This is a genomic window from Paenibacillus sp. S29 (assembly GCF_049319765.1).
Lineage (GTDB): Bacteria > Bacillota > Bacilli > Paenibacillales > Paenibacillaceae > Paenibacillus > Paenibacillus polymyxa_B.
Window position 1 is genome coordinate 288,358 of sequence record NZ_JBMOUI010000004.1, and the last position, 115,343, is coordinate 403,700.

The 115,343-nt window shown below is 46.0% G+C and carries 106 protein-coding genes and 1 riboswitch (2 of these 107 only partly in view); of the genes, 71 read left to right on the top strand and 35 right to left on the bottom strand.

The window, feature by feature from the left end; all coding sequences use genetic code 11:
* The 3 genes from ACL9RM_RS09065 to ACL9RM_RS09075 form a co-directional block, all read right to left on the bottom strand.
* A protein-coding gene (locus ACL9RM_RS09065) for an exosporium glycoprotein BclB-related protein (RefSeq protein ID WP_250267394.1) crosses the window boundary here: on the bottom strand, positions 1 to 493 show its beginning. The gene continues 893 nt to the left of window position 1, outside the view; 493 of the gene's 1,386 nt are visible here — the first part of the coding sequence; its start codon is at positions 491 to 493; its stop codon lies off the left edge, out of view.
* A 235-nt stretch (positions 494 to 728) separates the two neighbouring features.
* On the bottom strand, positions 729 to 4,619 hold the full coding sequence (locus ACL9RM_RS09070) for an immunoglobulin-like domain-containing protein (protein ID WP_414126262.1): 3,891 nt from the start codon (positions 4,617 to 4,619) through the stop codon (positions 729 to 731).
* 45 nt (positions 4,620 to 4,664) lie between these two features.
* On the bottom strand, positions 4,665 to 5,006 hold the full coding sequence (locus ACL9RM_RS09075) for a phage tail protein (protein ID WP_061831253.1): 342 nt from the start codon (positions 5,004 to 5,006) through the stop codon (positions 4,665 to 4,667).
* 238 nt (positions 5,007 to 5,244) lie between these two features.
* On the opposite strand from ACL9RM_RS09075, the gene ACL9RM_RS09080 reads away from it, so the two are divergent.
* Genes ACL9RM_RS09080 through ACL9RM_RS09090 form a run of 3 tightly spaced genes read left to right on the top strand, consistent with a single transcriptional unit; the run spans position 5,245 to position 9,261 of the window.
* On the top strand, positions 5,245 to 6,945 hold the full coding sequence (locus tag ACL9RM_RS09080; RefSeq protein WP_250267396.1) for a spore germination protein: 1,701 nt from the start codon (positions 5,245 to 5,247) through the stop codon (positions 6,943 to 6,945).
* 22 nt (positions 6,946 to 6,967) lie between these two features.
* Positions 6,968 to 8,062, top strand: a complete 1,095-nt coding sequence (locus tag ACL9RM_RS09085; protein ID WP_250267397.1) for a GerAB/ArcD/ProY family transporter — start codon at positions 6,968 to 6,970, stop codon at positions 8,060 to 8,062.
* Entirely contained in the window at positions 8,059 to 9,261 is a 1,203-nt protein-coding gene (locus ACL9RM_RS09090) for a Ger(x)C family spore germination protein (RefSeq protein WP_250267398.1), read from the top strand. Before ACL9RM_RS09085 ends, ACL9RM_RS09090 begins: the two co-directional genes overlap by 4 nt.
* Before the next feature lie 64 nt (positions 9,262 to 9,325).
* Here ACL9RM_RS09090 and ACL9RM_RS09095 read toward each other — a convergent pair whose 3' ends face one another.
* On the bottom strand, positions 9,326 to 9,874 hold the full coding sequence (locus tag ACL9RM_RS09095) for a PadR family transcriptional regulator (RefSeq protein WP_323873136.1): 549 nt from the start codon (positions 9,872 to 9,874) through the stop codon (positions 9,326 to 9,328).
* 167 nt (positions 9,875 to 10,041) lie between these two features.
* Between ACL9RM_RS09095 and ACL9RM_RS09100 the strand changes: the two genes are divergently transcribed.
* Positions 10,042 to 10,533, top strand: coding sequence for a phenolic acid decarboxylase (locus ACL9RM_RS09100; RefSeq protein ID WP_013308656.1), 492 nt, complete (start codon positions 10,042 to 10,044; stop codon positions 10,531 to 10,533).
* Positions 10,534 to 10,636: 103 nt separating this feature from the next.
* Here ACL9RM_RS09100 and ACL9RM_RS09105 read toward each other — a convergent pair whose 3' ends face one another.
* From ACL9RM_RS09105 to ACL9RM_RS09115, 3 genes are all read right to left on the bottom strand, one after another.
* The gene (locus ACL9RM_RS09105; RefSeq protein ID WP_250267399.1) at positions 10,637 to 11,083 is read right to left on the bottom strand and encodes a hypothetical protein; all 447 of its coding nucleotides are present in this window, start codon (positions 11,081 to 11,083) and stop codon (positions 10,637 to 10,639) included.
* 271 nt (positions 11,084 to 11,354) lie between these two features.
* Positions 11,355 to 11,744: a winged helix-turn-helix transcriptional regulator gene (locus ACL9RM_RS09110; RefSeq protein WP_061831260.1), complete on the bottom strand. Its 390-nt coding sequence runs from the start codon at positions 11,742 to 11,744 to the stop codon at positions 11,355 to 11,357.
* A gap of 163 nt (positions 11,745 to 11,907) precedes the next feature.
* The gene (locus ACL9RM_RS09115; protein WP_250267400.1) at positions 11,908 to 13,251 is read right to left on the bottom strand and encodes a glycoside hydrolase family 30 protein; all 1,344 of its coding nucleotides are present in this window, start codon (positions 13,249 to 13,251) and stop codon (positions 11,908 to 11,910) included.
* Between the two features lie 211 nt (positions 13,252 to 13,462).
* Between ACL9RM_RS09115 and ACL9RM_RS09120 the strand changes: the two genes are divergently transcribed.
* The 7 genes from ACL9RM_RS09120 to ACL9RM_RS09150 all read left to right on the top strand — a co-directional run bounded on the left by ACL9RM_RS09120 (position 13,463) and on the right by ACL9RM_RS09150 (position 19,280).
* Entirely contained in the window at positions 13,463 to 14,143 is a 681-nt protein-coding gene (locus ACL9RM_RS09120; protein ID WP_250267401.1) for a response regulator transcription factor, read from the top strand.
* Positions 14,140 to 15,909 (top strand): sensor histidine kinase, encoded by a 1,770-nt coding sequence (locus ACL9RM_RS09125; RefSeq protein WP_250267402.1) that lies wholly within the window; start codon positions 14,140 to 14,142, stop codon positions 15,907 to 15,909. The genes ACL9RM_RS09120 and ACL9RM_RS09125 overlap by 4 nt, the downstream gene beginning before the upstream one ends.
* Positions 15,910 to 15,932: 23 nt before the next feature.
* Complete coding sequence (gene pssA / locus ACL9RM_RS09130; protein ID WP_025677988.1) at positions 15,933 to 16,442, top strand: CDP-diacylglycerol--serine O-phosphatidyltransferase; 510 nt, start codon at positions 15,933 to 15,935, stop codon at positions 16,440 to 16,442.
* A gap of 22 nt (positions 16,443 to 16,464) precedes the next feature.
* Positions 16,465 to 16,959 (top strand): DedA family protein, encoded by a 495-nt coding sequence (locus ACL9RM_RS09135; RefSeq protein WP_013308662.1) that lies wholly within the window; start codon positions 16,465 to 16,467, stop codon positions 16,957 to 16,959.
* An 87-nt stretch (positions 16,960 to 17,046) separates the two neighbouring features.
* Complete coding sequence (psiE, locus tag ACL9RM_RS09140) at positions 17,047 to 17,463, top strand: phosphate-starvation-inducible protein PsiE (RefSeq protein ID WP_081330719.1); 417 nt, start codon at positions 17,047 to 17,049, stop codon at positions 17,461 to 17,463.
* A gap of 55 nt (positions 17,464 to 17,518) precedes the next feature.
* Positions 17,519 to 18,526, top strand: coding sequence for an AI-2E family transporter (locus tag ACL9RM_RS09145; protein ID WP_061831264.1), 1,008 nt, complete (start codon positions 17,519 to 17,521; stop codon positions 18,524 to 18,526).
* 196 nt (positions 18,527 to 18,722) lie between these two features.
* The gene (locus ACL9RM_RS09150; protein ID WP_250267403.1) at positions 18,723 to 19,280 is read left to right on the top strand and encodes an NADPH-dependent FMN reductase; all 558 of its coding nucleotides are present in this window, start codon (positions 18,723 to 18,725) and stop codon (positions 19,278 to 19,280) included.
* A 101-nt stretch (positions 19,281 to 19,381) separates the two neighbouring features.
* Here the strand turns inward: ACL9RM_RS09150 and ACL9RM_RS09155 are convergent, their stop codons facing one another.
* Positions 19,382 to 20,305, bottom strand: a complete 924-nt coding sequence (locus ACL9RM_RS09155; RefSeq protein ID WP_250267404.1) for a ketopantoate reductase family protein — start codon at positions 20,303 to 20,305, stop codon at positions 19,382 to 19,384.
* A complete protein-coding gene (panB, locus tag ACL9RM_RS09160) occupies positions 20,305 to 21,177 on the bottom strand; it encodes a 3-methyl-2-oxobutanoate hydroxymethyltransferase (RefSeq protein ID WP_250267405.1) in 873 nt (290 codons plus the stop codon). Before panB ends, ACL9RM_RS09155 begins: the two co-directional genes overlap by 1 nt.
* A 650-nt stretch (positions 21,178 to 21,827) precedes the next feature.
* Between panB and ACL9RM_RS09165 the strand changes: the two genes are divergently transcribed.
* From ACL9RM_RS09165 to ACL9RM_RS09175, 3 genes are all read left to right on the top strand, one after another.
* Positions 21,828 to 22,199 carry an MmcQ/YjbR family DNA-binding protein gene (locus ACL9RM_RS09165; protein WP_165178939.1) on the top strand — a complete coding sequence of 124 codons (372 nt, stop codon included), beginning with the start codon at positions 21,828 to 21,830 and terminating at the stop codon, positions 22,197 to 22,199.
* A gap of 141 nt (positions 22,200 to 22,340) precedes the next feature.
* Positions 22,341 to 22,967: a nitroreductase family protein gene (locus tag ACL9RM_RS09170; RefSeq protein ID WP_039270528.1), complete on the top strand. Its 627-nt coding sequence runs from the start codon at positions 22,341 to 22,343 to the stop codon at positions 22,965 to 22,967.
* Positions 22,968 to 23,022: 55 nt separating this feature from the next.
* Positions 23,023 to 23,973, top strand: coding sequence for a ring-cleaving dioxygenase (locus ACL9RM_RS09175; protein WP_069291053.1), 951 nt, complete (start codon positions 23,023 to 23,025; stop codon positions 23,971 to 23,973).
* Between the two features lie 126 nt (positions 23,974 to 24,099).
* On the opposite strand, the gene ACL9RM_RS09180 is transcribed toward ACL9RM_RS09175, so the two are convergent.
* A complete protein-coding gene (locus ACL9RM_RS09180; RefSeq protein ID WP_250267406.1) occupies positions 24,100 to 27,459 on the bottom strand; it encodes an SNF2 helicase associated domain-containing protein in 3,360 nt (1,119 codons plus the stop codon).
* Positions 27,460 to 27,617: 158 nt separating this feature from the next.
* Here ACL9RM_RS09180 and ACL9RM_RS09185 point away from each other — a divergent pair, with 158 nt between their 5' ends.
* Positions 27,618 to 28,706 (top strand): site-2 protease family protein, encoded by a 1,089-nt coding sequence (locus ACL9RM_RS09185; RefSeq protein WP_250267407.1) that lies wholly within the window; start codon positions 27,618 to 27,620, stop codon positions 28,704 to 28,706.
* 152 nt (positions 28,707 to 28,858) lie between these two features.
* Here ACL9RM_RS09185 and ACL9RM_RS09190 read toward each other — a convergent pair whose 3' ends face one another.
* Positions 28,859 to 29,779, bottom strand: coding sequence for an AraC family transcriptional regulator (locus ACL9RM_RS09190; RefSeq protein WP_250267408.1), 921 nt, complete (start codon positions 29,777 to 29,779; stop codon positions 28,859 to 28,861).
* A gap of 136 nt (positions 29,780 to 29,915) precedes the next feature.
* Between ACL9RM_RS09190 and ACL9RM_RS09195 the strand changes: the two genes are divergently transcribed.
* The 7 genes from ACL9RM_RS09195 (at position 29,916) to ACL9RM_RS09225 (ending at position 38,378) form a co-directional block, all read left to right on the top strand.
* Positions 29,916 to 30,128 (top strand): MFS transporter, encoded by a 213-nt coding sequence (locus ACL9RM_RS09195; RefSeq protein WP_323873198.1) that lies wholly within the window; start codon positions 29,916 to 29,918, stop codon positions 30,126 to 30,128.
* On the top strand, positions 30,128 to 32,134 hold the full coding sequence (locus ACL9RM_RS09200; RefSeq protein ID WP_250267409.1) for a beta-galactosidase: 2,007 nt from the start codon (positions 30,128 to 30,130) through the stop codon (positions 32,132 to 32,134). Before ACL9RM_RS09195 ends, ACL9RM_RS09200 begins: the two co-directional genes overlap by 1 nt.
* 133 nt (positions 32,135 to 32,267) lie before the next feature.
* Entirely contained in the window at positions 32,268 to 34,067 is a 1,800-nt protein-coding gene (locus ACL9RM_RS09205) for a sensor histidine kinase (RefSeq protein WP_414126261.1), read from the top strand.
* The gene (locus ACL9RM_RS09210; protein WP_414126260.1) at positions 34,064 to 35,131 is read left to right on the top strand and encodes a response regulator; all 1,068 of its coding nucleotides are present in this window, start codon (positions 34,064 to 34,066) and stop codon (positions 35,129 to 35,131) included. The genes ACL9RM_RS09205 and ACL9RM_RS09210 overlap by 4 nt, the downstream gene beginning before the upstream one ends.
* Positions 35,132 to 35,350: 219 nt before the next feature.
* Positions 35,351 to 36,631 carry an ABC transporter substrate-binding protein gene (locus ACL9RM_RS09215; protein ID WP_414126259.1) on the top strand — a complete coding sequence of 427 codons (1,281 nt, stop codon included), beginning with the start codon at positions 35,351 to 35,353 and terminating at the stop codon, positions 36,629 to 36,631.
* 38 nt (positions 36,632 to 36,669) lie between these two features.
* Complete coding sequence (locus ACL9RM_RS09220; RefSeq protein WP_023986930.1) at positions 36,670 to 37,554, top strand: carbohydrate ABC transporter permease; 885 nt, start codon at positions 36,670 to 36,672, stop codon at positions 37,552 to 37,554.
* A complete protein-coding gene (locus ACL9RM_RS09225; RefSeq protein ID WP_013308681.1) occupies positions 37,551 to 38,378 on the top strand; it encodes a carbohydrate ABC transporter permease in 828 nt (275 codons plus the stop codon). The genes ACL9RM_RS09220 and ACL9RM_RS09225 overlap by 4 nt, the downstream gene beginning before the upstream one ends.
* A gap of 407 nt (positions 38,379 to 38,785) precedes the next feature.
* Here ACL9RM_RS09225 and ACL9RM_RS09230 read toward each other — a convergent pair whose 3' ends face one another.
* Positions 38,786 to 39,184, bottom strand: a complete 399-nt coding sequence (locus ACL9RM_RS09230; RefSeq protein ID WP_250259466.1) for a hypothetical protein — start codon at positions 39,182 to 39,184, stop codon at positions 38,786 to 38,788.
* A 173-nt stretch (positions 39,185 to 39,357) separates the two neighbouring features.
* On the opposite strand from ACL9RM_RS09230, the gene ACL9RM_RS09235 reads away from it, so the two are divergent.
* A complete protein-coding gene (locus tag ACL9RM_RS09235; protein ID WP_250259465.1) occupies positions 39,358 to 40,404 on the top strand; it encodes a hypothetical protein in 1,047 nt (348 codons plus the stop codon).
* A gap of 285 nt (positions 40,405 to 40,689) precedes the next feature.
* Here the strand turns inward: ACL9RM_RS09235 and ACL9RM_RS09240 are convergent, their stop codons facing one another.
* The gene (locus ACL9RM_RS09240; protein WP_414126258.1) at positions 40,690 to 43,989 is read right to left on the bottom strand and encodes a DUF5695 domain-containing protein; all 3,300 of its coding nucleotides are present in this window, start codon (positions 43,987 to 43,989) and stop codon (positions 40,690 to 40,692) included.
* 151 nt (positions 43,990 to 44,140) lie between these two features.
* On the opposite strand from ACL9RM_RS09240, the gene ACL9RM_RS09245 reads away from it, so the two are divergent.
* The gene (locus ACL9RM_RS09245; RefSeq protein WP_235307190.1) at positions 44,141 to 44,779 is read left to right on the top strand and encodes a pentapeptide repeat-containing protein; all 639 of its coding nucleotides are present in this window, start codon (positions 44,141 to 44,143) and stop codon (positions 44,777 to 44,779) included.
* A 138-nt stretch (positions 44,780 to 44,917) separates the two neighbouring features.
* Here ACL9RM_RS09245 and ACL9RM_RS09250 read toward each other — a convergent pair whose 3' ends face one another.
* Together ACL9RM_RS09250 and ACL9RM_RS09255 are read right to left on the bottom strand one after the other, a co-directional pair.
* A complete protein-coding gene (locus ACL9RM_RS09250) occupies positions 44,918 to 45,346 on the bottom strand; it encodes a DUF1259 domain-containing protein (RefSeq protein ID WP_061831282.1) in 429 nt (142 codons plus the stop codon).
* Between the two features lie 122 nt (positions 45,347 to 45,468).
* A complete protein-coding gene (locus tag ACL9RM_RS09255) occupies positions 45,469 to 47,007 on the bottom strand; it encodes a PLP-dependent aminotransferase family protein (RefSeq protein ID WP_250267414.1) in 1,539 nt (512 codons plus the stop codon).
* Positions 47,008 to 47,122: 115 nt separating this feature from the next.
* On the opposite strand from ACL9RM_RS09255, the gene ACL9RM_RS09260 reads away from it, so the two are divergent.
* The 7 genes from ACL9RM_RS09260 (at position 47,123) to ACL9RM_RS09290 (ending at position 52,708) form a co-directional block, all read left to right on the top strand.
* On the top strand, positions 47,123 to 47,734 hold the full coding sequence (locus ACL9RM_RS09260) for a pyridoxamine 5'-phosphate oxidase family protein (protein ID WP_250267415.1): 612 nt from the start codon (positions 47,123 to 47,125) through the stop codon (positions 47,732 to 47,734).
* Positions 47,735 to 47,934: 200 nt separating this feature from the next.
* Complete coding sequence (locus ACL9RM_RS09265; RefSeq protein WP_414126301.1) at positions 47,935 to 48,519, top strand: TetR/AcrR family transcriptional regulator; 585 nt, start codon at positions 47,935 to 47,937, stop codon at positions 48,517 to 48,519.
* 113 nt (positions 48,520 to 48,632) lie between these two features.
* Entirely contained in the window at positions 48,633 to 48,734 is a 102-nt protein-coding gene (locus ACL9RM_RS09270) for a hypothetical protein (protein WP_014599460.1), read from the top strand.
* A gap of 350 nt (positions 48,735 to 49,084) precedes the next feature.
* On the top strand, positions 49,085 to 49,540 hold the full coding sequence (locus ACL9RM_RS09275; RefSeq protein ID WP_250267416.1) for a MerR family transcriptional regulator: 456 nt from the start codon (positions 49,085 to 49,087) through the stop codon (positions 49,538 to 49,540).
* 40 nt (positions 49,541 to 49,580) lie between these two features.
* Positions 49,581 to 50,792, top strand: coding sequence for an MFS transporter (locus tag ACL9RM_RS09280; RefSeq protein ID WP_250267417.1), 1,212 nt, complete (start codon positions 49,581 to 49,583; stop codon positions 50,790 to 50,792).
* 27 nt (positions 50,793 to 50,819) lie between these two features.
* Positions 50,820 to 51,248 carry a universal stress protein gene (locus ACL9RM_RS09285; protein WP_061831288.1) on the top strand — a complete coding sequence of 143 codons (429 nt, stop codon included), beginning with the start codon at positions 50,820 to 50,822 and terminating at the stop codon, positions 51,246 to 51,248.
* A 41-nt stretch (positions 51,249 to 51,289) separates the two neighbouring features.
* Entirely contained in the window at positions 51,290 to 52,708 is a 1,419-nt protein-coding gene (locus ACL9RM_RS09290; RefSeq protein WP_250267418.1) for an aldehyde dehydrogenase family protein, read from the top strand.
* Between the two features lie 111 nt (positions 52,709 to 52,819).
* On the opposite strand, the gene ACL9RM_RS09295 is transcribed toward ACL9RM_RS09290, so the two are convergent.
* From ACL9RM_RS09295 to ACL9RM_RS09310, 4 genes are all read right to left on the bottom strand, one after another.
* Positions 52,820 to 53,614 carry an SDR family oxidoreductase gene (locus tag ACL9RM_RS09295; protein WP_076265259.1) on the bottom strand — a complete coding sequence of 265 codons (795 nt, stop codon included), beginning with the start codon at positions 53,612 to 53,614 and terminating at the stop codon, positions 52,820 to 52,822.
* Between the two features lie 84 nt (positions 53,615 to 53,698).
* Positions 53,699 to 53,986 (bottom strand): DUF1330 domain-containing protein, encoded by a 288-nt coding sequence (locus tag ACL9RM_RS09300; protein WP_165178959.1) that lies wholly within the window; start codon positions 53,984 to 53,986, stop codon positions 53,699 to 53,701.
* A 33-nt stretch (positions 53,987 to 54,019) separates the two neighbouring features.
* Positions 54,020 to 54,370, bottom strand: coding sequence for a nuclear transport factor 2 family protein (locus tag ACL9RM_RS09305; RefSeq protein WP_250267419.1), 351 nt, complete (start codon positions 54,368 to 54,370; stop codon positions 54,020 to 54,022).
* 88 nt (positions 54,371 to 54,458) lie between these two features.
* Positions 54,459 to 55,370 (bottom strand): helix-turn-helix transcriptional regulator, encoded by a 912-nt coding sequence (locus ACL9RM_RS09310; RefSeq protein WP_250267420.1) that lies wholly within the window; start codon positions 55,368 to 55,370, stop codon positions 54,459 to 54,461.
* Between the two features lie 414 nt (positions 55,371 to 55,784).
* Here ACL9RM_RS09310 and ACL9RM_RS09315 point away from each other — a divergent pair, with 414 nt between their 5' ends.
* A complete protein-coding gene (locus tag ACL9RM_RS09315) occupies positions 55,785 to 56,351 on the top strand; it encodes an NAD(P)H-dependent oxidoreductase (protein WP_250267421.1) in 567 nt (188 codons plus the stop codon).
* 335 nt (positions 56,352 to 56,686) lie between these two features.
* On the opposite strand, the gene ACL9RM_RS09320 is transcribed toward ACL9RM_RS09315, so the two are convergent.
* Positions 56,687 to 57,193, bottom strand: a complete 507-nt coding sequence (locus tag ACL9RM_RS09320; protein WP_250267422.1) for a hypothetical protein — start codon at positions 57,191 to 57,193, stop codon at positions 56,687 to 56,689.
* Positions 57,194 to 57,577: 384 nt separating this feature from the next.
* Positions 57,578 to 58,042, bottom strand: a complete 465-nt coding sequence (locus tag ACL9RM_RS09325) for an AbrB/MazE/SpoVT family DNA-binding domain-containing protein (protein ID WP_069291068.1) — start codon at positions 58,040 to 58,042, stop codon at positions 57,578 to 57,580.
* 387 nt (positions 58,043 to 58,429) lie between these two features.
* On the opposite strand from ACL9RM_RS09325, the gene ACL9RM_RS09330 reads away from it, so the two are divergent.
* Together ACL9RM_RS09330 and ACL9RM_RS09335 are read left to right on the top strand one after the other, a co-directional pair.
* On the top strand, positions 58,430 to 58,801 hold the full coding sequence (locus ACL9RM_RS09330) for a MerR family transcriptional regulator (RefSeq protein WP_069291070.1): 372 nt from the start codon (positions 58,430 to 58,432) through the stop codon (positions 58,799 to 58,801).
* Positions 58,802 to 59,064: 263 nt separating this feature from the next.
* On the top strand, positions 59,065 to 59,829 hold the full coding sequence (locus tag ACL9RM_RS09335) for a MerR family transcriptional regulator (RefSeq protein WP_250267423.1): 765 nt from the start codon (positions 59,065 to 59,067) through the stop codon (positions 59,827 to 59,829).
* 65 nt (positions 59,830 to 59,894) lie between these two features.
* Here the strand turns inward: ACL9RM_RS09335 and ACL9RM_RS09340 are convergent, their stop codons facing one another.
* The gene (locus ACL9RM_RS09340) at positions 59,895 to 60,368 is read right to left on the bottom strand and encodes a hypothetical protein (RefSeq protein ID WP_250267424.1); all 474 of its coding nucleotides are present in this window, start codon (positions 60,366 to 60,368) and stop codon (positions 59,895 to 59,897) included.
* A gap of 90 nt (positions 60,369 to 60,458) precedes the next feature.
* Entirely contained in the window at positions 60,459 to 60,938 is a 480-nt protein-coding gene (locus tag ACL9RM_RS09345) for a GAF domain-containing protein (protein ID WP_025719270.1), read from the bottom strand.
* Positions 60,939 to 61,277: 339 nt separating this feature from the next.
* Between ACL9RM_RS09345 and ACL9RM_RS09350 the strand changes: the two genes are divergently transcribed.
* The 8 genes from ACL9RM_RS09350 to ACL9RM_RS09385 all read left to right on the top strand — a co-directional run bounded on the left by ACL9RM_RS09350 (position 61,278) and on the right by ACL9RM_RS09385 (position 70,933).
* Complete coding sequence (locus ACL9RM_RS09350; RefSeq protein ID WP_061831300.1) at positions 61,278 to 61,571, top strand: hypothetical protein; 294 nt, start codon at positions 61,278 to 61,280, stop codon at positions 61,569 to 61,571.
* A 166-nt stretch (positions 61,572 to 61,737) separates the two neighbouring features.
* Positions 61,738 to 62,334: a GNAT family N-acetyltransferase gene (locus ACL9RM_RS09355; protein WP_250267425.1), complete on the top strand. Its 597-nt coding sequence runs from the start codon at positions 61,738 to 61,740 to the stop codon at positions 62,332 to 62,334.
* Entirely contained in the window at positions 62,318 to 63,076 is a 759-nt protein-coding gene (locus ACL9RM_RS09360) for an energy-coupling factor transporter transmembrane component T family protein (RefSeq protein WP_250267426.1), read from the top strand. Before ACL9RM_RS09355 ends, ACL9RM_RS09360 begins: the two co-directional genes overlap by 17 nt.
* Before the next feature lie 157 nt (positions 63,077 to 63,233).
* Positions 63,234 to 63,821 (top strand): ECF transporter S component, encoded by a 588-nt coding sequence (locus ACL9RM_RS09365; protein WP_235307211.1) that lies wholly within the window; start codon positions 63,234 to 63,236, stop codon positions 63,819 to 63,821.
* 56 nt (positions 63,822 to 63,877) lie between these two features.
* A complete protein-coding gene (locus ACL9RM_RS09370) occupies positions 63,878 to 65,437 on the top strand; it encodes an ABC transporter ATP-binding protein (protein ID WP_323873199.1) in 1,560 nt (519 codons plus the stop codon).
* 173 nt (positions 65,438 to 65,610) lie between these two features.
* Positions 65,611 to 67,125 (top strand): MDR family MFS transporter, encoded by a 1,515-nt coding sequence (locus ACL9RM_RS09375; RefSeq protein WP_250267428.1) that lies wholly within the window; start codon positions 65,611 to 65,613, stop codon positions 67,123 to 67,125.
* A 609-nt stretch (positions 67,126 to 67,734) separates the two neighbouring features.
* The gene (locus tag ACL9RM_RS09380) at positions 67,735 to 69,234 is read left to right on the top strand and encodes a glycoside hydrolase family 68 protein (RefSeq protein ID WP_323873137.1); all 1,500 of its coding nucleotides are present in this window, start codon (positions 67,735 to 67,737) and stop codon (positions 69,232 to 69,234) included.
* Positions 69,235 to 69,340: 106 nt separating this feature from the next.
* Positions 69,341 to 70,933 carry a glycoside hydrolase family 32 protein gene (locus ACL9RM_RS09385; protein ID WP_323873138.1) on the top strand — a complete coding sequence of 531 codons (1,593 nt, stop codon included), beginning with the start codon at positions 69,341 to 69,343 and terminating at the stop codon, positions 70,931 to 70,933.
* A gap of 176 nt (positions 70,934 to 71,109) precedes the next feature.
* Here the strand turns inward: ACL9RM_RS09385 and ACL9RM_RS09390 are convergent, their stop codons facing one another.
* A complete protein-coding gene (locus ACL9RM_RS09390; RefSeq protein WP_013369372.1) occupies positions 71,110 to 71,574 on the bottom strand; it encodes a MarR family winged helix-turn-helix transcriptional regulator in 465 nt (154 codons plus the stop codon).
* 290 nt (positions 71,575 to 71,864) lie between these two features.
* Here ACL9RM_RS09390 and ACL9RM_RS09395 point away from each other — a divergent pair, with 290 nt between their 5' ends.
* From ACL9RM_RS09395 to ACL9RM_RS09410, 4 genes are all read left to right on the top strand, one after another.
* Complete coding sequence (locus ACL9RM_RS09395) at positions 71,865 to 72,299, top strand: hypothetical protein (protein WP_134902329.1); 435 nt, start codon at positions 71,865 to 71,867, stop codon at positions 72,297 to 72,299.
* Between the two features lie 217 nt (positions 72,300 to 72,516).
* Positions 72,517 to 72,702, top strand: a complete 186-nt coding sequence (locus ACL9RM_RS09400; protein ID WP_029515813.1) for a hypothetical protein — start codon at positions 72,517 to 72,519, stop codon at positions 72,700 to 72,702.
* A 17-nt stretch (positions 72,703 to 72,719) separates the two neighbouring features.
* Complete coding sequence (locus tag ACL9RM_RS09405) at positions 72,720 to 73,019, top strand: spore coat protein (RefSeq protein ID WP_414126257.1); 300 nt, start codon at positions 72,720 to 72,722, stop codon at positions 73,017 to 73,019.
* Between the two features lie 246 nt (positions 73,020 to 73,265).
* Entirely contained in the window at positions 73,266 to 74,606 is a 1,341-nt protein-coding gene (locus ACL9RM_RS09410; protein WP_414126256.1) for an amino acid permease, read from the top strand.
* Between the two features lie 20 nt (positions 74,607 to 74,626).
* Here the strand turns inward: ACL9RM_RS09410 and ACL9RM_RS09415 are convergent, their stop codons facing one another.
* Positions 74,627 to 75,259, bottom strand: a complete 633-nt coding sequence (locus ACL9RM_RS09415) for a LysE family transporter (RefSeq protein ID WP_254327396.1) — start codon at positions 75,257 to 75,259, stop codon at positions 74,627 to 74,629.
* A gap of 319 nt (positions 75,260 to 75,578) precedes the next feature.
* Here ACL9RM_RS09415 and ACL9RM_RS09420 point away from each other — a divergent pair, with 319 nt between their 5' ends.
* From ACL9RM_RS09420 to ACL9RM_RS09445, 6 genes are all read left to right on the top strand, one after another.
* The gene (locus tag ACL9RM_RS09420) at positions 75,579 to 76,547 is read left to right on the top strand and encodes an SIS domain-containing protein (protein ID WP_414126255.1); all 969 of its coding nucleotides are present in this window, start codon (positions 75,579 to 75,581) and stop codon (positions 76,545 to 76,547) included.
* A 28-nt stretch (positions 76,548 to 76,575) separates the two neighbouring features.
* Positions 76,576 to 77,388 carry a PfkB family carbohydrate kinase gene (locus ACL9RM_RS09425; protein ID WP_348621487.1) on the top strand — a complete coding sequence of 271 codons (813 nt, stop codon included), beginning with the start codon at positions 76,576 to 76,578 and terminating at the stop codon, positions 77,386 to 77,388.
* 97 nt (positions 77,389 to 77,485) lie between these two features.
* Positions 77,486 to 78,199, top strand: a complete 714-nt coding sequence (locus ACL9RM_RS09430) for a GntR family transcriptional regulator (RefSeq protein WP_069291086.1) — start codon at positions 77,486 to 77,488, stop codon at positions 78,197 to 78,199.
* 119 nt (positions 78,200 to 78,318) lie between these two features.
* Positions 78,319 to 79,917, top strand: a complete 1,599-nt coding sequence (locus tag ACL9RM_RS09435) for an amidohydrolase (protein ID WP_414126254.1) — start codon at positions 78,319 to 78,321, stop codon at positions 79,915 to 79,917.
* Positions 79,918 to 79,919: 2 nt separating this feature from the next.
* Complete coding sequence (locus ACL9RM_RS09440; protein WP_414126253.1) at positions 79,920 to 81,350, top strand: YfcC family protein; 1,431 nt, start codon at positions 79,920 to 79,922, stop codon at positions 81,348 to 81,350.
* A 112-nt stretch (positions 81,351 to 81,462) separates the two neighbouring features.
* Entirely contained in the window at positions 81,463 to 83,133 is a 1,671-nt protein-coding gene (locus tag ACL9RM_RS09445) for a ribonuclease J (protein WP_069291088.1), read from the top strand.
* Between the two features lie 216 nt (positions 83,134 to 83,349).
* Here ACL9RM_RS09445 and ACL9RM_RS09450 read toward each other — a convergent pair whose 3' ends face one another.
* Positions 83,350 to 84,615 carry an NAD(P)/FAD-dependent oxidoreductase gene (locus ACL9RM_RS09450; RefSeq protein ID WP_172828291.1) on the bottom strand — a complete coding sequence of 422 codons (1,266 nt, stop codon included), beginning with the start codon at positions 84,613 to 84,615 and terminating at the stop codon, positions 83,350 to 83,352.
* Positions 84,616 to 84,906: 291 nt separating this feature from the next.
* Here ACL9RM_RS09450 and ACL9RM_RS09455 point away from each other — a divergent pair, with 291 nt between their 5' ends.
* The 3 genes from ACL9RM_RS09455 to nadE all read left to right on the top strand — a co-directional run bounded on the left by ACL9RM_RS09455 (position 84,907) and on the right by nadE (position 88,133).
* Positions 84,907 to 86,646 (top strand): two-component system sensor histidine kinase NtrB, encoded by a 1,740-nt coding sequence (locus tag ACL9RM_RS09455; protein ID WP_414126252.1) that lies wholly within the window; start codon positions 84,907 to 84,909, stop codon positions 86,644 to 86,646.
* A 141-nt stretch (positions 86,647 to 86,787) separates the two neighbouring features.
* The gene (locus tag ACL9RM_RS09460; RefSeq protein WP_023986978.1) at positions 86,788 to 87,222 is read left to right on the top strand and encodes a BrxA/BrxB family bacilliredoxin; all 435 of its coding nucleotides are present in this window, start codon (positions 86,788 to 86,790) and stop codon (positions 87,220 to 87,222) included.
* Positions 87,223 to 87,323: 101 nt separating this feature from the next.
* On the top strand, positions 87,324 to 88,133 hold the full coding sequence (nadE, locus tag ACL9RM_RS09465; RefSeq protein ID WP_025722646.1) for an ammonia-dependent NAD(+) synthetase: 810 nt from the start codon (positions 87,324 to 87,326) through the stop codon (positions 88,131 to 88,133).
* Between the two features lie 91 nt (positions 88,134 to 88,224).
* Here nadE and ACL9RM_RS09470 read toward each other — a convergent pair whose 3' ends face one another.
* The gene (locus ACL9RM_RS09470; RefSeq protein WP_134902226.1) at positions 88,225 to 89,052 is read right to left on the bottom strand and encodes an alpha/beta hydrolase family protein; all 828 of its coding nucleotides are present in this window, start codon (positions 89,050 to 89,052) and stop codon (positions 88,225 to 88,227) included.
* 184 nt (positions 89,053 to 89,236) lie between these two features.
* Here ACL9RM_RS09470 and acpS point away from each other — a divergent pair, with 184 nt between their 5' ends.
* Positions 89,237 to 89,641 carry a holo-ACP synthase gene (acpS, locus tag ACL9RM_RS09475; RefSeq protein WP_069291092.1) on the top strand — a complete coding sequence of 135 codons (405 nt, stop codon included), beginning with the start codon at positions 89,237 to 89,239 and terminating at the stop codon, positions 89,639 to 89,641.
* Positions 89,642 to 89,645: 4 nt separating this feature from the next.
* A complete protein-coding gene (gene mutY / locus ACL9RM_RS09480; protein WP_414126251.1) occupies positions 89,646 to 90,878 on the top strand; it encodes an A/G-specific adenine glycosylase in 1,233 nt (410 codons plus the stop codon).
* 313 nt (positions 90,879 to 91,191) lie between these two features.
* On the opposite strand, the gene ACL9RM_RS09485 is transcribed toward mutY, so the two are convergent.
* On the bottom strand, positions 91,192 to 91,410 hold the full coding sequence (locus ACL9RM_RS09485) for a hypothetical protein (protein WP_414126250.1): 219 nt from the start codon (positions 91,408 to 91,410) through the stop codon (positions 91,192 to 91,194).
* A 442-nt stretch (positions 91,411 to 91,852) separates the two neighbouring features.
* On the bottom strand, positions 91,853 to 92,674 hold the full coding sequence (locus ACL9RM_RS09490; RefSeq protein WP_069291094.1) for an AraC family transcriptional regulator: 822 nt from the start codon (positions 92,672 to 92,674) through the stop codon (positions 91,853 to 91,855).
* Between the two features lie 174 nt (positions 92,675 to 92,848).
* Between ACL9RM_RS09490 and ACL9RM_RS09495 the strand changes: the two genes are divergently transcribed.
* Positions 92,849 to 95,041: an alpha-galactosidase gene (locus tag ACL9RM_RS09495; protein ID WP_414126249.1), complete on the top strand. Its 2,193-nt coding sequence runs from the start codon at positions 92,849 to 92,851 to the stop codon at positions 95,039 to 95,041.
* A 24-nt stretch (positions 95,042 to 95,065) separates the two neighbouring features.
* The gene (locus ACL9RM_RS09500) at positions 95,066 to 96,499 is read left to right on the top strand and encodes a PTS transporter subunit EIIC (protein ID WP_414126248.1); all 1,434 of its coding nucleotides are present in this window, start codon (positions 95,066 to 95,068) and stop codon (positions 96,497 to 96,499) included.
* A gap of 194 nt (positions 96,500 to 96,693) precedes the next feature.
* On the opposite strand, the gene ACL9RM_RS09505 is transcribed toward ACL9RM_RS09500, so the two are convergent.
* Positions 96,694 to 97,185, bottom strand: a complete 492-nt coding sequence (locus tag ACL9RM_RS09505) for a DinB family protein (protein WP_414126247.1) — start codon at positions 97,183 to 97,185, stop codon at positions 96,694 to 96,696.
* Between the two features lie 134 nt (positions 97,186 to 97,319).
* Entirely contained in the window at positions 97,320 to 97,934 is a 615-nt protein-coding gene (locus ACL9RM_RS09510) for a superoxide dismutase (RefSeq protein ID WP_023986992.1), read from the bottom strand.
* A gap of 521 nt (positions 97,935 to 98,455) precedes the next feature.
* Here ACL9RM_RS09510 and ACL9RM_RS09515 point away from each other — a divergent pair.
* From ACL9RM_RS09515 to ACL9RM_RS09545, 7 genes are all read left to right on the top strand, one after another.
* Positions 98,456 to 98,881: a GNAT family N-acetyltransferase gene (locus ACL9RM_RS09515; RefSeq protein ID WP_069291098.1), complete on the top strand. Its 426-nt coding sequence runs from the start codon at positions 98,456 to 98,458 to the stop codon at positions 98,879 to 98,881.
* A gap of 131 nt (positions 98,882 to 99,012) precedes the next feature.
* Positions 99,013 to 99,597: a signal peptidase I gene (lepB, locus tag ACL9RM_RS09520; protein ID WP_235307236.1), complete on the top strand. Its 585-nt coding sequence runs from the start codon at positions 99,013 to 99,015 to the stop codon at positions 99,595 to 99,597.
* A gap of 93 nt (positions 99,598 to 99,690) precedes the next feature.
* The gene (gene rnhA, locus ACL9RM_RS09525) at positions 99,691 to 100,128 is read left to right on the top strand and encodes a ribonuclease HI (protein ID WP_023986996.1); all 438 of its coding nucleotides are present in this window, start codon (positions 99,691 to 99,693) and stop codon (positions 100,126 to 100,128) included.
* A 95-nt stretch (positions 100,129 to 100,223) separates the two neighbouring features.
* Positions 100,224 to 101,972 (top strand): tRNA epoxyqueuosine(34) reductase QueG, encoded by a 1,749-nt coding sequence (queG, locus tag ACL9RM_RS09530; protein ID WP_414126246.1) that lies wholly within the window; start codon positions 100,224 to 100,226, stop codon positions 101,970 to 101,972.
* Positions 101,973 to 102,077: 105 nt separating this feature from the next.
* Positions 102,078 to 102,332 carry a YneF family protein gene (locus tag ACL9RM_RS09535; protein WP_013308742.1) on the top strand — a complete coding sequence of 85 codons (255 nt, stop codon included), beginning with the start codon at positions 102,078 to 102,080 and terminating at the stop codon, positions 102,330 to 102,332.
* Between the two features lie 54 nt (positions 102,333 to 102,386).
* Positions 102,387 to 102,980: a GTP cyclohydrolase I FolE gene (folE, locus tag ACL9RM_RS09540; protein ID WP_250267441.1), complete on the top strand. Its 594-nt coding sequence runs from the start codon at positions 102,387 to 102,389 to the stop codon at positions 102,978 to 102,980.
* A gap of 162 nt (positions 102,981 to 103,142) precedes the next feature.
* The gene (locus tag ACL9RM_RS09545; RefSeq protein ID WP_250267442.1) at positions 103,143 to 103,988 is read left to right on the top strand and encodes a lipoate--protein ligase family protein; all 846 of its coding nucleotides are present in this window, start codon (positions 103,143 to 103,145) and stop codon (positions 103,986 to 103,988) included.
* A 20-nt stretch (positions 103,989 to 104,008) separates the two neighbouring features.
* On the opposite strand, the gene ACL9RM_RS09550 is transcribed toward ACL9RM_RS09545, so the two are convergent.
* Together ACL9RM_RS09550 and ACL9RM_RS09555 are read right to left on the bottom strand one after the other, a co-directional pair.
* Entirely contained in the window at positions 104,009 to 105,388 is a 1,380-nt protein-coding gene (locus ACL9RM_RS09550; protein WP_250267443.1) for a Fe-Mn family superoxide dismutase, read from the bottom strand.
* A gap of 259 nt (positions 105,389 to 105,647) precedes the next feature.
* Positions 105,648 to 106,685 (bottom strand): alpha/beta hydrolase, encoded by a 1,038-nt coding sequence (locus ACL9RM_RS09555; RefSeq protein WP_165178997.1) that lies wholly within the window; start codon positions 106,683 to 106,685, stop codon positions 105,648 to 105,650.
* Between the two features lie 298 nt (positions 106,686 to 106,983).
* Between ACL9RM_RS09555 and ACL9RM_RS09560 the strand changes: the two genes are divergently transcribed.
* Together ACL9RM_RS09560 and thiC are read left to right on the top strand one after the other, a co-directional pair.
* Complete coding sequence (locus ACL9RM_RS09560; protein ID WP_061831535.1) at positions 106,984 to 107,727, top strand: IclR family transcriptional regulator; 744 nt, start codon at positions 106,984 to 106,986, stop codon at positions 107,725 to 107,727.
* A gap of 154 nt (positions 107,728 to 107,881) precedes the next feature.
* A riboswitch (TPP riboswitch) is annotated at positions 107,882 to 107,994 on the top strand.
* Between the two features lie 186 nt (positions 107,995 to 108,180).
* A complete protein-coding gene (gene thiC / locus ACL9RM_RS09565) occupies positions 108,181 to 109,956 on the top strand; it encodes a phosphomethylpyrimidine synthase ThiC (protein ID WP_414126245.1) in 1,776 nt (591 codons plus the stop codon).
* 145 nt (positions 109,957 to 110,101) lie between these two features.
* Here thiC and ACL9RM_RS09570 read toward each other — a convergent pair whose 3' ends face one another.
* A complete protein-coding gene (locus ACL9RM_RS09570; RefSeq protein ID WP_010348453.1) occupies positions 110,102 to 110,254 on the bottom strand; it encodes a hypothetical protein in 153 nt (50 codons plus the stop codon).
* Between the two features lie 506 nt (positions 110,255 to 110,760).
* On the opposite strand from ACL9RM_RS09570, the gene ACL9RM_RS09575 reads away from it, so the two are divergent.
* The 3 genes from ACL9RM_RS09575 (at position 110,761) to ACL9RM_RS09585 (ending at position 112,794) form a co-directional block, all read left to right on the top strand.
* On the top strand, positions 110,761 to 111,597 hold the full coding sequence (locus ACL9RM_RS09575; protein WP_250267444.1) for a YitT family protein: 837 nt from the start codon (positions 110,761 to 110,763) through the stop codon (positions 111,595 to 111,597).
* 160 nt (positions 111,598 to 111,757) lie between these two features.
* A complete protein-coding gene (locus ACL9RM_RS09580; RefSeq protein WP_414126244.1) occupies positions 111,758 to 112,402 on the top strand; it encodes an SdpI family protein in 645 nt (214 codons plus the stop codon).
* Between the two features lie 44 nt (positions 112,403 to 112,446).
* On the top strand, positions 112,447 to 112,794 hold the full coding sequence (locus ACL9RM_RS09585; RefSeq protein ID WP_061831537.1) for a DUF1648 domain-containing protein: 348 nt from the start codon (positions 112,447 to 112,449) through the stop codon (positions 112,792 to 112,794).
* 73 nt (positions 112,795 to 112,867) lie between these two features.
* Here ACL9RM_RS09585 and acnA read toward each other — a convergent pair whose 3' ends face one another.
* Positions 112,868 to 115,343: the 3' portion of an aconitate hydratase AcnA gene (gene acnA / locus ACL9RM_RS09590; protein WP_250267446.1), read on the bottom strand. The gene runs 236 nt beyond the window's last position; 2,476 of the gene's 2,712 nt are visible here — the last part of the coding sequence; the start codon falls outside the window, past its right edge — the gene reads right to left on this strand; it ends in the stop codon at positions 112,868 to 112,870.

Consider the following 115,343-nt stretch of genomic DNA (forward strand, 5'->3'; position numbering starts at 1 on the left):
GTCCCGCAGGTCCAGGAGGTCCTTGTGCACCGGGCTCCCCTGACAAGTATGTTTCACCTAATACGTTGCTAACCGTCGTTCCAGCGATTCTGATCGCGCTGATTAAGCTGTCTTTAAGAGCAGGATCGAGGGATTCTTGTAAAACGATGGACAATAGGGCATCCAGCAATTGTTGCAGTGCAGTACCTACACCGATCGGGGAGAAAGGTGTAGCTTCTAACGCAACAATAGCAAGCTCCAGCGCTGCCAGTAAGTCTGCCTTAACCCCGCCTCTAAGTCTTAAGCTTTTCGCCAGAGACAACAAACGTCTTAAAACCTGTTGCAAGGAAGATACATTAGCCGCAGAGGGGTTTGCGAATACGATGGGGATGATCGCGGTCAATTCATTAATCAGTCTGAGAAGATCTTCGATACTTCTATTTACTCTTGTTGGTTTACAGTCTTCGTCTTTTTTTGAAGCACCACTGAACCTGAACGGTTTTTTATGTTTCATGCTCAAATATCTCCTCCTCATCATTCTTACTACTGTAGAGGTGACAGGTGGTTTATCGCCCCGCTTCGCAGATATTCATAATATATTTACTGAAGCGAAAAGGGTGAATAAACAAGCAAAAATGATTATTAAAGGCTTGTACATAAAATATACATAAAAAAAACCGGCCCCCAAAAAGCATGGAGGCCGCGTTGTATGTGCGTATACTCATCTGATCTATGAAGCTTAAAAAGTCTTATTTAAGAATACGTACCAGCAGTTCAGCCATCTCACCTCTGCTGATAGCCGCTTTTGGCTTGAGTGTTCCATCTGGATAACCGCTAATCCAACCGGAGGATACTGCATTCTGGAATGCTGCGGAGGCCCATGCTGCACTCTGCTGCTCATCCTTGTAGGATTGCAGTGCAGCAGTGCTGGAAATGAATGTCTGATTCTGCATCGCGTGTGACAGGATCACCATCGCCTGTTCACGGGTAAGACTCTCATCAGGTCCGAAAGTTTGAGCGGTTAGCCCTTGAATCCATCCCTGGCGGTGAGCAAAATCCACGGCTGATCCAGCCCAGTGTCCCTGCATATCTGTAAATGAGGTAGAAGGGCTCTCATCTCCAGCAGTTCCCAATGCTCTGGTCAGTATGGCTACAAATTCTGCACGGCTTACAGCGCGATCAGGGCGTATGTTGCCGTCTTTATAGCCTTGTATCCAGCCTTTGTCTGCAAGAGATTGCAGGGACTTCGCTGCCCAATGGCCTTGTACATCCGGCCATACCTGAGCTAGCACTTGTGGATCTGACGAATTGCTTGGGTCATTTTGCACACTGGCATTATTGGTTTGAGTCTTGGCATCTGTGGCGACGGCAAAGGTACCTAACCCGGTCGTATTCAGACTCACACCCGACAACATCCCTTTTGAATCCATTACAGCAGTCCCTTTTAGAATCTCACGCTCACCATTCTCATGAATAACAAGAATGGAGAACTGGGGCTCTGCATTGTGTAACTCACCTAAGGATTCGTTATCCAGCGGTAGAATGATCGACGAGGTCCCAGTCACATTGGCTTTGATGTCTGTAACCGGACCCATCAGCGTCAGGCTGGATTGTTGCTCGGCCCAGTCACGGATCTGCTGTGCACGTTGTACATCTGCCTGCTGGAATGACAATGTAACGTCCTGCTTGCCTGAGGCCATGCTGGTTAGAGTGTCACTGGATATCATCAGTGTTCCATATCGGGATATTACCGATGCACCAACCTTATCCCATTTATTCAGTAAAGAATGAGAAAGGATAACACGACTCAGTTGCTTTTCCTGCTCCAAACGAATGTCTGCGTACGCTTTGCCTTCGCGAAGTGCTTGCTGTATCTGCTCATCCAGGAATGCCGGCGAAGGAACAAAGAGGGAAAACTCTTTCCCTTGTTCGGAAAATCCGATCTGTGGTACGAAAGCAGATACATCCTCATTCTTATCTTTGTTAGATTTGCCTGTGTTCGCAATTACCTTGGCAGGGACCGTGACTTTTATGGCTTGCGTGAAAGCATGAGAACCATCGCTTACCCTCATAACATCCAGCATGATAGTTACAACGGAAGGAGTATCTGCTTGAATAATAGTTCCGTCTGTACGCACGATGTCTGGTTGGCTACTGCTGCTGATGGTCACACGGAAACCATCAGGTACAACAGGCAACCTGAGCAGTGTATCACTTGTTGTAGGAGCTGCTATGCTTGTGATGGATTCAGCAACGCGCTGCGCGGTTAAGCCTTGCGGATACACTAGCCCTGACGGAGCACTCTTCATGCCATTTACGTTCTGCAGCACATAGTAGCTGGCTCCTTCAGGAACAGGTGTAAATGTATATCTTCCCTCTCCCGAAGCAATTCCTTCCGCTATAAGCTCCTGCTGGGCATTGTACAGCTCAAGCCTTGCGCTCGGCAACGCGCCTGTAACGATCACTGAGGCTATATCCTCAGTGCCTGCTGCGGCTGTAACAGCACGAGGCAGCACGTTTATACGGCGTTCTGCCGGTTCTGCCGTCCAGCCCCCATTGTCGCTATAAGTATAGTTCAATACGTATACGCCAGGTACATTTGTATCGACATTCCCGCTACCTGAAAGCTCAGGGATCAGGATATTGCCGTATACGCTGTCCAGTACGCTGGCTCCTGGATCAGTGAAGCTATCGCCGGTTTTCAGAACAATCGGATTGCTGCCGTTCAATCGTACGTAAGGTGTATTCGGTAATGCCTTCAGCACGGTAATCGTGAATGTTCTTTGTACAGAAGCTGCACCTTTAGAAATAATGGCCATTAATTGTACATTCACATCACCGTCTGTATATTTAGGCCGATTCACTTGACCGCTGTCGCTGAGGATGTCCGGTTGATCCGAGGACCAATCAATCTGGGTGTCGAATGCTCCTACACGAGGCAAGGCAATGGAATCCTTAATCCCTTGCGGGTAATCCAGATTCAGCGTATTTGCTGCCAAATTTACGGCTTCATCAGCGCTTACAGGCAGTGCGGGCACGAGCAGGCTAAATGTTTTTCGTAGCTCAACCGCGCCTCGTGATACAACTGCTTCCAGCGTGATGGTCTGATCGCCCTGTACATAGGTTGGGAAGGTTACATGCCCAGTATGATCCAAGAACTGGGGTTGATTCGATGACCATGACACCTGAACACCATTCAGAGCATCTTTTGGCAAATATACGTCTCCCGTTACTGTCGTTATCGGCAGTTCAAGTGCTTTGTATGCTGCGTCTACGGCTTCAGTGTCGCTCATCGGCAGACGGAGTACGTGTGCAGTAAAATCCTTTGTTTTCGTTAAGCCTGCAAGTTGCAGGGTAGCCGTTAGGGTAACATCCGTATCTCCACTGTTATAGGAGGGTCTGGTGAGTGTTCCATCTGCTGCAATGACAAGAGGTTTAGACGAGGACCATTCGATCTGCGCTCCACCATAACCGGATAAAGGAAGAGAAATATTTTCTGTTAGCGCAGACAAATCGTCAAGCGAGAGGGTGTCTGCTGCTTGATTCAATGTATCTTGAGCAGTGATCTTCGCTACGGTAACCTCAAAAGTTTGGGTATCTGAGGCGCTTCCCTTCGTAATCGTTGCTGTCAGTTTTACTTTTCGGTCACCCAGATCATACCGCGGGCGTGTGACAGCCCCCTCGTTCGTAATGATGTCAGGAGTATCCGAACTCCAGCTCACCGTCGTATCATTCAACCCAGCGAGTGGCAGCGTCAGCTTTTGGGATACCGAATCAGCTGTATCTCCAGGTGCGAAGCCTAATGCAAGAGCAGCTTTTGCCTGTGCAACTCTCTCGGCATCGGAAAGTATGTTCACTTTAACCTCTGAGGGAGTGCTCTCCCCCTTAGCATTCACGGCCTGAACCGTGTAAATTGCTTCACCTGGCGGCAATGCTGAAGTATCTATGAATTGAGTTAAGTTACCTGAATAAAGCGTTACACTATCTCGTATGACTTTGTATGAAGTTGCATAAGGAACAGCATCCCAGCTTAACTCCACTGTATTTCCATTTTTGGTTCCTGTAAAATGACCCGGAGCCTGTGGAACGGGCAATCGCTCGCCATAAGCTGCGAATTCCATGATGGAAGCCCATTGATTGTTTCTCGCATTTCCTTGATCAATATATACTCGCAAGTATCGTGTAGTTACAGGAGTAATACTCTTTTCAACATTAGAGCTCCCATTATTCTGGACGGTATCCACAGTCACCCAATTACTTCCGTTGCTGCTTGTTTGCAATCGGAAACTGTATGGATCACGTTGATCATGCCACCCATAATGGACACCCATACCTGTAACAACGTATCGATCTACGATATACCAGTCTCTCAGATCTACCTGAATCCATTTCTCAACGTTGCTGGCTTGATACCAGCGGCTTGTCGGTCCGATTGACCCATCCACAGCTCTGGAGGGATCATAGGGCTGGCTATAGCCACTGGATGTGGCTGGTTTGTTAAGTACCACATTTTCCCAACCGGCAGCGTGAACCTCATTCGTCCCTATGAGCAGGAACGTACCGCCGATGAATGGCAGCAATGGAACCAGCAAGCGATAGGGTTTAAAATTGTTGCGTGTGAAGTTATTGCCTTCGAGCACGCCATCACCTCTTCTTCATTAAGTAGCACACCATTGAACATTTCATTATGGACGGGACGGGAATCCTCCTACGGTTGCAATGTAGTAATCTACATTCGGCATCGGAGAGGCTCCACGCAAATCAGGCAATGCAAATGTGGTTGTTCCATTCCCCCCGAAATTATTACCCAATAGACTGAACAGTGCTGTATTTTGCGAAATAGATAAGAGCTGACCTTCACACTTTAGCCATCCATTGGGAGCGAACGTGTAAGGATACATCGTAATTTCCCCAAGATAAGGTTCGGTCGATGCTTGAGCCTGTTTGGGACTGATCGCCGTTCCCCCTAACAAAATGACCGCTAACAAACTCAACACAGCGGCTTTCTTCCAAAAATGCTTCTTCATACCTACAACTCCTTTTTAGATTCGAATAATGGCCCACGAATTCAACAAATTTGTGACATTAGTCATAGAATGAATAGATATTATCATGGAATTCCACATTTGGCACTACAGTTCATCTATCAAATTCACCTTTTTATTCCTTTTGTGAGTAAAGAAATTTATTCCATTGTCCATGCATCTTTTTTCTAATCCAGGTAAATCTATATACAAATCATCTGGAAGTGAAGGAGGAAAGAGTGTGTGGCAGGTCATCGGAACTCATATACCCAAATGGAACGTGTGGATGGAAGCCTTCTTTTTATCCATCATCCCTTTGATTATTTTTCTGACAGTACGACAAATCAGAGCGATGGATGGTCGAGAGAGCAGACGTATGGAACGATTAAAGCTTTTAGAAGAAGAAGACCGTTCGCAGCATGCAGATCATAATCCGTCTGTAAGTGAGGCTGAGAAGGAAGAGGGAACCTTTACCGAAGATTATGAAGCCAATGTAGCAAAAATCAGACAAGCCGTCACGGATATGTCGGACGTGAACGAACGATCCATTTTTCTGGAAAAATTGAACGCTGTAGGCACACTTTTTTTTGTGGATGGATTGACAGACAAGGTTGGCATGGATCAGAACATTTTAAAGCCACTAATGGATTGGGGCAGCTCCGGAGAAGGCGGGGAGGATCTTCCGAGAGGAAAAGAGCTTCGGGATATGTTTATTCGTCAGGTCATGCTGGTATCGGAGACTCAGTATACGTTAGAGGTGAAGTTCTCCTTGCAAAAGGTGCTGTTCGGTTCAGTCATACTCATGATACAGGGCATACCGGGTGCTTTTGTGCTGGGCACACCCAAAGGGAGCACACGAGGGGTGGAAGACCCCATATCGGAATCGGTGCTGCGGGGACCGCGAGTTGGTTTTACCGAGACCCTTAGCGACAATACGGCAATGCTGCGCAGGCATGGAGAAAGTACAGAACTGGCCATGTCGTCCTTCAAAGTGGGCAAAAGAGTGGAAAAGCAGCTGATGGTGGTGTATTTCAGAGACATTGCCGACCCCGAGCTTGTGGACGAGGTGAAACGGCGGGTCAAAACCATTGATATGGATGAGGTGTTGGAGTCGGGCTATGTGGAACAGCTTATTGAGGATAATTTTCTTAGTCCCTTTCTGCAAATTCAAAATACGGAGAGACCGGATCGGGTCATGGCTGCATTGCTGGAGGGACGTGTGGCGATTCTGCTGGATGGTACACCTTTTGCGCTCCTTATGCCTGTGACGTACGGGATGATGCTCCAGTCTCCCGAAGATTACTATGAACGATGGATACCGGGGTCGCTTATTCGATTTCTTCGTTTTATGGCAACTACGATATCTCTGTTCGCCCCGGCGCTCTATATCTCCTTTATCTCGTTTCATCCCGGACTGATTCCAACCAAGCTGGTCATTTCCATTATCAGTGCGAGACAGGGGGTTCCGTTTTCGACGCTGATTGAGGCCCTAATTATGGAAATTTCCATCGAAATTTTACGCGAGGCAGGACTACGGCTGCCCAAACCCATCGGTCCAGCGATGGGCATCGTCGGTGGTCTGATCATTGGACAGGCCGCTGTTGACGCCGGGATTGTAAGTCCGATTCTCGTTATTGTGGTAGCAGTCACGGCAATTTCTTCCTTTGCCTCCCCTGTATACAGCGCTGGCATTTCCATGCGTGTTCTGCGCTTTGGAGCCATGTTCACGGCGTCCATCTTTGGCTTGTATGGCGTGATCATGTTTTTCCTGATGCTGAGTATTCATATGGTTAAATTACACAGCTTCGGCGTGCCGTACCTTAGTCTGACGGCCCCTCGTTCGTTCAAGGACTGGAAAGATTACTTCGTACGAGCACCGTTGCAATTTATGAAAAACAGGCCCATTCTATTGAAGCATAAAGACCCTAAACGACAAGGATGAGCTCAACACAGGAGGGAGCAAGATGGCCCGTAGGAAAAAAACGGATAAAATTACGACATTACAGACGACGGCAATTGTGGTTTGCTTTATGCTGGCTGCCGGGTTGCTTACTCTTCCCAGAGTAGCCGTTGAAGCTGCAAAAACACCGGATGCGTGGATATCTGTCATTATAGCAGGGGCGGCCACTTTCCTGTTCGGTTGGATTATAGTTAAACTAAGTTCGCGGTTTCCAGAAAGTACCTTTTACCAGTATGTGCAGCGGATAACAGGCAAAGCCTTTGGCAAAGTGATTGGCATGTTGTACGTTATCTATTTTGTGGGCATAGCCGCATACGAAATTCGGTCTGTCGAGGAAGTAACGTCGTTCTTTCTGCTTGAGGGAACTCCTGCGTGGGCAATTTCAGCACCTTTTATGTGGCTCTCTCTGTATCTATGCATGGGGGGAGTAGGTTCATTAGGTAAAATAGGTCAAATGATATTCCCGATTACGGCGTCTATCTTTTTGTTAATATGCATGCTGAGTTTAAATATTTTCGAACTAAATAACTTGCGTCCCGTCTTGTCGGAGGGGGTAATGCCAGTGCTTAGAACGCTCAAAACTACATTTCTGACATTAACGGGGACAGAGTGCTTGCTGATTATTCTTTGTCGGATGGAAAAACCGGAGAAAGCAACCAAGGCGATCGGGATGGCGATCGGGATCGCGGTCGCTTTTTATACAGCTACGTTGATCCTGTGCATTGGGGCTTTTTCAATGGAAGGAGTCTTGAGCAGAACCTGGCCTTTTTTAGATTTGGCCCGCAGTTTTGAAGTGGAGTATCTGTTATTGGAACGGTTCGAATCCTTATTGTTGACCATTTGGATCATGCAAATTTTTGTTACATTCAGCATAGCTTTTTATTGCGCTTCGCTCGGAGTTTCTCAAATTCTGAATAGATCTTATTCCAAGTTGCTGTTTATCTTGCTCCCGCTCATCTACGTCCTGTCCCAAATTCCTAAAAACCTGAATGAGTTATTTTCTTTTGGGACGATCATCGGGAATGTCGCTTTCGTTTTAATCGCTCTGTTTCCACTGCCACTGCTGCTTATTTCTCGCTGGAGAGGGGTGCGGTCATGAAGAGAGTCCGGTCAGGGTTACTCGGGATGGTGGTTCTCCTGATCATATGCAGTACACTTTCAGGTTGCTGGAGCAGCTCTCCCGTGGAGGATCTAAATCTGGAGACAGGCATTGCTATGGATATAGCGACAGAATCTTCACAAGAAGAGCAAATTAATCAGAAAGGAGGAGATTATCCGAAAAAAGAGTTAATTACGGGAACCTTTCAATTTATCATCCCAGAGGAAAGCGGCGGTTCCAATAGCTCCTCACCGCAAGCTAAAAAATTTTTTAATATTACAGAAACAGGGGATTCCGTTTTTGAGATGTTAAGAGAGATTTCATTGCGAACCAACCGACCGCCCATTGGGCAACATTTGAAAACGGTTATTATCAGCTCCAGTCTGCTTCGCAAGATCCCGTTGTACGAGCTGCTGGACTTTTTCTTGGGGGATAATGACATTCGGCTCAGCGTCCAGCTACTGATTAGTACAGACAAGGCGAGCAATGCGCTTCAGGAAAAAACTCCTGGTCAAATTCCTGCCTATATCTTAAAGGATATTTTCCAAAATCGTAAACGGAACGCACGGTTGATAAAGCCCGTGGCTTTGGTTAAAGTGGTCGGGCCCATGAAGGGTAAGGGAAGCTTTATATTACCCAATGTCATTACGGCGGAAAATGAAATCAAGCTCGCAGGTGCGGGAATCATCAAAGGAAAGACGCAAACATACGGTGGTTTTCTGAATGAATCAGAGGTCGAGGGTCTTATGTGGATCAAGGGCCAATTGGTTGGAGGCGTGTTGAAAGGTAACGATCCTCAAACCGGTAAAAATATAGCCTATGAGATCAAAGCAGTGAAAAGCAGGATCAAGGCCATCGTTCAGGGGGACGACATTTCCTTCCAAGTAAAAATGACCTCAGAGGGGCGCGTTTCCGAGGTTTTTAACAAGAAAGAAAATTTGCGCAGCAACGCTGTGCTCGGACAAGAAGAAAATATCTTTCAGGAGAAAGTGAATTCATTAGCTGAACAAACTGTAGCCAAAATGCAAAAGCTGCAGGCTGATGTCGGAGGTTTCGGAGAAGCCTTGAGGATTCAGCATCCTAAAGTTTGGCGTAAGGTCAAAGAGGATTGGGATACCACTTTTAGTACCATTCCCATACGTTTTAGCACAGATATCCATATTGAAGATTACGGCTCTTCGATTACGACGGCAGACTAGTTTGTATGTATTTTAGAAAAACCTTCAATACCACGAATCTACGTGGTGTTGAAGGTTTTTTAGGCTATTCAAACAGGGATAGTGTATCTTCCAGCCACGTAATATAGCTTTCTTCCCGATTAATGGCACGGCTCAGCACCAGATAATGCCCGAATTGATTAGAACCGGGGGCCTGAAGGTTCTCGTCCAGCCGTTGGAGGGATTTCTTACTTTCGTACAGATATTCCAGCTTCTCTTTACGTTTGGTTATCTGGTCCTCGAACAATCGCTTGTTCTCTTCCTTGGGGATGGCTGCTGAGAAATACAGCATGAGCATAAACTCATCCTTTTCCGTTTCTGGTAACTCTTTGGGACTTAGAAGCCATTCGGTCAGTTCTTGGGTTCCTTTGGGGGTAATGCAGTACAGCTTTTTTTCCAGCTTGGCTCCTGTAATGGAGGTGCGATATTCAATAAGCTCCTCTTCGGTCAGCCTTTTTAACTCAGGATAAATCTGACTGTGTTTGGCGCTCCAAAATTGTCCGATTTCCTTTTTGAATTGACTCGTAATATCGTAGCCGCTCATTTCCTCTTTATGAACCAGGCCCAAAATGGCGTATTTTAATGTGCGTTTCAACGTAGCTCTCCTTGTCAAACGTTATTTGACACTAGTATACCATAGTGCTACAATTTATATGTATTTAAAAACATGTTTAATATTACATGTTTTGAATTGAATATTTATTATTTTTGGTCTCCTATTCAATTCATAAAAACTTATAATTTAGGAAAGAAGGATGCAAGATGGACAAGTTTATCGGCAGCCACATGATCTACACTTATGAGAATGGTTGGGAGTACGAAATATATATTAAAAATGAAGATACGATCGATTATCGCATTCATAGTGGTATGGTAGGCGGCCGCTGGGTACGTGATCAGAAGGTCAATCTGGTGAAGCTGGTGGAAAATGTGTATAAAGTATCGTGGACCGAACCGACAGGCACTGACGTTTCTCTGAACTTTATGCCTGAGGAAAAACGTATGCATGGCATTATTTTCTTCCCTAAATGGGTTCATGAGCATCCGGAAATCACTGTGCGCTATCAAAACGATTTTATTCCGCTGATGGAGGAATCGCGTGAAAAGTATGAAACGTATCCGAAGTATGTGGTTCCTGAATTTGCAGATATTACATTCATCGAAAATGCGGGTGTGAACAACGAACAATTAATTTCCCAAGCACCTTACGCAGGAATGACAGACGATATTCGTGCAGGTAAATTGCAAGTGTAATCAACTCTGTGCTGAAAGTGTAAAAGCCTGGCCTGTGATAAACAGTCTCAGGCTTTTTTACGTGAACTGGAAAGTGGATTGACAATGGAGTTGTGGACGATATCTAGAATGAATAGTAGACCAGGCCATGCACGATGAGATAAGAACGACTAATCCGAGAGGGGAGGATAGTCGCTGTTGGGGAGAGAATGTGCAGGTTCGCATGGGCAGTCAGATCGGATAAGGCAGATAGAGCCAGCTCTGTTTTATCAGGTCCCCAGTGATCAGCGTGGTGCTGAATATATTGCTCAGCCTCGGTTAAGGACAGACCCTTGAGCGAGGTAAACACGGAAGCCCAGCGGACGAGGTCAAAAGCGCCTTTAATTTTAGGTAGCTCATATTCCGCCAGACCTTGAGCGCCGTTACACGACATAGTAAGCAAGCCACAGCAATGGTGTTGATAAGGTTTTGAGTCAGGAAATTGACGATAGTCGTATTGAATCATTTCCATGGAACCAATGCGTAATTGGGTCGCTTGGGACGTTGTGGGCTGGGCAAGCGTCATGCTCATGCTAGAACGGCCTCCTTCATGGATTCACTGTAAATAGGGATGGAAGAATCATACGTCACAAAGGATGTAATGTAAATCACGGATACAAGTGTAAAATGGGGATATGTAGCGAAAAACGAGCTTTAATGTCAATGGAAACGGATACTTGCATCCATTTCTTTTGTTATCTTAGGGAACGTCTTTATATCATAAAAAAACAACCCCAGATCTCCCCAGGGTCGTCTCTACTAAAAATATAGTTCAGCATTTCGAAAAATGCTTGTTTTGCTGATCACACGGGTGTGACGTCCTGAATTTCCTCTTCTTCTTTCCAAATCACATTCTCTCGATAGTTTGATCCCCAATCGTACATTGCTCTCAGTACCGGAATCAGGCTTTCGCCATGCTCTGTCAGTGAATATTCCACATGCGGAGGGACGACAGGATAGACTTTACGCAGAATGAGTTTATCTTCCTCTAGTTCGCGCAATTGGTTGGTCAGCATTTTTTGCGTAATGTGGGGGATTAGCTTCTTCAATTCACCAAACCGCTTGGTGCCTTCCATACCGAGATGCCACAAAATAATCAGCTTCCATTTTCCACCGATGACCGCGAGAGTCAATTCCTTATCACAATTAATCAGCTTCAAATCAATCCGGTCTTTTACAGTAGTGATATTCATCGACCTCCTGTCCGTAGTTATTCCAAGTATACTATCTATAGCTACTATACGCAAAAGGATATACATCCATTTTGGAAACTATGCATATGCTTGGGCACTTATAGACCGGACAGGGATACCTAATGATGTGTGCAAGACTGGAAGAGTCCAGAAATCTGCGGCGTTAAGAAGGAATCACAATAGTGTTAAAGGACTCCGGCTCCAGCTCCAAGCGGTGTGTTGTTTCACCGAGAGACAGATTCAGCACACGCGATTCCTTGAACGGATTGGCGATGACTACCACCCTTTGCCCGTCTGTATTTTGAAAAGCAACTGCATTTCCAGTCCATGAGCCACGAAGTCCGATGCGTCGGGCACCCGGTAATACAAAATGAGAAAAGTGCTTCATGACGTAATATTCTGGATTCAGGATAGGTTTTCGATCCGCCGGATCAACGGTGATCATCGAATTTTGCTCCCAGCCCCATGTACTCTTGCCTTTCGGTTCCAAAACCATATTCCAGTAAATATAAGCATTTACGCCATTGGTGAAGTAGTGCTGGTACAGATTATATACATATTTGGCGTAGTCCCATGAGTTTTCTCCGTTCCCGCATTCATTTTCTGTTTGCATGTAACGAAGCTCAGGATAACTGGCAACGGTGCGCTGAATGGCATTTTTGCCTGCCCACTGGTAGCCTACGCCTTTAATATATTTGTAGGCCTCGGGGTCACTCAACACGGTATGGGCATACTCATCGAATCCGGTCGAAGTCTTCTTCATTAATTCCTCCCACGGATCGGGTGCGTTAATGGTGCCCAGCCAAATTTCCGTATCCAGTCCGTGTTCCTCAAAAGCAGGGCCCAAATAGTCGCGAATAAATTCACGCAGTTGCTCTCCGGTCCATACACAGGAAGGGAACTTCTGATCGGCAATGACTTCATTTTGAACATGAATCTGATGGATCGTAATACCTGCCTCGTGATAAGCCTGAACAAATTTGACAAAGTACAATGCATACGCTTTCAAAATATCCTTTTCCCAGCGCAGCGTGCCGTAATTGTAGGCTTTCGGTGATTTCATCCATGTCGGCGGGCTCCAAGGTGAAGCGAACAACTTCAAGTCCGGATTGAGTTGTAACGCTTCCCGAATAAAAGGAATGAGATATTGCTGATCACGCTCAATAGAAAAGTGCTTCATCTCCACGTCACCGTCTGTTTCATTGTGGCTGTACCACTCCAGCGCGTAGTCACTCGCTCCAATAGGAAGTCGGCAAATCGCAAATTTGTGCTCGCCCGCTGGATGAAAGAGAGAATGAAGCACCCGATCTCGTTCGTCTTTTTCCAAATGGTTCAGGGCCACATAACCTAATTCATTAAAACAGCCACCAAATCCTTCGACAAGCTGATGTGTTTCTCCCGTAAAGACTAGATTGGCACTCTCTTGAGTATCGGTCAAATGATGAGCTTGGGATTGCCAAGCTTTAGCTTTGGAAGTGGAAAACCACTGAATGGTTTGATTACTCATGTATTACCCTCCTGTTCAAGCTTTTTGTATCTCTTCTTATTATAGGGTAGGATCATAGGAGATGAGATGGTCTGAGCCACGACAAATTTGCCCTAATCCAAGGTTGAATTTGCGGATGAGAACTTCTGCTGATAAGAAGTGTCAAGAACACATAAAGTACACATGTCTTTGATATGCTGGTGTCCTAGAATGACCGAAAGAGGGAAGTCGATTGAAGAAAAGAGTTCTTCTCGTGGAGGATGAAATACGTATTCGTGAAGTGATTGCTGACTATTTTAAACAGAATAATTGGGAAGTCTATGAAGCAGGCAATGGAAAAGATGCACTGATCTGGTTTGATTCGGTGCAGCCGGACCTGATTATACTCGATATTATGATGCCGGAACTGGATGGTTGGGAAGTGTGCCGCCAGGTGCGTAGCCGCTCAGGTGTGCCGATCATTTTGTTGACAGCCAAATCCGGTGATGATGATAAAATATTAGGCTTTGAACTGGGAGCCGATGATTACGTGACCAAACCTTTCAGCCCCAAGGTGCTGATCGCCCGCGCCAACGCGCTGATGAAACGGGTGGAGGGGCATGTACAGCCGGAGTCGCATATTTTGCGGTTCGGCAGTGCCATTCTCAACACGATGGCTCATCGGCTTGAGGTGGATCAGGCGGAAGTCGAGCTGACGCCCAAGGAGTATGAGTTGCTGCGGCTGCTTATACATAATAAAGGCATAGTTATTTCACGGGATGCGATACTGAACCGAGTGTGGGGCATCGACTTTGAAGGAGATACACGAGTTATCGATACGCATATCAAAAAGCTGAGAAGTAAGCTAGGCCGTGAATCACGCCATATCCGCACGGTTTTTGGTACTGGCTATAGGTTTGAGGAGGAAGAATGAACAAACGGGGAGTTACCTTTAAGTTGTTCATTATGACGGTTGTGTTTTTCCTGTGTTTTTACGGTATGGTGATTTTAAGTCAATTGCTGTTTTTTGAAAATTTTTATCAGGAACAGAAGATTGGTCGTGTGGAAAGCCGCTTGCAAAGCTTCGGTCAAAGTTATGTCCAGGAGGCTTGGGGATCGGGCAGGGTTTCCCGTGAGGCAGCTCGCTTTATGCTTCAGAATAAAAATCAGTTGGCAATTGTAACGCTGGACGGCAAAGTAAAGCTGGATGATGCGTTTCATATCAATCTAAGAAAAGCGGATGGTAAAATCGTTAAAATATCGCTGTCTCTGTTTATGAGCGAGTACGGAGATGAACTGAGAGCTGCTCGGATTCAGCCCGGTGATACGGTAACGGTTGAAGGTGAGGGATTGGGAACGGACGGCATCTCTACCGCCAATTTAATTTATCCAACCGGCATACAGAAGCTTGGTTTCAAAAATATAGGATCGACTTCGGAAGAGGCAAGCACAGATGGCCGTGTAAGGTTTTCCGGTACGGTGATAGAGATTGTACTGCCGGATCTGAAAACATGGAGTCAGCGACAAGGCTTACTGTTTAGTGCGCTGGAGGAATGGTTCCCTTTATCGCAGGCGCATCTGGAGAAACTTAAGAATTTCGAAGTGTTGGAGGAAGAGTGGACGGAACCTTGGACAGGGGTACGCAATGCAGTCATAGTCCATCCTGTTCGTCAGGACACAGGCGAGATCGACCTCCTGTTCACAGTGACATCGTTGCAGGAAATTAGTGAGACGAATGAAGCTCTGCGCTGGTTTTATCTGTACCTAGGGATCGGGGGATTTGCACTCATTCTGATTTTGTCCCTGTTCTATTCCCGGATGGTGACCCGTCCGCTCATTGCTTTGAATAATACCGCCAAGCGGATGGCTAAGCTCGATTTTACAGCCCATACACCAATCCGGCAGAATGATGAACTGGGCAGCCTGTCCTACAGCATGTATACCCTGTCCCAGAACCTGGACACAGCTTTGCGCGAGCTTCAGGAGGCCAATCAGCAATTGGTGGAGGACATGGAACAGAAGCAGAGGATGGAGGCTGTGCAACAAGACTTTTTTGCGAACGCTTCTCATGAACTGAAAACCCCGCTGAGTATCATTAAAGGCTTCGCAGAAGGATTACAAGATGGGGTTAGCGCCGGGAAGCAGGATCATTATATGAAAGTCATTGTAGAGGAAGCGGACAAAATGGAGCGATTGGTCAAAGATATGCTGGACCTCGCCAAATTGGAATCGGGTACCCTCAAGCTTCGCAAGACGACCTTTATCTTGAGTGAGCTGGTGGAGGAGGTCGTGGACAAGTTATTCCATTTGTTGAAGGAGAAAAAGCTGGAAGTAGTCATTATCCCCGCCAATGAGATGCCGATCCATGCCGATGTAGGATGGCTGGAACAGGTGATTATCAACTTTGTTGTCAATGCCATACGACATGCTGAGGAAGGAAGCTCGATCACGATTCGCATCGAAGGTGCTGGGGAAATCAGTTTTTTTTCCATTGAAAATAAAGGTGAGACCATTCCTGACGATCAACTGGAGCAGATATGGGATCGCTTTTACCGGGCCGAGCTGTCCCGAAGTCGCCAGACAGGTGGGACAGGGCTCGGGCTGTCGATCGTCAAACGAATTTTGGATTTGCACGAATTTCGCTATAAGGCGGAGAATACCAAGGACGGCGTCCGTTTTGTTGTTATATTCGGAGGCTAAGCTATGGCAAAGGAGTTAAGAGTATGAAATGGAATTGGTTGCCCTCACTATGCACGATTGCAAACCTGGGGGCAGGGGTCTTATCCCTGTATTTCACGATTCATGAGCAATACATGACCGCTTTTATTCTCGTGGTGGTGGCTGCTTTATGGGATGTATTAGACGGTTTACTGGCAAGGCTGTTGCATTGCTCCAGTGATTTTGGCAAACAGCTCGATTCGCTGGCGGATGTTGTCTCATTTGGGGTTGCCCCTGCTTTCTTGATCTTGTTATACAAGCTGGGAGATACCCATTGGATAGGACCGCTTGTGGCTGTTTTGTTTGTCATATGCGGTGCGGTAAGATTGGCAAGATTCAACCTAATGGCTTTTAGCAAAGGCTTTGTAGGTATGCCGATTACGGCGGCGGGTGTGATTTTGTCCTTTATGTTTTTGTGGAGTGAGCATTTGAAGCCGGGGTTGTTGCTTGCATTAATGGTAGTGCTGTCGTTCCTGATGGTTAGCCGTATTCCCTTTCCGTCCTTCAAAAAATAATCGGTCAGGAGGTGGCTCCCCTATGGAATGGGTCATCAGCATGATTACACAATACGGATATATCGCTATTTTTGCTCTTCTTGCTCTTGGGATTATCGGCCTACCGGTTCCAGATGAAATTATTATGGTGTTTGTCGGCTATTTATCTTCTATTATGGTACTGAATTATTCGGTGTCTATATTAGTCAGCTTCATCGGTGCAATGACAGGGATGATGATCAGCTACACGCTAGGCAAAAAGCTGGGTCAGCCCTTGGTGGATAAGCACGGCAAGTGGGTTGGATTGACACCGAAGCGATTTGCAAGAGTTAAGGGGTGGTTTGCACGCTTTGGGTTGTGGACCATTTTGTTCGGTTATTTTATCCCAGGAGTCAGACATGCGACAAGCTATTTGTCGGGCATTAGTGCGATGCCTGTCCGAAAATATATGCTGGTGGCAAGCGCAGGTTCTCTGATATGGACGCTTATCTTTATCTCCATTGGTTATATTGCAGGGGCGAATATAAACTTTCATTAAGGTGACCCCAAAAGTAATGTAGCATTTTTCACGTATACCACCGATAATATAAATAAAGATACTGTACAACCAGTGAGGGGATCTGTATTGAATGTACTAATGAAGTATATTGAGAAGTTACCGAGTTTTCTGCAAATGATCTTGAATATCTCGCTGTTTCTGGTCGGGCTGATTTTAAGCTTCTTACTGCTAAAAGAAACATGGTCCATTTTTTCTTATGTTTTTTTGTACGCAGAGACCGACAAAAATTACTATGAATTCACGGAAGAGTTGCTTGTGTTTTTCTTGTACTTTGAATTCATAGCATTAATAGTTAAGTACTTTAAAACCAATTTTCATTTTCCATTACGTTATTTTATCTATATTGGGATCACGGCTGTCATCAGGCTCATTATTGTAGATCATGATGATGCTAAAAATACATTCTGGTGGTCTATTGCTATCCTAGTCATGGTAGGTTCTCTATTGATCGCTAACAGTAAATTGTTAAAAAGAGAAAGTTGATGCTCAGGAAGATTGCAAAGTTGACAGTCAAGTGGGAGAGAGGGAATAAAGACGAATGGTAAGAAACTGGATGAATCATGCGGGCGTCAGGCGGGTAGCCGTCCTTGCGATAATCGTTTTGCTGTTGTTTATGTTAAGAAGCATGATGAATATTATGTTGTTAACACTGCTGCTTACGATCTTGATTGGCAGTATATATAACGGAGTGAATAAGCTGGTCAAGCGGTTCGTCAATGTGCCGTCAATGATCGTGCTACTACTGGTGTATGGTTTGCTAATTCTGATTATGGTGTGGGGCGTTTACCGAATGGTGCCGCTAATCGTTGTACAGGTCAAGCAGGTGTATCTCATGATTCAGCAAGCGTATATGTATCCTGATCGTAATCAATGGAACGAAACGATTATCGAATTTATGGACACGCTGAATGTTCAGCGGCTATTTGAGCCTGGCCTGAGTGCAGTGATGAAGGTCAGTCAATTGGGAACACAGCTTCTGGTGTCGATTATTTTGAGCTTGTTCTTCCTGATGGAAAAATCCTATATTACACGTTTTACAGCTACGTTTGTAGATAGCAAGCTGGGTTGGTTTTTCAAGGAAGTGGGTCATTTTGGCCGTATGTTTCTGGGTACGTTCGGGAAGGTATTGGAGGCTCAACTGCTGATTTCACTTATTAATTGTATATTGACCACGATTGCGCTCTGGATTATGGGCTTCCCTAATCTGCTCGGTCTTGCGCTCATCATTTTCGTACTGGGATTGGTTCCGGTGGCAGGTGTGTTTATCTCACTGGCACCGCTCGGCCTGATCGCTTTCAGTGTCGGCGGCATTCAATATGTGGTTTATCTGGTTATTCTGATCGTGGTGATTCATGCGATTGAGGCCTACTTCTTAAATCCGAAGCTGATGTCATCCAAAACGAATTTACCGATCTTCTTTACCTTTGTCGTACTTATTTTCTCTGAGCATCTGATTGGAATTTGGGGCTTGATTGTAGGTATTCCGTTGTTTGTTTTCTTCCTGGATCTGATTGGGATAAAACGCAAGCAAGAGAAGGATACTTGATTCAGCACTACAGATTCCACCCTAGTATAGTGACTATTGATTCATCACGCATGCCTGCGAAGCCGCAGGCATGTTTTTATTGCCCGTTTGTTCATAGGAAGAATCGTTGACGCTCATCCACTTTTTAATTCTCTTGTTAGCTATAGTACACTAGATATGCAAGATTAGATCAAGATAAAAGAAATGAGATGATCGGATGGAACAGAAAATTAAGGTATTGGCTATATCGGGTAGCCTTCGTCAAAAATCCTCCAATACAGCGCTTATGAAGGCTACTATGGGGCTGGCTTCTGAAAATATGATGTTCACAGTCTATGATGGATTGGGGGGCCTTCCGCATTTTAACCCTGACTTGGATGTAGATGAGGGGTCAGCTTCCGTAAGAGAGCTACGGGAACAATTGAAACAAGTGGATGGAGTGCTGATCTGTACACCGGAATATGGGAATGGGGTGCCGGGTGCTTTGAAAAATGCCTTGGATTGGCTCGTATCTTCAGGTGAATTTGTAAATAAACCAACAGCGGTCATTAGCGCGTCACCGTCTCCTATGGGCGGCCATCTGGCGCATGCCTCGCTGCTGCTCACATTGCAAATGATCAATGCAGAGATGGTGGAGAATGGAAAGGTCATTATTCCGTATATCACCTTGAAGCTAAATCAGGAAGGTGAAATTACAAACGCTGAAACTAGGCAGGAGCTAGAAGCATTACTTCAAGGGCTTGAGCAAGCTTGCTTAAGCACAGGAACTCTTTAGATTTTTGAAGTTTAATTAAGAAAAAGTAGCGGCAGTCTAAGATTTCATTATCACCTTCGAAGCTGCCGCTTCCTCTTTTAATTAATTTTAAAGTTTGAATTTTAAACGGTGTCCAATAAGTTCTCGTATACCTTTAATCGGGCATATACCGTTTCGAGTATGGGGTAAACAGTACTACTGGTTGAAGCCAATGCAAGCAGTGAACCATGTAGATGACTGGCTTCAATCGGAAGCTTTTTATGCATATCGCGTTGCATGGATGACATCATCTCAGGTCGTAAGGATTCCATCGTTTTCAGTGTATGAGCTTCCATCTCTGAATCAATCGGCATCCCCGCGTTGCGAGCAAGTGTGACAATCTCATGCAGCAGCTTTTCGTATATAGCTCGTGACTCTGCCGTGGCAAGTATAGTCCCAACCGAGGCATCCATCAGTGTTGTAATTGCACTCAAGCTGGCAACGAATATATATTTCTGCCAAACTTCACGCTGAATATCGTGACTTCGTGCCACTGTGAAGCCTGCATGATCAAGATGATTCAGCAGCAGTTGTGTACGCTCTGATTGCACTCCGTTCCATTCACCGAAGACGATACGGTGGAACGGACTTGTCTGAACAATAGAACCATCATGATCCAACGTAGTTTCAATATAACAAAGTCCGCCCAGCACTTTTTCAGATCCGAATTGTTTGCGCAAAAAGTCAAAATGTTCGTAACCATTAAGTAACGGAAGAATCATGGTATGATCACCGACATAAGGCTCAAGATCGAATTGCAATTGGGGAAGATGATACGCTTTAACTGAAATGATAATACAGTCGAACGGATCGGCAGCTTCACCATTTGTAATAGCACGGATTGGCGTCTGGAAATCTCCATGAACACTTCTAACAATCAGACCGTCTTCTGCCAACTGAGATTTTTTTGAAGGGCGTACGAGGAAGGTCACGTCTTCTCCTTTTTGAACAAGAAGTCCCCCGAAATAGCCTCCAATCGCCCCTGCACCTACAATCAGAAATCGCATTATAGGGTCCCTGCCTTTACTTTTGCATTCCCGTATAATCCTTCTACTACGTTCTCATCTGCCTTAAAAACATGCTCCTCGCCCGGAAAAGAACGATTCTTCACGTCTTCGACATATTGCCCGATGCTGTTACGAATCAAACCACCTATATCCGAATAGGTTTTTACGAACTTTTTCTCCCGGTAAGGAGCTGAATATTGTAACATGTCATGATATACCAAAACCTGGCCATCACAGTATCTCCCCGCACCGATGCCAATGACCGGAATAGATATCTCCTGGGTGATGTTCTTCGCCACTTCCTCTGTCACCAGTTCCAGCACGATGGCAAAAGCTCCCGCTTGCTCCAGGGCCCGGGCATCATTTAGAAGGCGCTCAGCGGCCTGTGAGTTTTTACCTTGAATGAAGTATCCGCCGATTTGATGCACAGACTGTGGTGTAAGTCCGATATGTCCCAGCAGGGGAACGCCAGATTGAACAATTCGCTTCACGGTGTCGCAAATTTCCATGCCCCCTTCTAGTTTCACGGCATGGGCATGTCCCTCTTGCATGAGCCTGCGCACATTAGTAAGGGCTTCTTGACTACTCCCATGGTACGTCATAAATGGCATATCCGCGACAATAAAAGTATGTTCCGCACCGCGCACGACAGACCGTGTATGATAGACCATATCATCCATAGTGACGGGCAGTGTGGAGTTATAATTAGATAACACATTACCTACGGAATCACCGACAAGGATGATATCGATCCCGGCTTCCTCAGCCAAACGAGCAGATGGATAGTCATACGCCGTAATCATACTTATGGGTGAACCTTCTTGTTTCATTTTCTTCAATTGCAAAATATTAAGTGCTTTCGAGGTTGCCATGGTTGCATTCAAATCCTTTCCTACCTTTATTTTAGATCACAAAAAAAACCTTTCAGCACGTGGCTGAAAAGGTCCGAAAGGCAAAAAAAGAGTCAATTTGCGACCGTTCTTTTGTCTCGGTCCTTGCGGATCAGAGCAAAATCCAACGAGTTCACCTCCATAGGCTCACACATCTACATATTGAATTACACTAACTAGAGTACCGTTCGAATGTATCGATACAGCCTCTCACGGAAGTATACCAAAATATAGGGCTGTTGCATAACATTCTCTACTATATGAACAAAACAAGCCCCTCTAACTTTCTATTCGGAAGTGAAGGACTGTCAGCTTGTAGATACAGTATGTAAAATATCGCTAAATCTTTAGGGCGTGTATGAAGTCATGGACGGTCGATAAATTCATATAGAAAGGATTGACCCTCCCGATAGAAACGCCTTTTTGCTTGCGCGTCATATCTGGCTTTTTGACTGCGCGGTATAAGGCCAAGCCAAACAATGTGTGTGTGAGGGTATCCATAATGACTCTCCTTTTAGCACAGTTCCCCTAATTGTAGCATGGACCCGGTGTATTCGGAGTGCACGGAGGTGATATAATAGGGCGCAAATAGGTTCATAGTTCGACAACTTGGAGCAGAGGAGAGAAGGCTGGTGTTTGAGCAAATTGTAGCATATGGTCTGAGCCAAAAAGAGGCTGTTAAGGATTATCCATTTGGTGCTGATCCCCTGGTACTAAAAGTAGGGGGCAAGATGTTTGCACTTCTAACTGAAAAGGATGACATTTGCCACGTATCCTTGAAATGTGATCCAGTCATTGCAGTAAATCTGCGTGAACAAAACAAGGCGATTAAGCCAGGCTATCATTTGAATAAAAAGCATTGGAATACGATTGAGGTTGATGCTACCTTCCCACTGGAAGATTTGTACAGCATGATCGATCATTCGTATGAGCTGGTCTTCAAGAGCTTAACCAAAGCGCAACGCGAAGCGATTACGATGAGAATACGGGCAACGGATCTGTAAAGGGCTGGTATAAGCCCTTAGGTTGTATCCAAAAATACTTATTAACATTATTATAGTTTTACTTGACAGAAATCACGAATGGATATATTCTTAATTTAAAGATAATTCATTTGAAAATAATATCAAGGAGTGGAACTTAACATGAGCGAACTGGTGAATATTATTCAAGAGAGAAGATCAGCTTCTAAATTTATTCCTGATGTTACTATAGATGCAAAAGAACTAGAAGAAATATTTCAGCTGGTGAAGTTTGCTCCATCGGCTTTCAATTTACAGCATGCGCGTTATATCGTAGTGCAGGATGCTGATACCAAACAAAGACTGCATGATGAGGCAAGTAAGCAGTATAAAATATTAACGGCTTCGGCGACCATTGTAGTGCTGGGGGATACAGAAGCTTATACCAAGGTAGCTGACCTCAACGAAGGATTCCTGAATTTAGGTGTCCTGAGCAAGCAGGAATATGATAGTACAGTGGAATCGGTAACTCAGTTTTATCGCGAGCGGGGACCTGTCTTCCAGAGAGAAGAAGCGATCCGTAATGCCAGCCTGTCGGCTATGCAATTGATGTTGATTGCCAAGGACAAAGGCTGGGATACGTGCCCGATGATCGGTTTTGATCCGGCGAAGGTGCAGGAAGTACTGAATATTCCAGAGCAATTTGTACCGGTAATGATGATTACCTTGGGTAAAGAGGACGAATCGGGTCAGCGGGCACGGGGATACCGCAAGCCGGTTGGACAATTTGTCAGCTACAATGGATTTTGAAATTTGTAAATCATTTGTGTAAATAAATCAACATGTTAATGAAGGAGTGATAAAGATGTCATTGAAAACCGCTGGAATTCACCATATCACGTCCTTTGCAGGCGACCCGCAGGGCAACGTTGATTTTTACGCAGGCGTGCTTGGTTTGCGATTGATTAAAAAGACGATCAACTTTGATGCTCCAGAAGTATACCATTTGTACTTTGGTAATGAAGAGGGCAGCCCGGGCACGATCATTACTTTTTTTCCAGCTCCGGGTACACGCAAGGGTAAGATTGGAGGCGGACAGGTCGGGATTACGACGTATGTTGTGCCGTCCGGTGCTTTGGAATACTGGGAAAACCGTCTGCACAGCTTGAAAGTATCTTTCACGAAGGCCACTCGTTTTGGCGAGTCATTCATCCAGTTCCGAGACAACGAGGGCTTGCATCTGGAGTTGGTGGAGCGGGAAGATGGCCCGTTGAACACGTGGATAGCCGGGGGTGTGCCTACGGATAAAGCTATCAAGGGCTTTGGCGGGGCGGTACTGTACAGTGCGGATTCCAAGCATACGCAAGGGGTGTTGGAGAACGTCCTGGGGATGACTCTCATCGGAGAAGACGCAAATGCAGGCTACATCCGCTATCAGACGACAGGTGATTTGGGCAACCTGATCGATATTCCGGTCAAAGATGTCCCGTGGGGGAATGGCGGCGCCGGTACGGTTCACCATATTGCCTGGCGCGCGCAGGATGATACGGAGCATCAGGCGTGGAACGAATGGGTTCATCAGCATGGTTTTGGGACCAGTGGTATTGTAGATCGCCAATACTTCAATGCCGTATACTTCCGCGAGCGGGGCGGTATTTTATTCGAGATCGCAACCGATCCACCCGGATTTACCGTGGATGAGGAATTGAATGAGTTGGGACATAAGCTGATGCTGCCTGAATGGTATGAGCCTCAGCGTACCCAGATTGAGTCTAACCTGGTTCCCATTGAACCTAGAGTATTAAAACAGGATTAATCTGTTTGATCCAAACAATCATATTAGAACGAAAAAGGTCCAATGCGGGAAAATTTCTACCGTCAATTGGACCTTTTTTGCATGTGGAATTGTCATACTAACGTAAAAATAAGCGTGGAGAGTTGGCTAGATCATGAGCAGTTCACGGATCTCCAGCTCGGTCAGTGCCGAAAGGGTTTCTTGTCCCGGCTGAATGACCTGGTCGATCATGTTTTTCTTTTTTTGTTGCAGCTCATACATTTTGTCCTCTACCGTACCTTGGGCGACGAGACGAATAACCTGCACGACTTTTTTCTGGCCCATTCGGTGTGCTCGGTTGGTAGCCTGCTCCTCTACAGCGGGATTCCACCACAGGTCATACAAAATGACCGTATCTGCACCAGTGAGATTCAGGCCAGTGCCTCCTGCTTTTAGGGAAATCAGGAACAGCTCGCGTTCTCCTTCGTTGAAGCGACTGCACAACTCGACTCGTTCCAGAGCAGGAGTCTGCCCATCCAGGTAAAAGTAGGACACCCCTTCTCGAGCAAGCTCGCGTCCGATCATTTGAAGCATTGTGGTGAACTGTGAAAAAATGAGCATCCGTTTCCCGGAGCTGAGACATTCCGTAATGATCTCCAACAGCTGTTCAAATTTGGCAGAGCTTCCCGTATATCCTTCGATGAACAAGCCCGGATGACAACAGAGCTGACGAAGTCGAGTCAGACCGGCGAGAATTTTGATACGATTTTTCTGAAATCCTTCCTCGTTGAGATGCTTCAACGTTTCATGCTGAAGCTTGGCCAGATAGGCGGTGTACAGCTTTTTTTGATCTGGCAGAAGCCGGGATACCTGCACGGATTCGATTTTCTCCGGCAGCTCCTTGAGGACATCACTCTTAAGACGGCGCAGCAAAAACGGACGAACCCGCTTGGCGATCACATTTCGAGGCAGGTTGTGAAACGCTCTTTTCCCGCCGGGAAATAGCGCAGGAAATACAACGTCAAAGATGGACCACAGCTCCTCCAATGTATTTTCTACGGGCGTTCCTGTCAGGGCAAAACGGTAACGAGCTTTTACATCCTTAACAGCCTGTGCCGTCTGGGTGGCATGGTTCTTGAAAGCCTGCGCCTCGTCCAGAATGAGCGTATGAAACGATGGCTTGCTGTACACATCTGCATCGCGCCGTAGCAGCGGATAGGACGTAATGACGACGTCATAACTGGCGGCATCCCGTATGATTCGGCCGCGTTCTTCCGGGCTGCCATCTGCGATAGTGACGCGGACGTGTGGAGCAAATTTCTCCAGCTCATTCCGCCAGTTGTACACCAGTGATGCAGGGGACACGATCATGGCTGGAAGCTGCTGGCTGCGAATCTCCGGCAATACTGAGACGAGAAAGGCGATACTTTGCAGCGTTTTACCCAGCCCCATATCATCTGCCAAAATGCCCCCAAAACGGTAATGCGCCAATGTCTTAAGCCATTGAAAGCCGTAAACCTGATAATCTCTCAAGATTGGGGCAAGCATGTCTGGAACTGGAAAGTCGAGATGGTCTGGGTTGCGTATATTTTCCAGTAGCTGGCGAAAGGTTTTACCCAAAGTCAGATTTTTTCCATGATCGTGAGGATCAATTAAGTACAGTCCTTGCGTGACGGGAACACGAATTTGTGCTGCATCCAGATCACTTTTGCGGATACCTGTTTCATTCATGAACCGAATCAATTCCTTGTACTCTTCTGTTTCGAGCGGCAGCAAGGCACCATTCGGCAGACGGTGATATTTCTGTTTTTCCTCTAACGATTTGAGCAGTTTGCGAATTTCCGGTTCCGGTATGCCCTCCATATCAAATTTAAATTCAAGCCAATCTGTACGTTCATCCCACTCCGCGCGTATCCTTGGGGTAGGCAGAGTATTGTTTATTTTTGCTTTGACTGCACCTGTAGCATAGACGTCCAGCAGCTTTTCCAGCTGCGGAACAGTATGATACAAAAAATCATACTCTGCATCTTCATCTTCCATAAAATATCCGCTATCTGTTCTGGCAAAGGAGCTATGCTCCATCAGCTCCAAAATCCGCTGCTCCTGTTCCCCATCACGTATTAGAATTCGGTCGATACCAGGCGTTCGTGTATCTGTTTCCAGCGGGTTGATGATGATATCCCCATATTGGAACTCCAGCCCTGCCAGCAGCTTGTCTCTTACCCGGTCCAGATATAGCTTTGCCTTCAATGGCTGCTGTGTGACCCGATCTGAGACGGACCGAGTCATATGAACACGTCCGAGCTTCATTAACCCGGGTACAACCTTGTCCATAAAAGATTCCATCTGCTCTGGCGCAATCTGAACTTTTCGCCTGTGGTGTACTTCTACCATCCGTTTTAGCTCGGACAAACGCCGTAAGGGATCGGCTTTCTGTTTGACAAGCTTGCCATCGGCAATGACGACTCCATAGTCTTCCATGATGGTCAAGTCATCCAATCCTTGAATGCTTAGCTGGTAGCCTTCGATTTCGGCCTCATCAAATTCAAATTGCAGCGGAAGCATCAGGTCGGACTGGGGAATACCCTCGCTCATGTTTCCGTGAATTTCAAAGTAGACGCCCTGTGCTGCTGTCAGCAAGGGGAGCAGCTTTTCCCAAGCCGCAGGCGGGATGAGGAGCATTCGCTCGCCGCTCATATGACTACTGGAAGATGAATACGTACCTGAGGTTTCCCGAATCATGCGCTCATGGTGGCACACCTGGGATAATTGCTGGAGAATAGCGTCATGTTCAGGTCGGAAGCGGTACAACTCAGGCTCGTACGAGAAGCTTTTCGTGAACATGTAGCTATCCCCACGGTCAATACTATCCAGAAACGGACGAATTTTCTGGACGATATATAATCGTTTGGGCCCAGCCTTCATTTCCACACCAAACATATATTTTTGGTAACCGTAGGCAAAAGGCCGGATGATGAACTGAAAATCCAAGGCCGCGCGAGTATCCAGCAGGGTTGGTGTGCTGCGAAGCGGTCGCTTGCGGTCAAATAGTTTTAACATACTGTCGGTCAGCTGGAGATCGCCTCGTGTGATGTCAGAGGATCGTGCCGTTCTAGCAGTGTGATCATATGGAGCATCTGTAGATGTGTACATCCCGTCTGAATCCATGCTTCCTGCTGTATCTGGGGCAGTACCAGGATGAAGCCTGGAGGCATAGGAGCGCACAGACAGACTTTTTCCACGGCGTATATCATGGGCGTTAAGGAGAACAGCTGCGATATGTTTACAATATCGTCCAGTGTTCTGAAATGTGCTACAGGTGCATTCTGCTCGGATACTTCCATTGGATCGGATCATCGCCGCAACAGCATAAAAGCTGCTTCCTTTGACCGTAGCTTCGTACACACCTTCATCATGATCTATTTGTGTAAAGGCCACTCTTTTGGCCCGGTAATAGGCATCCCCGTCGTCATAAGCGGCTTGACTGCATAGTTGTCTGATGGCTCGCCGGGTAAGTTCAAAACTCATGATTCGTAATCCTTTCCTGGGTTATTCCGTTTTCTTACATGATAACAGAACAGACAGGAGGATGGACACTTGGGTGCTTATCTGTGGGTTAGAGAAGTTTTTACAAGCTGCACATAGCAGGATACAATGGAAGTGTTAAAGAAAGGAGACGGATACCTTTGCAAAATGAAGAGAAAAAGACCGATTCCAAATCCGGCTCATCCAAATGGTACCTTGGTAGTGCAGCAGCATTGCTTCTTCTGAAAGGTAAGTCGTTACTTGCCCTTTTAAAATTCAGTAAATTTGGCGGTGCGCTGATATCTATGGCGATAACGATTAGCACATATGCGATCATTTACCCGTGGGGATTTGCGGTTGGATTCGTGTTGCTGTTGTTTGTGCATGAGCTGGGACATGTATTGGCTGCCAAGCGCAAGGGGCTTCCCGTGTCAGCACCGTTATTTATTCCTTTTCTCGGTGCGCTGATCACAATGAAACGGCAACCTTTGGATGCGCAGACAGAGGCTTATGTAGCCATGGGCGGCCCGTTACTGGGGACGGTTGGGGCTATGGCGGTATACGCAGGAGCCTATGCAACAGACAGTCCCCTGTTGTATGCGCTCTCGTATGTCGGCTTTTTCCTGAACCTGATCAACCTGCTGCCGATTCATCCACTCGACGGAGGACGGATTTCCACAGCAGTGACGCGTTGGCTGTGGCTGGTGGGCTTATTGGGTGGAATTGTAGTCGTAGTATATTTAAAATCCTTTTTATTTTTCTTCATATGGGCGTTCTTTGCCTACGATTTGTACAAAAAATATGTTAAACGCAATAAAGGAGAGGTCAAGATCCAATCCTTTTTGCAAAAGCCGCTGGTGAACGTACAGCATCTGTATGAGCAAGGATATCCACTGCCCGGACCGGAGCACACACGCAGATTATCCTTTAATACCTACTCGGATTTGGAGGGGCAGCAATATGTGACGGTGTATATGGAAAGTTTGGATGTGGAGCAGACACTTAAGCTGCCGCAGCAGTGTCTTGTCCAGCATGTATGGCTGAACGGTGTGGAACATATACCGACGCCGGATGCGTACCAGCTCAGATTGCTGTGTGGGATTGATTACATTCCGTTTGAAAATGATAAATATTACGAAGTGCCCGCATCATCGCGCTGGAAATTTGGCATCAGTTACTTAGCTTTGGCCGTATTCCTGATGGGGATGATGTATGTGGTGCACCAGCATATAGGGGATATTAGGCTGTGATCTGAATAATGAGTGCTTGGTCAAGATTTTAGATCATTAAGGCAACGGTACAGCTTATAGAAAATAGAGACAAAAGAGCGTGACAACCGCGATATTCGGTGTCACGCTCTTTTTTTGGTTGAATAACACGGTGGAGCTTTTGCTATCCGTCCTTATATCTTAATCCTTTGTTCATCAGTAATCGGTTTTAACGTCTGGCGGTATTTAAGTGGGCTGGTGCCTGTCCAGCGCTTGAACTGTCTGCTGAAATGAGCCAGACTGGAGTATCCGAGCAGGGAAGCTACCTTGTTGAGTGGCAGATTGGGTTGCTGGATCAGCACCTTAGCCTCATGCAGCTTGGTCTCCGATAGATAGTGACGTGGAGAATAACCGTATACCTTGCGGAACACTTCCTGGGCATAGCCGGGACTGATCCCGAGGGAAGCCGCCACATCTTCAAGACGGAATGCTTGCTCGCCAGATTCATCTTCCCGATAAGGCTTAAACCTTGATTGAATGGCTTCCATGATGGCCTTGGCATATTGAACGGATGAAGGCGCAATTCTGGGCTCCAAACCGGTAGATATCAATTGCGAGAATATCCCGAATAGCTCAAATAAGGCAATTTGCATACGAAAACGGTCTGCTGTCGTATATTCTCCGCTTTCCTGCACCATGCCAATCCAGCTATGGACGACCTTTTGCAGCTTGGTATTCGTTTCAGTACCCGCTGGAAAAAAGAGCTGATTGCTCTTAATCATTTCCTGACGGAATAATGGATCATCGACATTAAAATGAGAGCTAAAATAGTACATGCCGTTTGGGGAAACACATTGACTCACATGCTTGAAACCCGGCGGAATAATTAAAATATCACCTTCCCCAACCGAATATACGTTATTTTCCATAATCGTTTCCTGACGACCTTCTAAAATGAGTGCAATTTCAAAACCGATATGAGATTCCTCCGGCATGCACCAATCCGCTTGGACCCGGTGAATATGGGCGCCAAAAAATTTCACATTCCAGTCAATAATGGGCAGCCATTGGCAATCATGAAATAGAGCTGGATCAACATCAGGATTTAATATCATCAGATCACCTTCGATTAGGGCAAATTTTACACCGCTTAGACAATCTCATTGTATCTAACATTTAACTATAATAAAAGAGCGTTTACAAATGCTATAGTATAAGCTTTTATATATAAAAGAAAGCGCTTGCTCTGCTATTTATACGGATTATGTTGGCATATCTGTTTCTATTATCAGTACTTTATTCGTACTAGCCCGTATATGGGATGCACTTAGCGCTCCGATCTTCAGCGTGATCATTGACCGGGCCAATCTAAAGAGCGGCTTGGTTCGTCTATATCTTGCACTTCGAAGCGACTGGAATCGAATTTTGCAAAATCCTAACGAACCTAATTGGAGGACGACTTGATGAAAAAGCTACTGTACGGTGTTGCCTATTATGATGAATATATGCCATATGACCGTTTGGACCAGGATATCCAAATGATGAAGGATGCGGGCATCAATGTGGTGCGGATTGCCGAATCTACTTGGAGTACGCATGAACCGCAAAACGGCGTGTTTGATTTTACCTCTGTGGATCGGGTGCTGGACGCCATGCATAAGGCGGGCATCGAAGTCATTGTGGGAACGCCCACCTATGCCGTACCCACATGGCTGGTGAAGGAGCATCCCGATGTATTGGCGACAACGCCTCAAGGTCCGGGCAAATATGGAGCTCGCCAGATTATGGACATTACGAACCCGGTGTACCTGTTCCATGCCGAGCGAATCATACGCAAGCTGATTGGGCGGGTGAGTCAGCATCCGGCGGTTATTGGCTTTCAGACGGATAACGAGACGAAGCATTACAACACAAGCGGGCCCAATGTGCAATTGCAATTTGTAAAGTATCTGCGGGAGCGGTTCGAATCGCTGGAGGAGCTAAACCGCAAATTTGGACTGGACTACTGGAGTAATCGCATCAATAGCTGGGAGGACTTTCCTTCGGTGGTCGGAACGATTAATGGAAGTTTGGGCGCAGCCTTTTCCCAATTCCAGCGCAAGCTGGTGACGGACTTTCTGGCATGGCAGGTCGCGCTGGTGAAGGAATATAAGCGGGAGGACCAATTTGTTACGCAAAACTTTGATTTTGCGTGGAAAGGCTATTCCTTTGGCATTCAGCCGGATGTGGACCATTTTGCGGCATCGCAAGCCTTTGATGTGACTGGGGTGGATATTTACCATCCATCACAGGATGACCTGACTGGCATTGAAATTTCCTTCGGTGGCGATGTAGCGCGTTCGACGAAAAATAACAACTATCTAGTGCTAGAAACGGAAGCGCAGGCTTTTACCCACTGGGTTCCCTATCCGGGGCAATTGCGTCTGCAAGCGTTCAGCCATCTGGCTTCCGGGGCCAATATGGTGGCATACTGGCACTGGCATTCCATCCATAATTCCTTCGAAACCTACTGGAAGGGTCTGTTGAGCCATGATTTTGAGTCGAATCCAGTGTATGAGGAAGCACAGACCATAGGGAAGGATTTTGCAAGATTGTCTCCGCATCTGGTCAACCTGAAAAAGAAAAATAAAACGGCGATTCTGGTCAGTAACGAAGCATTGACGTCGATTGACTGGTTTAAATTTAATATGAGTAGTCCGTTGAATTACAATGACATCGTACGTCGTTTGTATGACGAGTTGTATAAACTGAATATCGGGACGGATATCGTTCATCCAGGTACAGAATCGTTTGACGACTATGATCTCTTGATCGTCCCGGTTCTCTATTCTGCCCCAGATGCACTACTGGAGAAGCTGAACCGATATGTGGAGAAAGGTGGTCATGTGGTATACACATTCCGAAGCGGATTTACCGACGAGCATGTGCAGGTAAGAACGTCCCGGCAGCCGGGCGTGATTAGCGAAGCCTGCGGCAATCATTACAGCTTGTTCGTGGAGCCGAAGAAGGTGACGCTTAAGAATAATCCTTTTGAGGTGGCACCAGAGGACAATCAGGTAGATACGTGGATGGAACTGATTACCCCGACGACTGCTGAAGTATTGGCCTATTACGATCACCCGCATTGGGGAAAATATGCCGCAATTACGCAAAACCGCTATGGTCAGGGAACAGCGACCTATATCGGCTGTGTCGTCAGTCCGGCGGTCATCCGTGAACTATTCAGCTCTGTAACCAAAAAGGCAGGAGTATGGGGACTGGATCAGGAAGCGTCTTATCCGATCATTGTTAAATCCGGCACGAATGAGCTGGGACGGACAATCCGGTACTATTTTAACTATTCCGAACAAGCAGGCTCGGTGGTATATCCGCATGGAGACGGCAAGGAGCTGATTGGGGAGCATGCGGTTACCCAAGGACAAACGCTTACATTAGAGCCTTGGGGTGTTATAATTATCGAAGAAGCGTAAATGATGCATAGTGAGCCACAACTGACTCACGAATAATATCATATAGGTATTCTCCGGGAGTATCCGGTACATGAAGCGCCCCTGCGAATTGCGGGGCGTTTTCGCATATGGCTGAATAGAGGAGTGCATCGCTATGACAACCCGAGCAGTCCGCTGGTTCCGGGCGCTAACGGCCCCGTATCGACGTAGCATTCAGCTCAAGCTGATCTTGACGATGATTGTTCTATCTGTGCTGCCGGTCATTGCTGTCACGGTGCTGGCTGCGGAAAAAAGTAGAGCTTCCATGGAAGCTGAAGTAGTAGAGACGAACATGTCCAATATGAAATGGACGGGGATCTATATCAGCGACCAGCTAGATCGTCTAAATCATCTGATTTACAGCATTCAGATCAGCCCTGATCTGAGCGATTATTTGAATGAGCGCGAGCCTGACAATCTTTCAAGCCAATTTAATGCCCAGCGAAAAATGCTGAATACGATGGCGAATGTGTATTATTCGGCCGGAAGTCATGTGATCGGCATCCAGCTTTATTTGAAGCAATCGCAAACCTTGTTTACCTTCAATAGTATGCAAAATGAAATTACGACAGTGAGCGGTATTCCCCCACAGTATACCGAGATGTGGCAAGCGAATAAGGATTATTCGATTCGTCCAAGCTCTGCTGACCCGGAACGCTTTATTTTGACGCGCAGTATTCGGCGTTTTGAAGACCAGAAGCAGACGGGGGCTATTTCTTTGGATGTATTGTGGTCGCAATTCGATCAGACGCTGGGCCTGCTGGGACGAGGGGATCAGCATCAGGTGCTTATTACAGATGCAGATGGCGGGGTTATGTATCCAGCACAGGCTCGGCAGTCGCCTCCTCCTGCAAGTGTGCTGTCAGCTCTTCATGACGTTAAGCCGGGCCCCGGGATGATTCAAACTGCTGAACATTATGTATTCTATAATGATCTGGATGTAGTTGGGCTGAAGCTGGTCAAAATCGTACCCACTTCCTCCATTAACCACAGCGCTTTTTCAACGATGCTGTATGGTATTATCGTCGGCGTAATTTCAATCCTGGTTTCCATCTGCATTGCCGTGTTCATCGCATGGCGGACTGCACGTCCGATTGTTCATTTGGCGCGTTCCGTACAGGAGTTGGATATGATCAAAGGACCGATTGGACAGCCAAGTACACGCCCGGATGAGATTGGGCTGCTGGAAAGAAGTCTGCATGGGATGGCAGGCCGAATTCGCGAGCATATTCAGGCGGAATACAGTATAAATTTGCAAAAAAAGACGGCTGAATTGAAAGCGCTCCAAGCGCAGATTCATCCACATTTTCTGCAAAATACGCTGCAAATGATCGGAAGTATGGTGTTTTCGCAAAAGCCGGAGGACACCTATGAAGTCATTCGGTCGCTGAGTGAGATGTTCCGTTACGTGGTACGAGAACCTCAGGATTTGGCCTCTTTACGCGCAGAGCTCGACCATGTGGGACACTATATGCGCATCCAGCAACGGCGATTCCCACAAAGATTGGTGTTTCAGGTGGAGACGGAAGAACAGGCGATGGATATTCGTCTGCCTAAGCTATCACTTCAGCCATTGTTAGAAAACGCGTTTCAGCACGGTCTTGACCGAAAGGCGGGGGCATGGAGAATGGGGATTCGGGTGGAGATTATGAAAGAAGATGTGTGTATTACGGTTTGCGATAATGGAAACGGCATGGCCCCGGACAAGCTGGAAAAAGTACGGGCAAAGCTGGAAAACGAGTCGGAGGAACCGATCTGGGCGCAGGGTAGTCATATCGGATTGAGCAATGTGTCTTCACGCATACGGATGAATTTTGGAGTGCGCTACGGAGTGACGATAGATAGTGAGCAGGGAGTCGGTACACGTGTCACTATCCGCATTCCATTTACCTCAGCAGAGGAGGGAAAAGTGTGATCAGAGTATTAATTGTGGACGATGAGCCGTGGAACCGCGATATTCTAAAGACATTTGGCACATGGGAAAAACTTGGAATGTTGGTAGTGGGTGAGGCTGAAGACGGAGACGAGGCGTTCAGGCTGGTCGGGGAGTTAGCTCCCCATATTGTGATTACTGATATGCACATGCCGGGTGCGGACGGAGTGGAGCTGCTGCAAGCGCTAAATAACCATTGTCCTGATGTAAAAATCATTGTCGTGAGCGGATATGATGACTTTGCGTATGCCAAACATGCCATCCGTTACAAGGCCGTCGATTATTTGTTAAAGCCAGTCAATCCTGTAGAGCTGAATGCAGTGTTGCTCAAATGCAAAAACGATCTGGAGGTCAAGGCGGCTGAACAGCAGCAAGAAGCGACGGAGCTGGATTATGAGTTTTTTCACAAGCTGACCCGGTATAAGCAACTGCTGCGTCTTTATTTTAATGAGTTGAACCGTGACGGGGTGATCATAACTTGTAGGCAGGTTATGCAGGAGCTGGAGAGTTATGGAGCACCAAGTCCACATATGCTGGGCAGGCTGGTGCAGGAGCTTCTTTCCCTGCTAAAAGAGCTTGCAGCGGATAACGGGCTGGATACTTCTACGGCAAAGGCAGGATTCCCACTGTCGCAGGATGCCGTATCCTCTGTAGAACATGCGCTGGAACTCGTATCGTCGTGCTATGTTCAGGAACTGGATCAGCTCATTCGGCAGCGGAAATACAAAAACAAACTGAATTTAGAAGAAGTACGGCGATATATCGACAGTCACTTTGCTGGGCCGATTACACTGGAGCAGTTGGCAAAAAACTTTTTTGTGAGTAAAGAGTATATGAGCAAGGTATTTAAGCAGGAGTATGGTCAAAATGTAACGGACTACATCGTAGAGCGAAGAATGGAAAAGGCGCGGGAATGGCTGGTCAATAAACAGATTTCAATCAAAGCAGTCGCGGAGATGGCAGGATATGAGGATGTGTCTTATTTCTATCGGGTATTTAAAAAGCATTTTGGCATGGCACCCGGTGAAATGAGGAAGGAAGTTTAAAAAAGTCCAATCCAATAAGCTAAGGGTGTCCAATGGCAGAAGTGACCTCTCATTCTATAATGAAAGCGTATACAAAACGAGCAGTACAAAGGAATTTGGCCTTTATGAAGTTCGCACAGAGCTGAATAGAGGTTGAAGACCGGCGGCATAGCTGCTTTGAATAACAACTGATTTGCCGATGGGCAACGGTTATTTTCAAAATAGGGGAGGTCATTTTTCATGAAAATGTGGAAATGTGTATTGAGCACGATGCTGGTTGGCACGTTATTGGCCGGGTGTGGAGCGAATTCTTCAGGCAGTGACAGCAACGGTTCCGGTGGAGACGGCAAAACGGTGAATCTCAAAATGTTTATTGCTCAGCCCCGTTTGAAGGAGCACTACGATAAATACATTAATGCTTTCGTAGCGAAAGAGAAGAAAGATAAAAATATCGACGTTACGGTGCAACTGGAGATGCCGCCTGCTGACAACGCCGCACAAATTTTGAAGACAAGACTTGCATCCAACGATGCGCCGGACGTATTTGCATTGCACGCGGTGAATGAAATTCCTCCGTTTTATAAAGCGGGCTATTTGGAGGATTTGTCCGGTCAGCCTTTTGTTAACAAATTGATGGATAGTGTGAAGCCTTCGGTGACAACCAAAGACGGAAAGGTCGTAGCGGTTCCTTTGGAGACGATCTCATGGGGCTATTTGTACAATAAAAAGATATTTAAGGATTTGGATTTGCAGCCGCCGGGAACGTTGACCGAAATGAAGGCTGTGGTCGAGAAGCTGAAAGCGAATAATGTGAAACCGTTCCTGTTGTCTTACAAGGAATCCTGGATTCCACAGCTGTTCGTGCCTCTGACAGCAGGTGCGATGATGAACACACAGAATAAAGATTTTATCGAACGGATGAATCAGGACCAAGGCTCCTTTTCCGAAATGAAGAGCATGTTCGATATTATTGATCTGGTGAATAGCAACGGTACTGACAAGGCGCTGGAAATCGGCGGGGATGATGGATCGGCTGCGTTTGCCTCGGGTAAAGCGGCGATGTGGATTCAGGGACCGTGGTTTGCGGAAACGATTTTAAAATCTGATCCGAAGATGGATTTTGGGGTAGCAGCGCTGCCGATCAATGACGATCCCAATGCGACATTGATCAATTTGTCCACTTCGACTTCACTGGCTGTATCCTCCACAAGCAAGAACAAGGAGGTTGCGCTCGATTTTGTTAACTATGTGCTGGATGACAAGGATTCTAGCGCGTTCTATGAAGCATTGAAATTTAACCCGATCTCCAAAGTGCATACGTTTAAAAGCTATCCTTGGGTTAATGACGCTACCGAATACGTAAAAGCAGGCAAGTCGTACCAAGATCCATCTATCCCGCAAGCGGTTAAGGACGAGGCAGGCAAATCGCTACAATCCTATTATGCTGGTCAGCTCACGCAGGATGATGTCATTAAGGCGCTGGATAAGGCATGGAAATCGTATAACAAAGTGAACAAGTAACGGTAACCTATAGAATTACACCAGGAGGGAGAGACTCCATGCCTTTTAAAATCTATAAAAAATACGTCATGCTACTGGCGTTTACGGCTCCGGCGCTGATCTTTTATGCTATCTTCCTGCTCATTCCAACGATCAGCGGCATGTACTACAGCTTTACAGACTGGAACGGATTGAATCCCAATTACAGCTTTATCGGCTTGGGGAACTTTGTGGAATCGTTGAAGGAAGACCCCGATTTTCTCAATTCCCTTTGGTTTACTCTTAAATACGTATTAGTGATGATTGTGCTGCAAAATGTACTGGCACTGGCTCTGGCAGTGTTGATTGAGTCGCGTACACGTACCAAAGGATTTTTCCGGACGATATTTTTCATGCCCAATATGATCAGTACCATTATTAGCGCATTTATGTGGACCTTCGTTTTTTCTTCCGTGCTGCCACAGATCGCCGAAAAGACGGCTATCGCCTTTTTGGGCCAATCGTGGCTGGGCGATCCGAAAGTATCTTTCTTCTCTATCATTATTGTGTCCCTCTGGAATGGTGTCGGCTATATGATGATCATCTATCTGGCTGCGCTTCAAGGTGTACCACAAAGCTTGAAGGAGGCTGCTATTATTGACGGGGCGAACGCATTTCAGACATTACGAAGCGTAACGATGCCGATGATTACTCATGCGATTACGATCTGTTTCTTCCTGACGCTGAATGGTGCCTTCAAGGTGTATGAGGTCGTATACGGACTGACTGGCGGAGGGCCAGGGCGCAGTACACAGGTGATTACGATGAACATTTATGAGGAGGCGTTCTCCAACAACTTCCGTTATGGTTATGCGAGCGCTAAATCCGTTATTTTGTTCGCAATCGTTCTCATTTTTACCCTGATTCAGTTGCGCGTCATGAAGAAGAGGGAGGTGGAGGCATGAGGCTGAAGAAAGCCAATTCCTTACTGATTACGCTGATTTTGTGCGTGGGCGCTGTCGTGTCCTTCTTCCCAATCTACATGGCGGTAATTAACTCGTTTAAAACACAGGGTGAGATGTTTGCATCCTTTACGGCGCTGCCGACGAAGCTTCACTTTGAAAATTACAGTCAGGCTTTTCATCAGACTCATTTGCTGAACAGCGCCCTTAATTCCACGATTATTTCTTTTATCGGCATTGGTGGCATTGTGATCTGTTCGGCACTGGCAGGCTACAAGCTGTCTCGTACACAGGGGAAACTGAGCAGTGCGATTTTCTTCCTGTTTGTCGCATCGATGCTGGTGCCGTTTCACTCTATTATGATACCGCTTACACGAATGGCAAAAGATTTGTCCGTTCAAGGCAGTACGTACGGCTTGGCCTTGATCTATATCGGCTTGGGTGTGAATATGGCGATCTTTTTGTATCATGGATTCGTCAAATCCATCCCGCGTGAGCTGGAAGAATCCGCACAAATGGACGGCTGTAATGAGTTCCAAACGTTCTTTCGCATTATATTTCCTTTGCTGCTGCCAATCACAGTTACCATCGCGATTTTGGATTTTCTGTGGATTTGGAACGACTTTTTGCTTCCATTGTTAATGCTGACGGATGTGAACCATTACACCCTGATTCTCTCGACCAATATGCTGTTTGGAGAGTACAACAAGGATTGGTCGCTTATTCTGGCCGCACTCGTGCTGACCTCCATCCCGGTTATCCTGATCTATGCCTTCTTTCAGAAATTCATTATGGAGGGCATCGCAGAGGGAGCGGTTAAGGGATAAGGTGGAAAGCCTTCCTATCAACAAGGAAGGCTTTTTCTCTGATTCAGTTTTTTTCTCGCCAACGTTTCAATAAAAAGATGGGAAGGGTTACAAACAAAATTGCAAAGGCTACAATGATCCACCACTGAGGGTCAATGATATACAACACGACTCCGATCAGCAGAACTGTTGTTATTATGAAAATTCTCACTTTCAACATTGTTCTCTTACTCACCCTAGCTTCTAATTTTGGCAACGTTATGAGGGAGATTGCAGTTAACGCAGCAAAAAATATGGAGGTAAATGAATTATAGATAATATCAGCTCCTTGATCTAATTACCCACCCAGGATTGTTCGGAATTAATGTGATAAAACAGAAACCCCCCGCTGAGGAAGGCTTTTGTTTTGGAACGACGCACATCCAACGTTACTTCGAGAAAATACTTATAATAAAAAATAAAAGCGAAATGATGATCAAAGTTAGATATATACTAGAAACCCGTTTTCCGATCGTAGCTCCAAACTCTTTAGGATTTTTATATCCAATGATTAAACTGGGAATAAAAAAAATACTGGATAGAAAAATGGTGTAGTGAAACCTAGTATTATCAACACTGTTAGACCAGGCGGGCAATCCTAAAAAGGAAAGCAACTGGTCTCCCAATATGTAATTGCCAAATTCGAAAGAAACAGCCATACCAAGAAGAGATAAAAGCAGTGAAAGTGATCCCCAACCTATTTTTTTTCTGTTGTTTCTCAACCATTCAAAGATAATTAGTAAAATTACAATTGCTTGTATGCTGTATGTCAACATGATTGAAAACATAAAGTACCTCCTCGAACATTAGAATCAAATGATAAGATGTCAATTTCGGAAATGAGTATACCATTTTTTGGAATGTTTTCATATGCCTTTCAATACAGCGATCGTAAGATCAAAAGGAACGCGAAGCGGCCTTAGCCATACAATATTTCATCTGAATGTAAAAGGAGATGATTATGTTGGCTACCTTCTCGGCCGCGCTTCAAGTGAAAAAGCGGATGGCCAAGCGAGTCTTAAAAATGTCCGGTGTCCACGGCATTGGCGTAGGATACAGGGACCCTGCCCATCCTAAAAAGGGAGCCGCTGTCATTGTGTATACGGACCGTCTAGCGTCGGCCTCTACTGGACTCCTGTCGGCCACCGCCTTAGGAAAGAAAACGAACGTTCCAGTCCGAATTGTAAAAACTGGAAAGATCAGAGCCAATGCCACGGACTACAAAGTGCGCATACGCCCGGTCATCGCCGGCTACAGTGTCGGGACGATTGAAGGCTCCGGTTCAACCGGACTTATCGTTGCCCCAACTGGAGCGCCGGCGACGCGTTATCTTTTTAGCAATAACCATGTCCTCAATCCCTCCAATACAGACAATCGGGAGGCTACAATACAGCCAGGCGGAGCCGATGGGGGGACGGTTACTCAGGATCGTATGGGAAGGCTGTATCGTTACGTACGCTTGAATCCCACCGGTACAAACCTGATTGATGCGGCGCTTTCGCTTCCGACCCGTAACAACCTGCTCAATCCGCGTTACGCTACGGTAGGAGCGATTCCAGGTCATGTTACCGCATATCGCATAGGAGAAAGATTGAAGAAGGTTGGGCGTACGACCGGACGGGTCAATGGCACGGTAGAGTCCGTCTATACGGACCTGCAAATCAATTATGGCGGAGAGTTGGGCCTGCTGACCTTCGAAGATCAGACGGTTATTAGAGGTACGACTCCCGTATCACTACCTGGGGATTCTGGCTCTGTATGGCTCAGACAGTCAGATAATTATGCAGCTGCGGTCAACTATGCAGGCACGGCAGATGGTCGCTTATCCATAGCCTTTCCGGTGCAGTGGGCGATGCAGGTATTCAACACACGGGTAGCCCGCCCCAACGGGGCAGGCAGGGTGCTCAGGGTAGATACAGGTTCTTCCCCTCGCTCCTATACTAGGCAACTCACCAGTGAGGAACTGGTTCGCTTAAGACCAAGAACGACACGCATTAGACGAAGCTAAACGCCCTACAGATGGAAAAGCTGCCGCTGATCGTCCCAATAAAGCGGTCGCTTTAAAAGCTTTCCGAAGGACTGCTTGCTTCGGAAGCATCATCTCCCCGGATTTCTCCCCTGATTATAGACTTAACTTAAGTAATCCGGGGGTGGAGCTAATATAGCAAGAATCATTCACGATACCAATTATTTACGATACCAATCATTTATGACGATAATGATTCACGACGCAAATCATTCACGGTACAAATTATTCATAATCTAAAACGTTAACGGCATGAATGAATACATTCTAATCTGCTCCTTCAGCATATGAATGGGCTCCCACATCATGGGCTGTAATGGTGCTGTTTGCCGAGGCCAAGCCCCGGATTTCCTGAGCGGTTAGGGCTCTGTTGTAAATAATCAGTTCATCCACTGCACCGTTCAGGTAGGGATCATCAAACTGGGATTTCCCAATGTAGTTCCGGTCTGTCAGTCCAAGGCTGGAAGGCTTGAGCGTCATGTTCGTGTTACGCGTCGCCTCTACACCGTCTAGATACATCATTCCAGTATTGCCTGACAAAGTCACGGCGACATGCTTCCAAACCCCTGTTGCCAGCTCTGGCGCATTCAACTGTTGTTCCTCTCCGTTCCCCGAGACGGTGATAGCAAAGCGCATACCGGTTCCCTCGGCTTTGGGTGTCAAAAACATATACCGATTCGTGCCTGCCCCAAAATCAAACAGGCGTGCCCAGCCGTTATGCGTGTTCACCCGTACCCACGTGGCAATCGTAAAGTCATTTAGGCTGCTAACGATACCACCGGGCAGGCTAGCATAGGCGTCTGTCCCGTTAAAGTGCAGGGCATTGCCTTTCCGTCCGGCTCCCCACGCACCTCCATTTACACTGGCCTGCTGTCCATAACCTGACGAATCGGCTGCGGTAGATCCGGCCGTTTCGTCAAATTCATACCGGGCTACAATGTCTCCGGCGGGAGACGGGTTGTCTGTACTCGACTGGATACGGATATCATAGTTGGCTGCCGTACCGATATTTAGTCTGACCGTGGTCGTAGAGCTGTTAGCAGCCGTGACTGATCCGTTTTTTGTGCCGTCTACGAGCACGTCATACGTACCTGCCGCAAGTCCGGTCAAGCTCATAAGGGTGGTGTGAGTCGTGCCTGGAGTCGTGTTTTTCAGCGTCAGGCGGATGCTGTTCTTGGACTTAGACACGATGGCCGAGCTATATTGGTCCCGATTCAGCTCCAAACTCAGCTTTTGGGTGATCAGATGCAGTCGCTGGAATACACCGTCCTTTGGAGTGATCGTGTAGCTGTTACTGCTTTCTGTAACGTCACAGCCATAGCCGAACAAGCCGAATATTGGATCTACAGCAACATCCGAGCTTAGGATTTTAATGGCTCCAAATAGCCCCAAGTCGGCTTCCCCGGACATCCCGCGCCATCCGTTAAAGAGGGGGCCGCCGTCCAGACCGAGTGCGCCATAATTGCCCTTGCCCGCCTGATATGTCCACGATACCGCCCCGATATTGGCAGGATCAGAGCTGATCTGTCCCGAGTTAATCGCCCCGATGTTCGCCAGCTTGGCGGCATAGGACAGACGCTGATCCACTTCGGGCTTGGACGAATGCCGACGTGTCCAGTCATCCATCGCATAGCCGGCCAGTGAAGTGGTGTACTGGAAGTTCCACCAATTCTCTCCGGTGATGGTGACCGGATCGGCGTAATAGTACCAGACAGGCATCTGACCGCGTGCAGCACGCGTTTTGGCGTTGATTTTGCTCATCATGGTCGTGTTGTTGTTCATTTTGGCGAGTGTATATACGGCTTCCTCACCTGTATTGTCATAGTTATACTCAGAGCCATAAGGATAGGTGGTGTTTTTGAAATTGTTGTACTTGGTAGTCATTTTGGCAATCAGGTCGTTAGCCTCTGTGGTCAAGCCTTCTTCCTGAAGCGCTTTAATCATATCAGGTGTAGTTAGCTCACCTATGAGTCCCGTGTTCCAATTATAAGCAACAGGGCCTTCATACAACGCTTTAAAAATACGATAAGCACGTAGCAAATATGTGTTTTTGCTATTGCGATAGCTGATCAGGTTGGGATACAGCTTGGCAAGTTTATACATGCTAAAAAATGTATTATAAATGTGCGGATAGGCATAGCCCCGGTACGTTGGTGTCGTATTAGGCTGGGGCATCAGGAAATCAGGAACCAGATAATCGGTATGATGGCCTTCCATCAAATTCGTCCAGATGGCCACCTCCAAATAATCATCGACTGCCTTGATTTCAGATGCTACGGGCTTCTGAACGTTTTTCTCCGCCAGAAACTGGCCGTGAGTTAGTCCCCAATCATCACCCCAGCCCCAGTAGCCAGCAAAGCTGTTGCGTTTGGCCTTGTATTGCATCATCCAGTCATCAAAGACCTTGTCCCTCAGGTCGCCCGGCACGTTCCATTGGGTGCTGTTGACCATGAAGGTAGAGTGACGCTGAAGTGCAGCTTCGACTGGCTCGATGGCATAGAACTGGAGAACGGTTTTTTCGCCGTTACCATAGTTTACAGTAATATTGTTATGTCCCAGTCGTCCCAGGGTAAGTTCATATATTTTATGGTTTGTAGGGGCTGTTTCCAGATAGCTGATGGTCGTTTCGGACGGATATTGCGCTGTGACAGAGGTAATGGATTTGCTGGTATGCAGATCGAATTTGGCCTTGAGATTGGTCGGGAAAATCATACCCGGAACCACGGCCACATCCACATGTCCCTCACTGTACAGCCTGTCCTTTACAGCCTGCTCGTCTGCTACCTTATAAAATTTAAAGGCATACGTTTTGCTTTCATCAGGAGCCAGCGACAGACTGGTGCTTCCGAGATAACCACGGTTGGTGCTCTTGATGACATTGGAGTGGATATAGAACACATTCAGTCCTTCGGACCAGCCGTCTTGCTCCATAGCCCAAGTGCTGCCGGGATGCTCCTCAGTTCTCCAATGGTCCTGATATTCGAGACCAGCACCCGTTGAGGCATCAGGGATTAGCAGTACATACGGTCCGATGCCGCTAGGTCGTCCGGCGGTAATAAAGGAGCTATTATGGCCTACAAAGGAGTGTGAGAGTACTCTGGTTTCATAAATTTGTTCATTATTGCCACCGGACCAGTACTCGTTAAACGGAAGCGGCAGTCCCCAATCTCCGATCTCCAGCGATTGATTAGAGGTGTTTGTTACTTTCATTTGCCAATGCAAATAATCGTTAACCAACGAATACGTTTCATGTAAAATGAAATTACGTATTCCTTGATTGTTTGATGAATTCTGATAGGCTACCTGGACACTGTTTCCAGAAGAGGTGATCTGGCGCGCATCAGCAGAATTACTTGTCCATGCCCGAGTCCACGCTCCGTTGCCGAGACGATAGGTGAACATGAGTTCACCCAGCCACTGATGATCCGACGTATTCTGTTTAGGTGCGTTGGAGCTGTTCATGACATAGTTGGTATTAAAAGTGTCCCCTACCAGCCGTAAGGAAGAGAGATCGCCGTAATCTCCGACAGAGATGGAGAACACTTGATTAGATAGTTGTACTGCCATGCTATCAACCTCCTAACAAAGGTTCGTGAGCGTGCTCACTACGTTAATATATGTGTGAGAAATACTTTTGCTACCCTATGTATGAGAATTGATAGAAAATAGATTCATATAAATGTCCTAGAGGGCGCTCAATCGTGGAGGTAGAGGTATTATGAAAATTAAAATGGAGTTGCCGAAGATTCCTGTCGACTTGCCCGTATTAAATGAAGAAATGTATTCCTTACGATCCAAAGGCGAATATCGTATGGGGTCTGTAGAGGATATGATTTTGGATAATGTGGAAGCGGTTAAGGTTTCATTAGAGAAGATGACTTTTAAAAATGTAACGATCATGGAATCGTCATTGCCGGAAAGTGAATGGACAGACGTCATTTTTGATAAATGCGATCTGTCTAATGTTCATTTTTCCGGTTCCTTTATCCATCGGGTAGAGTTCAGGAACTGCAAATTGCTTGGAACAGACTTTTCCAGGAGCAGGCTCCAAAACGTTCGTTTTTCGGATTGCTTAGGGGATTATTCGATGTTCCGTTTTGCTAATTTTAAGCAAGTTGGTTTTGAAGATTGTTCTTTAATAAGTGCCGATCTGTATCATTTAACACTACAAAAAACCTTTTTTAACCGTTGCAATCTGGATCAAGCGATGCTATCCGGGTCCAAGCTCAAAGGGATTGATCTGAGCGATTGCGAATTTGATGGGCTACAGGTGGATATAGAAGATTTGAATGGCTGCATCATTTCACCGCATCAGGCTTCATCATTTGTGGGCCTTTTGGGGCTAGTGATTAAATAAGGGATTCCTTACTGATTTTTATTACGGTCCCATGCCTGGCGCAGACGATTAATATGATGTTTGCTTATCATCCGTAAGGGGTTTATGTTCCGCCCATAAAAGATCCGCCTAAGCGGATCTCTTGCATTTATTGATAGCTTATTTTTTTTTAATAACCGGCCGTACAGGCTTCGTTGTCAAGACATTAAGCGCGTCACGCACTTCAGTGGCGAAAACAAGCGGCTTTTCTACTTTTTCGAAGTGGATGTACCAGAGATTGGGGTTATCGAATAGCCAGTGATTGTGCAGTGCCGTTACTTTGACACCATGTTTACGAAGTCGAGAAATAAATGGATTAATTTCTGCGGTCAAAATCACGGTTTCACCAAGACATAATCCTTTTCCGTTACGTCCAATACTTTCGAAAGAAAAAGCTTGGGGTATTGCAAGAAAGGATCTGGTCTTTTTCCCTAAAATGATCGGCTTGATGTTATTTCTGACTGTAGATGCAGTACAAACTCCGTTAATGATTTGAGGTGTTGCTTTTAATATAGCTGCAAACTGTCTACAAAGCGGACTAATTGCCATTTCTCTCACTCCAATTCTTTTGAATTACTAGCATCATATGAAAAAGTAAGGGAATGGGAAGGGTAAGTCTTCTTTATCATTAGTCTAATTTGCTATATACAAAGTACGAATGGAGTACCCTTTTAAAGCCTCAGCTTTGCTCCGTGATACTCATGTTTGATACTGTCCCATGCCTGGCGCAGACGATTAAACCCTTCAATAATTTGTTGCTCCGTTAAATGGGCAAAGATAAAGCAGGCTGATGGAGGTCCCGGTGTCAGTTGGTAATCGGCGGCATCACGCCATGTGACTCCGTAAAATTGTGCTGTCTGCATCAAATGATGATACTGGGCAGACTCATGCTTCCAGATGGCATAGGCATGTAGTCCGCAATCGTTCTGATGCCAGTGAAACAGTTCACTTAACTGCTGTATTTCACGCTGAAACACGTCGTAGCGTGATCTGTATATTCGAGTCATCCGACGCACATGGCGTACATAGTCGCCGCGCATCATAAAACGTGCTAGTGCGCGCTGTTCCAAGCGGGCAGGCGGCAGGGGATCATATAGTCGTTTGGCAGCTGTCAGCGCTTGGGCCAATTCAACGGGCAGAATCGCAAATCCGAGTCGAAGGCTGCTGAACATGCTTTTGGAAAAGGAACCGACATAGATCACACATTCCGCGCGATCCAGTGCTTTTAACGGCTCAATGGGTCGTCCTGCCCAGCGGAATTCACTGTCATAATCGTCCTCAATGATCCACGCACCTTTGGATACTGCCCATTGCAAAATATGTTGACGACGTGCTAGTGGCAACACAGCACCCGTTGGAAACTGTCGTCCCGGCGTAACAAACAGCAATTTTGAATCCCAATCCTGTGGGACAATTCCTTGTTGATCCATTTCAGCAGCATGTATCTGTCCGCCTGAGGCAGTAACTGCACGATAGATGCCGGAATAACAGGGATTCTCCAATACAATTCGATCTTGTTCATGAATAAGCAACTGACTTAATAACGTGATCACTTCCATGGAACCACTGCATAATACGACTTGATCCGGGGTAGCCGTTATTCCGCGTGTTCTGCCAACATGATGGCAAATCGCTTCGCGCAGCCATTCATCACCGTTCACTGGTGCAGTCGTCGTATCAGCCGAGGGCCTTTGCAGATCTTTTCCGGCGGCAGTCATTGCGCTTTTCCATGCGATCTGTGAATTGCCCTCCAATACAACTTCTCCTGCCTGGAAAGAAATCAAAGGCGGTTGCGCACTGTCTCTATCTGTAGCAGAAGCAGGAGACGACTGTAAGTTTCGTTCCCTTTCGATCTGCATGATTCGTTGTCCCCATGCTGACAGAGCAGGGGCTTTTTGTTTTGCGACAGGTGAATTTTGGTTCTGCTGGCTGATTAGAGATTTGTCGGGCAGCGTCGCTGTCTGTTGCATAACAAAGGTTCCTCTGCCTACTGTCGAATCTACATATCCTTCTGCCAACAGCATATCGTATGCTTCTTTAACGCTCCCTCGCGAAATTCCATACATCACAGCCAGATCACGAGTGGAAGGCAGACGTGTACCACTGGCAAGGGAACCATTGAGGATTCCCTCACGAAGAGCATGATACAATGCCAAATATTTTAAATGATATTTTTGAAGCGCACGCTGATAAGCAATCGTAATATCCATACTCTTCTCCTTCGATTGGACCATTCATTTTCGTTCATATTGGATCTTTTTATGAATCCATTTTCAACATAATCTGAAATGTATCATTGGTCAATAGATGGAAGGAGAGTTCCCTGTGAGAAGAAAAGAATTTACGGTGGCAGAACAAGAGGAAATAGAGCAGTTTCTGAGCGAGGTCAGTTTCGGATTTTTAGGCATGAACAGCGAGGATGGTTTTCCGCGTGTGGTTCCCTTGAATTTCGCTTATGGAAACGGCGTTTTTTATATTCATGGCAGCCGTGCTGGAGAAAAGATGGAACGGATGAAAGAGGATAATCGGGTTACTTTTTCAGCCGCCAAAGAATATGCGCTCATTCCGTCTTATTTTACGGATGAACATATGGCATGTCCTGCGACATCATTTTTTAAAAGTATTACCGTGCGTGGTCATGCGGAGCATGTAGTGGATTTGGAAGAAAAAGCATCGGCCTTTTCTATTTTTATGAGTAAGCTGCAACCGGAAGGCGGGTATGACACGATTGATGCCAGCGATTTTCGGTATGCTTCACGCTTGAAAGGGGTCGCTCTGATCAAAATTGTACCAGAGGAATGGACTGCCAAGTTTAAATTCGGTCAAAATGTCAAAGATCAGGAACGTCAGCAAATTATCGACGGCTTGCAACAACGGGGGCTGGATGATGATCTGACAACGATTGAGATGATGCGCAAATATTGTCCTCATCACTGAGCGTAATAAATTCCTGCTCGCTCACCGTCAGATTGGTTAATTATACCTTGTAGGGAGATGCCCTTGATTTTCCAAAACTTTCAGTCCTTCTGTATTAGGACTTTTGAAGGACAGGTATATATCATCCTCAAGCCCGTTGTTCTTACTGCAAAGGAACTTTATAATACGATAGATTTGTGGCGTAAGGGGGCAAGACCGTGATGAGAGCAGGAGTCAGAAGTCGGGAAAGTCGAAGGTTGTTACTGGAAGCGGGGGCTGAAGAGTTCGCTCAGACGGGGTTTTATCAGACTAAGGTAAGTTCGATCGCGGCACGTGCAGGATTGACGCAGCCGGATTTTTATATTCATTTTGAAAGCAAGGAACAAATGTATGAAGAGCTTGTGGAGAGCTTTCGTACTTTGGTGAATGATACGGTACAAAGCATGAAGATTGGCCCAGACCAAAGCGAGGCTGAAATTTTGAGACGGGGACAAGTGTTTCTGGAAGCTATTTTTCGCGTGTTGTCTAACAATCCGGCGATCACTCGTGTCGGATTTTACCAGGCGGCAGACTCGGTGCGCATTAAGACGGAAATGGCCGAGCATATTAAAAAGCATCTGCTGGCGGCGCAACGATGGGGCTCCTGCCGTGAGGAACTGGACCCTGAACTGACAGCAGAATGCGTGATCGGCTTGATTGAACGGCTGACGTTAACTAAATTGCTACCTGGACGTGAAAGTCCGTCTGTGCTTGCCAAGCAGGCACGAAACCTCCTGTATCACGGTATGCTCGGGTCCGAAGAATAACAGGACTATACAATCCCAACCTAGATTTAGGCGGCAGGCGCGGCATTTGTCCCTATCATGAATGATGGCATAAGCATAAGATGCTCTTGTAAACCATGAAGGGAGGAATCACCATGTCTGGAGTAGGCGCTGGTTATGGAGCTTTTACATCTACAGGAGCGATTCTGGTACTTTTCATTCTGCTCGTTATTATTTCCAAAGCATTCGTCATCTAATTCGTAGCTCATGAATCTGATTACGGGCGATTTGTTGTAATCGACAGAGGGAGGAGGAATTTAAGATGGGTGAAGTAGAAAGAGGTTGCGGTGGTGGTGGCTACAACATGTTTACTTCCACTGGTGTTATTCTGGTACTCTTCATTTTGTTGGTTATCATCACACGTACCATTTTCATCTAAAGCGATATTCATGGGCTTGAGCACCGATGCTCGGGTCTATGACCGTGCAAGCCAAACTAGGAACCGTCTCTAATAGAGGCGGTTTCTTTCTTGTATAAAAGTTTACGTTGACGTTAACGTTATAGAGGCGTAGTATTTATATATAATCTTTTTCATAAGGTGGGTGTCATGGTTACGTATAAAATTGATGAGGTCGCCAAACAAAGCGGATTAACCAAGCGAACCATTCGTTATTATGAGGAAATCGGCTTATTGCCCTCTCCGCAGCGCAGTGAAGGAAATATGCGCCTGTATACGCAGAAGGATGTGGATTTACTAAAAAAAATAGTGAGTGCCAAGGAAGTACTTGGATTCTCCTTGCAAGAGCTTCAGCGTTACATGTCCGCAGCGGAAATGCTCAAGGGTCAGCGGGAGGAATATCGCGAGCGAACGGAGCATTTGCAACCGAACGAGCGACGGGCCATGTTGGAGGATATGGAAGGTACACTGAACGAACAGTTGGAATTAATGGAGGGAAAAATCAACAGCATCCGTATGCTCCAGACTGAGCTGGAGGAGTTGCGGGTTAGGGTGCGTGAACGCAAGGTTCTTCTGGATGAGGAACTTGATCACGACCCGTCATAACAAGAACATTTACATTCAGATGTGGAGGTAACATCATAATATGAGTTCACAACACGCATTACCTGAAGAGTTAAAAGAACGCTCAGGCTTGCTGTCTCAACCTAAAGCGGTATGGGCGGTCGCCTTTGCTTGTGTTATTTCATTTATGGGTCTGGGATTGGTCGATCCGATTCTTCCGGCCATTGCCGATCAGCTTCATGCTACGAAAAGCCAAGTGTCATTGCTGTTCACTAGCTATAATCTGGTAACAGGCGTTGCGATGCTGATTACAGGTGTTGTATCTAGTCGATTGGGTGTCAAATGGACACTACTAACCGGGATTTTGTTTATTATTGTGTTTGCCGGTCTGGGCGGCACAGCCAATACAGTTGGCGGAATTGTGGGCTACCGGGCAGGCTGGGGTTTGGGGAACGCTTTGTTTATCGCAACAGCGTTGTCTGCGATTGTAGGTCTGTCCACTTCTGGAACAGCTAAAGCAATTATTTTGTATGAAGCGGCATTGGGCCTAGGGATTTCGGTGGGTCCGTTGCTGGGCGGGGAGTTAGGTTCCATTTCCTGGCGCGGTCCGTTTTTCGGTGTAGCTGGACTGATGGTAGTGGGATTTTTGTTCATTACATTTATGCTGCCTTCGATTCCAAAGCCCAAAAAACGCGGTTCCATTGCCGATCCGTTCAAAGCGCTCAGCTATCCGGCTTTGCTCACGCTCGGTATTGTAGCGTTGTTATATAACTTTGGATTTTTTACGTTGATGGCGTATTCTCCATATGTAATGAATCTGGACGAGCATGGTTTAGGTTATGTGTTTTTTGGCTGGGGAATTATGCTGGCCTTTACCTCGGTGTTTGTAGCACCGAAGATTCAAGCACGCTTGAGCGTGGTATCTTCCATTAGTATCATGCTGATGCTGTTTGCCATTGATTTAGGTGTTATGGCGATTGGGACGATAGCTGGTTCGCCAACGACTGTCATTGTCGCCGTCATTGTAGCTGGTATTTTTCTGGGAATTAACAATACATTGATTACAACTGCTGTTATGCAGGCTGCTCCAGTGGAGCGCTCGACAGCATCTGCGGCCTACAGCTTCATGCGGTTTTTGGGCGGGGCAATTTCGCCGTGGCTTGCAGGGAAGCTGTCAGAGTGGTACTCAGCAGAAACCCCGTTTTATTTTGGAGCATTGATGGTACTGATTGGTGTAGCTGTGCTGATCGTACGTCGTCGACATATGCAGGATATTCAAGTGGATGCACACTAAAATTGGACTTCTGAGGAGGAAAAGAGTATGAGCGAGTACAAACATATTCTAGTCGCGATTGACGGTTCGGAACACGCGATGAAGGCGTTGGAGACAGCCAAAACGTTGTCTAAGCAGCTTCAGGGGAATCCGCATCTGACTGTATTGCATGTAAACCCGGCTTTATCCATGAATGAGCCGCCGGTTGGGGTTGATGTGGATGAGCGGATCGAAGAGGAAGGTCGTCATATCTTAGAACCTGCATCCGACTATTTGAAGGACGAGGGTATTTCTTACCGTATGCTGGCGGGTCACGGTGATCCGGCCAGTGTCATTTGCGAAAGTGCAAAGCAGGAAAAGACGGATTTGATCATTATGGGGACGCGGGGCAAAGGACTTGTTTCCGAAATGATACTGGGTAGTGTGAGCCATCAGGTGATTCAGCATGCACCTTGTCCGGTGTTGACGGTAAAATAGATGGTAAAAGAACGTTGATATCAAGAGAAGGAGGGAAAAGCATGCAGCAGCATTTATTTATTGGTGGAGAATGGAAAGCTGCTTCATCGTACACGACGTTGAAATCACCGTATTCCGGGGAAATCATTGCTGAGGTGGCAGAGGCCACGTCAGAGGATGCCAAGGCTGCTATTCAAGCGGCCTCTGATGCACGCTCAGAGATGCGGGCCATGCCAGCGCACCAGCGGTCAGCCATTTTGGAGAAGTTGGCTAACCTGCTGGAAGAGCGGCGTGAGGATGCAGCGCGCATCATTGCACGTGAAGCGTCCAAACCATGGAAGGCTGCGCTGGCGGAGGTTGATCGGACGGTGCAAACCTACAAGTTCGCAGCTGAAGAAGCCAAACGGATTCACGGGGAAACCATTCGGCTGGATGCCGCACCGGGCGGCGAGGGTCGTATGGCCTACACGCTCAAAGAACCAGTAGGGGTAGTCGGAGCTATTACACCATTTAACTTCCCGATGAATCTGGTCGCTCATAAAGTGGGTCCCGCGCTGGCAGCAGGCAATACGGTCGTATTAAAGCCTGCGGAGCAGACGCCGTTGTCGGCTTACTTGATTGCGGAGCTGCTGGAGCAGGCTGGATTGCCTGCGGGTGCTCTTAACGTGATCAGCGGCGATGGTAAAACCATTGGCGACGTACTTGTCACTGATCCACGCGTCAGCTATATCACTTTTACCGGTAGCCCGGCGGTCGGTACAGAAATTCGCTCCAAGGCCGGCTTGAAGCGGGTCACGCTGGAGCTGGGTTCCAACGCGGCTGTTATTATCGACCGTGATACGGATGTGGACGCGGTCATCGACCGCTGTGTGAGCGGAGCTTTTGCCAATCAGGGACAGGTGTGTATATCGGTTCAGCGTATTTACGTTGTTAATGAACTGTATGATACCTTTGTATCCCGATTTATAGAAGCGACTCAACGTTTAAAAATTGGAGATCCGCTAGAGCCGGACACGGATGTATCCGCGCTTATTTCAGCCAAGGATGTCGAACGTGTCCGTGAGTGGCTGGAAGAAGCGGTTCAAGCAGGTGCGAGGATCGCTCTGGGTGGCCAAGCCAAGGGGGGTATTTTGGAGCCGACGGTTTTGCTTAATGTGGACCCGACTTCCAAGGTGTCCTGTCGTGAAGTGTTTGCCCCGCTTGTGCTGATTCATTCTGTTAGCTCTATAGATGAAGCCGTAAACCATGTGAATGATTCGATCTATGGCCTGCAGGCGGGAATTTACACGCGTGATATCACGACCGCGCTGGATGCAGCGGACAAGCTTGAGGTTGGCGGCGTGGTAATCAATGACATTCCAAGCTTCCGTGTTGACCATATGCCGTATGGTGGTGTGAAGCAAAGCGGCACTGGACGAGAAGGCGTAAAGTATGCCATGGAAGAAATGCTGGAAACAAAGCTGGTCGTTATTAAACGGTAGTAGTTATATAAAAGCCTATCTGATGGACATAGATAATACGTTTTGCGTATGTCTGCTCATTAGATGGGCTTTTTTTCACCTTTTGCGCGATTGTCAGATGAAAATAAAGTGTTAGACCGTTGGAACTGTTCCACCGTCAATATTATATTCACTTCCTGTAATTGAAGCGGCCCGGTCGGATACCAGAAAAGCAACAAGCTCAGCGACTTCTTCTGGTAGTCCTGGACGACCAATTGGAATTCCTCCCAACGAGTCCATCAGTTGCTTTAATGCACTTTCTCGGTCACCTGTCGTCTCAGCAATCCGATCAATCAAACTTTGTGCTGCCTTCGTTTCGATAAAGCCTGGCGCAACTGTATTAATACGAATGCCCTGAGGCGAAAACTGCTTGGATAACCCTTTGCTGTAAGTAGTTAAAGCTGCTTTGGCTGCAGCATAAGCCAATGTTGCATCATATAGCGGCAAGCGACGTTGAATAGATGAAATATGAATAATAACACCGGAACCCTTTTCCACCATAGCCGGCAGCAGTCCACGGTCTAAACGGACGGCAGCAAACAGATTGGCGTTAAAAGTTTGCTGCCAATGCTCGTCTGTCAAGATAAGAGCTCCTCCGGATGGGGCTGACGAGCCTCCAACATTGTTGACAAGAATATCTACACCGCCTAGGCGCTCAAGAACACTGTTTACTACTTTATCTACACCTTCAGGCGTACTAATATCGGCTGGAATAAACAGGTCTGGATTTTCTAAATTAACTGGAGTAGTTCGAGCCGTAGTTATTACGGTAGCACCTGCAGCTGTAAGTCTCTTAGCAATAGCCTCTCCCATTCCTTTGGTACCGCCTGTGACCAAGGCCCTTTTGCCTTTAAACTCACTTAAAATGCTTTCTAATTGAAAACTCATGCGAATAATTCCTCCTAAATTTTACAATGTGGTTGAAAAATACCTCTAGGTATCTCCACTTCGAGTTCACTTGTCTTGCGAACCTTACAAACTATCGACAATGACACCCCGGTACCGCCCTCCGCGCAGTCGATGCTTTAGGGCTTTTTGATAGGCTGGACTAAAGTACCAAGCTTGTGCTTCCTCAAAAGTGGGGAATTCCAAGATGGCCAGCCCTTCAATAGCGGGTCCTTCGAGGACTTGGTATGCGCCATACATTGCTAGGGGGTTGACGGAATGTCCCGCCAAACCTGCCGGTGCCAACTCAGAATAGAGTTGGAGTTCAGTTTGATCGGTACTCTGTTCACGTATAAAAACAACATAAGCGGGCATATTCGTTTTCCCTTTCTTATTTTTTTAATTCCTTTATGGAAGTGTAATAATCAGTTCTTTAATTTTATTGTTGTTTACTAGAAATTGATGTTTAAGTAGGAGTGGATCGGGAAGATTTGATTTATCAAAGTCTCCGTCTACTTTCGCAATTACGACGATGGTATTATTACTGTCATCCATATCCACGATCTCAAAGGTGACATTCGGCCTCAATATTTCTGCTTCACACCATGATTTTATGGCTTCCATACCTTTGATTTCGCGATGATTATCCAAGATCAACGCATCTTTATCGAAAGCGGAAGTAAGTACTTCAAGCTGGGATTTGTTCGCTGATGTAAAGTAAGTTTCTACTGCCTGTGGCAGGGTTCTATGTGGATTCATTGATCCTTCAACCTCCTATGGTGAGTATGTTGTGAGTGATAACTTCAAACTCATCATAGCAGTAATAATATGACTACATGGTGTCATATTATAGAGGATCATTTAAATTTCTTTTCATCGTTTCTAAATGAGACAATATTCTTGTACGTACTTGTTCGGGGCTAACCTCTATAAGGAGGGGACCAAAGGACAGCAGATAACTGTCCAGCCAATTGCCTACAGGAAATTGTGCTGTGACGGTATAAGAGCCGTCTTCCTTCTGAGTAATTGTTTTCTCGGCAAATTCATCGTATACGCGGTAAGCTCCTTGAGCAGAAATGTGAAGAGTTACTTCTATGGTATGAAGCAAGTCGTTCATCTTTGTATCTGTAGATGCTACGACTGTTCTTGGCTCATAACTAATTTCGGTAACTGCAATCTCTTTCATTCGGCTAATCTTAAATACACGATGACTTTCGGTATTTAAACAGTAACCTTCCACATACCAGGCTTTATCTTTAAACAAGAGCTTGGCAGGTTCGACGCTACGATAACTCTGTTCCCCGGCGACGTTATAATAGCGGAACTTTATAACACGGTTTGTGATTATTGCGTTGCGTATAAGAGTGAATAGCTGTCTCTGGCTGTTTTGGCTTCCCCATGGCGAAAAATCTACTTCGATCCAGTTTCCCATGTCTTTTTTAAAAAGCCTACTCAACTTGTTTAGCACTTCTTCTACCTGTGGGATGGTAGCTGTAGCCACACTCTGAAGGGCCATTAAGATATCATCTTGTTCCTGCTCGGACAGTAAAGAGGTGTTAAAGACATAACCCTCCATCAATGATATTCCGCCCCCCTTGCCTCTACTGCTGTAGATGGGAATCCCAGCTGCGCTTAAGGTATCTATGTCCCGATAAATCGTTCGTGTGGAAACCTCAAAATGCTCTGCCAATTCATCAGCAGTCACTTTTTTCTTATGGAGTAACATATAAACGATTTCAAAATGTCTGCTTAACGGCATACGCTTCACCTCTCTCGGTAGCATACACCTTATAACATGACATTATAAAGTCATATTAAGTGGATTATTGACATCACACCTTAATGGACATCAACTGGGGGACTTTATTTTCTTTGAACAGCGATAATAACACTGCCTTGGGATCAGATCTTTAAATAATCTTTTTGACAAGTTGAACAAAAAGCACTTGCAAAGTAAAAAGGAATAAACTATACTGAGGCCAATCATTAGTAATTGATCAATCACTAACTGAATTAACAAGCAACGGAGGTGATATTCATGAGCAGGATACCGCTCAAGTTTACTGAACGTATCTTTATCGGAACTATGGATTGAGCATATTCAGTTAATTGAAGGAGTACGAAGTTAAGTAATTGATCAATCACTTATTTTAAAGTAAATGGAGGAGAGAACATGAAGCATCTTATTATTTACGCACATCCATCCGAGGGAAGCTTTAATCATGCAATTTTGACCACAGCAGTCGAGGGGCTGAAGCAAAAAGGACATGATGTGGTTGTTCGTGATCTATATGCAATCAACTTTCAACCTGTGATTAGCAGCAGCGAGGTCATTGAAGGAATCGGAGAAGATGTTGTACGGGAACAGGAATTTTTGCAATGGGCAGAGGTAATCACCCTTATTTATCCGATTTGGTGGACTGGGATGCCAGCCATTATGAAAGGGTATATAGACCGCGTATTCTCTTACGGATTTGCTTATAAATATGTAAATGGAGTGCAGATGGGATTACTCAAGGGTAAGAAAGCCATTATCCTCAATACACAAGGAAAATCACATGCGGAATATGCCAGCAATGGTATGGATCAAGCCCTTCGCTTGACGTCTGACAAAGGCATATTTGAATATTGTGGACTTGATATCATGTATCATCTATTTTTCGAGTCGGTACCCCAATCTGATGAAAATACGCGTAAGAAGTGGCTTCGCCAGATTGCAGACATGACCAGCAAAGCCTAATATTTATGTTCAGAGCCAGAGGATTAAGCATTAGGGGAATCGAAGTTGCCAGTGGCTAACCCAAAAGGCATCGCGTGCATCTACAGGCGATGCCTTTAAGCAACGATCTGTTGACCATTCACAGTAAATATTCCCCATAGATTAACAAAATTACTCACTTCAGTAGTGGTTGCAAAATGTGGTTGTAACGACCCCATCGAACGATGAGAAGAATGTTTAGACAAGGTATATATCTCTCCTTTAGATTGAATTTTGTGACATCATATGTGCAAACGCACTGATTGGAATGGGCAATGTTGCTATAAATCGAGATAAATGCATCTTAGAGAATTTAATTAATCAATTGAAACAATTTGCCATGCGCCATCTTTATCTTTTTCAAAGTAAAAGGTATATCGTATATCGGGTGAATATCCTTCTTGATTATTCAGTCGTTCCCCTACAACAGGTATCAATATCCGATTATTTTCTTTTACAGCTTCGTCAATACCAGTAAACTTCACCGGATGATCGAAGAGGTAATCGTGACCTGTTCCAACGTCTGCACCTAGCACGGCATGGAATTGATCCAAATCTTTTGACACGAAGGCAGCTACTGCTACTTTGAGTTTTGTTATCATGGCATCCTCAATAAGAGGGTCTTTAACATCATTCCATTTGATCTCGTCTAAGCTTTGCAGGTCGGCTGATGGATCTATTCCTTCTTTTACTACCGTTTCTGAGGTTGTTGGTACTGTTTCATTGGTAGATGTATCCGTTGTTTCCTGCTTTCCACAACCAGCAAACGCACTTACACTTACGGAAAGTAGAAGAATAGAAATAATTTGAGCAGGTTTGTTCATATTAGATTCACACATCCTTTCTCTTTCTATAACGAATACTATTTTTTTGTGAGGAGGAGATGTAATGAAATTACGAAAAGCTGACGAAATGGAAAAGTATAGGGTTGTTTACCATAGAAAAATGAATAAATAAATGAAATGACCTTCTCAGATTAAAGAAGGTCATTTTTTAATTCAGGAATCATTATTAAATGTAGCACAGCCTTCTGCTTATAGGCGTTATCGCTTGCAAGTCATGCAGTGGTTCTTTATACCTAGTGTGGAATTTTCGCATGGACGTTCATGCGTTTTGTCGGTTAGCTATGATGCTGCGTATCACGGTTCAAAAGTAGCTACACATGATGAAATCTCTGGTGTATATCTATGTAGGGTATCAAGCTGTAGTTAGAGCATTTTTTTGAGCTGGGATATACGGGCTTGGGAAACCTCAAGTATTTTGGCATATTCGTGCTGTGCTGCATTGGGGTGTTTTTGCATTAATTCTTTTAGACTTTCGATCATTTGTTGTGTCGATCGCCGCAGACGTTTGGACTCTTTATTAGATCGTTGTGAGTTGGATAAAGCTGATTTGGATGGTCTTAGGATAGGGCTAAAATTTATCCCCTTCTTTAAACTTTCAATACATTCCCCGCAAATAAAGCTGTCTCTAAAATAAGTTAACTGTTCTGTTGAACCACACATTTTACACGTCACCCCAGTGTACTTTCGAAAGGCGAGAATACCAGTTTCCTCATCTGCAAAAATCTCAACAGGATCACCCACATTATAATCCATGGAAATTCGCATTTCTTTGGGAATAACGATGCGGCCTAACGCATCTAGGGGACGTGTCATACCTGTACTTTTCAAATGATAACCTCCTTTTTTTATATCCTTATAATACTAAATAGTTATGATAAAAAAGAATAGGCTTAGAGAAGCAATCGCATATATTTAGTAAACTGTTGAAAAGTATACAAGTAATTTCCAAAATATGTTTTGTTAAGGAGAGAAACGTGTTGAGGAGATTATAAAGAATTTCCGATATATATTCATAAAGATTATTCTAGACGATTTTCGTTATGAGGCACAAATGCCCACGTTCTATTTTCTATCCGGACTAACGGGCAATAAGAAGGTTGCCTCGCTGCTGCAAGGTAGTAGGAATCTTAATTTTGCACTCTTTACTATGAAAACTTATACTTATCGTTAAAGCTGACTTGAAGAGAAAATAAAAGAACGAGGAGGGGAATAACTATGTACTCCATTAAAGAAGTTCAAATGAAGAGCGGATTGCCCGCATCTACTCTTCGTTACTATGAAAAAGAAGGCATATTACCTGATGTGGGTCGGGATGAAGGTGGAAGAAGGGTATATACCGAAAAACAAATCGATTGGATTAGGTTCCTTATGGCTATGAAAGATACAGGGATGACCATTGAAGAAATTAAGGCATACCTTGAGCTAAATGTAAAAGGAGAAGCCACAATCCAAGAGAGAAGAGACTTCCTTGTAGCCCACAAAAAGAAAGTAGAAGAACATGTGGCACAAACGCAGCACAATTTGGAGAAAATTATTCAAAAGATAGCTTTTTATGATCATGTGGTTATGGGGAAAAGCCTTTCTTAGGTATCGTATGATCTGTAAATAGTGGTAAAGTCAAATCGAATATATGGAGCCCCCGGCATATTTGAGAATACGTGCTGGAGGGCTTTTTTGCATAGATTTCTAAAGATGCAGATTCTAGGTCGTAAGTATGGAAAATGGTTGGCAAATGGGCGGTTCACAACGCGCTTATAGGGTAAAAGTGTAGTACCAAGGTGGGCAAGTGGGGGCGTTGACTCTCACGCCACGTGAGACTGTAGACTGTCAAGCAAGGGAGGTGAAGCGGAATGGCTTATACGGTGAAGGAAGTATCTAATCTGTCGGGAATCAGCGTACGAACATTGCATTATTATGATGAAATCGGATTGCTGAAACCGCATCATATTGGAAATAATGGATATCGCTATTACGAACAGGAACAACTGTTGAGGCTTCAGCAAATCATGGTGTACAGGGAACTGGATTTGCCTTTATCTGAAATTGGAAATGTGCTGGAGCAAACCAAGGAACAAAAGGCCGAGGTTTTGCAGGAGCATCGAGCCAAGGTTGAGGCCAAAGTCTTCCGCTTGCATACTCTCCTACAGACCATCGACGAAACGGTGGCTCATTTGAAAGGGGAACAAGCAATGAAACCAGAGCACATGTACCAAGGATTTAATCCGGAAAAGCAGGAAATGTATGAACGTGATTTGACAGACCGTTATGGTCAAGAGGCTCAGGAAACAATTCAGGAGAGCAAGACGGCGACGAAGAACTGGAGCAAAGAGGATTATTTGGATTCGCAGGCAGAGGCTGATCAGATTCATCGGCGGCTGGCAGAAGCCATGAATAAAGGATTGAAGCATAACAGTGAAGAGGTACAGGCGCTAATCCGCCGTCATCTTCAATGGGTAAGCCGATTCTATACCCCTACAGCAGAGATTTATAGCGGGCTGGGAGACTTGTATGTAGAGCATGAGGATTTCAATAAAATGTATGAAGGCTATCGCACTGGACTGGCTGAGTATTTGCGAGACGGGATGAAGGTTTTAGCCGAACGGGAATTAAATTAACAAAGGGGTGAACAACAAGCCAATTCCGATGGCCTGCTGTTCACCCTTTTTGTGTATAAAGCAGCTTACATGCTGCTTTGTGCTGTTCTCATGCCTTGCTGACTGTTGTTTCCGTAATGTTGCATGCCACTGCTTGCGAAATGCTGTCCAGTCGTTCCCATATGTTGCGGAAAGCTGTGATTCATGTGGCTTCCTGTATTAAAGGAGGTTGGTTGCATACTGCGGGAAGCAAAGCTATCGCCAAATCCAGGCTGAGTCATTTGATTGCTGGAACGGATGGAGTTTTCCAACTGACTACACAGTTGAATCACTTGCTGGTATTGCTGCATAGCCTGCTGGTGATGCTGAATTGCAGTTTGGATCATTTGAGCTGCGCTTCGTTCACGTTGCACCAGGCTTTCAAGACTGGATGCATTTTGTTGTTCCTGTTGCAGCAACTGCTGATACATAGCAGTTCCTTGCTGTGTTTGTTGTACCAATTGCTGCATGATTTGTTCACATTGATGAAGTTGTTGTTGTGGAGCCATGTTGTTGTACATGAATCATCAATCTCCTTCGCCGGATAGTTTTGGGTTTCAGACCCTCCTATATTGTGGCGAAGGAAGACGATATATATGCGCTATTTTTGGTTATAGGCTGGCTACCAGAATAGCCGTAAATTCCTCTAGGAATACACGATCTTCGTGATCAAAGCGGCCTTTTAGTGGGCTGTCAATGTCCAGCACTCCAATCAGTTCCCCATTCTTGACAAGGGGAATAACGATTTCACTATTGGAAGCAGCGTCACAGGCAATATGTCCTGGAAACGCATGTACATCATCTATAACAAGCGTCCGTTGTTCTGCTGCTGCGGTACCGCATACGCCACGTCCTAATGGAATCCGTATACATGCAGGTAAGCCCTGGAAAGGACCAAGTACAAGCTCAGTGCCATCATAAAGATAGAAACCGCTCCAATTAATATCAGGAAGGAAATGACCAAGTAATGCTGAAGCATTTGCCAGATTGGCAATGGTATTGGATTCATCATGAATAAGTGCCCGGAGTTGTCCGAGAACCGATTCGAATTGTTCATGACGTGTGCCTTCGTAAGGAATAGCTTGAAACATGTAGGGTTCACGCTCCTAACATTAAATTTTTACATTAAGTGTTGTATATATCGTAAAAAATAGGTAATTATCCAATTCGCTTTTACCATTGGTTAATTAATTCAAGATATAACGATTGTATATATTCAGTCAAGTGGAAAATCACTCTGTAACCTTTTCGTACACTCCGTACTCTAACCTCTGTACAGAATCATTTTGGAAAGGGAAAGCTATATGTTTTAGCGGGACAAACAATATAGAAAGTAATTCAGCGAGGGTTGCCCTCATCTGTTTCCAGCTTATCCTCTATGGGTAAAAACAGTGTAACATGGTGGCCTAGGCCAGGGAGGAGTTACAATTATGCATGCAGATGTTCAGAACTTGTTTATCCGTATACAGATGCTTTCTTATGCACATCAGAACGATCTCACGGTAAGAGATATTCAACCTGTGTTGGAAGAGCGCGGTTACCGTGTAGGAGAACGTGAGGTCAAGCAGGAGCTTGAAAACCTGACGCAGGAAAACTTTCTGACACCGCATGATGATATGTTCAGCATTACCGGCGCAGGGATCGATGAATTACAGGAAATTCAGTCGATGCTGGGCGTACTGTACAAGGATGTTGTGAAGAAACCGACTCGCACCACAGTTTAATCTCTTATAATATAGAAGATGCCCTTCTAATTCCTAATCCTAGGAACAGGAGGGCTATTTATATATATAAGCTTCGCAGCTTTAAATAAGGTTGTGTTTGTTGAAGGTGTATGCTTAAATGTAGCGTATATTTATTGTCATTTTAATGCTGGAAGGATGATTGAACATGTGTGCATATGCATGTAAGGGGCATATACCACTGCTGGAAAGTGCGCGTCTTCGGCTGCGAAGGATGGAAAGCGGGGATGCGGCTACAATGTTCGCTTGCTGGTCTGACCCGGAGGTTCACCGTTATATGAACCTTTCTGGTATGTCAGTACGTGAGGACGCAGAGGATATGATTGAGCTGTTGAATGAGCTGGCGAAGACGGAGGATGCGCTGCGCTGGGGAATAGAGCTGAAGGAGAACGGGAAATTGATTGGAAGCTGTGGATTTAATTATTGGCAGACGGAGGGAGCTTATAAAGCCGAGATTGGTTATGAAATAGCCAAGCCTTATTGGCGACAGGGTTACATGACCGAGGCGCTACGCTTGGTACTGTCATTCGGGTATAACACGATTCGGTTGAATCGGATCGAAGCGCTGGTGGACCCGCGCAATACAGGCTCGCAAGCCCTGCTGTCCTCGATGGCCTGGACACAGGAAGGACTGTTGCGGCAGGTACAGCATACATCTACAGGCTTTAAGGATATGCTGATGTATTCTTTACTGCATGAAGAATGGCTCAGACTGGAGGCACAACGAAATGCTGTTTCAGTATAACGGCGGTTCGTCGCCGCTGCACAGGTTAGGGCCGTTAAGTAAGCTAATATGGGTGGGATGTTTTAGCCTCCTGTCGATGGCTTGGGATTCGACGCTGCGGGAAGCAGCACTCTTGGCTGTACTGATTGCTGTGGCTGGCTTGGGCGCATGTTTGCCCTTAGCGCGCCAACTTCGGGCTATGTCGTTCCTGATTGGTTTAGGTATTCCGTATTTTATATTGTCTATCCTAGCGATTCGAGAAGGACATACCGTGGCTGCATGGGGACCCATTGTCATTACAGCAGAGGGGCTGGACATCGCAGGGGCGTTAACGTTGCGGATTTTTGTGTTGTTTTTGGCATCTTATATCTATCTCTCGACGACCGATCCCCGAGATTTTGTGCAGGCATTGAATCTGCGCTTGCGTGTTCCTTATCGGTTTGCGTTCGGTATTTCGGTGGCATTGACGTTTCTCCCCTTATTGGAAGAAGAAGGGAGAACAATTATGGCAGCACGGCGTGTTCGTGGACAGGAACCACCACGAGGGTGGAGCAATCGGTTATCATGGTGGAGCGGGTATGCGGCTGCCGTGTTGGTGAATGCTGTAAGACGGGTTCAGCAGACGGCGCTGGCTATGGAGGGCAAAGGTTTCGGTGCTTATGCAGAACGGACATATCTTCGTAGACTGAACAATGGGCGTTTAGGCAACTTATGTGCGGTGACTGCTATATTAGCTACGGCTGTTTTATGGTGGAGCTTATAAAGTGAAGCCTCTTATTTTTGGCCTTATTGTCAACCTGTTAAATATAATTAGGTTGACAATAAGGGCGCAGATGAATACATTTATACAGTAGCAGCTTGTACAAGGAACAGAGCTGTAATCTTATAGATTAGATAGGGAGAGGAGTCAAGAAATACATATGAAGGAATCTCGTATGTTTGCAAAGTTTACAACGCTGGATATCGTACTCATGGCGATGCTGGCCACGTTGAACGGCGTCATGACCGTGTATTTGTCGCTCATTAACAAAACATTAAACAGTCTGGGAGGGCCTATCGCAACTTCCTCTATTGTCGGGCTGTACATGATATACGGCTTGTTGGCTTATTATATTATTCGTAAGCCGGGTACGGCGGTTATTGCTTATGCATTTGGCGCGGTGGTGCAATCCTTTATGGGCTCTGCCTATGGAATTGCTTCTATTATCGCGGCGGCTGTCTGCTATATGATTGCGGCTGAGTTGGTATTTGCCTTGTTGCGGTATCGACGCTGGAACGCAGTTTCGCTGATGCTAGTGGGTGGGGCTATGGTTCCGCTGTGGTTTATTGTCGCAGCCAATATGTTTGGCTATATGCATTGGGGCTGGAAGGTGCTGACGATTGCACTGGTCGTTCGTATCCTGAGCGGCATTGTCCTGTGCGGTCTGCTGACGAAAGTGTTGGGTGATGCTTTAAATCGTACGGGACTGTTAAAACGTTTTGAACTGGGACGCGCTTCACGTGCATAGCCGTGGCTATACATGTGGTTATATCTTCAACAATGGGGATCGAGGATATTTCAGTTATGAATGAACATAGCGATTATAACTCTAGCAGTAAAATAGCCATATCCTTGAAGAATTTTGGCTATCGGTATGATGACCAGGTGGAGCCAGCGTTACATGGTCTGACACTGGACATTGCGGTGGGCGAGCATGTAGCCATTGTCGGAGCTAGCGGAAGTGGAAAGTCTACGCTATGTCAACTGCTTCATGGCGGGTTGTCCCGTTCCGGTGAAGGCGAACGGACGGGGGAGCTGACCGTGTACGGGATGGACCCCGATACCGCTGATTTGGCTACTGTCGCCACCACTGTCGGCGTCGTGCTTCAGGACCCGGATGCCCAGCTGGTGCAGGGAATCGTCGAAGACGAGATTGCTTTTGGGCCGGAGAACCTGCGCGTGCCTCCGGCAGAAATAGCGCAGCGCATTGCCGCTGCGCTGGAGGCCGTCGGCCTAGCTCCCGAGCGCGACTCCTTCGTGCGGCGCCTCTCGGGAGGCCAGCGCCAACGCACCGCGATTGCTGCGGTACTGGCGTTGGAAGCGCCGCTGGTCGTGTTCGACGACGCAGCTGCGCAGTTGGACCCGCCAGCTGTACACGACTTCGCCCTGCTATGTCGGCGGCTCCATGCCGAAGGTCGGACGGTAGTTACCGCGTCCGGCCGCATAGACGATGGCGCGCGGGCAGCACAGCGCGTCATCGTCTTGAAGGGCGGGACCGTGCAGATGCAGGGTCCGCCCGAAACGCTGCTGCGCGAACATGGTGCGCAGCTGGCCGCCTTGGGGCTGCTCCCCTCTTCCGCAGGGAGGGGAGACATGCGGCGTGAGCCGGGGGTGAATCCCGGCTCAGCAGCGGACCGCGCTGGGCAGCCGTTGTTGGAGGTGAAGGGATTGACCTTCACCTATCCTGGCAGCCAGCGGTCAGCGCTAAAGGGCGTGAGCCTAGCTCTTGCGCCCGGTGAACGAGCCGTGCTGCTGGGTGAGAACGGCTCGGGTAAAACCACGCTCGGCAAGCTGCTCATGGGTCTACTCCCAGCACAGAAGGGGTGCATGCGGTGGGAGGGGCTGGATATGGCGAAGCTGCCAATTCATCAGCTGGCTGCCGGAATCGGCTATGTGTTCCAGCAGCCAGAGCATCAGTTTGCAGCTGCAACGGTGTGGGAGGAATGCTTGTACAGCGTGCGCGCCAAGCTTGGTTTACGGACCGGGGAGCCGGTTCCCGCCGCATATGTGGAACGGGCGCAGCGCTTACTGGCTTCCGCCAGGCTGGAGCACAGACTGGATGCCTCCCCGTACCTGCTAAGTGGAGGCGAAAAAAGGCTCTTGAGCGTTGCGGCACAGTTCATCTTGCCCAAAAAGCTATACATTTTGGATGAGCCTACCGCAGGAACGGATTACGAAGGAGCGAATATTCTGCTCCGTATGTGCACAGAGCAGTCTGCCGAAGGTGCGGCTTTTCTGGTCATCACCCACGATATGCAGGTAGCTGAAAGCTTTGCCAGCGATGTTCTGTGCATGGAAGAGGGCCATCTCTATAAAATGGAAAATAGTGAGATTAATCATACGATTATAGTTGACAAAAATTAACGATATGTAGACAATAATATATATACATCGTACAAAACAGGCGGCCTATATAGGCCGCCTGTTTACGATTATGCGGGGCGGGTAATAATCCATTCTGGAAAGGCAAACCGCACAGATACAACACAGTTTTTATAAGGGAAGGATTTGTGATTTGCTTGGGAAACGATAAACCCATGAAGCGCAAACTCGTGCTGACAGGTGTTCTATTGGCCACTTTTCTGGCCGCAATTGAAGGAACGGTTATCGGTCCAGCGGGACCGACGATTGTTAGCGAGCTGGGTAGCGTGAAATTGCTCAGTTGGATTTTCACGGCATATTTGCTGACGATGGCTGTGACCACGCCCATTTTCGGCAAGCTTAGCGATTTGTTTGGCCGAAAACCCATTTTTTTAATCGGCTGTTCGTTGTTCGTACTTGGCTCGTTGCTTTGTATGATGGCTGGTAGTATGGAGCAGCTTATTATCTACCGGGCTATACAAGGGATTGGTGCGGGTGGTGTCATTCCCGTTACCTTTACCATCATCGGTGATATATACAAAATGGAGGAACGCGGCAAAGTCCAAGGCATGATCAGCTCCGTATGGGGAATTTCTTCCTTGATCGGGCCTCTCTTGGGCGGTTATGTGGTTACCTATTTTGGCTGGGAGTGGATTTTCGGCTTTAACGTCCCCTTTGGATTGCTGGCTATGTTCTTCATCGCCCGTTACTTGCGGGAACAGGTAAGCAAGCGTACCGCACGTATTGACGTGCCGGGAGCGGTTACCTTTACCATCGGGATGACGGCCCTCTTGCTCGTATTGGCACTGGGTGGGCAGTATATCGGCTGGGCTTCTCCTGAATTGCTGGCCTTGGCTGCCGTAGCCATTTTGTTCCTGATTCTGTTTTTGGTTATTGAAAAACGCGCTCAGGAACCGATGGTGCCACTAAAGCTATTTTGGATACGGGATATTGCTTTTTCCTGTGCCGCAGCACTGTTAGTCAGCACTCTATTGATCGGACTGACTAGCTATCTTCCACTATGGATTCAAGGTGTACACGGTGGAGATGCCGCTTCATCTGGTCTCGCGCTGGCTCCAATGTCCGTAGGCTGGCTATTTGGCTCCATGATCGGAGGACGCATTTTGCTGACCCTGGGCTCGCGTCGAACCTCTTTGATTGGGCTGACCCTGATTGTATTGGGGGCTTTCGTCATGACCTTGATGGGCCAAACGGCTCCGATCTGGCTGCTGTTCCTGTCTACATTGTTGTATGGACTGGGATTCGGCTTCTCGATAACTGTGTTTACGATTATTGCCCAGTCCTCGGTCGGGTTCCAGCTGCGTGGCGCCTCTACAGCTTTGAATACATTCCTGCGCACGTTGGGGCAAACGATTGGGGTTGCAGCCTTCGGCTCATGGCTGAACTATCGCATCGCTGCCCAGACAGCCGATGGACAGCTAACTCAGCAAGGGGTTACGCAGGAGGATATTAATGGTCTGCTGGCCCCGCATGCTTCACAAAGTCTAAGTGACAAGGTTGCCGGATTACTTCGTTCTGTACTGGAAAACAGTCTGCATTCCCTGTTCGTTATCATGGTCGTTATTGCAGTTATTAGCTGGTTTGTCGTCCTCGGACTGCGGAACCGTCCGCCGGGTACGGAAGAAGAGGCAGATCAGCGCGTAAAGACACCACAAAGAGAACACGCATAAAAAATAATATAAATCTTTCATGATAAAGAGACAGTCCGGTACACCAAATAAGGGTCCGGGCTGTCTCTTTATGCAATGGTCTCTCCTCCTACTGATTCAGCAAAATAGCCACCTCGTATAGGACCGATAAATTCCCCAGTATACAAAAAGGAGATAAAATTCCCCTAGAGTTGCTATATATTCATAGGGTATAGGTAACAAAATGGTAAAAAAGTCTTAAGAAATTGTAACAAAAAATGTGTTTCTGAATTGAGCTGTAGGGTACTAAGGAACCATTTTTTTGAACCCGCTTACAAATCGGGCTTTGTATGATTAATTTTAGAACGATTTTGCATGTAAATGAAGCAACCAACCTAGCAAAATGGGACACGGAAAAAAATCAAGTAGCAAATATTTCTGAATGTAATAGGAATGAAAAAAAAGGAATTTTCAGAAAATTACTAGGAAAATATGAGGATGAAATTCATAGAGGAACCTGTTTTCTTACCTCACATAATAGGGCTTTTCAGTCTATATCAATCGTTTGACATACCATATAAAATGGCCCTACCAACCAAAAAGTTGGGTTTCAAATCTAGAAGCATAATTAGATTAAGGGAGATGGAGTACTTGAAGTTTAACAAATGGTTCAGTAAAGCAGCCACTGCAACAGTAGCAACTACCTTGCTGTTAGGAGGCGGCGTTCAGGCTTTTGCCGAGGAAAATGATGCATCTGATCTCAAAACAGACAATGCATTTACGCAAATTACGCGTAATGACATGCTGAATATTTTCAAACAGCAAGGCAAAGAGAAATATGAGGTTCCGTCCTTCGATGCGTCTACAATTAAGAATATTCCTTCTGCTATGGGTCGCGACAGCTCAGGCAAGCTGATTGATTTCGATGTCTGGGACTCTTGGCCGTTACAAAATGCCGATGGCACAGTAGCCAATTACAAGGGGTACAATATCGTTTTTGGACTGGCAGGCGATCCTAAAAGAGGCGAGGATACATTCATATACTTGTTCTATCAAAAAGCGGGCAATACTTCACTGAGCGGCTGGAAAAACGCTGGCAGAGTATTTAAAGACAATGATAAACTGCTTGCCAACGATCCGATTCTAAAAAATCAGTCAGAAGAATGGTCAGGTTCAGCTACCTTAACCTCTGATGGACAATTACGTTTATTCTATACCAGCAGACAGCCGTATGATCCGAATAACAAATTATACGGCAAGCAAACCTTGAGCACGGCTCAAATTAATGTCTCTCAGCCTGATGATAAGACACTGAAAGTAGATGGAGTCGAGGATTTGAAATCGATCTATGACGGTGGAGATGGGAAAATCTATCAAAATGTACAGCAAAGCGTCGGAGTGGATATGGATAATCATACCTTTAGAGACCCTCACTATGTCGAGGATCAAGGCCACAAATATATTATATTTGAAGCCAACACAGGGACAGAAACAGGCTATCAGGGCGAAGATTCGATTCAAAACCCAGCTTATTATGGCGGCAATAAGAAATTTTTCACGGAAGAGCAACAAAACCTGCTGCAAAGTCCTAAGAAAAAGGGAGCTGAGCTGGCGAACGGCGCACTGGGTATCGTTGAATTGAATGATGATTATACGTTGAAAAATGTAATGCCTCCTTTGATTGCATCCAATCTGGTAACAGATGAAATTGAACGGGCGAATGTGTTTAAAATGAACGGTTTGTGGTATTTATTTACGAGTACAAGAGGTTCCAAGGTGACTGTAGATGCGATCGGTGACGATGATATTTACATGCTGGGTTATGTTTCTACTTCCTTGACAGGGCCTTATAAACCGCTGAATGGAACCGGTCTCGTTCTTCACCAGGATCTGGATCGTGATGATGTTACCTGGACGTATGCCCATTTTGCTATCCCGCAAGGCAAAGGCAATAACGTAGTCGTGTCGAGTTATATGACCAATCGTGGGCTTTTCCCGGATCACAAATCTACTTTCGCGCCAAGCTTCCTGCTGAATATTAAAGGCTCGAAAACGTCTGTTGTGAAAGACGGTATTTTGGAGCAAGGGCAAATCACGGTTGATCCAACGAATGACAAAAAAGAATCTCCAAATGAGTATGGGAAGAAATAAGTAGGTATAAGCAGTATGTCCGAAGGCGGCGGCTTGGTAGCAACCCGATCTGTCGTCCATCGGACGATACATAACGATGCAATGAGAGGTAAGGAGGATCGTCATAATGAGAAAAAAAGCTCCCAAGAATATTTGGATACGATCCGTTGTAATCATCACAGGCTTAACTATATTTATAGCTATGGGTTGGAGTATGTACCAACAGGATGCAGGCAAACCCCAAAAATCTGCTGCAACTCCAAAAAATCAAGCGAATCAAAGTAAGCAAACAACACCGACCTACCGGTCAGCCTATCATTTTACCGTTCCGGATAAGTGGAAGAATGATCCTCAACGGCCTATTTATATGGATGGAAAATATCATTATTACTATTTATATAATCGTGATTATCCCAAAAAGAACGGTACAGAATGGCGACATGCCACATCCACCGATCTGGTTCATTGGAAAGATGAAGGGGTGGCGATTCCAAAATATACGAACCCGAATGGAGATCCTTGGTCCGGTTCGGTCGTGATCGATGATAATAATACCGCAGGTTTTGGAAAAGGCACGCTGGTAGCCATTGTGACACAGCCCTCCGCAGATGGCGGAAAGCAGGAACAATTTTTGTGGTACAGTAAGGACAAAGGCAAGACGTTTACTTCTTACCGCAACAAGCCTGTGATGTCCAACCCCGGTACAAAGGACTTCAGAGATCCCAAAATCATCCGAGATACTCAACGTAATCAATGGGTGATGGTCATGGCAGAGGGAACGAAGATTGGCTTTTATGAGTCTGATAATTTAAAGAATTGGCGGTATACGAGCGGCTTTCAAACGGAAAATATTGGGCTTGTGGAATGTCCTGACCTTTACCGGATGCGTGCGGATAATGGAACCTATCAATGGATTCTGGGTGTGAGCGCCAATAGCAAATCAACAGGCGGACCCAACACGTATGCCTATTGGACGGGAGATTTTAATGGAGAAGCATTTCTCCCTAATCACAGTGAACCTGAGTGGCTGGATTATGGGTTTGACTGGTATGGTGCAGTTACGTTCGAGGAAGGAAAAGATAAAGATAAATATAGTCACCGTTATGCTCTGGCCTGGATGAATAATTGGGATTATGCCAATAACACGCCTACCCTAAAGGAAGGCTTTAATGGAATGGATTCGATTGTTCGCCAAATTCGACTAAAAGTTACGGCAGATGCTGGATATCGTTTGGTTTCACAGCCGGTACCCCATTTGGAGCGATTCCAAACATCCAAAAAATCATTAGGAACGATTAAAGTAGAGGGTGCTCACCGGCTTCCGGTTTCAGGCGATGCCTATCAGTTAGAGGCGGATGTATCTTGGTCCACGATTAAAAATGTAGGATTGAGGCTTCGAGAGTCGACGGATGGTAAGCGTCATGTCGATGTGGGTGTCTCAGTAGACAGTCAATACTCCTACGTAAATAGAGCCAACACCGGGCAGCCGGATCAGAGTGGAAAATATGTGGAGAGCAAGGCGCCTTTTGATGCTAATAAGAAAAAGGTCCACCTGAACATTCTCGTCGATAAAACCAGCATTGAAGTGTTTGTAGATGGTGGAGAAGTAGCTTATTCCTCTTTAATATTTCCACGGTTAGAGGATCAGAAAATTACTCTTTTTTCCGATGGCGGTCCGGCTGTGTTTAACAATGTAGTGATCAAACATTTTAGCCGATAGCAGGTACTTATGCTGTTCGTAAGCTTAGGCATATTTCGCTCTATCCAGGTATATAAAAAGTCCACCCATGAATATAAGGGTGGACTTTTCTGTGTAAATCTAAATTTTCGTTTTAGCACAGCTATAAGATTGTTCGTTTATTCACAAACGATTAGTTGCTAAAATTACTATTCATTCTATTTGTGATAAGGTGACAAGTTATCAGCGCTACGGCCCAATTTTTTGAGCAAGCCGATGAGTTGATCTCTTTCAGTTTCACTGATTCCGCTAAAGGCACGTTCAATCTGACGTGTATAATCAGGATAAATTTCGTCCATGACACGTTGTCCTTCGTCCGTCAATTCTGCATATATAATCCGACGATCTTGGTCGCACGGGTGACGGTGCAAATAACCGCGGCTTTCCAGTTTGTCGATAACATAAGTGACATTTCCGCTTTGCAGAAGCAACTTTGCTCCAATTTGTTGGATTGGCTGCGCGCCCTTGTGATATAAAACTTCCATCACGGCGAAGGCCGTTGGGTTGAAGCCCACCGTTTTGATGCCAGCAACCGCATGCTCGTTTACACTTTTGAATGACTTGGCAAACACGCTATACAAATGCATGGATTGCTGTGTCACCAATGTTCGGTAATCTATCATCTTCATTCCGCCTTTATGTATGGATTTGGGCATCCTTTGACCGCTCGGCTCGGATGACCGGGCAACCATACCCTTGTTACTAGCATAAAGGGATTTACGTAGCGAAAACATGCGATTTGTCACAGTAGCTGCTTTTTTAACTATTTAATTTCAAAGCTTTAAAGTAAATTTTTGAAAAATAAAGGTTTTGAATGTAAAAATACTGTTCCGGTTGGTTATATTAAAAATAACATACCTAGCTTGATGAACCCCAATTAACCAAATAAGCTACTTCAGAGGAGATGAAACACATGGATACAGGTTCTTTCCGTTTTCAATTTCGTGATCCGCAGCAAGCCGCCCAAGCCTGTGAAACATTAAAGGAAATTGGATATTCCGCCAGCACAAATGGTGACACAGGTCTCAGTGTTCATATTGAGAACCAGGATGTGCTGTCTGCATTGGAAATTTGCCAAGCCTATGAAGGAAGCATGATTGAGGTAGGGACTCTTTTCTCTAAACCGGATGAATATCCCGGTTTGCAAGGAAATATAGGTGTACATAATCCAGGTTATAGCCCGGAAGATTGGATTATCCCGGCACACACAATCAACGAAGACTGGAGCGAAGCTTATAAAAATGGCTCCTCTCAAACGTACACTAATACGATGGAGGAGCACAACGTCAGCTCTGATCAACAACCTGAAGACGAAGTGGATGGATTTTCTGGAAGCATCCATATCTGATTTTGTCCTAAAAGTCATGATTAGAATTTGAGTCTTCACTGTTCAGCTCATATTAGGATAAAGCTCCTATAAGACCATTAATTATTGTGGCTTTGAAGGAGCTTTTTTTGTGTGAGAAAAACTCAGTTAGAGCTTTCACCAGAATTGAAATTCTATAGGATATGCATAAATAACAACGACAGCAGGGAATAACAATTTCAGAAAGGAGGTCTTGACCTTGCAAAAATTAGGAGTTCACGAAAAATTGGAATTACATGAGCTACTTACGTTTAAAACAACTTGCCTGACAAAAGCCCAAACCATGATTCCTTTAGTATCAGACACAAATTTAAAAAACATTTTGCAGCAGGATGTTAACGGTGGCACACAAGATATTCAACAGCTTAGAAATCTGCTCGTGTAATTTAAAGGAGGATTAACGTGAATTCTATTGTTCAGAACATGACTGGAATGGGCGGAATGACGGATCAGGTGATCGCTTCTGACCTGTTGATTTCGGCTAAAAGTGGAATTAAAAGCTATGCAATTGCCCTGACAGAGTCAACCAACTCGGAAGTTCGCAATGTTCTTTGTGACCAATTGAGCAAAGCTGTTAATCTTCATGAACAAATTTTTAATTATATGAAGAACAATGGTTACTATAATGCTTATGATCCAGAGCAGCAAATTCAAATGGATATCCAAAATGCGGACAAGGCACTTTCTATGTCTAAATTTTGATAATTAATAATTAACGCAACAAAAGATCTATTTAGTCCCAAATGAAGTCTCTGGTTTTATGTAGAAAAAGCATCAGCAAACCTTAAACGAGTTTGCTGGTGCTTTTTTATTACATAAATAGTCACACTTTTAATCCAGAAATCACAAATAACGAAATGAATTGCTGTCCACATGAAATATGGTGAAGAAGGCAATCATAATATCGGAGAACTAGGTCTCAATATCAGGAATAGGGTGATTTTCATTATGGGCAAGTCTTCAGCTGTTAAGCAAAAAGATCAAAAACTAAAATGGTGGCAACTTAGCTTATTAGGAGTTGCAGGTACCATTGGTACAGGATATTTCCTAGGGTCTGGCTTAGCGATCTCCATAGGTGGTCCAGCCGTGCTGATTGCATACTTTTTTGCAGCAGTGGGAACATATGTGGTGTTTGATGCCCTTTCGCGCATGACGGCAGATCATCCTGAACAGGGTTCTTTCCGTTCCTATGCCCAAAAAGCATTTGGAAGTTGGGCAGGATTCGGCAGTGGATGGGTGTATTGGTTCTCAGAATTACTTATCAATGGGAGTCAACTAACCGCGCTATCTATATTCTCACGCTTTTGGTTTCCTCAGGTACCGATGTGGATATTTGCAGCAGGCTTCGGGATTTTAGGGCTTGTGATTGTTTTTTTTGGCAATAAGGGTTTTGATCGAGTTGAAAATGTACTGGCCATCATTAAGATGGCAGCTATTGTTATGTTTCTGGTCTTGGCCGTTGCTCTTTTGGCAGGCTGGATCGGAGGAGGAAAATATAATCCGAAGTTCCCCATCAGTTACAAAGAATTTTTTCCGACTGGGGGCATAGGATTGTGGTCATCTTTTATTTTTGCCTTTTATGCATACGGAGGTATTGAAGTGCTCGGAATTATGTCTAATCGGCTTCAAAAACCGGAGGATGCACCTAAAGCAGGCAAGGTAATGCTGATTACACTGGTTGCCGTGTATGTGCTTTCAATTGGTCTGGCTGTGTCTATGGTGCCATTAAGTGCCTTTAACCCGAAAGAAAGTCCTTTTGTGCTTGCGCTTAGCAGCGATCATCTGGTTTTTGTGCCTCATTTATTTAATGGAGTGCTTATTATTGCAGGGTTCTCAACGATGACAGCATCTCTATATGCAGAGACATCTATGATGCTTACGCTTGCACAGGAAGGAGATGCGCCCACATTGTTTTCACGGAAGTGGAAGGGCAAATATCCTCTTTATGCACTTAGTTTGATCTCCGTTGGATTAATATCAGCCATCGTAATGTCGTTGCTGCTACCGGGAAAAGTATATGAATATATCACTACTGCAGCGGGTTTAATGCTGTTGTATAATTGGTGCTTTATTTTGCTGTCTTCAGGTAAGCTACTGGAATCGAGCAAATCAAACAATATTAAACGTTGGATTGGATTGTTGTTGATAGCTATGGCCGTGGTCGGATCATTTTTTCATAAACTTAGCCGCCCGGGAGTGTACATCAGCTTACTGCTTGTCTTGTTAATTGCAATATGTGACCTCATTGTACAATGGGTTCGCCGAAAGCACGCCAAGGAATCTCATTAACGTTGTCAGTAAGTTAAGCGTTAGCGTAAAAAAAGTAATTGAAATGCTTGTAGGCCAAAATAAAAGCCAAAACCGATAAGAGATAATCCGGACATCCAAGAGATGGTTTTAAGCAAGCCGGTTTTTAGGAACCTCCGGAAAATACTTGAAGCGGCTGCCATGGTCACATCCCAGAGTAACACGCCTAATACAATCGCTCCGCTATAGATCATTAGTTGTTGTACTGGATATGTATTAGCGACGTTTGCGAGTATGGATCCGTAAATGCCAAGCCAAAAAAGGATGGAGAGGGGATTAAATAATGACATTAGAAAACCGGACATAAATGAGTTACTTAATGTAGTACCATTTCCCCTTAATTCGGATTCTGAAATCACACCTGCATTTTTGATGCTTTCAATACCTGTATACACAAGTACGAAAAAACCAAACAGCCATAAAAAAGCTTTGACAAACGGAGCATTAAGAAGGTGAATCATTCCCAAATAAACAAGTAGCATATAGATAATGTCTGCGGTTATTGCACCAAGCCCAATAAACCAGGCGTGCCAAAAACCATTCTTGATACCCCGATCCAACTGTGCGGCATTAATCGGTCCAATGGGGGCCGAAAGTGACAGACCAAGAAAAATATAACTGATAAATGTATTAATGGTGACTCCCTCCTTGATTTTTTATTGGATGTTATGTATTTTGTCTACTTTAGTTTATTCGGACAAACCCATTTGTAAGACCATATTTTTTGTGCGTATATTGTAGGAGTAGCTTCGTTATTGCCAACCACCTATCGATGAATTAAATCTAAAAAAGGAGCTCTAATTCCGTTCACACAAGGATTAGAGCTTTTTTAATACAGGTTATAAAAAAAGTTTATTTGATCGAATAATTGGGGTTGACACTTTTATTGAAAGCGCTTATATTTATCTCGTAAACAATACGTTATATAACGTTATATAAAAAGGAGAGGTAAAAATGAATGTACAACAGACGGTTCAGACGATTTATGAACAAGCAAGTGGAGAGATTTCTGAGGTGTATTTAGTAGCCTGCGGGGGCTCACTAGTCGATATGTATCCTTCGAAATATTTTCTGGATAGTGAAGCAAAGAAGTTGGTAGCAGGGATGTATACGGCGAATGAGTTTGTGCACGCGCTGCCAAAACGATTAGGTAAAAACGCTGTAGTCATCGTGTGTTCCCATGGAGGAAACACGCCGGAATCGGTTGCAGCTGCTAAATCAGCCAAAGAGAAAGGCGCTTACACCATCGGCTTAACCCACAATAGTGAAGCGACACTGCTCAATTATTCTGATTATTCATTCCTCTACGAGTGGGGAGATGAGAGCGATGTCAAAAATAACCCGATGGCTATTATTTTGGAGCTTACTGTTGAGCTGCTTCAAATCGCTGAAGGCTATGTGCATTATCAAGCTTTCCAGAACGGCTTGGGAGCAATCAATGGAATTATTAACCGGGCAAAAATACAAGTTGAACCGCGTGCCAGTGTATTCGCTGACAAATATCGCAATGAAGACCTCTTCTATATCCTGACCAGCGGAGCTTCTTATGGACATGCGTACGGATTTGCTATCTGCTCTCTAATGGAAATGCAATGGCTTCATGCGGCTTCAATCCATTCGGGTGAATTTTTCCACGGACCGTTTGAAGTAACGGATAAAGAAACTCCATTTATTCTGATGATCAACGAAGGACGCACACGGGCATTGGATGAGCGGGCACAGACTTTCCTGAATCAATATGCCGAGAAAGTGGAAGTGATTGATGCAAAGGGGCTTGGAATCGGAACTATTGCCGACGAGGTCGTCGAGTTTTTTAACCCGGTTTTATTTTACAGCATTGTATGTGTTTATCGTGAAGCACTCGCAAATGTACGCAATCACCCACTGGAAACTCGCCGTTATATGGGCAAAGTAGCTTACTAAGCGCACTTACCAACAGGAGGAAACCATCATGAAAGTTCTAGGCATTGGCGATAATGTGGTAGATAAATATGTTCATCTGCGCATGATGTATCCTGGCGGCAATGCGCTTAATTTCAGTGTGTTTGCCAAAAAAGCGGGAGTAGATGCAGCCTTTATCGGAGTATTCGGAGATGATAACGAAGCACAGCATGTAGAACACATTCTCCGTGAGCTGGAAATCGACATTTCACGGTGCAGATATCACAGCGGTGAGAACGGCTGCGCACGTGTAACCCTGGAAGACGGAGACAGAGTATTTCTGGGCAGCAATGAGGGAGGAGTTACACGTCTCCATCCGCTGAAGCTGAGTGAAGATGACAAGGCCTATGTTGGCGGGTTCGACCTTATTCACACCGGCTTGTACAGTCATACAGGGCACTTGCTGCCTGAATTGAAGATGCTGGGAATCCCTCTTTCTTTTGACTTTTCGGATGATTTCATAGATGCACAGGTGGAGAAATATATTGCGTACGCCGATTTCGCTTTCTTCTCTTGCAGCCATATGACGGATGAAGAGACGCAGAACTATATCCGCTCCAATCGAAAAAAAGAGGGGCAAATTCTGTTAGCCACACGCGGCGGAGATAGATCTATTGCCTATGATGGTACGAAGTTCTATTTTCAAATGCCTGATTCCGTGGACGCTGTGGATACGATGGGGGCAGGAGACTCTTATATAACCGCCTTTTTACTGAGCTTTTGGAAAAATGGCAACATTCAGGACGCTATGGTAGAAGGCTCGAGGGTTGCTGCTCAGAGCTGTCTGGTAGAAGGTTCTTTCGGATACGGCGTCCGCTACTAAAAAAATTATGTTCAAATATCTTCACTTGTAAGAATATGTAACATTTGATACTCTAAGTGGGAGTAATATAACGTTATATGACAAGTGAGGGCACATTATGTTGAATTCGGACCAAGCAGAGCCATTATATATTCAATTACAAAAAGCGGTCAAAACGGCTATTCATAATGGAACATTTACGCAGGGAAGCCGTATACCGACCGAAACTGAGCTAAGCGAGACCTACAATGTAAGTCGAATTACCGTAAGAAAAGCCATTGCCGAATTGGTTCATGAAGGTTATCTGACCAAACGTCAAGGAAAAGGTACCTTTGTCAATGTACCCAAAATTGGGCGGAAGATTGAACATGTCATCAGCTTTACGGCTGCCTGCAAATCCAACGGCCTATCTTCACACAGTGTGGTCACAGAACGTGAAATCATAGAAGCAGATGAGGAAATTGCACATCAGTTGCAGCTGCCACAAGGAGAAAAAGTGTTATATATTCAGCGCAAAAGATACGCCGGTGATCGACCGCTAATGCTGGAGAATAATTTGTATCCTTATGACCGATTTTCTTTTCTAATGGAAGAGCAGTTGGAGGGCTCTGTATACGAACTGTTGCGTCATAAATACAGCATTGATCCTAACCAACCAGGAGAGACGATATTACAAATCGCTTTGGCGGATGAATACCAGGCAAAGCTGCTGGAGACGGCCATCGGACAGGCGTTGTTCTACATGCACACGATTATTTATGATCAGCATGGAGGCCCCGTTCATGTAGGTAAACAGTACATCATTGGAGATCGTTATCAATTCTCAATATAAATCCGTTGCCTGTTATGTAAATGTATTCAGGTACGGCGCAGCTTCTGCTTCCACTCTATAAGAGAAGCAGAAGCTATATTATAACGTTATATTACGTTATGTAGTGGGACGGATGAATAATGAGGGGTGAAATTGTGCAAGGGAAGAATGACACTTTAGCGGACAAAGTTTTACTGTCAAATGCTATTTTTAATGGCTTAGAAAATGAAGCCTCGCCGGGGTTTATTGCACTGCGAGGAGCATGTATTGCAGCTGTGGGTCGTCCCGAGGAGGCACAAGCTTGGATAGGAGCGGGAACGGTTGTCTGTGATTTGGGCGATGCTTTTATCATGCCAGGAGTTCATGACAACCATGTATTTTTTACCGGATATATGTCGATGCATCGGGGCGTGGATTTGACTCATGCAGCCTCGATTGAAGAAGCAGTGGAATCCATGCTACAAGCGGCAAACAATCTTCCGCCAGGGAAAGATGTAACCGCTTACGGGTGGAGCGAGGAAGGATGGGGCAAGCTGCCTGAGCAAAGCTTGTTGGACGATCTGTTCCCTGATCGGGCGGTAATTGCCATTAACCTAAATAAAAGCTACTGCTGGATGAACCGACTGGCTCAGGAGAAATATCAATTTTTGCCGAATCAATGCAGTGCTGAGGCACGCGCTTTGCTGCTCCAAGCTATGATGAAGGATCACAGCCTTGTCAAACAAGAGTTTATGGAGTTTTGCCGCATACTAGCTGCACGAGGAGTTACCTCTATAAAAGATATTGGCTTTGACCGGCATAGCGAGCTGCTGCCGATTCTAGAAGAATTGAAAGAAACAGGAGAACTGCCGCTCCGATTTCATTTCTCACTTGAACCCGTTGTTGAACCGTTGGATATTGGCACCGGTATGAAGTATAAAGCACTTTATAATGGGGACCTTATTCGTTTCCAAGGATACAAGCTGATGCTTGACGGCGTCGTAGCAGATCATACGGGGGACATGCTGGAACCGTACGCAGATATGCCTGAAGTCACGAATTTGAGGACGGTTGATTACGAAAAAATTGAAGCCTCTGTGCTGGAAGCGGACAGCCAAGGTATCAAATGCTGCCTAACTGCAGAAGGTGATGCTGCGATTCGCCAAGCGGTATCCATGATTGAAAAATGCCGCGAACAACAAGGTAATAACCTTATCAGACATTCTATCAGTGATCTAGAGTATCCTCATCCAGATGATTTGATCAGAATGGGTAAAAACGAAATTTTTGCCGAAGTCTACGCCCAAATCCTGCTACTGAATCCAACCTATGAAGAGGCCTATATGCCTGTTGTGGTAGGCAAAGGTAATGAAAACCGATTTTATAATTATAAATCTATGCTGGAGGCTAACGTGCCAATAACCATTGGGACTGATCTGCCTTTATTTATCACGAGTGTTCCTGATTCACTGTACTCAGCTTCTCATCGGTTATTTCCGGACGGATCACCTGCTGGAGGCTGGTATCCCGATCGTGGGATGCCGCCATCCGAAGTTTTAAAAGCATGGACCATTAATGGAGCCAGACATTGTTATATGGAAGAGGTCACAGGCACGCTGGAGGCTGGAAAATATGCTGACATCGCCGTTTTTGACCGCAACCTTCTTAATGCATCCGCTGGTGATATCAGGGATGCCCAAGTGATACTGACCATTATGGGAGGGAAGGTTACTTATAACCATTCTTGGAATGAGGGATAAACATGAACATCGAGAAAAAGAAATGGAAATTATCCTTGCCCCATAGCTATACTTTAATATTTTTGATTATTATTACAGTCGCCGCATTGACATGGATTGTACCCAGCGGACAATTTGACCGGCATGAAGTTACAGTGAACGGTGTGACCAAAACCGCGATCGTTTCGGGAACCTATCACACTGTGCCCAAAACGGGTGAGAACGGTGATTTAAGACAAGGACTCCCCCAAATCCTAAGCGCTCCTATTGAGGGGATTATCAATGCCGCCGATGTGGTCTCTTTTGTCCTTATTGTGGGCGGCTCCTTCGGGATTATACTGCAGACGGGAGCCATTGACCGTGCCCTGACAGCTCTTTCCAGACGGCTGAAGAATAAGGGGATTCTGCTTATTCCAATTGCCATGGTTATATTCAGTCTCGGAGGCTCTACCTTTGGGATGAGCGAAGAAATTATTCCGCTTTATGCGATTTTTATTCCATTAATGTTTGCCCTAGGCTTCGATTCTATGACTGCTATTCTCATTCTATTTCTGGGAACGCAAATTGGCTATGTTGGTTCGACTGTTAATCCTTTTTCAGTATTGATTGCCCAGGGGATCGCAGGGGTGGAGGGGAATCCTCAGCTCTGGCTGAGATTTATTGAATGGCTTGTATTTACTATGATTTCTATTGCCTTTACAATGTGGTATGCGCACCGGGTTAAGAGAAATCCGGACAAATCCATTGTTTATCAGAGTGATATTATAAATCGCGAGCAGTTTATAAAAGAAAATACAGATGAGGACGTCGTCTTCACGTTTCGGGACAAATTAATTATAGGTGGATTTATTGTAACGCTTGGAGCAATTGTCTGGGGAATTTTGGCCAAAGGCTGGTATATGACTGAAATCGGCGCCCTTTTCTTCGCACTCGGTCTTTTTGTCGGAGTAGTTACTAAAATGAGCCAGAAGGAAATAGCTGAGAATTTTGTAAAAGGGTGTGGAGAATTCATCTACGCTGCAGTGATCATAGGTCTCGCCCGCGGAATTCTGATCATCGCCGAGCAGGGTATGATCATCGATACCGTATTGAATGCACTCGCAAGCATTCTGGAAGGATTGCCAAGTTACTTGTTCACCACCATTATGTTGGTTGCACACAATATTATTACTTTCCTGGTTCCATCTTCTTCGGGGGAAGCTGCACTAACAATGCCTGTACTTGCACCGCTTGGCGATCTTGTAGGTATCAATCGTGAAGCAGTAGTCACAGCGTACCAATTCGGTAACGGGTTAACCAATCTCATTTCACCGACAGGCGGAGTACTGTTGGCTGGATTGGCCATTGCCCGGATCAGCTTTGGACAGTGGCTGAAGGTAATCTTCAAGCTATTCCCCATTCTGTGGTTAGTTGCTGCTATTTTTGCTGCGATTTCGGCTGCAGTGGGTATCTAATAAATCAAGTGAGAGCCCCTGTCTTTTAGAGACAAGGGTTTCTTTTTGTGCATAAGTTTACGTGAAAAATGAATAATATGGATAGCATTTTCCTAAGGAGGAAATAAAATTGATGCATGCTGATAATAGATTACTCGTTGCTGCTCTAGGCGGTGTTAATGAAATCGGGAAAAACATGTATTTCATCCAATACGATCAGGATATTGTCGTTATCGATTGTGGCTCCAAGTTTCCTGATGAGAACTTGCCTGGTATTGACCTTATTGTGCCCGATGTCACCTATCTGCTGGAAAATCAGGATAAAGTCAGAGCGCTCATTGTGACTCATGGGCATGAGGATCACATCGGAGGTATTCCCTATCTGCTGAAACAGATTAATATGCCCGTTTTTGGCACAAAGCTCACCATCGAATTAATTAAGATTAAGTTAAGGGAGCACAATCTTTTACGTGATGCTGAGCTTCATCTTATAGATGCAGATTCAACCGTTCAAGCGGGAACGATTCAGGCCTCTTTTTTCACCACGGTCCACAGTATCCCGGATTGCCTGGGTGTCTTTTTTCAGACACCGGAAGGAAATGTGGTCCATACCGGGGATTTCAAATTCGATATGTCTCCCGTAAGCGGACCTTTTCCCGATCTTCATCGAATGGCTGAAATAGGAAAGAAGGGGGTAAAAGTGCTGCTCTCCGAAAGTACAAATGCGGAAAGACCGGGATTTACCCCTTCAGAACGTTTGGTTGGCGGGCATATTCTAGATGCATTTGCCAGAGCCAAGCAGCAGGTATTTATCTCCACGTTCGCTTCTAATGTGAACCGTGTTCAACAAGTCATTGACGCGGCTGTGGAAACAGGTCGCAAACTGGTTTTACTCGGACGCAGTATGGTAAATGTGGTTTCGGTGGCGAAGGAGCTGGGCTTCTTGCATATGCCTGAGGATTTGTTGATTGAGCCGGGGGAAACAGAGCGGTTCCCCGCAGAAGAAATTGCAGTTTTATGTACCGGAAGTCAGGGAGAGCCGATGGCCGCATTGTCACGTTTAGCCAATTCCCTGCATCCCAAAATCGAAATTTTGCCTGGTGATACGGTCATCATTGCTGCGGGAGCCATACCGGGGAATGAGCGAAACCTTTCCCAGGTCATTGATAATTTGTATGTGCTGGGTGCCCAGGTTATTTATGGATCAGGCAGCTCCACGGGGATGCACGTATCCGGTCACGGCAGCCAGGAAGAATTAAAATTAATGATGACCCTGATGAAACCTGAGTATTTGATTCCCATACACGGTGAATTCAGGATGTTGTATCAGCATCGTCAGCTAGCGGAGTCTGTGGGGATTCCGATGGAGAATGTATTTATCGTCCATAACGGTGACACTGTTCAAATCGAAGAGGGAAGAGCATCCCTGGGGCCCAAAGTATCAGCCGGCAATAGCTTGGTAGACGGGTTGGTAACAGGGGACGTAGGTAATATTGTACTACGAGACCGTAAAAAGCTTTCTTCAGACGGAATGCTGATTATTGTGATGACGTTGAGCAAAAACGAGAAACAAATGCTCGCAACGCCAGAGGTCATTTCAAGAGGCTTTGTATATGTTAAGGATTCCGAAGAGCTCATGAGTCAGATCCACGACACGATTATGTCCACAGTGAACGAGTTAACAGAAATCGAAATGAGTCAGTGGGGACTGATTAAGCAGATGTTAAAAGATGATGTTGGCCGGTTTATTTACAGTCAGACGAAGAGAAGACCCATGATTTTACCTATCATTATTGAGGTATAGAATAGCGACAAATGTCAAAACAAGATAGAGCTTGTTCAATACGCGATTACACAAAAAAAGACTTAAATCAGCAATATGACTGATTTAAGTCTTTTTCACTTCCTGTTTTCCCTAAAAATGCAGTTGTAATGGCGGTTTCTAGCGAAGCGGAGGATTTGAATCTGGAGAAGCAACAGCGATCGTAAGATCAAAGCCTACGCGTAGTGCCTCCCACTCCTACAGCATCTCGTTATTAGCCGCTTGGGTTCCTGCTGTATGCCCTGTCGTAAACGCCGCTGTAATATTATAACCACCTGTGTAACCGTGAATATCGAGAATCTCACCGCAGAAGAACAATCCAGGCATCAGCTTGGACTCCATCGTTTTCGGATTAATTTCCTTCAAATTCACACCGCCCCCGGTAACAAATGCTTCCTTCAGAGAGAGCGTACCGTTCACACGGATTGGAAACGCCTTAATGTGATGAGCAAGTTCTTGCCATTGCTGCTTGGGAATATGATCATAGGTCAAATCCTCACGCAGTTCGGCTTGCTGGAGCAACAATGGAATCAAGCGTTCCGGTAAATAAGGCTTAAGCACATTTTTGATCGCTTTTTTAGCATCGACCGATGCCAATTCCAGCGTCTCACGGTAGACTTCATCGGCATGTTTGTGAGGCTGTAAATCCAGAGTCAACAACACCGTGTTTACCTTATCCTTTTTCATTCCCTTGACGACAAACTGACTGCACCGCAAAGCAGTTGGGCCAGATAGACCGAAATGTGTAAAAATCATATCTCCTTCATGGACGACAACTTTCTTTTGCTTCGCATTCCATACGGTCAGACTGATATCGCGTAAGGATAGTCCCTGAAGCTCTTTCGTCTGGATGAACGTCTCGCCTGAGGTCAACGGCACCTCTGTTGGGTACAGTTCCGTAATCGTATGCCCTGCTTGTTCTGCCCATGCATAGCCGTCACCTTCCGAGCCTGTATGCGGGACGGATTTGCCGCCAACGGCTACAATGACATTACGGCTATGTAGGATTTCACCGGAACGCAGCCGCACCCCAGCCGTATGGCCTTCATTGTAAATAACCTCTTGAACAGGACAGCTTGTCCGAATCTCGACTCCTTGAGAGCGTACCTTGTTGATCAAAGCATCGACAACTGTTTTGGCTTTGTCCGTCACTGGAAACATACGCCCATTGTCTTCTTCCTTTAAGGCTATACCCAGCTGTTCAAAAAAGGCGATGATATCCCGATTGCCGAAAGCCGCCAGTGCACTGTGCAGAAAACGGCCATTGCCGGGAATGTGCCGAATGAGTTCGTCCAGCTCTTTGGCATTCGTGACATTGCAACGGCCTCCACCAGAGATCCCCAGCTTTCGCCCGAGCTTATTTCCTTTTTCAAGCAAAAGCACCTTGGCGCCCTCACCGCTGGCAGCGGCAGCAGCCATTAATCCGGCTGAGCCGCCTCCGATCACAATAACGTCGTAAGTCATAAACCTCTTCCTTTTCGTCGACAAATTTTCAAAAAATTCAGAATGGTGTAACCGATTTTTCATCATATCGTAATACCGTCGCTCTAGATAGCCTTAGAGCACAGTAAACACGTATATATTTCAATTTTCAAGAATTTAAAGCGCGTAAAAGCGTTCCTCTTATATACATCTGGTATTTAGCAGATTTTGTCGTTCTACACCGGGATTTTAACACATATATTGTAATATATTGTAGCCTGTGCTTTAATTCAACTAACGGCGTCAAGGAAAGATGATGAGGGGGAGAAGTCCTTGTTAATTGCGTTGAAGGAAAGTGTGCTCCAAGTTCTCCTTGCCGTTATATCGGCGGGTTTTTTCTCTATATTAACGGATTATGGGGATAAGAAAAAGGTTTGGGGCGGCAATCTGCTTCCTGGACCCAATCAAGGAATACTGTATCTGTGTTGCTTGCCAGCCATATTGCTATGTACACTCTTTCAATATCAGTCTCCGTATGGTCTACCTTCCAATCTCGGTATTATTCCCCTTGCTGTTGGCATCATGTACGGTAGACGTCGCACTGCCTTCGTGCTCGCCGCTTCCGCACTGATGGGTGTCCTGATTATAGCCCAGTCGACAGAAATGTCCCCGATGTATGTGGGCACGGGTTTTATTCTTTTTCCTTTTATGCTGCTGCATGGCAAATTTTTTCAAAGAGGAACCTTGTTGGACAAAAAACTCCTAATCTCCGCATATGTTGTGGCTGATATGCTGTTTAAGGCGATATTTCCGCTACTGTGGGGCAAACAGGATATTTCGGTATACATTCCTGACTTACTTACAACGTTCTGGAATATTGGTGCAGGTGTGCTGGCAAGTTTTACGGTCGTGAGTCTGATGCATAATGCCTTTGAGAAGCTGGCGCTGCGGCGTGATGTGACTGAATTTACGAGCAAATACTTGATTGAAGTGGATAAGCTGCGTCAAGTTATGGATTTGATGCCATTATCTCTTGTTACTCTGGACAGCGAAGAACGAGTTATACATATGAACAAAACGATGCTGGAACTCTACCAGGATTTCGATCCCTACATTACACTGCCTGAGGTAGTAGGCCGTCCATTGACCTCGTTATATGGTTTTAGCGCTTTGCCTGTGGTTAACGAACGAGTTGCAAAAGCGTTGGAAGGAGAGGCAGGTGCTGATTTTATAAATGTTCCTCCCAAAGTATTCTTCTCAAGTTTCCTTCCTATTCGTGATAAACATGTAAACCAAACGACAGGCGTCATTATCGCCTTGCAAGATATTACAGAGCTGGAGACGCTGCGCAGTGAGCTAGGCAATTTTGAAAGGCTCAGTCTGGTCGGACAGATGGCAGCGGGCATTACTCATGAAATACGTAATCCGATGGCGGTTGTGCGTGGTTTTTTACAGCTTATGCGTGAGAAAAGTCCAGAGTCTCTCAACCATTACTACCGCATTGTGATGGAGGAACTCGATCGGGCGAACGGAATTATTAACGATTTCCTTTCACTGGCCCAGAATCGGATTGTCGAGAAGGAGCAATGTCATCTGCATGATATTATTCGCGAACTGACGCCTTTATTGTGGGCAGATGCGAATCTGAGGGGGCAGACGATTGAGCTAAAGCTGGAGGAGCATGTGACGATGCTGCATTTGAACCCTAAGGAAATGAAGCAGTTGCTGCTTAATTTATCACGTAATGCGATGGAAGCTATGGGAGAAAAGGGGGTGTTGACCATTTCGACTCATGAGGAAGGGGATTTCGTGGAACTCGAAGTAAAGGACACAGGTCCGGGAATTCCGCAAAAACAGCTTGAAAAGCTGTTCCAACCTTTTTACACCACCAAAACGAAAGGTACAGGTTTGGGGCTGGCCTTATGTCAAAGTATAGTGGAGCGTCATCACGGTACGATTGCCGTAGACTCGGTGGAGGGAATGGGCACGCAGTTTAAAGTCCGATTGCGCAGAACCGTCCCGACTTACCGGGATCACGCTGAACCTTCTGTCATAAATTCGATACAGAAATAATCGTGCAAATATATAGCCGGATTTTTGCAAATTACGTGAAAAAGATTGTATAATGAAGTTTAGATGTCCATGCCTTTACTACGGCAAAGGATGAAATTAAAAACGTAGTATACATGATTTTTGGAAAAGGAGTGAAAGAATATGTCTATGTCTTTCGATCAATATATGAGAGATTCAGTTCAGCCAATGCGCGATGAACTGACGAATCTTGGGATTCAGGAACTGCGTACTTCTGAAGATGTGGAGGCCAAGCTTCCTAATGCTAAAGGGACAGTGTTGGTTGTTGTGAACTCGGTATGTGGTTGTGCCGCAGGCCAATGCCGCCCGGGTGTGGCTGAAGCGCTGAAGCATGATCTTACGCCAGATCATCTGTATTCGGTTTTTGCCGGACAGGACAAGGAAGCAACGGCAAAGGCTCGCGAATTTTTCGCACCTTACCCACCGTCATCCCCTTCTATCGCGCTGTTGAAAGACGGCGAACTGGTTCACTTCATCGAGCGTCATCAGGTGGAGGATCGTTCGGCAGATCAGATCGCTGCTGATTTGACCAGTGCATTTGATCGTTTTTGCCGGTAAGACTGCTCAAGCTATGCCCCGCATTTTTCGCCTGCGAAACTTGCCGGGGCTTTTGCATGTTGGCTTGTGAAGGAAATTCCTAAAAAAGAGGTGCTTATCTGATGAGTTTGCAGGAACAGATTATTGCTGAATTGGGAGTACAGCCTACGATTAATGTAGAGGCGGAGGTCCGTAAGCGTGTGGATTTCCTCAAGTCGTATGTAACGAAAACGGGAAGCAAAGGGCTGTTAATCGCCATCAGTGGCGGGATTGATAGTGCCGTAGCAGCCGCTTTGTGCAAGCGGGCTACAGATGAATTGACGCAGGAACAAGGAGACGAATACAAAACACTGGGTGTATTCCAGCCATACGGCCAACAGGAGGATATCGAGCATAGCTACGCGGTAGCCAAAGCGTTCGACCTGAAATATGCTGGGGAAACGAACATTAAGGAAGCCGTGGACAAGGTTGCCGTGGAAGTAGAGCATACGTTAAAGGATATCGGTCTGGAGCGTTCCATTACTCCGCAAGTGAGAGGGAATGTAAAGGCAAGAACACGTATGGTGGTTCAGTACGCACTCGCGAATGAGCTGAATCTGCTCGTCGTTGGCACAGATCACGCTTCAGAAGCTATCACAGGCTTTTATACCAAATGGGGCGACGGTGCGGTTGATATTACGCCACTTAGCACGCTTAACAAACGTCAGGTGCGCTTGCTCGCTAGCTATCTTGGAGTTCCGCAGGCCATTTTGGACAAAGCGCCTACAGCAGGATTGTGGGAAGGCCAGACGGATGAAAAAGAACTGGGGATCTCCTACGAAGCAAACAGCGACTACCTGGAAGGCAAGGAAATTGACCCGGCGGCACGCGAAAAGCTGGAAAGCTTCTTTACACGTACAGCGCATAAGCGGACAAGCATCCCAGGAGTGTAAGCATTAATCATTATGGAATTGTAAAATCCTGAAGTAAATAAATGCGGCGATCCGCCCGGCGGATCGCCGTTTGTATTGAAGGGGCAATAATTTAATTGGTGATCCACTCAATGAAGCGGCGGGTTTCAGTAATCGCTTGATCCAGTGGAAGGCTACCTCCCTGGAATGGATGAACGGTATTAAAGGTATGATTGCCGCCTTGAATTTGTACCCATTCGATGTCGGGACGAACGGATGTGAGCAGGGCAGAGCCTTCCCGTAGACGTTTGGAATCTTCGGTTCCCTGGATCAGTACAGCTGGGAGCTGGCTGTTGGCAAGTCTGTCTACAATGGCAAAACGCTGGCGATTTTGTTCCAGGTCTTCCAGAATGACAGCATCCAGCGGAAGCTGTTGTCCTGTTCTAGCGTTCTCCACATAGCTGCGCCCCTTGGCGCGCATTTCTTCTTTTTGCGGTAAAGTAAACAAATCAAGATCTGTCACGCCATTCCATGAAATGACGCCAGCAATCTCGCCGGGATGATCCAGAGCATATACAAAGCAGCTTCCCGCGCCTCGGCTATGTCCTAACAGAAACAACGGCAATTCTCTGAACTCATGACGTGCTCTCAGATTGGACAGCAATAGTTCCAAATCCTCTTGTTCGCGGCTATAGGTGTTGCGTGCGAACTTTTCCAGCTCGGTAAAATTCTCTAGATCCTCACCTATGCCATTATGTGAAAAGTTGAAGGTCACAACATGGTTATCCATACTCAATGCTTCTGCTATATAGGGGAACATGCCCCAATCCTTAAATCCTTTGTAGCCGTGAGCGATGATGAGCAGGCTTTTGGCTGTATTTTTAGCGGGAAACCAGGAAGCCCGGATCACCGCATCTGTTCCTGCTTCGGTACCTGCTTCAACAATAATGGTTTCTGACATCCTATCCTTCCTTTCTACGGGATTTTTTTAAAATGGGCATATGAGCTGAATTTCAAAACATTCACCTATAGCCTTTCTTATTTTAACATATTTTGGTGCCGCTTTTACGCCTTTGTGACTCGCCAGGGTGTGGACGCACTGTTACAATAGATCCAGTAAAGTAAAAAGGACGGGGAATACCCAAATGATCTACGGAATTGGACATGATGTGCTGGAAATAAGCCGTATGGCTCATATTTTAGCAGGTAAATATGCAGATGCGTTTTTGAATCGGGTGCTGACCCCGGCAGAACGTGAGCTTGCTGTGGAACGCAAGGGTAGACTAACGGAGTTCGTAGCAGGGCGCTTTGCCGCCAAGGAAGCGATAACGAAAGCCTTCGGCTGCGGAATTGGGCAAATCATCGGGTTCGGTGATATGGATATATTACCGGAACCTGGGGGGAAGCCAGCCGTTTATTTGTCTTCATCCGCGTGGGATAGACTGAGATTGCCGTCTACAGGTGACTCGAATTACAGCATTCACTTGAGTATTACACATCAGCCTAACATTGCCTCTGCTTTTGTGATTGTCGAATATAAGGAGATGTGATGTGATGACTACAAATACATTGGAACAAAAGCGTTATTTCAGCTTTGAACTGTTGAATTGGTATACACGTAACAAGCGCGATTTGCCGTGGCGCCGCCATCGGAATCCTTTTTATATCTGGATCTCGGAAATTATGCTTCAGCAGACGCGTGTGGATACGGTCATTCCGTATTTTAATCGCTTTATTGCACGTTTTCCTACAATTGAAGCGTTGGCGGAAGCACCCGAGGAGGATGTGCTTAAGCTGTGGGAAGGGCTGGGTTATTATTCGCGGGCCCGGAATTTGCAAACTGCGGCAAAACAAGTAGTTGAGCTTCACGGCGGGCAGGTGCCGGATGATACACAGGCTGTCGCTGCACTGAAAGGAGTAGGCCCGTATACGACGGGGGCGATTATGAGTATCGCCTTCAATCGACCAGAGCCTGCTGTGGACGGAAATGTAATGCGTGTGCTGTCGCGTTATTTTCTCATTGAAGAGGATATTATGAAGGGCAGTACGCGGGCGCATATGGAAAGTCTGGTACGGGAGCTGATTCCCGAAGGAAGGGCCTCTGATTTTAATCAGGCTCTGATGGAGCTGGGGGCGCTGGTCTGCACGCCGAAGTCGCCTCATTGTCTGACCTGCCCGGTCATGGAGCATTGCTCGGGCAGGTTGGCAGGTCGCGAGGAGACGCTGCCAGTCAAGACCAAGGCGAAGCCGCCGCGGCTGGAGCCGCGTTCCGTAGCCCTCATCGAGGGCAGCGGAGCGAACGCAGGCCGCCTGCTCGTACGGCAGCGCCCGGCCAAGGGCCTGTTGGCCCGCATGTGGGAGCTGCCGCATGAGCTTGCCGGGCCGGAGGGCTACAACGGCCCGGTGCCGGATGAGCCCGCCATGGACCATTTGGCGGCTCATTTGCTGGCAGAGGGCGTGCTTGCGCGCCCGATGCGGTTTGTACGTGAGGCGGAGCACACGTTCAGCCACATTCACTGGAACCTGCGTGTGTTCCAGTGTGAAGAGGTCGCCGTCCCTGCCGGGGAGGCGGTAGGACATCCGCTGGCTGCCGAACAGCGAGCCAGCTACAGCACCGAAGCGAAGCCGGGTGCGTTGATTGCGCTGGCTGAGCAGGCGGAGCACACGCGCAATGCGCTGCCAGCGGGGTACCGCTGGATCAGCGAAGCGGATATGGCCACCTTGGCGTTTCCCAAGGTGTTCCTCGATCTGATCACCGAGTATTATGCGAAGCAAAAAGAGAACTGATGTTAGTTGAATAGCTGTCAGCAAAAAATAAAGTATTAGACTGAGCCTAGAAAATGGAAACAGCGACAACCAAGGACGAGAAAATAAAGTCCTAGACTGTCGCTGTTTCCATTGAACTAACGTTTCCCGTTAGCTTAATCAGTAAGGCCACTCTTCCAAGCAATCCGTCGGGAATGAGATAAGGTTTTTGTTATTTGGTTTTGACAAGAACCTTATCTCATAAACTAATAAGCCCCGAAATTAATCTAGGCTATGTCTTAATTTGAATATCAAGTTAGCTCGCCTTATTCGTTTTCACGATTGAGGCTAGTTGTTACAATTCATCTAATGCCTCGTTGATCAAATCTCTTGCATCGTTGACTCTATTACGTGCGTCAAGGAGACCAGCACGGCTGCTGTTGATAATATCTCGTGCATCATTCAATTGTTGAAGCGCATTCTGAAGTTGTGTTCTTTGTTTTGCCTTATACGGCGTCTTTGCAGTTGCTCTCTTTTTGACCGGTGTTATTTTTCTTACTCCAACTTTTTTCATCTTCATACATCCTTTCTTTATTAGCCTGCACTTCTATTAAATGCAGTTTATAAAGAAAGAGATTGTGTGATTAACCCTGATGAATTAGATCAGGTACTAGTAGAGTAGAGAACTGAAATTTCATTGGAGGGCATAAGCCCTTCTTTTTACTTATTCAACTCCCCTAGAGTAATTCGAATTAATATCATATAATATTGCATTTTTATTAAATATCTTCTCGCACGTACAGTATCGATAATACTCATTACCTAAATTAGACACTCATTGAATTCTCCTGCTCGTTAGCTTAATGAAGCAACGTCAGTCTAATACTTTATTTTTCAGTCTAGAACTTTATTTTCTTTTGACAATAGCGGCAGTATGGACATGAGGTTGATCCATGCTGCCGCTATTTTTCTGTTTTTGGAATGAATATGCCTAATTTAGTTGCGAACGAAGTGTGTTATTTTTGGGGATTTTTTCGGTATTCGGATGGAGTCACCTTGTTGACCGTTTTGAACATTTTGGAGAATAGGAGTACATCTTTATACCCTACAGACCGAGCAATATCCCCGATTTTAAGGGAAGTATTTCTTAATAGGGAGCACGATTTTTCAATCCTCAAATGTAATAAAAATTCCTGTGGTGACTTATTTAGTTGCTGTTTAAATAAACGATGCAAATACGAACGGTCAATTGAAATGTACTTGGCAATGTCGCTTACGGTAATGAAGTGTGAATAGTTTTGTTGAATGAAGAGAAGCGCTTCTTTAATATACCGCTGCTGTCTTACCTCAGGGTTGACTTCCTGATTAGGGTAATGTTCAAACATCAGATACAGAAATTCATACAGCTTGGATGCAAGCAGCAGGTCTTTGTTGGATTTCAGTGTAGAAGAAACGACGATACTCTCCATACAGCGGGCAAGGCTGCCCTCTGCTTCAAACCGGAAAATGGGATTGTCCCTATTGATACAGGTCCGGCTTAGATATTCTTTTGCTTGCATCCCATTAAAACCAATCCAGGCATATTCCCATGGGTCGACTTCATCCGCTTCGTAGTAAATTAAAACCTTCGGCTCAATAAAGAAAGCATCGTTTTTCTCCAAATGATAGATTTTATCGTTGACTTTAAAGATCCCTTTTCCTTTTAAAATATAATGCACCATATACCCGCTTCGAATGGCTGGCCCATAAGAGTGCTTGCTGGTACAGCTTTCTTTGCCACATGTGTATAAATTGAGGTCCAGGTTGTTATAGGAATGATTGGAAAAGTGTGAACTCATTTGTTTTCACCCCTTAATTCATCTCTGCATATTATCACACCGTTTCATATAGAGTCTACATTATTCCATATAATTATTAAAACTATTCAATTATGATTAGGGTGTAAGAAACAAGGAAACAACATAATTTATATTTTTTGAAAATATTACTATTGGCGCTACAAGGGGGTTACTATGGCTATATACATCGATAAAGAGAAGCTTTTATTCCATTTACAAGGCAGCAATACGAGTTATGTCATGCAGGTTATACGAGATGGTTATTTAGCCCATCTGTATTGGGGGAAGAAAATTCAGAACTATCGGGGAAGCAATAAAATCATCTTTATGGATAGAGGATTTTCACCCAATCCCGATGGCTCGGATCGAGCCTTTTCACTGGATACTATCCCGCAAGAATATCCGTCATTTGGAAATAGTGATTTCAGGATTCCTGCGTATCAGCTTCAATTGGAGAATGGTTCTACAGTGACAGATTTTCGGTATAAAGAACATCGGGTTTACCAAGGCAAACCAAAATTGAAAGGGCTTCCTTCTAGTTATTCAGAGGATGCTGGCGAAGTAGAAACTCTGGAAATCGTCCTTGAAGACCCATTAATTAATGTAAAGGTTGTACTATCCTATAGCCTATATCAAAAGCGGGATGTCATTACCCGTTCAGTCCGTTTCGATAATGAAGGTCGGCAGCAGCTAAAACTGCTTAAAGCGTTAAGTGCTAGTGTGGATTTTCGTGATGATGAATATGAACTAATTACCTTGTACGGTGCGCATAATAATGAAAAAAATATAGCAAGGCGAAAAATTTTACCTGGAATTCAAATGGTAGACAGCTGCCGTGGAGCCAGCAGCCCTCAACAGGCACCCTTTATGGCACTTGTAAGAGAAGGAACAGATGAAGAACAGGGTGAAGTGTACGCCTTTAATCTGGTGTACAGTGGGAACTTTACGGCCCAGGCTCAGGTAGATTCCTATCGGAACACAAGAGTCACGATGGGGATTAATCCTTTTGATTTTACATGGCTGCTTGAACCTGAGGAATCGTTCCAAACGCCTGAAGTGGTCATGGTATACACCGAAAATGGCTTGGGCGGCATGTCGAGAATTTATCATGAATTATACAGGAACAGATTATGTCGTGGGCCTTTTCGTGACAAAGAGCGGCCGATCCTGATTAATAACTGGGAAGCTACTTACTTTAACTTTGATGCCGACAAGATTGAGCAGTTGGCGAAGGAAGCCCAAAGTGTAGGAGTGGAACTGTTTGTATTGGATGATGGGTGGTTTGGAAAACGGGATGATGACAATACTTCATTAGGCGATTGGGTGGTGGATCGTCGCAAACTTCCAGATGGATTGCTGGATCTTGCACACCGCATACGAAATCTGGGTATGGAGTTTGGTTTGTGGTTTGAACCTGAAATGGTATCCATAGACAGCGATTTATACAGAAAGCATCCCGATTGGTGTATCCATGTCCCTGATCGTCCGTATACGTTGGGAAGAAATCAACTGATGTTGGATTTATCGAGGAAGGAAGTGTGTGAGTACATTATTAAGTCGGTTTCCGATATTTTATCGGACGTTCCAATTACTTATGTAAAATGGGACATGAATCGTCACATGACGGATGTGGGTTCGGCAGCCTTGCCACCTGAGAGACAGAGGGAGACTGCGCATCGTTATATCTTGGGACTCTATAGTGTTATGGAAGAGCTTACATCAAGATTTCCCCATGTCTTATTCGAGAGCTGTTCTAGTGGAGGAGGCCGTTTTGATGCCGGCATGCTCTATTACATGCCTCAGACCTGGACAAGTGACAATACGGATGCCATTTGCCGACTGAAGATTCAATGGGGAACAAGTCTTGTCTATCCTCCGATTACTATGGGGGCACACGTCTCCACGGTACCCAACCATCAAGTGGGCAGAATAACTCCCTTGGAGACAAGAGGTTATGTCGCCATGGCCGGTAATTTTGGATATGAGCTGGATCTGACGACATTAACCGTTGAGGAAAAAGAAATAGTAAAAAAACAGATAGCTCTATATAAAGAAATTAGATCGCTCATTCAATTTGGGAAGTTTTACAGAATAATTAATCCGTTTGATGAAAATGAAGCCGCATGGAACTTTGTGTCGGAAGATCAAACGGAAATGGCGGCCAGCTATTTCAAGGTTTTATCCCAACCCGCAGCCGCGATTAAAACGTTAAAATTCAAAGGTTTGAATCCAGACTACGTTTATAGAAATGTAGAAACCGGTGAGCTGTTCGGCGGTGATGAATTAATGCATGTCGGCATAACGCTTGCCAGGGTAAAGCAGGACTTTTTAGGCATGTTCTGGAGATTTGTTAAAGAAGACATCTGATTCAGCTAGAGGGGGTTTTACTAGATGGAAGCAAAAGAAAAGCAGTATAAGCAAATTTCTCAAGAAATTTTAAAATATATCGGTGGTGAAGACAACATTATCGGTGTGGCCCATTGTGCCACAAGATTAAGAATTGTACTTGAGGACAATGAAAAAGCGGAATTAAAAAAGATTGAAGATATTGATCTGGTTAAAGGCGTTTTCATAGCGGGGGATCAACTACAGATCATTTTTGGAGCAGGGTTGGTCAATAATATCTATGCCGTATTTTCCAAACTGACCGGAACGGAAGATATGTCATTAAGTGATGTCAAAACGAAGTCCGCACAAAGGCAAAATCCTTTTCAAAAAGCCATTAAATCGCTGTCAGATGTCTTCATTGAGATCATGCCGGGAATTCTTGCCGCCGCATTGTTAATGGGGATAACCGGGCTATTAGGTCAGAAGGGGTTATTCGGTCCTAAATCGATTGTGGAGATGTATCCAATTTTTCAAGGGATCAATCGCTTCGTTCAAATCGTTTCTACGGGTATTTTCACCATCCTGCCGCTGCTTGTTGTTTATTCTGCAACCAAGAGATATGGCGGTCGTCCGATTCTGGGGCTTGTGCTGGGTGCAATTATGCTTCATCCGGCCCTGGCGGATGCCTTTGAGGTAGCTAAAGGGAGTCAAAACCCGGAATCGATCAGTCTTTTCGGCCTTCCCGTACAGTTGGTTGGATTTCAGGGTGGTATTATTATTGCTCTAATGATGGGATATGTGGTAGCCAAGTTGGATCAGTTTTTTAACAAAAAGGTGCCAGACATGATTAAACTATTTTTGGGTCCGTTGCTGACGGTCTTTGTTTCTTCCCTGCTATTGTTTAGCATTATCGGCCCTCTTGGGCGAGAGTTAGCTAGTCTGGTGACTGTTTCGCTGCTTTGGATGACGCAAAACCTAGGAATATTCGGTTTTATGTTTTTTGCAGGCATTCAGCAGATCATTGTTATTACAGGCTTACATCATGTTATGGGTGCGGTAGAAGCGCAGTTGTTAACCGATACAGGCAGAAATTTTATCAACCCGTTGGCATCAGTAGCTTTGATGGCTCAAGGGGGCGCCGTTTTGGGGTATATTCTTTTGAATCGCAAAGACACCAAGGTTAAAGAAATGGGTTACTCTGCATTCGGGTCTGTACTTTTTGGAATCTCGGAACCAGCGATCTTCGGGGTCACTTTAAAGTATAAGTTCCCCTTGGTTGCTGGATGCCTCGGAGGAATGATTGCGGGAGCATATGTATATTTAAGCAAGCTGACAGCCATAGGATTCGGAACCACGGCTCTTCCCGGCTTTGCAATTGCCGCGTCAGAGAACCATGGTCATATGAATTATCTGATCGCTCATCTTATTGCCCTGTTATGTGGAGCATTATTTACATTGGCTTACGGTGCTTTCAAGAGTAAGAGGTCAACAGTCTGAACCAAGAGAATATTGATAGGTTGAAAAAACTTAATCAGTTATAATCAAGCTTTTATGAAAACGGTTAAAAAAAGAGAATATTCGTGGAATAGACAAGAGAGTATAGATGAAAAAGTAAAAGAGCCGTCCTCAGTCGTTAAAAACGACCGGGGACGGCTCTGAGTCACATGAATATATTTGTATGTTCGTTAAAGTTAATTGATTCCACTATCGCTTTCAATCAGACCTTTGCCGATTACATTGGCCGAAACCGGAGGCTTGCCTAGCTCCCGAGACCATATGGACAACTGCCCAATATGGTGGATTTGGTGGGCAATGACATGCCGCATCACCTCGCCCCACGCATCAATTACAATCCTGCCGTCCGGGAGGTGATCTTCGAACCTTTTCCGTTCCAGACCATCATGCCAGGCGAGCATGAACGGCTCGACATCGAGTCGAAACTTTGCATCTAGCTCACGGACTTTGTCGAGCGTATCATAGAGAGAGAAGTCCTCTTGAAAGTCGGGTTTGCCCTGAATCGTTTGAATCCAGCTCCACTCTACATCAACGATATGAAAGAGTGTCTTTAGAATGCCGCCGACTCCGCCGACGCGTTGTTTCAGTAATTCCTCCTGCGACACCTCTTCACACCAGCGGTACCATTGTTCCCGAATCATCCAGTTGTAACGAAAAAAAGTCTGCATCCATCAACCTCCAGAGCTGTATTTGAGAATCATCTCCACCAGTTTACCATGGAATGCCAAAAGGGCTGTCTCATTCGTAGAAAATCTACTTTTGAGACAGCCCTTTATTATAGGATAGAGATGTTGTTACTGGCTTATTTCTTTGCAGCCGCGTAACGTTTGTTTACTTCATCCCAGTTGATTACATTGTAGAATGCTGCAATGTAGTCTGGGCGTTTGTTTTGATATTTCAGGTAGTAAGCATGCTCCCAAACGTCCAGTCCAAGTACCGGAGTCAGACCTTCAGACAGCGGGCTATCCTGATTTGGAGTGCTAGTGATCGCCAGTTTGCCGTCTTTGCCGACAACCAACCAAGCCCAGCCGCTACCAAAACGTGTTGTAGCTGCTTTAGTGAAGTCTTCTTTAAATTTGTCGTAGCCGCCCAGCTCGTTGCTGATTGCTTCAGCAATAGCACCTGTCGGTTGTCCGCCGCCGTTAGGACCGATAACTTCCCAGAACAGGCTGTGGTTGTGGTGTCCACCACCGTTGTTGCGAACCGCAGTACGGATGCTTTCAGGAACGCTGTCCAGATTGGAGATCAGATCCTCCAGGCTTTTGCTTTGCAGTTCAGGAGCGCTCTCCAGAGCTGCGTTTAAGTTCGTTACATATGTGTTATGGTGACGATCATGGTGAATTTCTACTGTCAGTGCATCAATGTGCGGTTCCAGTGCGTCTTTTGCGTAAGGAAGTTCTGGTAATTGAAATGCCATAGTAAAATCCCTCCTGGTTATATGGTTGGGTAAGTGTTCCTATGTAATAATACCCTCGATAGTTATATTAAACCGCATTCAGCCTATTTTATCAACATTTTTGTTTGTAAAATAGCAAACTGGGCAATACGGCCTGGTAGCTAGCATGTCCAAAAACCCGATTGGAATACACAATACATAGGTAATAAGAGGTAAATTGTGAACTTTAAAATGTAAACGTTTTATATACAGCGCTTACATGAGAAAAAGGGATGTATTCCGTCAAAAAGTATGGTTTAATGGTCAAGGAAGCAGAAATTTCGGCTTTTTTGTCGTCTGCTATAATCTGTCATGTCTATGACATGACGAACTTGAGGGCATACACCCTTTTCCTGTTCTTCATTTCATATATAGCAGATCGTATGCATTTTTATCATAATGCCTTGTGATTAACACCATGATAAGAAATTTAAGGATTTATGTAAAAATGACGGTGCTGTCTCAATTTTTTTATTATGCTTACGAAAAGGGAGATATTACTTATGCACGTTCGTTCCTTTCAATTAAGTGATGTGAACTCAGTAACGGAACTCATGCAAATTGCCTTGTCAGAGGAGTGCTACAAAGAGACGGTGAGTGCGTTTGCCCGTCAGCTTTCGTGGGATTCCGGTTTGATCATCGTTGCAGAAGAAGAGGGAGAGATCGTTGGTGCTTTGATCGGCACGATGGATCAGAATGATGGTTGTTACTATCGTATCGCTATTCACCCGGATCGTCGTCGGATGGGAATCGGCAAATCGCTTGTGGAGTCCATGGAGCAGCGTTTTCAGCAACGTAAGGTTAGCCGTATTTGGGTAGCAGGGGACAAGCATAACAGTGCGGCCATGCCTTTGTACGAAGCGATGGGCTATGGAGCGAGCCAGATTTTACAGGCTTTTCAGAAGCTGAGTATTTTGGCGCCTCATTAATCGGGAATCGAAATAAAGAGAATTGAATAACATTAAGTATAATATTTACATTTAGAGCATATCTGAGTAACCGTTGCAATCGGGTACGGGATATGCTTTTCTATTTATAACAGGGTTGAGGAGGTTTAATTATGGACGCTTTGGCTCCTTCGTCAGGCCCGCTTCCCTCGCCGGAAACGTCCAAACAAGCAGGCCGTTCTGGTTACATACGCGATTGGTTAGTCACTCTGCTGATCGCCATGGTCGTCTTGCTGCTTCTGAACCTGTTCGTATTTAACTTGTCCACGGTCAGAGGACATTCGATGCAGCCGACGCTAATGGAAAGCCAGCATTTGTTCGTTAACAAACTGGTTTATAATTTTCATGATCCGGGCAGGGGGGACATTGTGATTTTAAAAGATCCCGATTCAAAACTGTCGAGCCCAAGATTTTTAGTGAAGAGAGTCATAGGTATTCCCGGAGATGTCATCCGAGTTGAACATAATCAATTGTATGTGAACGGTGAACTACTAAATGAACCTTACACCAACTCTGACGTGGAGGATGGTGATTATGGTCCTTTTACGGTGGAGCCGGAGCACTTTTTTGTCATGGGGGATAATCGCCATATTGCAGCAAGCAAGGATAGCCGCTATTTTGGCAGCATTAAATCTCAAGATTTACTGGGACGTGCAGAATTTATATTTTGGCCGATATCTGAGTGGAAATGGCTATAGAGCAACTATAGTCTGAAATCAATGCGGAACACGTCCAAACCGATCAGGACCATGACGGAGCAGGCGGTTACCGATGAGGAAAGGAAGAGGATGATGAAAGAAGTGATGGTATATACCGACGGTGCTTGTTCGGGAAATCCGGGCCCTGGGGGCTGGGGGATCGTTTTGCTGTATGGGGAGCATCGTAAGGAGCTGTCAGGTGCCGAGAAAATGACGACAAACAACCGTATGGAGATCAAGTCCGTGATTGAAGCGCTAAAGCTGCTCAAGGAGCCTTGCCATGTGAAAGTACACAGTGACTCAGCCTATGTCGTTAATTGCTTTAAACAGGGCTGGATTAAGAATTGGCTTCGTAATGGCTGGCGCAACAGTAAAAATCAGCCAGTGGAGAACAAGGAACTATGGGAAGAACTGTGGGAACTGATGGGTAAGCATGAGGTTGAATATGTAAAGGTTAAGGGGCACAGTGACAACGAACTGAATAATCGCTGTGATTTTCTGGCGACCAGTGCTGTTAAAAATTTACGGTAGCATCTGCTGCTATTTTCTGTTGAAATTTGAGGTATGGGAATTTTGCAAATCCTCATATCTGTAATGATAAAAAGTGGAAGAGAGGTGAGTATCGGATGCAACGCGGATTGACTCAGGCGGCTGCAGGAACCGCTTCGACTTGGGCTGCGCTCAAGCAGGAAATTATTGAGGCAGCTCCAGGGCTGGGTATCGACTCCATCGGGTTCGCATCCGCCGACCCCTTTCTGTCTCTGAAAGCTATATTGGAAGAGCATCGTGCGAAAGGCTATGAATCCGGCTTTGAGGAGCCAGATATTGATAAGCGGATCTACCCGGAGCTGTATGGCTCACAGCCTGCATCTCTGATTGCTATTGCGGTGGCGTACCCTTCTAAAATGAAGGACCCGCCGAAGTCGGACAAGGGGAAGTACCGTGGTATTTTGGCGCGTTCAGCCTGGGGGAAAGATTATCATCTGGTACTACGCGAAGCGATGGAAAAGCTTGAGGCTTTTATAAGTGAGCGGGTGCCTGATGCCATATTGAAAAACATGGTGGATACCGGAGAACTGTCGGATCGAGCCGTTGCGGAACGCGCAGGGATTGGTTTTAGCGGCAAAAATACGATGATGATTTCACCGACGCTGGGATCATGGATTTATCTAGGTGAGCTGTTGACGAACATTCCTTTCCAGCCAGATGAACCGGTAACGGATGGTTGCGGCGAGTGTACCAAATGTTTGGATGCCTGTCCTACGGGCGCGCTTGTGGGTCCTGGGCAGCTGAATGCCCAGCGGTGTGTGTCCTTTTTGACGCAAACGAAGGGCTTTCTGGATGAGGAGTTTATGCGGAAGATAGGGAATCGGCTGTACGGATGTGATACCTGCCAAATGGTATGCCCCAAAAATCGGGGTCTCAACTGGGATCACCATCCCGAGCTTACACCCGATCCTGAAATTGTGAAGCCGTTGCTGCTGCCGTTATTGGATTTGAGCAACCGTGAATTTAAAGACCGATTCGGTCAAAGTGCGGCGGCTTGGCGGGGGAAGAAGCCCATTCAACGCAATGCGGTCATTGGACTGGGCAATTTCAAGGATATCAGTGCGGTGCCCAAATTAACGGAGGTTTTATTGGATGATCCACGTCCCGAGCTGCGAGGCACGGCGGCGTGGGCTTTGAGTCGAATAGGAGGGGAAAACGCTATGACAGCGATCAAGCAAGCATCAGAGAAGGAACAACATGAGCAAGTACGCGAAATGATCGCGCAAGCGCATTCCAAACTAGAGGAACAAGAGCAGACAGAACAGCAAAAGGCGTCTGAATCATCAAAATCAGAAGTAACGGCCGAGGACTCGCAGGGTCCAACTACGATTTATTATGATGAAATGGAGACACCTGTGGGCACGTTGACGCTGTGCGCTACAGATCGGGGGCTGTGCCGAATAGACTATGGCGTTTTTCATGCGAGGGAAGCACTGCTTCAGCAATGGGCCCGAACATGGATTGGGGAATATGTCTATGTGCAAGAGCCGGAAAAACTGCGCGAAGCCGCAGATCAACTGCGTGAATATTTTGCGGGAGAACGACGGGAATTTAGTATAGCCTATGATTTGAGAGGGACTCCTTTTCAAGAACAGGTATGGCGTGCACTGCAAAATATTCCGTACGGGCAAAGTGTGTCCTACAAAGATATTGCGGAATCGATCGGCCGAGCCAAGGCGGTACGTGCTGTTGGGGAAGCAAATAATAAAAATCCGTTACCCATCCTGTTTCCATGTCATCGGGTATCGGGTGAAAACGGAAGTTTGGTCGGTTATGCTGGAGGCTTGCCAGTCAAGACGAAGCTGCTGGATTTGGAGAAACAATAAGGACATATGTTTGCAAAAAGTGATTTGCTAGCTGTCCCATGTTTTGCTATGATAGGTTCGTGCAATTCAAGATGTTTCATATAAATATACAGAGGTGACGACTTCGTGGTGTGGAATATTGTCATTCCGATTATTACCCTGATTGCTGGTTTGGTTGGGGGATTTTTCATCGGTGCTTATTATCTTCGTAAACAGCTTGAAAAGATGCAAAACGACCCTGAAACGCTGCAAAAAATGGCCAAACAGATGGGTTACAACCTGAATGGGAAACAAATGCAAAAAGCCCAGCAGATGATGAAGAACCAACAGTTCTCCAAAAATCAGCCTGGTCCGCGTAAAAATCAGGGCCGTCGGAAATAATGAGCAACGTGAGCACGGATGCCGCATGAGGTTGCTGCATAGAGGAGGATTACTGTGGCTGGCGTAAAAGATTATATTAACCGCAAAGCTGCGGATAACCGGGATAAAATCGAGTACCATGTGGAGCAGATTTTAGAACTGATCGGTGAGGACCCCAAGCGTGAAGGGTTATTGGAAACACCGGCACGCGTTGCGCGCATGTATGAGGAAATATTTGCGGGTTATGAGGTTGATCCCCGGGATGCGCTGGGTGTGACATTTGACGAGAATCACGAGGAGCTTGTCATCGTGAAGGACATCGTTTATTACAGCCAGTGTGAGCACCATATGGCTCCTTTCTTCGGAAAAGTGCATATCGGCTATGTACCCAGCGGCAAAATTGTAGGACTGAGCAAGCTTGCACGTCTGGTAGAGGCAGTGACCCGCCGATTGCAGGTACAGGAGCGTATTACATCACAGATCGCTGATATTTTAAATGAAGCGGTCTCCGCTCACGGGGTTATGGTGGTCGTGGAAGGCGAGCACCTGTGCATGTGTGCAAGAGGTGTCAAAAAGCCTGGTAGCAAAACGGTAACGTCTGCGGTACGTGGTACGTTTCGTGATGATGCAGCACAGCGCGCAGAATTTCTGTCGCTGCTCAAGGATTGATCGAACATCGCAAGACGTTTATGTGATGAACAAAAAAGGGTGGTTTACGCATAGGCGTAGCCACCTTTTTTTGTTAACATCAGAAATAGAGACGACGGGATAGCCGCCTTAAAATTACGATTAGCCTGGATAACAGTTATTTTTATAGATAGGGGATAACGTATGGAGAATATACATAGATCAACAGAAAAAACAACAGCTTTGCCTGAGTTACAGTGGTTTGAAGCGCCACTCGCGGCCACTCAGGAGGACGTTTTGTCTCCGCTGGCTTGGGAGGAGCTGGCCTGTCGGCAAGTAGGGAAAGGAGCTGCACCCATTTTGCATCTTTGGCGGCATCCGTCAGCGCTTGTGATCGGTCACCGGGACCGCAGGCTTCCCTACGCCCCACAGGCGATGGAGCGAGTGCGCAGCGCGGGAACCTCGGTATGCGTACGCCCCTCGGGTGGAGCAGCCGTCATGCTGGACAGGGGGGTGCTGAACCTGTCCTTGATCCTGCCGAATCCACAGCGGGCCATCAGCCTGCATGAGGATTTTCGGCTCATGGCAGCGCTAATTGCCGATGCGCTGGTTCCGTGGTCTGACGAGGCGCAGACCGGAGAAATCCCCGGGTCCTTCTGTCCCGGGGATTACGATGTCAGCGTCCGAGGCCGCAAATTTTGCGGCATTGCACAGCGGCGCCAAGCCAAGGCGTATATCATCACAGCTTTCGTGATGATTGAGGGCAGTGGTGTAGAGCGTGCACAGGCGGTACAGGAGTTCTACACAGAGGCAGCCGGGGACACGTCGGCAGGCGTGCAGCAGCAGGATTACCCCCGGGTGAATCCAGCAACAATGGGTAGCCTGGCAGAGCTGGCTGGAGTGCCGTCTGTTGAGGCGTACACGGCATCTCTGCGCCGTATCGTTGAGAGCCGGACAGCCGTTTTACCTGCCGCTGGCTGGCTGGTACAACCGGAAGAATTGACCGAACAAATGGCAGCGCTCAGAGAGCGATACGATTTGCAGGTGTAGTTTTTCTTTAGTTTAGAAGCTTAGAAGGGTTGCCATCTCAGTTTGGAGGCTTGGGTATAGCGCTCTGCAACCTCTGGCCAGTTAACGACATGCCACCAATCTTCAATGTATTTTTTGCGTTCGGCCTGATGCTTTAAGTAATATGCATGTTCCCATACATCTAACGCCAGCAGCGGAATGGACTCCCATTGAGTCAGATTCTGGTGCTTTTCGGCCTGCAAAATTTCAAGTCGTCCCGCGCGTGGACTCCATACCAGGATAGCCCAGCCGCCACCCTCGACCTTTTCGGCTGCTGAACTGAATTGCTTTTTGAATGCATCGTAGCTGCCAAAATCCTTTTTAATCTGTTCAGCCAGCGGTCCGCTTGGGTTTCCACCGCCTTGAGGACTCATGATCGTCCAAAAAAGAGTATGCAGATAATGGCCTGCGCCGTTGAATGCCAGTTCCCGTTCCCAATGTTTTACGAGGTCAAAATCACCTGTTTTTCGGGCTTCTTCCAGTTTCTTTTCCGCTTTATTCAGGTCATTCACATAGCTCAAATGATGCTTGTCATGGTGAATACGCATCGTTTTCTCATCAATATACGGTTCAAGCGCATTATAGGGGTAAGGGAGCGGCGGTAGCCGATGTCCCCCAATAGGAACCGACCGGCCGATTGTGGTTTTTTCCGTTGCCGAAGGTTGCGCCTGGCTGGACTTGACGCCTTTAGTCGTCCATGCGCCTTCTCCCCTTATGCCTGCCTGCCGTTCTCGAAACGCTTCCTCTGGGTAATTCTCACCCTCTGTAGCTACATGATACAACCTAGCAGCCCTTGCGATGGAACCAGGTTCCTGAAAGGGGGTTGTCGAGATCAGGAAATATTGGCTTTCATGTGCCGCGTGTAATACAACTCCGGCGGATTTTGGTTGCTGACGCAATGCATGACTGTGCTCGCTTAGCAGCCCGAGCTGCCGTACATACTCCTGTGACTGACGGTTTGCGGTTTGCAGCAAATCGTCCAGTCGACGATTTAATTCTTGTGAGTCAAGCTGAGAGTTTGAGGCTGACTCTGACAACGGCATCTTTACAGATGATGATGCGTCTAATTCCCTTGACTGTTTTGAATGTTCAGTGAATTCGTGTGTATGTGCTTGTGGAGCAGCTGACAGCTGTTTCCATTCCTGATGCCACGCCTGATCTGCCGGATCGAGTGCGCTCCGTTGCTCTTCAAGCAACTCTATGGCGGTGCGTTCCGTCTGTTCGAATACAGTCCGCCAATCATCCAGCAGCCGTACATAAGTAGGCTCCAGTCCCTCGGTAGCGGATTTAATCACTTCCACATGCCAACTTTCCTGCTGCTTCCAATGCCGAATTTCCTCCAGCACACGTAAGGGCAGGAAAGACCCATAAGTACTCAGCATCGTTTTTTTACCTCCCGTATCCCACTATGGCTATCCGGCCGATCTGGTAGATCTGCCCTGGATGCATACGTACCCAGTATATTCGCTGTCCCATCAGGAATATGTCTACGAACTCCCTTAATCCGGTCACATCTGTTAGGTAAAACAATGAATACCCATGGGACACGAAAAAGAAGCCCAGCTACGGCACGGGTTAAGTGTCCATAGACAGGCTTCTTCAAGGGGAAGAATAGAATACAGTTCTTCGAAAAATAATTTTTTACTTCGTAGTCGTTTGTTTGTGGGCATCAGCGACGATTTTCTTATCCTCCAGCTCCTGTACACTGCTTAGAAACGTCGATACCCGTCGCAAATATTCACGAGGGTGCTCTCTGAAAATAAGCTCATGTATTCCGTTTTTGACAATCCATACACTGGAAAGCGGGTTAGTCTGATTGGCAGCGAGCTTTTCCGCAATAGGATAAGGAGCTTTTTCATCCTGTGTACCATGCACAAACATGATTGGGAACGGATAGTTTTCCTTTTTAACCTCCTGATATGGAATCTGATGTAAGCTGGTGCCGTTCAAGACTGGAAACAGCAACTCCAGAATTTCCAAAGACGGATGTCTTGGCAGATTAATTTGATTGTGAATGTTATGGTACAGCGTATCCGGTTCCAGCAGGAAGGTGCTGTCCAAAATCATTGCGTCCACATCTTTGGTTTGCAAGCCCGCCTGAAGAGCGGTGCCTGCTCCCATGGAGAAGCCCCATACGATAATCTCCGATGAGCCGCGTTGCTTCGCAAGCTGAATTGCTCCGAGGAGCTGTTGGGATTCTGCTTTGCCTCCGGTTGCGACTGCTTTGCTGTTTTGTGACGCAAATCCATAATCGAACATGACCACATTAAAGTTCAAACTGTGGGCATAATGCGCCAGATCATACATGGGAATCCAGCTTTCTTCGCGGTTAGCCCCATAACCATGGCTGAAAATAATCGTTTTCCGCGATTGATCCGCCGGGATATACCAGCCTTGTACCATGCGGCTACCATCCTTGGCAGGGAAGCTAACTTCCTCATAAGGCATGCTTTTGGCCTGCATCGGATTAGAGTACAGTGGTGCAACGGTGGGATTCGTAAGTACCCATGCGATGTAAGCATGCAAGGCAATAAAACAAAACAACAGAAAAAAGACGACCGACAGCAGCAGAGCAATCACAACGTGCTTGAACCGCAGCAGGCGGGGATTAAAGAGTGGGGTGGACGGCTCCTGAACAGCGGTCTGTAGCTGAGCGTTGCGCTGGGATGTCGAAATCATGTAAGAGCCTCCTTATATAAAATTGATCTTCGTTTCATAGAATATAGGTATAATTCCACTTGAAAATAGTAGTGTAGATCCGTATAGATACCTATTATCGTATGATGGGGATTATCCAAAGTCAACGCCTGAACCGGAAAAGTAAAAATGATGCAAAGAATTGTCGATGTTTGTTCTCGTTCTGTAATATGGTTGTCACAAAAACATCGGTTTACAGTAGCCGCGACTATTCTATATAATTTATGTAACCATGTTTCATAGTGTGAAACGAATATGGATACAAGAGGAGCGGTTCACGATGGAAGACCGTAAATTAACCGTTCGCGCTGTAGAGCGTGCACTTGATATACTGCTGTGTTTTACCGCAAATTCGGATCTTGGCCTGACGGAGATTGCCTCCAAAATTGGTCTACATAAAAGCACGGTTCATCGGCTGCTGACTACGTTGGAGGATCGGGGCTTTGTCGTTCGGAATGCCGAAACGGAAAAATATCGACTGGGCTTCCGCATTTGGGAGCTATCCACGCATTTGTCCCAAAGTGACGAGCCGGCGGTGCTGTTACAACCTGCAATGGAAGGACTACGTGACCGTCTGGGGGAGACGGTCAGCTTGTACTTACGGGACGGCAGCATGCGTATTCGCATACAAGCCGTGCAGAGCAATCAGGCGATCCGCAGGGTCGCGCCTGTAGGTGCGCGTATGCCGCTGGCTGTAGGGGCCTCCAGCAAGGTGCTGGCGGCCTTTATGCCGCCGCAGGAGCTGGAAGCCCTGCTAAGCGGGGATGAATGGCCGCCCTCAGTAGACCCGGAGGTCTATAAAGCCCAGCTGCAGGACATTCGCGAGAAGGGCTATGCGACCAGCTATGAAGAACGGGAGCCAGGGGCTGCTGCTGTGGCAGCGCCAATTGTGAACCGGAAGGGACAGGTCACTGCGGCTTTATCTGTATCCGGCCCGGTCAGCCGACTTGCACCCGAGACGCTACATGACTTTGCTCCGATTTTGATCGAAGCGGCGAAGGAAATGGGGCTTATGCTCCCGTAACAAGAATGAACACAGTTGAAGCAAGCAGAGTGATTTGATGGGGAACGTCTCCTTGGTAAAGGGAACCTAAAAGGGTTGCCAAAGCCATAAATTTGAAGTAGTCTGGTAAGGAAGGCGGATGTCTGTTATATCCGCCTCATGTGAATAGAAGTATCACAGTTACTGGGGGAGCCTGTAATGCCGGGCTGAGATGGAATCGTGCAAGATTCCGGACCCTTTGCACCTGATCTGGATCATACCAGCGTAGGGAAGTAATCGGCCATTGAAATGTATACGCGGCTGCTGTCTACAGTGGCGCATTGGAATGGATTATTCCATATGCGCATTGTCTGGATAGCTGCCTCGTTAGATTAGCCGGTTCCCTGGGGAACCGGCTTTTTTGCATAGATCAGCGCCACCCTGGGAATGGTTCCGGATCGGTGTGTCATTTCATCGAAACGGGAGGAATGGACAATGAAGCCGACAGAAGCAGTAGGAACAAAAGAAGTTGAGGTAGAGAAGACAAACGGGGAGCAAGCCAGTGGGGTAACGCCCTTTCCAGGAAGCCGTAAGGTATATATTCAAGGCTCGCGGCCGGACATTGCCGTGCCAGAGCGCGAAATTGCTCTTCATCCTACACATACGCCGCAGGGGACGGAGCATCATGAGCCATTGCGTGTATATGATACAAGCGGTCCCATGACCGACGAAGCCTATCAGGTCGATATCCGTCAGGGCCTGCCTCCATTACGGCGAGCTTGGGCACTGGAACGGGGCGATGTGGAGGCTTACGAGGGACGCGCCGTCCAGCCGGAGGATAATGGACTGAAACCTGGCTCCAAACGGGAGACAGTAGAATTTCCCGGCGTGACCAATCGTCCGCTTCGTGCTTCGCAAGGGCGTACAGTAACGCAAATGCATTATGCGCGGCAAGGGATCATTACGCCCGAAATGGAATTTGCGGCGATCCGCGAAGGGGTGGAGCCTGAGTTTGTACGGCAGGAATTGGCGGCTGGACGAGCCATTTTGCCTTCGAATATCAATCACCCGGAAAGTGAGCCGATGGTCATTGGGCGTCATTTTCATGTGAAGATCAATGCGAACATTGGTAATTCTGCGGTTACCTCCTCCATCGAGGAGGAAGTGGAGAAAATGACTTGGGCTGTGCGTTGGGGCTCGGATACGGTTATGGACCTGTCCACAGGCCGTAATATCCATACAACACGTGAATGGATCATTCGGAATTCTCCTGTACCGATTGGGACTGTGCCGCTGTATCAGGCACTTGAAAAGGTGAACGGTGAAGCAGAAGCGCTGACGTGGGAGTTGTATCGCGATACGCTGATTGAGCAGGCGGAGCAGGGAGTGGACTATTTTACAATTCATGCGGGTGTATTGCTGCGGTATATTCCGATGACGGCGAATAGAATGACGGGAATTGTGTCCCGGGGCGGGTCAATCATGGCAGCCTGGTGCCTTGCGCACCATCAGGAGAATTTTTTGTATACACATTTTGAAGAAATTTGCGAAATTATGAAAGCCTATGATGTGGCCTTTTCTCTCGGGGATGGTCTACGTCCAGGTAGTATCTATGATGCGAATGATGAAGCGCAGTTTGCAGAGCTGGAAACGTTGGGCGAGCTAACGCAAATCGCCTGGAAGCACGATGTTCAGGTCATGATTGAAGGGCCGGGACATGTCCCTATGCATAAAATCAAAGAGAATGTGGATTTACAAATGGAGATTTGTAAGGAAGCTCCTTTCTATACCTTGGGACCGCTCACGACGGATATTGCCCCCGGATATGATCATATTACCTCAGCCATCGGGGCGGCGATGATCGGTTGGTTCGGGACGTCCATGCTGTGTTATGTTACGCCCAAGGAGCATTTGGGTCTGCCCAATAAGGATGATGTCCGTGAGGGTGTCATTACCTACAAAATTGCGGCACATGCTGCCGATCTGGCGAAGGGGCATCCACGGGCGCAGCAGCGGGATGATGCTTTGTCCAAGGCACGCTTTGAGTTCCGCTGGCGGGATCAGTTCAATCTGTCGCTTGATCCCGAGCGTGCCTTATCCTACCATGATGAAACGCTACCGGCAGAGGGCGCCAAGGAAGCACATTTTTGCTCAATGTGCGGCCCTAAATTTTGTAGTATGCGTATCACTCAGGACATTCGCGCCTATGCAGCGGATAAGGGGCTGAACACTCAAGAAGCAGTAGCTGCCGGAATGCGCGAGAAGGCATAGCAGTATCGGGATGGAGGTCAGTAAAACGAACGTGGGAGTTTAGGGACAAATGAATTAAAAAAGCCGTGGTTCTCTACAGTCGATGTAGGAAACTACGGCTTTTTAGCTTATGTAAAGCGGATCATGCAACCGGATAAACGGCGCCTTATTTTTTACCCATTTTTTCATTTAAAATATCCTGAAAGCTGAGCTTCTTTTCCGAGCTATCTTCTTTCTTCTGCATACTCACCGCGTTGGCACGTTGGTATTGGTGGTGAAAGGGCATCAGGGTGTGGACGGTTAAGTTCATTGTATTCATGTAGGTCATTCCTCCAATTCCATATTGTCAAATTCAGATTGAGTTGCTTAGGACGTCTGTATAGGACTATTTGTATGTACTTGATGTCGTAATGCTATGTAGGTTGCTTGGTAATGTTTCAATCATTATACCCACATTTTTTCAAAGTAAAACGCTTTTGACATAAAACAGGAAGATGGTCATATGTGTCCAAAATGTCGATTAGGAGGATGGTCGTTTTAGAGGAAAATGTGCCTAGGTCTAAAACAAGGGCTAGAGGCCCGTTTTCTTAGTTTAGTAGTCGGGATTGTGTTATTTTGTCGAATAACCTTGTAAAAGGAGAATTTTGCGGAATCCAAGTCAGGATTGAGGCAGTCTGGTGGCGAATTAAAGTGTCAAAGTTGTATTGACTTTATGTTTGGTAGTAGATACCATGAACTGGTTGTCAGCGTATTTTGACAACAAGAGTCAGCCAATCCATCTGGCGATTCATCCTTTGAAATGTTAGAGAGAGGATTAGAGCATATATGAAAAAAAGTATTGCAGACATTGCATTTATTATTCTGGGTGCGTTTTTTTTCGCGCTAGCTGTTAATCTGTTTGTGATCCCGAATGAATTTGGCGAGGGGGGCGTTACAGGCGTCACGATCATCCTGTACTACCTGTTTCAGTGGTCTCCCTCGATCGTCAATCTGGTGATTAATGGCTTGCTGCTGATTATCGGATATAAATTTTTGGACAAGAGAACGACCCTGTACACTATAATTGCGGTCGCTTTTAACTCGCTGTTTTTACATTTAACGGTCAACTGGCGGATTGATTCGCATGAACCGACGATTAATGCTGTATTTGCCGGAGTTTTGGTGGGGGTCGGCATTGGCTTAATCGTACGGGTAGGTGGCACTACGGCCGGAACGGTCATTTTAGCCCGGATTGCCAACAAGTATCTGGATTGGAATATCAGCTATGGCTTGCTGTTTTTTGATTTGATTGTCGCATTCTCTTCCTATTTTATTATTGGTCCGGAAAAATTGATGCTAACTATCGTTATTTTGTACGTTGGTACAAAGGTGATGGACTTCATGATCGAAGGACTGAACCCGAAAAAAGCAGTCATGATCATTTCGGAGCACCAAGATAAAATTGCCGAGATGGTCATTACGAAAATGGATCGTGGAGTTACCGTCTTGTCAGGCCACGGCTATTACACTAAAAATCCAAAAGAAGTGCTGTATATCGTCATTAGTAAACAGGAGGTATCAGCGCTTAAAAAGATAGTGAAAGCCATCGACACAGCAGCGTTTATTACCATTCATGACGTGCGAGACGTGTTCGGAGAGGGTTTTCTGGATATTTCGAAGTAACTCGTATGCGCGAAGGTAAGGTTATAAGAGAACATAGTTGGAAGTCGGTCCTGAGGGATCGGCTTTTTGTTTTTGTGATGTTTCTTCCATTTTTGGTATTGGAAAATATGCATAATAAAGAGGAGTCACTCAATTCCTGTTATATGGAGGGTTTGGCGGGATGGAGAATAAGGGTAATTATGATGTAAAAGAAGAATTCAAGAAGCCGTGGACGCATGTGTCTATTTTTTTTATCATGTTGCATGTTATGAATTTTGCTTTATTTTCCTCCTCACTTCATTCCACTAAGGATCGTATAGCATTGTTATATTTTCCATTAGTTACTATGATTATTACATTAGCAATCGTAGTATTGAATCCAAGGTATTCTAAGCATAGAGAATCCTTTTCTGAGCATATGTTAGCTTCCTATCGTAAGATTTGTGCAAGTGTATTTATTGTACTTGATTTGATTTTCCTTGCACTCATGTTCAAATATTCGGGCGAATTTCTGTTCAGCACGCTGAAATTAGCTTTATTTTTATCGGCTATTTTGCATTTAGCAGTGGGAATGTCTTTTGCTACAATAACACCTAACCGTTTAATTGGTTTGAAGTTCCCATGGCTGCTTTCGAATGAAAGCGCTTGGAAGAAAACGCATCGTATCTCTGCTTATATTTGGATAGCCTTTGGCTTAATCGGGATCGCTATAGGATTAGGACAAGAAGTTAATGTGTATATGGTGCTCGTTTCTTGTTTGCCGACGATGATTAGTTTTATTACTTCTCTCTTTCTAAGCCATAGGTATAAAAATATAGACTGCTGATATCTGTATAATGCAGATCGATTTAGCATATTAGGGGGATTTCTATGAGAAGTAAATTAAATTTTTCTAATGTATTGTCTTTTCTTATTTCTGTTTTGCCTTTCATTATCTACCTTTTCATGTATCCGAGAATGCCTAGGAATGTAGCAATCCACTACAATTTCAATGATGTGGCTGACCGTTTTGTTGACAAATCCTCCCCTGAGGTATGGTTGTTGTGTGGAATTAGCCTCATATCTTTTATAATTATGCTAACGCTTCAACCCTATCTCAGTCGTCAGTTCAAGAGCGAAGAAGGCTCTGTAATCATGGAAAGCCTGCCTGGTCTCTTCACACTCCTTATAACCCTAGTGTTCTCAGTTCTCGGCATATGTTTCCTTTTAAAAGCTTAAAGCATATAAAAAATCCCCTCTCAATTCGCAGTTTCCACTGCATTTGGAGGGGATTTCGTTATTTATACGCTCTTTACTCTTGAATCATCTGACGCAATACGGTTTGCAGAATACCACCGTTGTGGTAGTAATCGATATCGACGGTGCTGTCTAGACGGGCAATTACCGGGAATTCGAACTTTGTGCCATCCTCGCGTTTAGCCACCACTGTAAGCTCTTGACCAGGCTTCACGTCATTGTTAATGCCGAGGATGTCGAAGGTTTCGCGGCCATTGAGACCCAAGCTGGACCAGCCATAGCCCTCCTGGAATTGCAGAGGCAGTACACCCATGCCGACCAGGTTACTGCGGTGAATCCGCTCGAAGCTTTCGGCAATGACAGCCTTAACGCCCAGCAGAAGCGTACCTTTGGCCGCCCAGTCACGAGAGCTGCCTGTGCCGTACTCCTTACCAGCAATGACGATCAGGTTCTGATCGGCTGCCTGATATTTCATGGATGCATCATAGATGGACATTTCCTCATCCGTTGGCAAGTATTTGGTCACGCCGCCCTCGGTGCCTGGAGCCACATTGTTGCGGATACGGATGTTGGCGAATGTACCGCGCATCATGACCTCGTGGTTACCGCGACGTGAGCCGTAGGAGTTGAAGTCCTTGCGTTCCACGCCATGCTCCTTCAAATACAATCCTGCCGGGCTGGAAGGGGCAATGTTGCCTGCTGGTGAGATATGGTCCGTCGTGACCGAATCATTCAACAGGGCAAGCACACGGGCATTACGGATTTCCTTGATATCTTGTACGCCATCCTGAAGTCCTTCAAAGAACGGCGGATTTTGAATATAAGTTGAGTTTTCATCCCATTCATACAGTTCGCCTTCAGGAACCGGAATGGAATTCCATTTTTCGTTGGCAGTAAATACATTTTCGTATTTGCGACGGAACATATCCGGGCTGAGAGACAGGCTGATGGCTTCCTTGATTTCCTCGGAAGTGGGCCAGATGTCTTTCAGGTAGACTGGTTGATTGTCCTGATCGTAACCGAGCGGATCATTCACCAAATCAATGTTCACTGTGCCTGCCAGCGCATAAGCGACAACCAGTGGCGGTGAGCCGAGATAGTTGGCTTTGACCTGCGCATGCACACGGCCTTCAAAGTTCCGGTTGCCGGAAATAACTGCGCCAACCGTCAAATCATGGTCTGTGATGGCTTGACTCACTTCGTCAGGAAGTGGGCCGGAGTTACCAATACAGGTTGCGCAGCCGTAGCCGGCTACATGGAAGCCGAGGGCTTCGAGCGGTCCGATTAATCCGGCTTTTTGCAGGTATTCCGTCACGACGAGGGAGCCTGGTGTCAAGCTTGTTTTAACATAGCCTGGCTTTTTGAGACCGCGCTGTACTGCCTTTTTGGCCAGCAAGCCCGCACCGAGCATAACGCTTGGATTGGAGGTATTCGTGCAGCTTGTGATTGCTGCAATAACGACTGCTCCTGTACCCAACTCGCTGGTGGAGCCGTCCGAATGGGTCAGCGGAATCTTCTGTGCGATTTTTTCATCGCTCAGTCCATAGCCGCCCTTGTCCACCGGGGTACGGATAATGCCTTCAAACGTTTCTTTCATGCGGCTAAGCTCAACACGGTCCTGCGGACGTTTGGGTCCGGCGAGACTCGGTACTACCGAAGCCAGATCAAGCTCAATCGTATCGCTGAACACAGGGTCCGGTGTATCGGATGTGCGGAACATGCCTTGGGCTTTGTAATATTCCTCTACGAGGCTTACTTGCTCATCAGAACGTCCGGTGCTGCGCAAGTAGGCCAGCGTTTCTGCATCGACCGGGAAGAAGCCAATCGTTGCGCCGTATTCCGGTGCCATGTTGGCAACTGTCGCACGGTCAGCCAAGCTGATGTTTGCCAGACCAGGCCCGTAAAATTCTACGAATTTGCCGACTACGCCTTTTTTACGCAACATTTGCGTCACTGTAAGTGCCAGATCCGTGGCGGTGGAGCCTTCCGACAGGCTGCCTGTCAGTTTGAAGCCAATCACATCGGGAGTGACAAAATACAACGGTTGCCCCAGCATACCCGCCTCTGCCTCAATCCCGCCGACACCCCAGCCTACAACACCCAGCCCGTTAATCATCGTGGTATGGGAGTCTGTTCCTACGAGGGAATCTGGAAAGACGACCGTTTCACCGTCAATGGTTTTGGTGGCGGCAACGGAGGCGAGATACTCCAGATTGACCTGATGGACGATACCGGTGGATGGCGGAACGGCGCGGAAGTTGTTGAACGCCGTTTGCGCCCAACGCAGAAAACGGTACCGCTCCTCGTTACGTTCAAACTCTACATTGATATTGTAATCCAGTGCATCACTGGTACCGAAAGCATCGACCATGACCGAGTGGTCGATAACGAGATCGACGGGAACGAGCGGATTGATTTGCTTCGGGTCCCCGCCTGCTTTTTTCACCGTATCACGCATAGCTGCCAAATCGACAACCACCGGGACACCGGTAAAATCCTGTAGCACGATGCGTGCAGGAATGAACGGAATC

What these genes read in the sequence shown, in the direction of transcription:
- acpS (WP_069291092.1), top strand. Translation starts at nt 89,237, where the DNA reads ATGATCTACGGAATTGGACATGATGTGCTGGAAATAAGCCGTATGGCT.
- ACL9RM_RS09485 (WP_414126250.1), bottom strand. Translation starts at nt 91,410, where the DNA reads ATGAAAAAAGTTGGAGTAAGAAAAATAACACCGGTCAAAAAGAGAGCA.
- ACL9RM_RS09180 (WP_250267406.1), bottom strand. Translation starts at nt 27,459, where the DNA reads ATGAGTTTTGAACTTACCCGGCGAGCCATCAGACAACTATGCAGTCAA.
- ACL9RM_RS09395 (WP_134902329.1), top strand. Translation starts at nt 71,865, where the DNA reads ATGGATACAGGTTCTTTCCGTTTTCAATTTCGTGATCCGCAGCAAGCC.
- ACL9RM_RS09220 (WP_023986930.1), top strand. Translation starts at nt 36,670, where the DNA reads ATGCCTTTTAAAATCTATAAAAAATACGTCATGCTACTGGCGTTTACG.
- ACL9RM_RS09330 (WP_069291070.1), top strand. Translation starts at nt 58,430, where the DNA reads ATGTACTCCATTAAAGAAGTTCAAATGAAGAGCGGATTGCCCGCATCT.
- ACL9RM_RS09370 (WP_323873199.1), top strand. Translation starts at nt 63,878, where the DNA reads ATGAATGAACATAGCGATTATAACTCTAGCAGTAAAATAGCCATATCC.
- ACL9RM_RS09190 (WP_250267408.1), bottom strand. Translation starts at nt 29,779, where the DNA reads ATGATATTAAATCCTGATGTTGATCCAGCTCTATTTCATGATTGCCAA.
- ACL9RM_RS09270 (WP_014599460.1), top strand. Translation starts at nt 48,633, where the DNA reads ATGTCTGGAGTAGGCGCTGGTTATGGAGCTTTTACATCTACAGGAGCG.
- ACL9RM_RS09570 (WP_010348453.1), bottom strand. Translation starts at nt 110,254, where the DNA reads ATGAATACAATGAACTTAACCGTCCACACCCTGATGCCCTTTCACCAC.
- ACL9RM_RS09125 (WP_250267402.1), top strand. Translation starts at nt 14,140, where the DNA reads ATGAACAAACGGGGAGTTACCTTTAAGTTGTTCATTATGACGGTTGTG.
- ACL9RM_RS09390 (WP_013369372.1), bottom strand. Translation starts at nt 71,574, where the DNA reads ATGATAGATTACCGAACATTGGTGACACAGCAATCCATGCATTTGTAT.
- ACL9RM_RS09135 (WP_013308662.1), top strand. Translation starts at nt 16,465, where the DNA reads ATGGAATGGGTCATCAGCATGATTACACAATACGGATATATCGCTATT.
- ACL9RM_RS09425 (WP_348621487.1), top strand. Translation starts at nt 76,576, where the DNA reads ATGAAAGTTCTAGGCATTGGCGATAATGTGGTAGATAAATATGTTCAT.
- ACL9RM_RS09225 (WP_013308681.1), top strand. Translation starts at nt 37,551, where the DNA reads ATGAGGCTGAAGAAAGCCAATTCCTTACTGATTACGCTGATTTTGTGC.
- ACL9RM_RS09385 (WP_323873138.1), top strand. Translation starts at nt 69,341, where the DNA reads ATGAGAAAAAAAGCTCCCAAGAATATTTGGATACGATCCGTTGTAATC.
- ACL9RM_RS09100 (WP_013308656.1), top strand. Translation starts at nt 10,042, where the DNA reads ATGGACAAGTTTATCGGCAGCCACATGATCTACACTTATGAGAATGGT.
- ACL9RM_RS09145 (WP_061831264.1), top strand. Translation starts at nt 17,519, where the DNA reads ATGGTAAGAAACTGGATGAATCATGCGGGCGTCAGGCGGGTAGCCGTC.
- ACL9RM_RS09090 (WP_250267398.1), top strand. Translation starts at nt 8,059, where the DNA reads ATGAAGAGAGTCCGGTCAGGGTTACTCGGGATGGTGGTTCTCCTGATC.
- ACL9RM_RS09470 (WP_134902226.1), bottom strand. Translation starts at nt 89,052, where the DNA reads ATGTCAGAAACCATTATTGTTGAAGCAGGTACCGAAGCAGGAACAGAT.
- ACL9RM_RS09580 (WP_414126244.1), top strand. Translation starts at nt 111,758, where the DNA reads ATGGAGAATAAGGGTAATTATGATGTAAAAGAAGAATTCAAGAAGCCG.
- ACL9RM_RS09075 (WP_061831253.1), bottom strand. Translation starts at nt 5,006, where the DNA reads ATGAAGAAGCATTTTTGGAAGAAAGCCGCTGTGTTGAGTTTGTTAGCG.
- ACL9RM_RS09200 (WP_250267409.1), top strand. Translation starts at nt 30,128, where the DNA reads ATGAAAAAGCTACTGTACGGTGTTGCCTATTATGATGAATATATGCCA.
- ACL9RM_RS09490 (WP_069291094.1), bottom strand. Translation starts at nt 92,674, where the DNA reads ATGAGTTCACACTTTTCCAATCATTCCTATAACAACCTGGACCTCAAT.
- ACL9RM_RS09250 (WP_061831282.1), bottom strand. Translation starts at nt 45,346, where the DNA reads ATGGCAATTAGTCCGCTTTGTAGACAGTTTGCAGCTATATTAAAAGCA.
- ACL9RM_RS09205 (WP_414126261.1), top strand. Translation starts at nt 32,268, where the DNA reads ATGACAACCCGAGCAGTCCGCTGGTTCCGGGCGCTAACGGCCCCGTAT.
- pssA (WP_025677988.1), top strand. Translation starts at nt 15,933, where the DNA reads ATGAAATGGAATTGGTTGCCCTCACTATGCACGATTGCAAACCTGGGG.
- ACL9RM_RS09575 (WP_250267444.1), top strand. Translation starts at nt 110,761, where the DNA reads ATGAAAAAAAGTATTGCAGACATTGCATTTATTATTCTGGGTGCGTTT.
- ACL9RM_RS09360 (WP_250267426.1), top strand. Translation starts at nt 62,318, where the DNA reads ATGCTGTTTCAGTATAACGGCGGTTCGTCGCCGCTGCACAGGTTAGGG.
- nadE (WP_025722646.1), top strand. Translation starts at nt 87,324, where the DNA reads ATGAGTTTGCAGGAACAGATTATTGCTGAATTGGGAGTACAGCCTACG.
- ACL9RM_RS09320 (WP_250267422.1), bottom strand. Translation starts at nt 57,193, where the DNA reads ATGAACAAACCTGCTCAAATTATTTCTATTCTTCTACTTTCCGTAAGT.
- ACL9RM_RS09510 (WP_023986992.1), bottom strand. Translation starts at nt 97,934, where the DNA reads ATGGCATTTCAATTACCAGAACTTCCTTACGCAAAAGACGCACTGGAA.
- ACL9RM_RS09430 (WP_069291086.1), top strand. Translation starts at nt 77,486, where the DNA reads ATGTTGAATTCGGACCAAGCAGAGCCATTATATATTCAATTACAAAAA.
- ACL9RM_RS09315 (WP_250267421.1), top strand. Translation starts at nt 55,785, where the DNA reads ATGAAGCATCTTATTATTTACGCACATCCATCCGAGGGAAGCTTTAAT.
- ACL9RM_RS09440 (WP_414126253.1), top strand. Translation starts at nt 79,920, where the DNA reads ATGAACATCGAGAAAAAGAAATGGAAATTATCCTTGCCCCATAGCTAT.
- ACL9RM_RS09560 (WP_061831535.1), top strand. Translation starts at nt 106,984, where the DNA reads ATGGAAGACCGTAAATTAACCGTTCGCGCTGTAGAGCGTGCACTTGAT.
- mutY (WP_414126251.1), top strand. Translation starts at nt 89,646, where the DNA reads ATGACTACAAATACATTGGAACAAAAGCGTTATTTCAGCTTTGAACTG.
- ACL9RM_RS09555 (WP_165178997.1), bottom strand. Translation starts at nt 106,685, where the DNA reads ATGATTTCGACATCCCAGCGCAACGCTCAGCTACAGACCGCTGTTCAG.
- queG (WP_414126246.1), top strand. Translation starts at nt 100,224, where the DNA reads ATGCAACGCGGATTGACTCAGGCGGCTGCAGGAACCGCTTCGACTTGG.
- ACL9RM_RS09355 (WP_250267425.1), top strand. Translation starts at nt 61,738, where the DNA reads ATGTGTGCATATGCATGTAAGGGGCATATACCACTGCTGGAAAGTGCG.
- ACL9RM_RS09420 (WP_414126255.1), top strand. Translation starts at nt 75,579, where the DNA reads ATGAATGTACAACAGACGGTTCAGACGATTTATGAACAAGCAAGTGGA.
- ACL9RM_RS09170 (WP_039270528.1), top strand. Translation starts at nt 22,341, where the DNA reads ATGAGCGAACTGGTGAATATTATTCAAGAGAGAAGATCAGCTTCTAAA.
- ACL9RM_RS09275 (WP_250267416.1), top strand. Translation starts at nt 49,085, where the DNA reads ATGGTTACGTATAAAATTGATGAGGTCGCCAAACAAAGCGGATTAACC.
- ACL9RM_RS09295 (WP_076265259.1), bottom strand. Translation starts at nt 53,614, where the DNA reads ATGAGTTTTCAATTAGAAAGCATTTTAAGTGAGTTTAAAGGCAAAAGG.
- rnhA (WP_023986996.1), top strand. Translation starts at nt 99,691, where the DNA reads ATGAAAGAAGTGATGGTATATACCGACGGTGCTTGTTCGGGAAATCCG.
- ACL9RM_RS09435 (WP_414126254.1), top strand. Translation starts at nt 78,319, where the DNA reads ATGAGGGGTGAAATTGTGCAAGGGAAGAATGACACTTTAGCGGACAAA.
- ACL9RM_RS09410 (WP_414126256.1), top strand. Translation starts at nt 73,266, where the DNA reads ATGGGCAAGTCTTCAGCTGTTAAGCAAAAAGATCAAAAACTAAAATGG.
- ACL9RM_RS09460 (WP_023986978.1), top strand. Translation starts at nt 86,788, where the DNA reads ATGTCTATGTCTTTCGATCAATATATGAGAGATTCAGTTCAGCCAATG.
- ACL9RM_RS09105 (WP_250267399.1), bottom strand. Translation starts at nt 11,083, where the DNA reads ATGAGCATGACGCTTGCCCAGCCCACAACGTCCCAAGCGACCCAATTA.
- ACL9RM_RS09545 (WP_250267442.1), top strand. Translation starts at nt 103,143, where the DNA reads ATGGAGAATATACATAGATCAACAGAAAAAACAACAGCTTTGCCTGAG.
- ACL9RM_RS09265 (WP_414126301.1), top strand. Translation starts at nt 47,935, where the DNA reads ATGAGAGCAGGAGTCAGAAGTCGGGAAAGTCGAAGGTTGTTACTGGAA.
- ACL9RM_RS09550 (WP_250267443.1), bottom strand. Translation starts at nt 105,388, where the DNA reads ATGCTGAGTACTTATGGGTCTTTCCTGCCCTTACGTGTGCTGGAGGAA.
- thiC (WP_414126245.1), top strand. Translation starts at nt 108,181, where the DNA reads ATGAAGCCGACAGAAGCAGTAGGAACAAAAGAAGTTGAGGTAGAGAAG.
- ACL9RM_RS09340 (WP_250267424.1), bottom strand. Translation starts at nt 60,368, where the DNA reads ATGTACAACAACATGGCTCCACAACAACAACTTCATCAATGTGAACAA.
- ACL9RM_RS09285 (WP_061831288.1), top strand. Translation starts at nt 50,820, where the DNA reads ATGAGCGAGTACAAACATATTCTAGTCGCGATTGACGGTTCGGAACAC.
- ACL9RM_RS09305 (WP_250267419.1), bottom strand. Translation starts at nt 54,370, where the DNA reads ATGAATCCACATAGAACCCTGCCACAGGCAGTAGAAACTTACTTTACA.
- ACL9RM_RS09155 (WP_250267404.1), bottom strand. Translation starts at nt 20,305, where the DNA reads ATGCGATTTCTGATTGTAGGTGCAGGGGCGATTGGAGGCTATTTCGGG.
- ACL9RM_RS09300 (WP_165178959.1), bottom strand. Translation starts at nt 53,986, where the DNA reads ATGCCCGCTTATGTTGTTTTTATACGTGAACAGAGTACCGATCAAACT.
- ACL9RM_RS09335 (WP_250267423.1), top strand. Translation starts at nt 59,065, where the DNA reads ATGGCTTATACGGTGAAGGAAGTATCTAATCTGTCGGGAATCAGCGTA.
- panB (WP_250267405.1), bottom strand. Translation starts at nt 21,177, where the DNA reads ATGGCAACCTCGAAAGCACTTAATATTTTGCAATTGAAGAAAATGAAA.
- ACL9RM_RS09240 (WP_414126258.1), bottom strand. Translation starts at nt 43,989, where the DNA reads ATGGCAGTACAACTATCTAATCAAGTGTTCTCCATCTCTGTCGGAGAT.
- ACL9RM_RS09235 (WP_250259465.1), top strand. Translation starts at nt 39,358, where the DNA reads ATGTTGGCTACCTTCTCGGCCGCGCTTCAAGTGAAAAAGCGGATGGCC.
- ACL9RM_RS09345 (WP_025719270.1), bottom strand. Translation starts at nt 60,938, where the DNA reads ATGTTTCAAGCTATTCCTTACGAAGGCACACGTCATGAACAATTCGAA.
- ACL9RM_RS09375 (WP_250267428.1), top strand. Translation starts at nt 65,611, where the DNA reads ATGAAGCGCAAACTCGTGCTGACAGGTGTTCTATTGGCCACTTTTCTG.
- ACL9RM_RS09230 (WP_250259466.1), bottom strand. Translation starts at nt 39,184, where the DNA reads ATGTTTTCAATCATGTTGACATACAGCATACAAGCAATTGTAATTTTA.
- ACL9RM_RS09245 (WP_235307190.1), top strand. Translation starts at nt 44,141, where the DNA reads ATGAAAATTAAAATGGAGTTGCCGAAGATTCCTGTCGACTTGCCCGTA.
- ACL9RM_RS09585 (WP_061831537.1), top strand. Translation starts at nt 112,447, where the DNA reads ATGAGAAGTAAATTAAATTTTTCTAATGTATTGTCTTTTCTTATTTCT.
- ACL9RM_RS09495 (WP_414126249.1), top strand. Translation starts at nt 92,849, where the DNA reads ATGGCTATATACATCGATAAAGAGAAGCTTTTATTCCATTTACAAGGC.
- ACL9RM_RS09215 (WP_414126259.1), top strand. Translation starts at nt 35,351, where the DNA reads ATGAAAATGTGGAAATGTGTATTGAGCACGATGCTGGTTGGCACGTTA.
- ACL9RM_RS09280 (WP_250267417.1), top strand. Translation starts at nt 49,581, where the DNA reads ATGAGTTCACAACACGCATTACCTGAAGAGTTAAAAGAACGCTCAGGC.
- ACL9RM_RS09350 (WP_061831300.1), top strand. Translation starts at nt 61,278, where the DNA reads ATGCATGCAGATGTTCAGAACTTGTTTATCCGTATACAGATGCTTTCT.
- ACL9RM_RS09150 (WP_250267403.1), top strand. Translation starts at nt 18,723, where the DNA reads ATGGAACAGAAAATTAAGGTATTGGCTATATCGGGTAGCCTTCGTCAA.
- lepB (WP_235307236.1), top strand. Translation starts at nt 99,013, where the DNA reads ATGGACGCTTTGGCTCCTTCGTCAGGCCCGCTTCCCTCGCCGGAAACG.
- ACL9RM_RS09290 (WP_250267418.1), top strand. Translation starts at nt 51,290, where the DNA reads ATGCAGCAGCATTTATTTATTGGTGGAGAATGGAAAGCTGCTTCATCG.
- ACL9RM_RS09110 (WP_061831260.1), bottom strand. Translation starts at nt 11,744, where the DNA reads ATGAATATCACTACTGTAAAAGACCGGATTGATTTGAAGCTGATTAAT.
- ACL9RM_RS09255 (WP_250267414.1), bottom strand. Translation starts at nt 47,007, where the DNA reads ATGGATATTACGATTGCTTATCAGCGTGCGCTTCAAAAATATCATTTA.
- ACL9RM_RS09085 (WP_250267397.1), top strand. Translation starts at nt 6,968, where the DNA reads ATGGCCCGTAGGAAAAAAACGGATAAAATTACGACATTACAGACGACG.
- ACL9RM_RS09515 (WP_069291098.1), top strand. Translation starts at nt 98,456, where the DNA reads ATGCACGTTCGTTCCTTTCAATTAAGTGATGTGAACTCAGTAACGGAA.
- ACL9RM_RS09445 (WP_069291088.1), top strand. Translation starts at nt 81,463, where the DNA reads ATGCATGCTGATAATAGATTACTCGTTGCTGCTCTAGGCGGTGTTAAT.
- ACL9RM_RS09450 (WP_172828291.1), bottom strand. Translation starts at nt 84,615, where the DNA reads ATGACTTACGACGTTATTGTGATCGGAGGCGGCTCAGCCGGATTAATG.
- ACL9RM_RS09365 (WP_235307211.1), top strand. Translation starts at nt 63,234, where the DNA reads ATGAAGGAATCTCGTATGTTTGCAAAGTTTACAACGCTGGATATCGTA.
- ACL9RM_RS09310 (WP_250267420.1), bottom strand. Translation starts at nt 55,370, where the DNA reads ATGCCGTTAAGCAGACATTTTGAAATCGTTTATATGTTACTCCATAAG.
- ACL9RM_RS09505 (WP_414126247.1), bottom strand. Translation starts at nt 97,185, where the DNA reads ATGCAGACTTTTTTTCGTTACAACTGGATGATTCGGGAACAATGGTAC.
- ACL9RM_RS09175 (WP_069291053.1), top strand. Translation starts at nt 23,023, where the DNA reads ATGTCATTGAAAACCGCTGGAATTCACCATATCACGTCCTTTGCAGGC.
- ACL9RM_RS09500 (WP_414126248.1), top strand. Translation starts at nt 95,066, where the DNA reads ATGGAAGCAAAAGAAAAGCAGTATAAGCAAATTTCTCAAGAAATTTTA.
- ACL9RM_RS09115 (WP_250267400.1), bottom strand. Translation starts at nt 13,251, where the DNA reads ATGAGTAATCAAACCATTCAGTGGTTTTCCACTTCCAAAGCTAAAGCT.